This is a genomic window from Microcystis sp. Msp_OC_L_20101000_S702 (genome assembly GCF_007095705.1).
Classification (GTDB): domain Bacteria; phylum Cyanobacteriota; class Cyanobacteriia; order Cyanobacteriales; family Microcystaceae; genus Microcystis; species Microcystis ichthyoblabe_A.
Map to the genome: position 1 here is coordinate 1 of NZ_SFBO01000019.1, position 93,640 is coordinate 93,640.

Sequence of the window (93,640 nt, forward strand, 5' to 3'; positions counted from 1 at the left end):
GCTTTACCCAATAATGATATCCAAATGCAGTTAAATGCTAGTACCCAACCGGTTATTTTTACCCCCTTGGGAGGTTTAAAGATGACCTATTTGGTGATGCCGGTACAAATTCGTCAGTAATTCTGACTTAATTGGAACCGTGGGATCTGTTTTTAACCTATCCCATTTTTGATTGTAAGTAGCTGGTTATAATTAAATTGAAGATAGATTTTGGGTTCGATCCCCCCTTAATCCCCCCTTGATAAGGGGGGTGTCGATACCCCCTTAATCCTAGGGCTAATTCATTCTCCGAATCTAATTCTTTTTTTTGCTACCTTTAATCGCTTACGAGGTAAGTTAGGGAGCAGGGGAGTACCGGTTTTTGCTCTCATAGTAGGTTGATTCATGAATCAACCTACAAAGCACGACGTTTTGACAAATTTTCAGCTATGTATTTCCGAGAAATCGACTAAAAACGTTACCAGATAAGGAGTTGAGAGAATGACATAAGAGAGAATGAATCAGCCCTACATCTGGGAGGTGACTAGCGATTTCTAGCTTAACCTGCGTTCGGGATAACGCTATAGAAGGGACTGTTAGAAAACCTTGGCCAATTCTAGATTCTCAACTCCTTGATTAATAGGCAATCGCTAACAAGAAGTCCCCCCTATCTATGGACTGGGTTTTACATCAATCTGCTTAAACCGAACTCAGTTTAATTTAGGCTTTTCTGCCGAAAACAAAAGATAATCATCAAACGCCATAAACCAACCCCGATTTCTTGACCAAGCTTCGAGTCCTGGGTTATCTTTCTGGAGATCGATAACTAAATCATGCTTACTAATTCCTTGGCTAATCTGGGCAAAATAATGAACCATTGCCGGCCAAACATATTCACTAATAGATAAAGCTTGGATATTAACAAATCCATGCTTTTTGAGTTTTTCTACATAAGTATGTCGGTCGTATTGATTAGGAAAGGGAATACACATTTTCTTACTATTAACCCGCAGCCAGAAGTTAATTTCTCGACCCACTCTAGGCAAACAATCCGCTATAGCCAACCTTCCACCGGGCTGCAAAACTCGAAAAGCTTCTGCAAAAAAATCCTCACGAGTGTCAAAATGAAAAGCACATTCTAAAGCGGTCAACTTATCAAAAGAATTCTCATGAAAGGGGATTTGAGTAGCCGAGCCGACTTGAAGTTTTATCCTGTCCGATAACCCTGCTTTAGCTACTCTTTCTTGAGCAATTTCTACTTGTAACTCAGTTGTATTTAGACCAATAATTGAGCTAACATTGTTTTCTCTTACCCAGAGTAAATCCTGTTCAGCAAAACCGAAACCCACATCTAAAAGGTGATCTCCGGCTTTAAGTTCGGCTACTTCGGCTAATTTACGCGCTAAAGCGGCACAAGCTCCGTTATAAGTTGTTTCTTCTTTCCAATAACCAAAATTAAGCCATTGGGGAAAATTAGGATCCTGAAGATGAGGATCGCGTTTCGCTATATTAGTATACAGTTCAGAAACTTGAAACTGATCTTGCAAAAACGCCATTTCTCGAACCGGATTAAGGATAAATTGTTTGATGGTTGCCCAGCGATTACGCCATTCATCTTTGAGGGGAATTTTGCCGATGTTTTCCAAATTATTATCCTCCTAAGGATTTTGCAGAAATATTGCCATTTTTAATTAACCGAATCCCTGAGATTCTCTAGATACTTTAAAAAAGATTCCACACCTCTGGATTAATCATATAAGGAGGCTTCTCTCCCTGAAGCACTTGTAATATTTGATTCGCCGCCGAAACAGCAGCCGCTAGACTCGCTTCAGGGGTTACTCCGGCTAAATGAGGTGAGAGAATGACATTCTCAAAATTATATAAAGGATTATCTAAAGCCGGCGGTTCTGGTTCAAAGACATCGAGGGCGCATCCAGCTATCAATTTTTGATTAAGGGCGATCCCTAAATCCTTTTCACAAACGACTTTTCCCCGGGAGGTATTAATTAAAAAAGCTGTTGGTTTCATCTTTTTAAAAACTGATATATTAAACATTTCCCGCGTTTCACTTGTTAGTTCAGTATGCAAAGAAACAAAGTCCGATTCAGCCAGAAGAACATCTAAATCTTTGACCCAAGTTGCTCCTACTGTCTCCGCTTTGCTGGCTGGAACATAGGGATCATAAGCTAATACTCTCATCCCCAGTGCTAGGTTACATTTGTGAGCCACCAGAGTACCAATTCTTCCTAAACCGACAATACCAAGGGTCTTGTTTTCGAGTTGAATCGGTTGCATCTGATTGCGAATTAAATAGTTACCCTTTTTCACACAATGATCTAAAAAAGGGAGCTTTTTAGCAAGGGCTAAAATCATAGATAAGGTGTGTTCTGCTACAGCTGTAGTTGACATTCCGGGATTATTAACAACGATAACCCCCTGTTCTGTTGCTGCCATAATATCAATAGAATCTGTGCCAAATCCAGAGGTACTAATTACTTTTAAGTGTTTTGCTAATCGGATTGATGAAGCCTCTAACTTATTAGGATAACGCACAAATACGCCAGATACTTCTTGAATGGCCTCATTAATTTCCTCCAGTGTAGGGTTGGACAAAATTTCTATATTAGTAGATTCTTCAAGAAGTTTTTGCCCCGCTTCATCATACATTTTTCCGATTAAAAGAACCCTGGGTTTTTGAATATCCATAGTCAGAGTTTTTGGTGAAGTAGTAGTCATCGTAATTTTTCCTAAATTGAGGTTTAGCAATGAAACAGTTACAGAGCTTTTGAGGCTCGATAATCATCTATGGAAAGAAGTCGCCAACTAGAATCCTCTAAAAGTTCTAAGACCCATTGATGATACTTAAATAAACTTTCTCTATGTCCTACGCTAATAAAAGTTGTCTGTGCTTTTTGTAACTGCTGATATAAGGTTTGTTCGTTGTTCAAATCTAAGGCACTTGTGGCTTCATCTAAGATTACATAGCGGGGATGGGTTACTAACAATCGGGCAAAAGCAAGGCGTTGTTGTTCTCCTAAAGATAGTATATTTTCCCAAGGAACTTCCGCATCAAAGCCATGAACTTTTGTGGCTATATTTTGAAGATTAACTTGTTGTAAAACCGATTCAAGTTCTCCATCGGTCATTTCACGGGTTGTTTTAGGATAAAGTAACTGTTCTCTGAGAGTTCCTAAAATAATATAAGGACGTTGAGGTAAAAAGAGAAATTGTTCTAAGGGAGGTCGTTTTAAACAACCAGTTCCTGCATTCCATAAGCCAGCAATAGCTCTTAATAGAGAACTTTTACCTCGTCCACTCGGTCCGACAATTAATAAACCTTCGCCTGGTTCGATAGATAGGGATAAATGTTGAACAATTACCTTTTCATAATCCGGTGTTTGTAAAGTAACATCCTCAAACTTGATCTGATTTTGTTCAAGGGTTTTAATGGTACTAGCATCCTTGGTTTGTTGGCCGATTTCTTCTAAGGCCGACGAAAATTCAGATAGACGCTCAACATAACTGGAAAATCTGCCCAAAGAACCAAATTCAAGGATTAACTCAGAAAAACCATTAGCAAACATACTGCAAGCAATAATAGCCTGATTAACTTGTCCGAAATCAATTTCCCCCCGAATATAGGCTGGAGCGAAGACAACAAAGGGAAATATTTGAATAACTGAGCGATAACCTCGACTAAAAATGTCTTGATTTTTCTCCCAATCAATCTTACTGAGAGAATTTCTGACGAGATTATTAAATCGACGTTGAATGATTTTCAACTCTTGATTTTCGCCTTGAAAAAAGGCAATAGATTCAGCATGATTCCGAACATGAGTTAAAGTGTAGGTGTAATTAGCTTTGGATTCCAATTCTTCTTGACTAATCTTATCTAATTCTCGACTTAAATAAACAGCAATTAGGTTGCCGACAATTGTATAAGCCACTAAAATCAAGGCGGCTAGTCGGGAAATCGAAAAAAGAATTACTAAAAAAGTCGTCATTTCTAAGACTTTTTCTAATAAAACAGAACCAAAATTAACAGCATTTCTAGCAATGGGTTCTATTTCTTGAGCTATCCTTTGATCTGGATTATCCACATCGGATCTAAAATTAATTTTATAATAGGCGCGATCACTCAAATATTGGGTAATAACCTGCTGATTTAGCCATTCATACCAATCCAGAATAATTCTTTTTTTAACAAATTTAGAAAATGCAGTAAACAGGGTAATTAAAAGTAATCCTAAGCCATAGAATAATAAAATTGTCAGAAACTTAGAGGCATTTTTATCTTGAATAATAACATCAACCAAATAGCGATTAACGAAGCTATTAACTGCATTAGAGGCAACCAGTCCAACAATTACTAAAAGGAGGAGAAACAGCATTCCCCATGAACTTATTACCTCGGAAAATTTTCTTCCTTCTTTAGGATCAGTTGGATACCAGTAAGGACCGGCAATCAATTTCAGATTGTCAAAAAATTGATGAGAGCTTTTTACGGTTTCTTGTTGAAAAAATGTAGTTTGCATAGTTTTAATATAGGTTAACTTTTTTAAGAAATGCCTTGAATTTTTTTTAATTTCAAGCTTTCTAACTTCAAGGATTAGGATTATTTAATCTCCTAAAAAAGCCTCTAAATCAGTAAGTTCTTGTAAGATTAAATCCTCACTAATCTCCTGCTGAACTTCAGTGAAGTTAATCATCTTTTTCTCGGCTGTTTTTTGAACTTTTTCACCGAAAATGCGGTCAAGCAGATAATCAACTAAGCGTCTAATATTAGGGAAATCAAAGACTAAAGAAGTGGGTAAGAGAACTTCTAATTTTTTCTCTAAACGATTTTTCAATTCAATAGAGGATAGGGAATCAATTCCCATTTCTATCAATCCTTGTTCTGTATCTGGCATAGATTTAATCCCTAAAATAATTCTGACTTGTTTGCTAACATATTCTAACAAATATTCCCGACGTTCTCCGAAAGGCATCTCCTTTAAAAGATGCAGTACAGAGTCTGATTCTTGAACAGACTTAATGGCAACTTCTGAGAGTCCTAAATTTTTTAGAAGTGGTTTCTCACCTTTAAATTCATAGATATTTTTGAAACGAACCCAATCCACATCGGCGATTAAAACCTGTGTTTGATTAGAAGCCATAATAGCATCCATCACTCTCAAGGCCATATCTGGAGCAATTTCCCTGATCCCAATCTGTTTGAGCCAGTCCTCATAGTCTTGAGATACTATACCATGACCCGCCAATAATGCCCAATTTAAAGTCGTTGCAGGCAGCCCTTGAAGATGACGGAAATGAGCCAAAGCATCCAGCCAATGACTAACAGTATCATATAAGCCTTGTTCCTTTGCCCCCCAAATTGCACCCGCCGAAGAAAACAGCACAAAATAGTCTAATTGACTACCCAAAGATAGTTGATGTAAATTCCAAGAACCCTTAACTTTTGCCTGAAAAACTGCTTCCATATCCTGCAAAGTACAGTCTTTTAATTGAGCTTGTCGGCCTGAGATTCCGGCAAGATGGAAAATGCCACGCAGGGGATAAGCGGTTTTTTCAATTTGGGTAAATATGGCCTGCATAGCCTCAAAATTGCCAACATCTGCCGAAATAACTGCGATTGATGCTCCTTTTTCCTCTAATTTTCTAATTTTTTGTGATATTTGAGCTAATTCGGCTGCTGAATCCCACAGGAAGCGGACTGGTAATGAGCGGCGTGTCGTTAAAATGAGATGTTTTGCTCCTAAATTGACTAAATGTTCCGCCAATTCTAAGCCTAGATGTCCTATTCCTCCCGTAATTAGGTAGGTAGCCTCAGGTTGAATCTTAACAGTTTTTGTCTCTAAAGACTTCAGAGGAAGCAGACGAGCAACATAGCCTTGACCTTTGCGGAAGACCAAATGATCCTCATCGTGAGCATGAGTTAATCCTAATAGTAATGCGGTAATATTTTGATTAATGTCAACGTCGGGATCAATATCTAGCATACCTCCCCATAATTGCGGATTTTCTAGGGCAATAACACGCCCCATTGCCCAAAGAGGAGACTGAAACCCCAAAGAAGGCTGTTCTAATTCAAAGGGTTGGGCTCCCTGAGTAACAAGAAATAATTGAGGTGGATTAGGGATTTTTTGAATAGCTTTGAGAAGATTTAAAAGATAGTTACAGCGATTCAATAAAATGGATTCTGGTTGATCTTTGCCATCACTATTCAAAAGATAAATAATCCGATCTGGAGATGGATTTGACGCAAACCATTCCTCTAATTGTTGTAGTTGATTAGCATTCAAACAAGACTCAGAAGATGATATTTGTGTATTTTTCTCCCCTTGATAAATTATCCGACAGGAATCACACTTTTTAAGTAGTTGCTCTTGAATCCCTAAGGCAAAAGTATTTTGTTGGGGTTCAATATCAGTAAAAATTAGCCAGTTTTTAGCGGTGTTAGGGGAGATTTCTAAACTTTGAGCCAGAATAATACTTTGCTGAAATAAAGCAGTACCTATTTTTTGATCAGGAGAAACAAATTCCACCTGAGAAAAACCCGATTTAAGCAGCATAGATTCCCAAGTAGATGCTGTAATTATAGGATGATTTGGGCGCAAATGATAATCGCTAAAACGCCACCACCCTTGAGTGACACCAAAGATTAAATCAATCCAGGAAGATTGCTGAGTTAATTCTAACAGTAATAAATGACCGCCTGGACGTAGTAAACTTTGAATATGAGGCAAGGTTTCCTCTTGTAAATTGGCGGTAGAGTGTAAGACATTAGCTGCGATAATCAAGTCATAAGAATGACAGCAAAACCCTTGTAATTTCGGGTCTTTTTCAATATCGAGAACTTTGTATTCTAGTCCAGAAAATTCAGCCAAATTATCTCTAGCTTTCTCTAGAAAGAAGGGGGAAACATCAGTAAATGTGTAGGTAATTTGACGAGAGTTACAAGCTTTAAGAACCTGTTGGGTTGTAGCTCCAGTTCCCGCACCAATTTCGAGAATGCGGAGGGAGGCTGAGGGAGGATAACTTGAGAGTAGAAGTTCAACGGTTTTAGAGATACCCAGATTGAGAATTTTTGCCGAAGATGTATTTTTATAAAATTCGCTGGCTCCTCCTTGTCCATCTTGAGAAAATAGGATAGATAAAGGAGATATTTTTCCCGTAATAATGGCCGCTAAATTTGTGGCAACTTGTCGAAATAGATGGAGTTCTATTTGAGCATTAGGATAATGATTGATTAAATCTTCTACCGCTAAATCAGGATTAGATTGTTCAGGTTCTTTAACAATTTTCCATCGGGTATTTTGCTTTTCTAAAATGCCTACTTTCGCTAATATTTCTATAACATAATTCCAGAAATATTTATATTCTTGTTTGAGTCCAGCTTGAATAAAACTTTGATCGGGATCAAGAAAGGTATTCATTTGAAAGAGTTCTAAATCTTTCAGAGCTTTAACAACAAAGTCAGCCGCCAGTTTTTCCATTTCAGAAAAAGCGAGAGAAACTCCCATCAATTCTGAGGATTGTAATTGGGGTTCTAAGTAAACCTCTAAATCCGTTTTAAGGCTGGTCAGATTTTCTAGCTTACCGTTAGCTAAATCACAGGGAAGCCAAGCTACTTGATAAAGTAATTTGGCAAAATCAAAGTCCTCTTTTTCTTGATAATACAGTTTAATCAACTGTTGAACAATGGCAGATATTGTTGGTTTTTCATCTTCAGAATAATGACCTGTTTCTAAGATGGTTTGCATTAAAGTAGTTTTGTCCTTTTCGGATAACATTTTGACCAGATTAGATTCCTGTGGAACAGTTGCAGATGGGGTTTTTAAAGGAATCCAGTGTTGACGTTTTTGAAAGGGATAAGTAGGTAAAGCACATCGTCTAGGATGATAGTCTTGATCAAAACTAAACCAGTCTATCTTTGCACCGCGAACATAGAGTTTACCCAGACTTTCTAGTAAAACTTGCCAATCAGAAAATCCCGATCGTAAACTGGGTAGAGTTAGAGGTTCAGATGAAGATAGAGATGATTGAATAATTCCTGAGAGAATAGGTTGAGGTCCAATTTCAATAAAGGTATCACATCCAAGAGATTGTAGGAATAAAGCTCCTTGATGAAATTGTACCGTATTTAGTAAATGTTGAAGCCAATACTCAGGAGTCATAATGCTGTCATCAGCAATTTCTCCCGTTAGGTTAGAGACCAGAGAAATTTGAGGTTGACTGAAAGAAATCTCTTGAAGAATCGTTTTAAATTCTGCAACCATTGGTTCTACTAAAGGGGAGTGAAAAGCATGAGAAACTTTAAGTTTACGAACTTTAACCCCAGCATTAGTAAAATGGTTACAGAGTTTTTGAATTACGTTTTTTTCTCCAGAAATAACGGTATGCTGTTCCGCGTTAATGGCAGCAATAGCGATTTTTATTCCCTGACTTTGGCAATGCTCAATAACTGAGTTCTTATCGAGAAAAATAGCCGCCATTTCCCCTTGATTTTGGGGTAATTGCCCCATCAAGTTGCCTCGATGGCTGACCAGTTTTAAGCCACTTTCAAGATCAAAAACACCAGCAAAACAAGCAGCTGAATATTCTCCTAAACTATGGCCTAAAATAGCGGCTGGTTGAATTCCCCAAGAATGCCATAATTGAGCGAGAGCAACTTCAATCAGAAATAGTGCCGGTTGGGTATAATCGGTTTGGTTTAAGGCGTCATCTGTATCAGCAAATACGACGTTTAGTAGGGATTTACCCGTTAGTTTTTGATAGTATTTTTCCCCTGCGTCTAAAGTTTTTCTAAAGGTGGGTTGAGTCTGATAGAGTTGATGAGCCATCCCCGCATATTGAGAACCTTGCCCTGTAAATAAAAAGGCAATCTTAGACGGTCTTTTTTCATCAACTATACCATAAATAGTTGACTCATAATCGAGATGCTTAAACTGCCGTAATTGTTCAATAAAATCACTATTTTTATAGCCAGTTAAGGCTAAACGATTTGAGAAATGAACTCGGCCCGTATTGGCCGTAAATACTACATCAGATAGATCCTTTTCAGGTTGACTTTCTAAAAAGTCTATGTAGCGACTTACTAACTCTGTTAAAGCTGGTTCGGTTCGAGCGGAAAGGGTGAGCAAATGATAGGGACGTTGGCTCTGATTGTCTTGAGGAATAATGGGAGGAGCTTCTTCTAGAATAACATGGGCATTAACCCCGCCAATACCTAAGGAGTTTACCCCTGCCCGTCGGGGTAATTTTTCGGACTTGTCTTGCTTAGTAGTCCAAGAAATAGCCTCATTATTAATGTAAAAAGGAGTCTGGGAAAAATTAATTTGAGGGTTAGGATTTTGGAAATGTAATGTAGGTGGAATAATCTTATATTTGAGGGACAAAGTCGCTTTCATTAAACCAGCAATACCAGAAGCAATCTGCATATGTCCGATATTGGTTTTTACTGAACCTAAAACACATTCTCCCTCATTTGCACCCTGATAAACTTTAGCTAAAGCATCAACTTCTATGGGATCTCCAAGGGGGGTTCCTGTGCCATGAGCTTCCACAAAACTAATTGTATTAGCATCAACACCGGCAAAGGCTAGGGCTTCCGTAGCGGCAGCAATTTGACCTTCTCCACCGGGGGCAGTAAATCCTAACTTTTGACCACCATCATTATTAATAGCAGAGCCTTTAATAACTGCATAAATATGGTCATGATCGGCTAAAGCATCTGACAATCTTTTGAGCATAATTACTCCTACTCCACTGCCAAAAATAGTCCCTTTTGCTTCAGCATCAAAGGCGCGACAATGGCCATCAGGAGACATAATCAGTCCTTCTTGATATAAATAACCAATTTTTTGAGGAGAATTAATTGAAGCAGCTCCAGCTAAAGCCATATCACTTTCTCCACTGATTAGACTCTGACAAGCGAGATGAACTACAACTAATCCAGTAGAGCAAGCAGTTTGAACATTAACGCTCGGACCATGTAAGTTGAGTTTATAAGAAATTCGCGTTGTTAAATAGTCTTTGTCATTAGCTACCATTGTTTGAAACCCTCCCATTGAATCTAGTGTGAAGGGTTGTAACTCGTCATTAGTATCTAATTTACCCCGATTAGGATAACAATTATTTATCAGATATGTGTTCATACTTGCGCCCGCAAATATACCAATTGATCCTTGATAAGTATTAGGATTATAACCAGCGTTTTCTAAACATTCCCAACTACATTCAAGCAGTAAACGTTGCTGAGGATCTAGTAATTCTGCCTCTCTATCTGTATAGCCAAAAAATTCGCTGTCAAAGTATTCAACTTGCTCGAGAATTGGTCTAGCTCTAACATAATTAGGCTGATTAAATAGTTCCGAAGACACTCCCGATTCTTGTAATTCTTCTTCAGAAAAGAAAGAGATAGTTTCGATTCCATTTTTTAAATTTTCCCAGAAGGTTGTTAAATTTTTAGCCCCCGGGAATTGCCCCGCCATACCAATAATTGCAATGTCATGGGTTTCATTATGGCGACGGCTCCGATTTTCGGCACGTTGACGGCTTTTTTGTGCTATAACTTGATTAGTATTTGATTCTTCGCTTAAGAAACGGGCTAGGGTGGCAACGGTAGGATTTTTAAACATTTCAGCAAGGGATAGCTGACGGTTAAAAAGTTTTTCAAGTTCATTTTGAACTCGGATTAAGTGTATAGAATGTCCCCCTAGTTCAAAGAAGTTATCTTCTAAACCAACTGAGGTTAACTGTAAAACTTCACTCCAAACCGCCGCTATTTGCCGTTCATTTTCTGATTGAGGTAAGGTTTGATTTTTCTGACGCTCTTTTGCTAAATATTGATCTATTTCTTGGATACGGCTGCTAAATAATCCCTGTTCAAAATCCTTTTTTAATTTAGATTTTTGAACTTTGCCAATAGAGGTTTTAGGAACTAAATTTCTTTCTAAGGGAATGACATAAGCTGGAGCAATCCCGAATTTTTGTGTTACATGACTGCGAATTTTTCTAACAACTTTTATTCCCTGTTCAAATTGCTCAGATTCTGGGCTAAAAGTAATAATTAATAAATCAGTTTCTCGACTTTGATCAAAGACGGCAAAGGCGGCTGTATAAGAGACTTTAACTCCTTCTAATTCTTCGATTGTTGTTTCAAGTTCATGGGCAAAGTAATTAACACCATTAATTATAATTTCTTGTTTTTCTCTCCCAGTAATAAAGAGTTCGCCCTTAGATAAATACCCCAAATCTCCAGTAGTAAACCACCCTTCTTGAAAAACTTCCTGGTTGAGTTCATTATTATTATAATATCCTTTAGTAACAGAATTACCTTGAATTTGAAGCCTGCCAATTTCTCTTTCAGGTAAGGGATTATTTTCCTGATCGACTATCCGGATAGTTGCTCCCGGAATCGGCTTTCCTAGAGAGACAAAACTATTTTCTTCGGTGAGTTCATTTTTACTTAAACCGGCTGACCAAGTAATCCCAGAACAGGATTCAGTCATGCCAAAGGCCGGTTTAATCGCTCTCTCCTGTAGTTGATGTTTTTCAAGAATTTCTAAGAATAGGCGAATCGTTTTTACTGAAACTTGCTCGCCAGCATTTACTAAAAATTTCATTGAGGAGAGGTTATAAGAGACGTGCTTAAGTTCTTCGGCCTGTTGATTAATTAAGGAAAATGCAAAGTTAGGAGACCAAGAAATGCTTACTTGATGCTTTTGAATGAGTTCTAACCATTGCAGAGGTTGGCGTAGGACTAATTCCATGGGAACATGAATTTGATCACAAGCCAAATCTACCGCCATAATTCCTAAAAATACGATAGCTCCTACATGATCCAAGGGCATCCAATTAAGGGTAACTTCTTGTTGGGTAAAGTGGTTCATCGCCACTGTACCAGCAGTCATGGACAGAATATTATGATGAGTTAATATTACTCCCTTGGGCATACCGGTACTACCCGAAGTAAAGAGTAATAAGGCTGCATCTTGTGGGTCAAGAATCGGCAATTGTTCGATTTTAGAGGGTGCTTTTCTGAGTTCATTAACTGAGATAACTTGCCACCCTTCTAAATGAGAGTAAGTTCCTAATTTTTCAATTTCAGTAATTAGCTCACTGTCGGATAATATCAAGGGATTGTCTAAAATTTTCCAAACATTCTCTAGTTTTTTGACGGCAGAATTTTCCAGATCATAGCTAGGAGCAACGGTCAAAGGAACTGGAATAATTCCCCCTAAAAAACAAGCCCATAGTGCGGGAATAAAGTCTTGATTTTTGGCAATTTGTAGAATGACTTTATGCCCTAATTTTATTCCTTTTTGTTCCAGTCCATTTAAAATAACCAAAGCATCTTGATATAAGTCTTGATAACTCTGAAAATATTCAGTTGCGTCATTTCTGATATAAGTAATTCCATGATTATTATGTTTAGTGGCAGTTTCTAATACTTCTGACAGAGTCCGCCAATTATCTTCCAATTGTCCTCCAAAACTGATGGAATGCTTAGACATTTTTTTTACACCTCTTTATCAAAAATAGGAATAATCTTGAAAACCTGATGAACCAGTATATCGCTACCCACAAGTTAAAAGTCAGAAGTGATCAACTCAAGTTTGAATTATACCTGATAGAGGTGCGATGGTCAAGGGCTTTTTGGGTTTGAAGGCTGATGGCAGTCGGTCACTAGATCTACCTGAGCTTGTTTGATGATTAACTGAGAAAAGTTTTGAGCGATAGTACTTAAAGGATCGATCGCTTTAATGGAGTCAATTCCTTTAAGTTTGAGAGATTTTGTTAAGAGATGAAATTCGGTACACCCAGAAATATAGGAGCGACTGTTATATTTCTCTAATAATGCTTCTATATCCCTAAGAATACTTAACGGATCCTGTCCTCTTTTTAGCACTTTATAGATCATTTCATGAATCAACTTTTGATCACTTTCTGAGAGAGAAATAATCAGATCTGCGGTGGTGCAGCCTTCATGAAATAATTTTTTCTGGTAAGTCCCTGTACTAGCAAGTAAAAGGGTAGGTTTATTATATTCTTGGAGTTCTTGGTCCGCTATTTTAATTAAGGAAATAAGTTTATCCTTCAGATTTTCGGGAATCTGAGGCAGAGCATAATGAGCCGTACAACAGCCAATGACTATGCAATCAGCCAGTTTATTGAGATGTTCCAGATTGACTTGAATAAAATCAATAAATTCTCTTTCTTTTCCACTATCAATAGAACCTGTGCGATCAGGTGCAGAGGGAAGGGAAAAAACGATAACATTAGGGGCTTCTTGTTCCTTATCAATAAAAGGATTATATTCATAAATCGATTTCAGAAATTCGGCGGTAACCACTGGTCCCATACCACCTAAAACGCCAAGAATCGGTAGTTTTGTCTTCATTAAAATCTCCTGCTAGTGTAATGGCTATTGACTAAAAATTAAAGTCTTCTGTGAACAGTTCCTGCCCCTCTTGAGTAAGATTTTCTGAGGAAGCTAAGGATAAGTTTATCAAAGGTTCATGGGCAAATTTTAAAACTTGCTCTAGCCAGTTTTTGAACAAATCTATGATCAATAAAATTCGCTCATGGATAAATATATCTGTGTTGTAGATTAGCTTGAGATAAAGTTCTTCTTCCTCAACAAAGATAAATTCTAAATCAAATTTAGCGGTAATCATTTTTGGGTCAATGGAGTTAACTGTAATTCCGTCCAAGGCCAGATCTACATTTTGATTATTTTGCAGAACGATTGCAACATCAAAGAGAGCATTACGGCTAGGATCTCGTTGTAAATTCAAATCAGATACGATCTGATCAAAGGGATAGTCTTGATGATCATAAGCCTCTAAAGTGGTTGTTTTTACTTTGCTAAGGACATCCGTAAAACTGTCGTGATCTGTTATCTGATCCCGCAGGACGAGAGTGTTAACATAAAATCCGATTTGATCTTCTAAATCAGGATGATTTCTGCCAGCGATAGCAGAGCCTATTGTAATTTCATTTTGCTCAGTATAACGGAATAGAAAACTCTTAACCAAACTAACTAAACCCATAAATAAACTGGCTTCTTGTGCTTTAACTAACTTCTCAAAAGTATCGATCAATTCGGGTTCAGGTTGCCATGTAATTGTATTTCCCTGAAAACTTTTAACAGGTGGGCGCGGATAATCAACAGGTAAGTTAAGACGAACAGGAACTGGAGTTAATTTAGCTAACCAGTAATCCCGTTGACCTTGAAGTTTCAAGGTCTCTAATTGACTTTCTTGCCAAGAAGTATAGTCTTTATAATGAATTCTAAGAGGGGGCATTAATTGGGAATTTTCTTGTCCATAGGCGTGATAATGGGTGAGAAAATCTTTAATTAAAACCCCTGCTGACCAACCATCAAAAATGATATGGTGCATATTAAACAAGACGATGTAATTCTCTTGACTTAGTTTAAGTAAGTTAACTTTAAGTAACGGTCCCACTTCTAAATCAAAAGTCGTTTTGGCATTATGGCTGATTGATTCTTCGATCAGGTTTTCTTGTTCTGTGCTAACATAAGCTGTCAGGTCTATTTGTTTAATGACAAAGTTCATTTGATTATGGACAACTTGACGGGGTTGATTATTGATTAAAGTAAAGGTTGTCCGCAAAATTTCATGGCGTTGAATTAACTGTTGAAAGGCATTTTCAAAAGCATCAATATTGAGATTGCCCTTGAATTGATAAGCACTGGGCATTCCGTAGGCATTATGATTTTGATCTAGGAATTCTAAAGCCCAAAGACGACGCTGACCATGAGACATCGGATAAGATTTTTGGGGGGGAATTGCCGAAATGGGTTCTTGATAATTGTATTGAGTCTGGGAGATTAAAGTCGCCAATCCAGCAACGGTTGGAACTTTAAAGAAGTCAGCTAATTTTACGGATACATTTAGTTCTTTATGAACCCGGGTTACAACCCTTGATAAGAGTAGAGAATGACCGCCAATTTCAAAGAAGTTATCAAAAATACCGATAGGATGTTTAGAGAGAATTTTTTCCCAGATACTAACGAGATTGGATTCTAAATAATTCCGGGGTGCAACGTAATTAGAATTCACCAGAGATTTACCAGTTTCTCTGAGTTCTCTCAGGGAGTGCAGGTCAAGTTTTCCATGTCGAGTTAAGGGGAATTGCTTTAAAAAAATAAAGTAACTCGGAATCATATAAACTGGTAAAAATTTGGCAAGTAATTCTCGAATCTCAGCAATTTCTAGAGTTTTGTCTGTTTGACAGTAAGCAGATAATTGAGTTTGATTATTAACTTGAACGGGTAAAACAATCGCTCTTTCAATGGGAGCATAACGAGTCAATTGATATTCAATTTCTCCGGGGTCAATTCGATAACCATTGACCTTAACTTGATTATCTTTTCGTCCCATAAACTCAATGATACCCGGAGCAGTTTGCTTGCCTAAATCGCCGGTTCTAAAGAGAGTTTTTGTCTCATCAAGAAAGCTAGGTTTAAATTTTTCTTGAGTCATTTCGGGTTGGTTATGATAACCCGATGCTAGGGCGGCACCTTCTACACAAATTTCGCCGATTACATGGAGGGGAACGGGATTATTAAATTCATCAAGAACCCCTAAGCGATTGTTATGGAAAACTTGACCGAGGGGGATTTCGCTGTCTAAGTTTTCCTTGATTTCATACTGGGATACTCCTACACAAGTTTCTGTAGATCCGTAGACATTGCTAACAATTTCTGCCGGAAAACGTTTCCGTAAAGCTAAGGCAGTTTCCCGATCTAATTTTTCCCCTCCTACCGAGATATATTTTAAGCTGGAAATGGTTTCTCCCGGTTCAAGTAGCCCTAAGATTTCTCGATAGATAGAGGGGGTAGTATGTAGGGCATTAATTTGATTTTCTTGTAGGAAAGAAACCAAATGTCCTATATATTTTATTTCGTACATATATAGGGATGCACCTATGGTTAAGGGGAGAAAAATATTACGAATAGATGGATCATGAGTAACGGCAGCTGTGAAAATATAGCGCCATTCAGGATGTTTATCTAAATCAAAAGTAAGTCGTAAGCTTTGAATAACATTCAAAATTGAGATGTGACAGCCCATGACTCCTTTAGGATTACCAGTTGAACCTGAAGTATAGAAAATATAAGCAGTTTGGCTAGAATTGCGAAATATTTTAGGCTCATCTTTGTCATATTTTTCAACAATAGGATCAATTTTATCTAAGCAAATTTTCTGCATTTTTTCAGGTAACTTAGAGATAAAATTACTCTCCGTTAGGCAAACATGACAGCCACTATCTTTTAAAATAAACTCAATGCGACTGTGAGGATATTGAGAGTCTATAGGAACGTAAGTCGCTCCAGTTTTAAAGGTAGCCAGAATCCCGATGATTAAGTTGTGATCACGCTGGAGCATGACCCCAATCACTTTTCCTACACCTAGCTGATATTCCTGCTGTAAATAATGGGTAAGACGATTGACTTTTTCATTTAATTCTTGATAGCTAAGGTTAATTTTTCCTGCAATTAAGGCGGGAGCATTAGGGGTTAATTTAACTTGAGCTACAAAGTCATCAATGATGGTGGCTTTCTCAGGGAGTTTGCGAGTTTTTCCGGTTAATTGTCTGAGTAACTTCTCTTGTTGGACTGGGGTTAATAAAGGTAACTGATAAAGAAGATGATTAGCATCGTCAATGATTCCCCTCAGCAAAATTTCAAAGCTTTCAATAAATTGTTTAATTGTCTCTTTTTTAAAGAGTTCTGTATTGTAATTGCAGTAAATAATGAGGTTATCATTAAGTTCAATTAAGTTAAATCCTAGATCAAAAGGTGTATAACCAATCGGTGACGGTGGCAAGGATACTTTTAAGTCTTTAAATTCAGGCAGAGTTAAACTAGGATCCATGTTAAAAGATACCGAAATGAGAGGAGAACGAGAAAAATCTCTAGGTAATTGTAAAGCTGCTAATAAATCCTCTAAAGTATAACTCTGATGGCGAAAAGCGTCGATCAGGGTTTGTTTAGTGTGTTGTAAATGTTCAATAAAAGAGGTGGTAGCATCGACTTGTATCCGCAGGGGTAAAAATTGAGAACAAAAGCCTACTAAGTTGTCACTACCTTCTATTTGTCGCCCAGAAATAGGAATACCAATGACTAAATCCTTATGGCCAGAAATTCGACGCAAAAAAGCAGTATAAGCGGCGAACATCGTCATAAATAATGTAGCTTTATTTTTGCGTCCTACTTTCTGCAAATTTTGCCCAACTTCAGAGGGAATGACTTGACTTTCTTGTCCGCCAGTGTAGGTTTTAACGGCGGGACGGGGAAAGTCGGTGGGAAGCTCAAAGGTTGGGAGATCTTCCTGATAGGTTTTCAACCAAAAATCCCGATGCTCTAACATTTGTGGACTTTGCGTCTCTTGCGCTCGCAAGGTTAAATATTGCCGAAACTGCATCGGTGGTGTGAGAACCTCTTTAGTTGTGTTATTTTGGGATGAATAAAGTTGACCAATTTCCTGCAAAATTAATCCTAGTGACCAACCATCTGCCACAATATGATGAGTTTTTAAAGAGAGCAGATAATGGTCAGGTTTTAAGCGCATTAAAATCACAGCAAATAAAGGAGCAATCGACAGGTCAAAGGGTTTTTGGGAAAACTGAGATCGTAACGCTAAGGCCGTCGCTTCGGGATTATCTTCATCCTTAAAATCAATGAGGTTTAATTTAATGTTAACTTCATTGACAACTTCCTGTAATTCTCCTTGTTCTATAATTTTGGTTCGCAAAGCTTCATGGCGATTAATAACTTGATTAATCGTTTTTTCTAAAATGTAAACATCTAAAGAACCTAGTAATTCTAGAGATGTTGTGACGTTATAGGATGCTGAAGCATTACGGTCTAATTCAGCTAATAACCAAAGTTGACGTTGAGCTTCACTGGTGGGAAAGGACTGATTTAAAGATGGTAGATGTCCCCTACCATCTTCATCTTCAGAGAGGGGCTTTTTTTCTTCTTTCTTGACTTGAGGGCGTTTAGCATTAGCAAAAAAACCAGCTTGCTGTAATTCCGTAATCGCTTCTTTGACGGCTACTATAACTTTGTCTATATCTTCATTAGTATGGCAGGTGGAGAGAAAACAAACTCGTTTTTCCCATGTGTAGATTCCTTTAAGATTTAATAGGTAATAAAAGAGGGGTAATTCGATGGGTTGTAAGAAGATACTATAAGCTCCAAAAGGTTCAAAGCGGAATAAAGAGCCAAAATTAACAACCCGAATCGGAATGCCTATTTCTTGAAAAAACTGATTAACTTCGGTGGCTAATCGATGAGTTAATTGATTCACTTTTTCTTGAATCGTTGGACTGTTTTCCCGAAGATGTAAAAGCACAGCACGACAAGCAGCAAGGGCTAAAGGATGACGACAAAAAGTTCCCCCAAAAGCGGTTAACTCGGTTTGGGGATGAGAGTCATCTCCGTATTGCCAGAAACCGCCGTCAACGGTATCTAAGAAATCTGCTTTACCGCAGATCATACTAATTGGTAAACCTCCTCCAATGGCCTTACCATAAATGACTATATCAGCTTCAACATTGAACCATTCTTGCGCTCCTCCCGGAGCAATCCGAAAGCCGGTAATAATTTCATCAAAAATGAGTGTGATCCCTTTTTTATGGGTTATTTGTCGTAGTTTTTGCAGAAATTCTTGAGGCTGTAAATCGGGTTTGCGACTTTGAACTGGTTCGACTAATACGGCGGCTAAATCATCAGCATGAGTAGCAATAATATCGAGGCTTTCTTCAACTCCATAACTCAAGACTATTATGTCTTCAACCATTCCTAAAGGGGTGCCTAGACTTAAGGGTTGAGCAGTGGTTTTATCTTCTCCTACTCGTGCTAAGATGCCGTCAAAAGTTCCATGATAGGAGCCGGCAAACATAACGATTTTTTGACGTTTTGTCCGGGAGCGAGCAATGCGAACAGCCGCCATAATCGCCTCGGTTCCCGTATTACTAAAAGCGACTCTTTCGACTCGGCCCATTTCACTAATTAAAGCGGCGGTTTCGGCGGCCAGATTTGACTGCATTCCTAAGCCTATTCCTCGATTCATTTGTTCTTGAACTGCTTTAATGACAAAATCAGGACTATGCCCAAAAAAGTTAACCCCAAACCCCATAGCTAAGTCAATATAATTATTGCCATCAATGTCCTTAAAATAAGCCCCTTGAGCAGATTCTGAAACAATGGGATATTGAAATTCTTTTAAGGCCATGCGGAAGTCAATAGTCGGTTTAACATCCACCATTGTCTTACGGCTATTTTGTGAATAGGCTTTTGATTTGGCGGTTTTCTGGTTATAAATACTCTGTAAATTTTGAATAAAGGCTTGTTGTTGTTCGGTTAAGGATTTGTTCTCAGTCAGCTTTAAAGCTAAGGGGTTTAAATTGGGAGAACTAGGTTTCTCAGGAGATTTGGGCTTCTCTTGAGAAACCGGAAGGTAAGTTTCTGTCTTAGAGCTTTGGGTAGGAATGATTTGAGTCTGATTCGTTAATATTTCGGGGGCTATACTGGGGAAAACAGGGGCAGTTTGAAGAACTTCTAATTGCTTGATAATGGTTTTCTCATGGAGGTCTTTTAGGTCTTTTAAAGATTGTAATTGAGCCATCATTAAGGCTTCTTTACCGGAGCTTTCACCAGAGACAGTGAACTTAGGAATTGCAGGAATTGAGAGGGGTTCATCTGGCACACAAGCAAGAATTAATTCTTGGCCATTGTTAATGGGAATATTGTTTTGTTTAGAGAAACTATTCGCCGTAGCAAACCCACAACTTTTTAAAACGGAACACCAATTTTCACCCCTTAATAAGGGTGTATCTGAGCGTAATTGTTGATCCTGAAAGCGCCACCATCCGGGGGTTAATCCAAAGGTTAAATTCAGCCATGAGTTATTTTCTACGGTTTCGAGGAGAACTAAGTAACCACCGGGGCGCAGCAGTTCCCGAATATGGGTTAGAGTTTCTGTAATATTTCGAGTCGCATGAAGGACGTTAGCGGCCACAACAATATGATAATTACGAGCAGGTATCCCCTGAGAAATGGGGGACTTTTCAATGTCTAGTTGATGAAAGTTTAGGTTATATTTTTTCTGAAATTTTTGCCTAGCTTGATGCAGTAAGAAGGGAGAAACTTCGCTAAAAGAATAAGTGACATGATCGAGGTTTAAGTGGTGAAGAATTGCTTCTGAAGTAGCACCAGTTCCTCCTCCTATTTCGAGAATTTGATAGGGGCGATCACTATTAGAAAAGTTGGTTAAAATCTGGTTAATAGCTTGGGCGACTCGTTGATTCATCAATCGAGATACGGGAGAATTTCCATAAATACTTTCTGCATGAGCAACGGAACCTTCTGGGAAAATTAATGTCAAGGGGTCTATATTTCCCTTGAGAACTTCCGCTAAATTTTCGCCGCAGCGTTGCAACATTTCTAATTCAGGTTTTGCAGATGGACAAGTTTTTTCTAGCTTTTGTAGGGCTTGGGGTAAGGAAAAAGACTCAGGCAAGTTTTTGACAGTCCAAATATTCCCTTGATTGTGAAGAACATTAGCTTGCTCTAAATCCTGCAAATAACGATTGAGCAAAATGTGATATTTACGAGCAACGGGTAAGGTTTGTCTTAGGGTTTCTATTGTCCATTGTTCCCCTTGATTAAGTTTTTTCCCTAAGGACTCTAAGGCCCTGATGATATAGGCTGTAGCGATGGGTTGCAATTGCTCAATGACTTGCAAATAATTGCTTAATTCTGTCTCATCATTGATAACTTTAGTTGTTATTTCTGAAGCATTTTCTAAGGGTTTTTCGTTGACAAATTGGCAGAGGTATTCGGCAATATCAGCAAGAGTTTGTAAATCGGTAAAGAGTTGATCTATTTTCACTTTGACTTGAAATTTTTCTTCGACTTTGCGAGAAAAGTCAGTCAAGATAATTGAGTCTGCTCCTAAGTTTAGTAATGTCTCATCCTCTGGCAGATCGTTCTCATCTTCTTTCAGAAGTAAAGCCAAAATTGATTTTAATTGATTACGGATTTCCTGTTGATGTTTTTGCATATTGAAAACTGTGGTTTCGGTATCGGTAAGGTTAGAGGTTTGTGCGTCTAGGAATATTTTGTCAATGCTCTGATTTTCCGTTCGAGGATTAGGCTGAAATTGGAAAGGTTTCCTTTGAAAGGGATAGTTCGGCAATCTGACTTTTTTATAGCCATAATTTCGATTGAATTGTTCTGGATTGAAAGGTGCACCATTTAGGTAGAGTTGTGCCAAGGCTGAAAGAATTGTATGCCAGTTATCTAAGCCACGATTGAGAGAACTTAACCAGATGACCTCATCTTTATAACGACGACCTTGTTCTGCTAGTATTGGTCTTGGTCCCACTTCTAAAAATAGGTTATATCCCTTGTTGAAAGCGGTTATTAAACTCGACAAAAATCTTACTGGTTCTCGGCATTGTTTACTCCAGTAAGCGGCATCTGGTGCATTTTCTAAAAGCTCTCCATCAAGTCCTGAAAGTAGCAGAATTTGGGGGCGTTGATAATAAATTTGACGAGCCTCTTTTTCAAATTCTTTTAAAATTGGCTCCATTAAAGGGGAATGAAAAGCCTGAGTAACGGGAAGATATTGAGCGGGAATTTTTTGCTTTTTGCAGGTACTAATAACTTCCTCAATGCTGGCACTTTCTCCAGCAATAACAATCTGTTGAGGGTGATTAATTGCAGCTATTGAAACTGTTTGAGTATAATTTTTAATTAGGGAACTTACTGTCTCTTCATCAGCAAAAATTGAAGCCATTTTCCCGGAGGTTGTGGTTTGCATTAATTGCCCCCGCTTGACAACTAAGGCGAGTCCAGCTTCTAAGCTAAATACTCCTGCGATACAAGCTGCTACATATTCTCCCACACTATGGCCAATCAGTAAACTGGGGGTAATTCCCCAAGATTTCCATAGCATTGTTAGGGAATATTCTAGGGCGAATATAGCCGGTTGAGCGTAAGCAGTTTGATTGAGTAAATCGGTCTGTTCACCAAATAATATTTCAGTTAAAGGATGGTCTAAATACTTCGACAATATTTCGGCACATTGATCAATATATTGACGAAATGTCGGCTGAGTTTGATATAGTTGATGCCCCATGCCAGGATAACAAGCCCCTTGCCCTGTAAAAAGAAAAACAATTTTAGGGGATTTTTCCGATGTAAAACGTTGATAAAAAGTCAAATCATCAAGTGGTTTTTCTTCAGCAAAAGCGGCTAATCTTTGTTGTAATTCTGGACAAGTATCGCCAACAATGGCTAAACGTTCAGGTAAATCTATCCTCCCGACGGCTGCACTATAACAAATATCTCCAATTTCAGGACGAGATTCTAGGAGGGTATGGAAGCGTTTGGCTAATTCTTTTAAAGCGGTTTTGTTGTGGGCTGAAAGGGTTAAGAGATGACTGGGAAGTTGTTGTTGAATTTCTGAGATTTTGCTGACGGGTGCTTGTTGAACAATAACATGGGCATTTGTGCCAGAAAATCCAAAAGAACTTACCCCAGCTATGGGGACTTTATTGTTATTCGGCCAAGGTATATTTTGAGTAGGAATTTTAATAGGATGGTCTTCCCAATTAATCAGAGGATTAGGGGTTTGGAAGTGAAGATGGGAGGGGATTTCACCCTGTTGAAGAATCAGAATTGTTTTGATTATTCCGGCCATGCCAGCCGCGGCTTCAAGATGACCGATATTGGTTTTGACTGAGGCGACATAAAGAGGGTCGGAGCGCTTTCCATAAACTGAGGCAATGGCATTCAATTCGATGGGATCTCCTAAAGAAGTGCCTGTGCCATGAGCTTCTATGTAGCTGACATCTTCCGGGAGTATTCTGGCATCAGCTAGAGCTTGACGGAGCAATTCTTGCTGAGCGGGTCCACTGGGTACGGTTAAACCGGCAGCAGCACCATTATGATTCACCGCCGAACCTCGCAACAGGGCAAGAATTTGATCCCCGTTTTTCTGGGCTTCTGATAAAGTTTTTAAGATTAAAACCCCACAGCCTTCCCCTCGCACATATCCGTTGGCAGAGGCATCGAAGGTTTTGCAACGCCCATCGGGGGACATCATTCCCGACTGAGAAAGACTAATCGTAATGGCGGGTTCTAAAATGAGGTTTACCCCACCCACTAAAGCGAGTTCACATTCACGATTTCTCAGGCTACGAATCCCCTGATGGACGGCTACTAATGAGGATGCACAGGCTGCATCAATGGAGAGACAAGGACCGTGAAGATTGAGAAAATAAGATAGCCTTCCGGCGGCTGCGCTTAGAGCATTGCCGGTGCCAAAAAAAGAGTCAATTTGATCATAGTTTGTGCCGTAAACCTTCAGAGCATGATCAATGCTAGTAATTCCCACAAATACCCCTACCTTATTATCGGCTAAATTTTTCAGAGGTAAATTGGCATTTTCTAACGCTTCCCAAGCAACTTCTAAGAGTAACCTTTGTTGAGGATCCATGGAGGCTGCTTCTCTTGCTGAGATCGAAAAGAAACGGGCATCAAATTCTGTGATATTCTCTTGAAGAAATCCCCCATAAGCGGTGTTCATTTTTCCTAAAGTTGGTTCTTGAGAATACAGTTTTGAGATATCCCAACGGCTTTTAGGAACTTCTACTATAGCATCAAGTCCGGCTTGACAAAAACTCCAATACTTTTCTGGGGAATTAATACCTCCAGGAAAACGACAAGCCATTCCGACCACCGCAATGGATTCACTTTGTCTCGTCTCTAATTCATGGATACGAGCTTGCATTACCTCCATTTTGCTTAAGGTCGTTGCCATTAATTTTTTGTAATCTATACTCTCAACCATGCCCTATTCTCGATAATTTCTAAATTTATACGCCGTTAAACATAAATTAGGATGCTGTGCTATCAGTAAATATAAACCAAAATTTAACCCCACAGAGTTAAGCTTACTCATGTTCACCTACTTAGCCTACCACATCTTATGGCTTTTGAAACATTATTTTTAAAATTTAACCTCCATATTGATCAAGCTCCGTTAATTTTTGATTAAGTAATCTTGCCAGTTCGTCTTCACTGAGGCTGTCGTAGGGATTATGATTGTCAGGAATTGGATTTATTTTAATCTCAAAATCGAGATGATTGGCTAGAATTTGTTCCCTTAAGTAGGTACTTAAGCTGAGAAGATTAGGATAATCGAAAATGATCGAAGATGGCAATTTACACCCTAAATCTGTTTCTAAGCGATTTTTAAATTCTATGACCATTAGAGAGTTTAAACCTAAGTCTAAGAATGATGTTTGTTGAGGAATAACTTTGTTCCCATTTAACCCTGTCACTTCTCTTAATATTTTCTCCAGTCCTTCTACTAAAGCGTTTATTCGTTCGTCTATAGAGACAGATTTTAATCTTTCTAATAGTTTTGCTGGACTTGTTTGTTTTTGATTTTTTAGGGTTAATACCTCGCTAAAGAAGGGTTGATTAATATTGAAAGTTTGATTAAAAATCGACCAATTAATATCGATAACTATTCCTTGGTTAATATCACCTAAAATTATCTGGTTGAGATATTGAAACGCTTGCTCAGAAGGCATCATCTGCAAACCCCAATTAGCGAAACGTTGTTGATCAATTTGGTTGATCGTCTCCCAAGCTCCCCAATTGATACTAATACCAGGTAATCCTAAACTTTGCCGTTGCTGCATTAGAGCATCCATGAAAGCATTAGCCGCCGCATAATTACTTTGACCCGGTGAACCAAGGATGACAGCCGCAGAAGAAAAGCTTACGAAAAAGTCCAAAGATAGAGAGCGAGTATAACGATCTAATAATAAAGTTCCTGCTACTTTTGGACTGATTACCTTTTGATATTTTTGCCAACTTTGATTACTGATAAGCCCATCTTCTAAGACCGCTGCTGCGTGAATTATTCCTCGTAAGACGGGCAAGTCTGCCCCAAAACGAGAGAATAAATTTTTCATATCTGTGGGGGAAGTAATATCAGCTTCAATCAAGGTTACTTTTGTTCCTTTCTCCACTAATGGGGCTATCAATTCTGTTGAAGATTTAACATGGCGACTACACAAAACTAGGTGACTTGCTCCCATTTCTGATAACCATTGAGCCACTAATCCGCCGAGTTTTCCTCCCCCTCCGGTGATTAAATAAGCCCCTGACTGATTAATAAACTGTCGTTTTTCTGAGATAGGAAGAGATGCAGAAACTAACCTGGCTGCGTAGCGGTTTCCTTGACGTAAAGCTAAACGGAATTCATGGGGGAAACACTTTAATTCATTGAATAAAAGTTCAGCTTCATTAGCTTCTTTATGGATTGGTAAATCTAAACAAACACAACCCATTTTAGGATACTCTTGATTAATGACTGCTCCTAATCCCCATAAATGGGACTGTTGAGGAGATAAAGCCGTATCATTGCTAATCTTATTAGCCCCGCGAGTAATCAGCCATAAATGGGGTAATTTCTCCCAGTTATTAGTGAGGGTTTGCACTAAATTTAAGACGGCATGAGAACTCTGATATACTGTATCTAGCACGTCTTCAGCTTCTGAAGATTCCCAACAAAAAACAACACCAGTCGGAAATTCTCCAGATGGATAAGCTTCTTGATAGAGACGCTGAAAATCAGATTTCTGAGCCGGATTGATCACAAAAGAATCTTGAGAATAACATTGATAATTCTGCCCCATTTCTACAGTAATTACTTTTTCTCCTGCCTTTTTGTATAAATTAATTAGGGAATTTAAGTCTGTTTCTGGACGAACCAAGACTAACCAAGAATTTTGAGGATCGACGGCAACAGTTGGCATGGAAGAAAGTTTTTTCCATGCCACTTTATAAAAGCAATTATTTGACTGTTCTTGCCATAAACTCTGTAAAATAGCTGGATTTATGCGCCGTGCTGTTAAGTCAGTAAAGCGAGCGCAAAGCTGTCTTTGTTCATCATAAATATTAACATTTACTCTCATTTCACCATTAGTATCTGAGATGACCTGAACTTCCGTCCAAACTTGCGAAGTTGGATTTAGGAATATTTCCAAGGAAGAGAATCCATAAGGTAGATGCAATTCTTGACCATGAATTTCGGGGAAAGCTGCCCCAATACTCTGTAAGCAAGCATCCAAAAGAACTGGATGAAAATAATAACGCCGATCCGCTAAACTAGGGTTAATACTAATTTTAGCTTGAGAGCCTTTTTTGAAAGAATATAACTCTTGAATCGCTTGGAACTGCTCCCCATACCTGATACCCATCTGCTGATAAAGCTCATAGAATTCACGGATAGAAATCGATTCCTTAGGGTTTTCTCTTTCTAATTTAGTTTGGGTTAATTCTGAGGCAGCCAAGCTTTGTATATCCTTAGGTTTGACTTCACCTGTAACATGAAGAAGCCATTGTTCTTGTGCAGAATCACTGCTAAATATCTCAAAAGTATAAATCAGTTGAGATGATTTTTTAGGTTTAAAAATTATTTGGATTATTGAGGGAGTTGGAGATAAGATTAATCCCTGATGGATAGAGACATTTTCAAGGGTGACAAAATGCCCATTAAATATTTTCTGACTTGCGGCTAAAATGGCTTCAATAAAACCGGTAGCTGGAAATACAATGTTTTCAAATACCTTGTGTTCTTCTAAATAACTAGGGTTAAGAGAACTCACCTCACCTTCAAAGATCATGTCTCCCGTTGCTAACTTTTTAAAATCTCTAATGAAAGGATGTAACTGAGTCTTGATTTGCCCTAGAGAAAATTCCGAATTAGATAGCCAATACCGTTCTCTTTGAAAGGGATAAGTCGGTAAACTAATTCGCTTACCTTGTTTAAATATTTTAGTCCACTCTACAGAATAACCATTAACAAAAAGTGTCGCTAAACTTCTATACATTTGTGCCTGTTCATCCTGCCCGGGTACAATACTAGGCAACCATAATAGCTCCTGGTTGGCAGCAATAAGGCGAGCCATACTCAGTAATACAGGCTTAGAACCGACTTCTAGAAAACAACGATAACCCTGAGCAATTAAAGACTGAAATCCTTGACTAAACTGTACAGTATTACGCAGATGAGCTACCCAATAATCAGGAGTTGTAATTTCTGAACCTACAGCTTTCCCTGTCAGATTACTAATAATCGTTAAGCTAGGTTCATGAAAAGAAATTGTTTTTAAGACCTGGGAAAAATCATCAAGAATGGGCTGCATTAAAGGCGAATGAAAAGCATGAGATACCGCTAAACGTTTAGTTTTATGCCCTTGATCAATAAATTCTTTTTCGAGTTGCTCAACAATCTCTTTAAATCCAGAAATGACGGTAATTGAGCCATTGGCTGAAGCAATATTAACTTGATTTTCATAAGAAGTTAGAGCGTTTGCTACCGTCTCATAATCAGCATAAATAGCGGACATACTGCCATTGTGGGGCAATTTTCCCATTAATTTACCCCGTTGAGTCACTAATTTTAAGGCATCTTCTAAAGAAAAGACTCCTGCCCAACAAGCAGCCACATATTCCCCAATACTATGTCCTAAAAGGGCTGAAGGTTGTATTCCCCAAGATTGCCATAATTTGGCGAGTGCATATTCAAGGGAAAAAATCACCGGCTGAGTGATTTGGGTTTCCTCTAATAACTCACTATTTTGCTCTTGAAAGATTAAATCTAAGAGAGATTTTTCTAAAAGGGGTTCTAAAATTTGATCACAAAGATCTAATGTTTCCTTGAAAACAACTTCTCGGTTATAAAGGGTTTCTCCCATGCCGGAATATTGAGAGCCTTGTCCAGAAAAGAGGAAAGCTATCTTTTGTGGAGTCTCTGATAAAATCGGTCGGATTAATGAGTCAGAATTTTCACCATCTTGGTAATCAATTAATGCTCGTTGTGCCGTGGCTATTGAGTCTGCTAAAATACAGATTCGTTGCGGAAAAATCCCCCGCCCTGTACTGGCTGTAAAACAAACATCAGCTAAATTGATAGACTCAGTCAAAATATCTTGATAATTTCTCGCTAACTCTTGCAGCGATTTTTCAGAACGAGCCGAAAGGGGTAATAGATAAAAATTATTCTCCGAAGGTTGAGGTAAATCAGCGTCAATTTCCCCAACAATGATATGAGCATTCGTTCCACTAAATCCAAAGGAACTTACTCCAGCAATCCTTGAACGTTCGCTGATATGCCAAGGTTTTCCTTGTACAGGAACTTCAAAAATATGAGAACTCCAATCAAAGCGGGGATTAGGATTTTTAAAGTGAAGATGAGGAGGTATTTTATGGTGTTGTAACGCTAGAACGGTTTTAATTAATCCGGCAATTCCAGCAGCACCTTCTAAATGGCCTAAATTCGTTTTTACTGAACCAATAATTAAAGGCCGATTAGGGGAGCGTTGACCAAAAACGGCGGACATACTTTCTAATTCAATGGGATCACCAAGGGCTGTTCCAGTGCCGTGAGCTTCAATATAATCGATTTGTTCAGGCTTGAGATTAGCACGTTTAAGGGCTTGATGTAATAATTGTTCTTGAGCTTGACCATTAGGAACAGTTAGCCCACTACTTGGACCATCATGATTGACGGCTGTGCCATAAATTTTCGCCAAAATTTGGTCTCCATTCTTAACTGCTTGGCTCAATCTTTTCAGAACAACTATTCCACAGCCTTCTCCTCGCACCATGCCATTTGCGCTCTCATCAAAGGTTTTGCAATGTCCATCAGGGGCAAGCATATGGGCGCGACTTTCGATTAAAGAAATAATGGGAGTTAAAATCATATTAACCCCTCCGGCTAAAGCCAGATCGCACTCACCATTAAGTAAGGCATTATAAGCTAAATGAATCGCTACTAATGAGGAGGAACAAGCGGTGTCAATAGTCATTGATGGACCCTGTAAACCAAGAACATAAGAAAGACGACCCGCCGCCATACTAACAGAAGTTCCTGAACCAGTATAAGCATTAATGGCTTGAGGAGAATAACTTAATTGGGCATAATCTTGAGTCATGCAACCGATAAAAACTCCCGTCTGACTGTTGCGTAATTTTTGGGGATTTTGTCCAGCAGATTCTAAAGCTTGCCAAGTAGTTTCCAAGAGTAAACGCTGCTGAGGATCCATGGCGACAGATTCTCTAGGAATAATGCCAAAAAATTCTCCATCAAATTCCTCAATTTGTTCTAGAAATGCACCGTAAGGAGCGTATATTTTGCCGGGGACATCGGGATTAGGATCATACCATGTTTCCTGATCCCAGCGATCTTGAGGAATTTCTGTTATAGCATCTTTTCCCTGTTCTAAAAGTTCCCAGAAAGATTGTAAATTCTTAGCACCGCCGGGGAATCGACAAGCCATGCCGACAATAACAATAGGATCATCATCGAGTTGTGATTTTTCTGGCTGTTTTTGAGAAATTTCTGCTTTTATTTGAGGGGTAAATACCGGTTGACAATTATCTAGAACTTCTCGCTGTAAATAATTAGCTAAGACTTCAACATTCGGAAAACGAAAAGTAATTGTCGAAGGGAGAGAACAATTAAAGTCAGTTTGTAAAAGATTTCGTAACTCTGTAGAAGTGAGAGAGTCCATCCCCAAATCAAAAAAGCCCTGTTGAGGGGAAAAAGTTTCATCATTTGAGCGTCCTAAGACAGTAGAAACACGCATAATGATATGATTAGTTAGCCAATTAGGACGCTCTTTTAAGGTTAAATTTTGCCATTGTTTTAAAAACTCAGATGAGGGGGCTGCTTGGGGTTTTCCTTGAGGCAGAAAGTTTTTATAAAAGCTTTGATGAATATAAGGAAATTGTTGCCAGTCAATCTTAATTACACCAGCGCGAATAATCTGATTTAGGAGAATTTTTTCCAGAGCATTAAGGGCTAAATCGGGTTTCATAGCCCCATATCCTTTAGCGGCTAATCTCTCCAAAACATTGCGATCTACTGCTGCACCTATTTCACTCCAAGGACCCCAATTTATGACCGTTCCGGGTAAATGATGCGCCTGACGATAATAGATAAAAGCGTCTTCAAAGGCATTAGCTGCCGCAGCATTAGCTTGTCCTGCCGAGCCAATTAAAGATACAGCAGAAGTATAACAGACAAAGAATTCTAATGGGTCATTTAGGGTGAGTTGATGAAGCAACCAAGTTCCTTTAACTTTGGGAGCTAAAACATAATTAAAGCGCTCTGGTGTTAGTCTTAATAAGGTTGTATCGTCTAAGGTTCCGGCAATGTGAAAAATACCCTGTATAGGATATTTAGAACGGCATTCGTCTAGGACGGCGTGCAGTTTTTCAGCATCGGTAATATCAAGTTTTTTGAGGGTAACTTTTGCCCCACTAGAGGAGAAATTGGCTAATATTTCAGGGCTAATTCCTTCTGCCCCTCGACGGCTACACAAAACTAGATTCCGCGCCCCTTTTTCAATCATCCATCGGGTTGTTGCTAATCCTAACCCCCCTGTGCCTCCTGTGATTAAATAATAGGCATCAGGACTAAAATTGATCTTTCCATCTTCAAGTTTTCTCTGCACCAAACGGGGATAAAAACGCTGTTCCCCCCGCAAAGCAATCCGGTTTTCTTGGGGATTACTGTAGATTTCTTGCAGCAGTTTATCGGCTGCGTTTACTTCATCTGGATCTAGGTCAATCGCCTTAAAATTAAGTTCAGGATGTTCTAAAACTAGGCTGAAGGCTATTCCTAATAAGGATGCTTGAGAGGGAGAGATCAGGGTTTTAATGGCTTTTGCTGGTACTGCTCCTTGAGTCACTAAAATCAGAGTCGGTGGATTTTCTTGCTGCAATAATGCTTGTAAGAAAAAGAGAAATCGTTGACAATTAATCTCGACTTGTTGATCAATTTCTCCAGGGATTTTTTCTAAGCCCCAGAAGTACAGTATTTGACGAGTTTCTGAAGTTATCGAGTTTCTCAATATTGATAGGTAATCTTCAGCAATCTCTGGGTTAATATCTTGGGTAAAGACGCAAGAACAACTTATTCCTCTCTGTTGGAATAGAGGGATTAAACCGTTAGCAATTCCTTGACTATCTGCCCAGATTATTTGATGAGAGTAGGATTTTGCTGGCAGAGAAGGTAATTGCTCACTGCTTCTACCAATAATGACACTTTGGTTTAATAAATTTCGGGTTTTTACTTGGCTTGGTTCGATAATATTAATGTCTTCAAATTGATTCTCAATCAGTAAATTTTGCCAATCTTTTGTGCTGATTAACGGATAACCATTCCGCCGCAGATCTTGACTACATAACCACCATCCTTCTGTCAAGCCAAAGGTTAAATCTACCCAACGTCTTGCCCCTGTACTTTCTAAGAGGATTAGTAGTCCTTTGGGAGCGATGAGAGAGCGCACATTTTCAAGGGTTTTTTGAAGGTTGGCTGTGGCATGAAGAACATTAGCGGCAATGATTATGTCAAAACTGCCAGGGAGAAAATCTTGAGTAAAGGGATTTTTTTCAATGTCTAGAGTTTGATATTTAATAAAGGGATAGTTTCTAAAATTTTCCTTGGCTCTTGTTAAGAAACTAGAGGAAATATCGGTAAATACATATTCGATATGTTCTTTGGGTAAGTGAGGTAAAAGGCCAGTAGTAGCGGCTCCTGTGCCTCCTCCAATTTCGAGAATTCTTAGGGGATAATAGGGGGGTAAATTCTCAATAGCACGGCTGATTGTGGTGGCGACTAACTGATTCATCAATTTAGCTCCGGCTGCTTCCGAATAAATTGACGCGATCGCTTCTAAATCCCCTTGAGTAAAGAGTAATTCTAATGGATCAACTTGACGACGCATGACTTCGGCTAAAGCAGAGCCACAACGCTCCATTAGACTAATTTCTGCTGGATAATCGGCAAATTCTTGGCGGAGAATTTTAATTTGTGATTGGGATGAAGGTGCTTCTAATTTTTTGAGGAATAACCAGCCATCTTTTGTCTGATTAACGATTTTTTCTTCAGCTAAAATGCTTAAACATCGAGATAATAAAGGTCGGTAAAAATCGACAATTTGACCTTGATTTGCTATCTGTGCTTCGGAATAAGTTTGACCTAATTTTGGCTGTCCATTAAGTTTTGTTAAGGCTTCCCAGATATAGACAACGCTTAACTTTTCCAAAGCTTCCATTAAGCGCTCATATTGCGCCAATTTTTCCCCTAGTTGTTGTTCTAACTGTGCGGGGTGAATTTGATTTTTAATCACCTGGGGAGCTACTAAAGTGTCTCTGCCATTCCCTAATAATTCCTCGCAAGGTATCCATTCTTCTAGATAGATTTGAGGGGGGATTTCTTGGGGGATAATCTCTTGGGATTGAACGGCTTTTAGTTCTAAGTTGGTGAGGGATGCTAAGGGTTGACCTTGGGGGGAATAGATATCAATATCAGCGATGATAATGTTAGGGTTAGGGGAGGAGTTTTTCAGTCGAACCGCGCTGATTACCTGCTCATCAGGAGGGTGGAAAAATGCCAATTTACCAAGACGAACAGGAACATAAGTTACTGAGGATTCTTCTTTAAATAAAATGGCAGCAATACCTTGAAAACAAGCATCCAACATAGCAGGATGAAAATGATATTTTTCCCGCTCTAATCTATCGGTTAATTTGATTTGAGCAAAAGCTGTATTTTCTCCGCGCTTCAGTTGATGAATGAGCCGAAAGTTACTCCCGTAATTTATCCCTGATTTTTGATAAGTTTCATAAAAGGAGTTGATATCGACTTCTTCAGGACAATTTTTGGCGATTTCTTCTAGATGACAATGGGTTAAATTAGTTGATTTCAATTCCTCAATTTTTCCAGTAACTAATATTTCCCAATTTGGCTCAAGTTCATGGTAAATTTTAAAGCTTTTTTGCTCAATGATTAACTGTAATGCGTCTTCCGTATCTTTTAAAATTAATGCCTTCTTAAATTCAACATTTTCTAAAATAACTCTTTGATTCTCCCCGGCAGCTAAAGCCATTTCTATCAAGGCAGATGCTGGCAATATGGCCTGATCAAAAACCTGATGTTCTCCTAAAAATGTAGGTTTATGCTGACTAATGCTCCCTCGATATTGACGGAGAGCTAAGGGAGAAGGAAAATGATCGCCCAGTAAGGGATGTCCAGAGTAATAATTAGGGTTTTTATAGCTAGAAGACTCTGATTTATTGCCAGAATTTATCCAGTAGCGTTTGCGGATAAAAGGCGAATTAGGTAAACTAATTTTTTGCCCTGGATGTGAGCGATGGAAGGCTTCCCAGTTAATATTAAATCCTCTCACATAGAGTTGACCTAGAACCCTTTGCTCATGCTGGTCACTGTGACAATCTTTCCCTAAACTAGATAACCATAGAATTGAATTTACCCTTAACTTTTGACGACCTATATTAATGAGATTGGCACCGATTCCCATTTCTAGGAAGATTTGATATCCCATTTGATGCAGAGTAGAAATTCCTTGGGCGATTTCGTCGGATTTCTGCCTAATCTTTTCCCCTCTATTCACCAAATTTCTGAGAGATTTTTTCACAACTTCACCCTGATAAATTAGGGTAATATCGGGGGAGTTAGAATCGACTTCTGGGGTGCTTTTGAGCAAGGATAAAAGGTCTTCTGAGTTGGGGTTTTGTGGGCTAATTCTGGTGCGTTTCGCCACCAGCTTGACGGTATCTTCAAGGGAAAAAACGCCCGATTGTTGAGCGGCGAGATATTCCCCTAATCCAGAACCTAAAATTGCAGAAGGAGAAATTCCCCACGATTTCCAGAGTTCACAAAGAGCATACTGATAGGCAAATAATAGCGGTTGTACAGACAAAGAAATCTGAGGCTCTAAGGCTTTTTTAGATGACAATAATTCCTGAAGAGAAAATTCTAAATATTTTTTAAACAGATGCTCGCACTGCCTAAAAGCCTCATGAAATACTGGCTCATTATTAAGCAGGTTTTCAATGATTTCTGGACTAATTTCTTCCTCGTAATTGCAGAGAAAAGCAATTTTAGGATGGCTTTGCGCTTCTCCATAAATGATGTCGAAGCTATTATTTTGAATATTTTGAAATTGCTTTTCATCCCCATTGCTATTGAGAAAAGCCTGAATTCCTTGACGCAGATTCTCTTGATTAGAAACTAAAAGAGCGAGACGATGTTTATGGGGAAAACGACCAGTATTTAAAGATAGAGCAATGTCCTTGACGTTGAGATCTGTTTTCTGCTCAAGCTCATCGACAAATTGAGTCGTAAAAAGACGTAAACGTTCGGGTTCTTTAGCCGAGAAAGTAACGAGAATGGGTGATATTTTTGGGTTTTGGGGTTGCGGTTGAGGTGGTTCGCTTAAAATAACATGAGCGTTGGTTCCTGATGCTCCAAAAGAACTGACTCCAGCCGCTTTGAGCTGGCCATTATTAACATTCCAAGGACAATTTTGCGTAACGATACTAATCGGCAAGGCATCCCAATTAATATGAGGATTGGGTTTTTTAAGGTTTAGATGAGCCGGAATTTCACGGTAGTGCAGCGATAGTGCGGTTTTAATTAATCCTGAAATTCCCGCCGCCGCCGCCAGATGACCTAAATTAGTTTTGAGAGAACCGACTAATAAAGGGTTAGATTTGCGACGATTGACGCATAATGCCTCGGCTATGGCTTTAATTTCGATGGGATCTCCCAAAGATGTTCCTGTACCGTGAGCTTCAACATAATCGATAGCCTCGGCATCTAAACGAGCGTCAGCTAGAGCTTCTTTGATTAATTCTCTCTGTACGGGCCCATTAGGAACGGTAAAGCCGCCACTGGCTCCATCGTTGTTGACTGCGGTCCCTCGAATCACAGCCCAAATGTGATCACCATCTTCAAGAGCGTCACTGAGTCTTTTTAAGACGATGACTCCGCAACCTTCGCCGATTCCAAACCCATCGGCACTTTCGTCAAAGGTTTTGCATTGGCCATCTGCGGCTAACATCTGATTGCGGCACAAGGCGATGACCACTTCTGGAGTTAAAACTAAGTTCACTCCTCCGACTAAAGCTTGTCTGCATTCTTGGGAACGTAAGGAACGGCAAGCGAGATGAACAGCGACTAAGGAGGAAGAGCAAGCGGTATCTACTGCCAAACTCGGACCATTAAGATTTAAAAGGTAAGAAATACGCCCAGCTGCCGCGTTAGTATGATTGCCCGAAATATGATAGGCTCCGATGGCATTATAGTCCTCATTTGAGGTAAGAATACGGGCATAGTCATTGTTAGTAATCCCGATAAAAACCCCTGTTTTTCCCCTTCTAGCCGTCGTTGTTGCCATTCCTGCATTTTCCAAAGCTTCATAGGCTACCTCTAAAAGCAATCTTTGCTGAGGATCCATAGCGACGGCTTCCTTGGGAGCAATTCCGAAAAAATGGGCATCAAACTGGGAGACATCATCGAGAAACCCCCCCTGAGAAACATAGATTTTACCCACTTTATTCCGATCTGAATCATAAAAATCCTGCTGGTTCCAGCGCTCATTAGGTATTGCTCTGAGGTGATTTTTACCCGCTTTCAGGAAAGACCAGAAGGATTCAGGTGTCGCAATATTATGACCAAAACGACAACCTAAACCCACGATAGCTAAGGGTTCCCTTTGTTGAGACTCGAAAGCTTTTAATTTTTCTTTAGCTTCACTAAGAGCTTTAAAAACTCTAGCTTGGATTGATTGGTCGTTTTCGGATAAGTTCTTTTTATCTTGAAAGTCCATAGTGTTAGAATCGACTTGGAAAAGAATAATTATTGCGACTGACGGGGTGACAAGCAGATGGAAGGTGAAACAGGGTGTAGAGTGTCGGGTTTAGGGAAAAAGCTTGAGACTTTCGCCAAAAGATAACGAGGGAATTTGGTTTTTGTCTAGTAAGTCGATTAATTTGATGGATCACAGTGAGGAAATTTTTCCCCCACCTCACTTAAACTTCAACCTCGTTGTCACCCCTTCAGCTATTACGACCAGACAGCTAATCGTACCTGATCAAGGTAGTAATTGTCAATAGACATCTGCAATAAACGTTTATGGGGTGTGGCATCCTAAGCTCTGCTCCTCTGGTCTCGCGCAAGATTATCTTTAAATGTCACACTTTCTGCACTTCTTAATATTTAATTAATGATTTTTACTAATTTATTGGGTTCAGTGGTTTCTACAGTGAAGATTTTTTGTCAAAACATACTAGGGAATGTAAAAATATGTAAAAGTATATGGAGATGTGCAGAATGTCGGTTAGTATGCTACAATGTCGAGGCTCAGAACAATTTTGGAGAAGCGACAGAAACCCTGACCTTAGCCGTAGTCGGGTTTCCTGTAGTTCAAATAGCAATAATCCCACTCGTCAGAGACAGGAATTATCGCTTTAAGGGAACTGGGAACGGGGAAAAAAGCATTGTACCCCATGACTCTGAATACCGCCATCAACCACTATTTAGGGAAAAAGTTAGAACAGCAATGGAAGCACATCTGGTTTCAATAGATTACCAAATTCGGCAACTTCAAGAAATAGATCCAGTAACTACTCTATTTGGTAATGTAAGTCAGAATAAAACCGGGGAGCAGGATAGCGTTCTTGAGGTCATCTCTACAGATTTACAGGAAAAAATTAACAGTTTAACGGCAAATAATTCTGTTAATAATTTAGCATTTCATCTGGCTGTTGTTCAAGTTTTAATGTTTAAATACACTGCTCAAGTCGAGTTTGCCACGGCTACAGCAGCTTTGAATACAGAAAAATTAGATAGCCTGATATTCTGCCGATTCAATCAACATAATTTTAGTTCATTTAAAGATTTACTAAGGATCATTCGTAAAGATTTACAAGAAGGATACCGCCATCAAAACTATGCGCTGGATAGTCTGGTCAAAACCTTGGCAGCAAGAGGAGGAAATCTAGAGAACATTTTTGACGTTGCTGTGATTAAAGAAGGACTGTGTGCGGACATTTCTTCGTTAAATCGGTTTCAATTAGTTTTTACCATAGAAGCGGATGATAGTGGTATTTCTGTCACTTTTATTAAAGATAAATTTCCCAGAGATTTTGTCAAGAGAATGCTAGGACATTACCTAGAAATCTTAGAAACAGTGACAAGTAATCCCGATATAGATTTGTCAAAAATTGATATATTAACGACCGAAGAACGAGAACAATTGCTGAGAGATTGGAATGATACGGCCATTCAATATCCTGAAAAGCAATGGATTCATCAGCTATTTGAAGAACAAGCCAAACTTTACCCTGAGAGAGGGGCGGTCATTTTTGAAAATCAAGAATTAACTTATCAAGAATTAAATGAAAAAGCCAATCAACTTGGTCATTACCTACAAAAATTAGGAGTAAAACCAGAGGAATTAGTAGGAATTTATCTAGAGCGTTCCTTAGAAATGGTAGTAGGATTATTAGCTGTTTTGAAGGCTGGAGGAGCTTACGTTCCCTTAGATCCTAATTATCCTCAAGAACGCCTAAGTTATCTATTAGAAGATACTGGGGTAAAAGTGATCATTACTGCGGAATCGCTGCGGGGATTGTTGGGGGAATACCGGGGAATTGTTGTTGCTTTGGATACAGATTGGCCAGCAATTTCTCAAGAAAGTCAGAACAATTGTGACAGTGGCGTAACGGGGGAAAATTTAGCCTATGTTATTTATACTTCGGGATCCACAGGTAAGCCTAAAGGCGTAATGAATAATCATAAGGGGATTAGGAATCGTTTGTTGTGGATGCAGGATACTTATCAGTTAACTAAGAGTGATGGCATTTTACAAAAAACCCCTTTTAGTTTCGATGTTTCAGTGTGGGAATTCTTTTGGCCTTTATTAGCGGGTGCAACCCTAGTAGTAGCAAAACCCGAAGGTCATAAAGATAGTACCTATTTAATACAATTGATCCAAAAGCAGCAAATCACTACCCTTCATTTTGTCCCCTCAATGTTGCGAGTTTTTCTGCAAGAACCAGAGCTAAAAGGATGTAGTTCTCTCAAGCGGGTTTTCTGTAGTGGAGAAGCTTTGTCATTAGAGTTAACACAACGCTTTTTTGAGCATTTTGACTGTGAACTTCACAACCTCTATGGTCCGACTGAGGCGGCGATTGATGTGACTTACTGGCCCTGTTTGCCGGAGAATCAAAAAGCTCTAGTGAGTATTGGTCAACCAATTGCCAATACTCAGATTTATATTCTTAATCCGGATTTACAACCAGTTCCTATAGGGATTGTGGGAGAATTACATATTGGTGGCATAGGTTTAGCTCGTGGATACCTCAATCGTCCCGAATTGACGGCCGAGAAATTTATCCCTAATCCTTTTGCTAAGGTCGAAGGAGAAATAGGGGGAGAAATTAGGGCAAAATTATATAAAACGGGAGATTTAGCCCGGTATTTACCCGATGGAAATATTGAATTTTTGGGGCGTATTGACCATCAAGTTAAGATTCGAGGTTTCCGGATTGAGCTTGGGGAAATTGAAACTATACTCAGTCAACATCCAGCAGTTGAGCAAGCGGTAGTCATTGCATCGGAGACAGAAACAGGGAGTAAAACACTAATTGCTTATGTTGTGGGTCAGTCTCAAGAGGGGGAACTCTTGGCGACTTCAGAAAAAGGGCAATTATTCGATGAGCAAATCGAGCAATGGCAAAGCCTCTATAACCAAATTTACAGGCAAACATCGGCAGATTCTCAAGGGATATTTAATATTGTTGGCTGGAATAGTAGTTACACGGGGGAACCTATCCCGGTTGCTCAGATGCGAGAATGGCTAGATGATAAAGTTAAGGTTATTCTCGCTCAAAAACCGAAAAAAGTTCTGGAAATAGGTTGTGGAACCGGGTTAATATTATTCCAAGTTGCTCCCCATTGCCAGTGTTATTGGGGAACCGATATTTCATCAGTAGCCTTAGACCATATTCAGCGAATTAATCAAGAAGGGCCTCAGCTAGAGCAAGTCAGGCTATTGCATAGCACAGCCGATAATTTTGAGGGTTTGGAGTCAGAAGGATTCGATACAATTATCCTTAACTCGGTTGTGCAGTATTTCCCCCATATAGATTACTTACTGAGGGTTTTAGAGGGAGCTATCAAGGTACTAACTTCGGGGGGGTGTATTTTCCTTGGAGATGTGCGAAACTTGCAACTCATGGAAGCTTTTCACGCAGATGTAGAACTTTATAAGGCTAACCCTGAAGATTCGATTAAGGATTTTAAACAGCGAGTACAGAGAAAAATTGAGCAAGAAAATGAATTATTTATTGACCCAGATTTTTTTAGAGCAATTCAGTCCTATTTTCCTCAGATTACTGAAGTCGAGATTCATCTAGAGAGAGGTCAACACCACAACGAATTAACTCAATTCCGTTATAATGTTGTTCTGCGGATTGAAACGATTCTGGATTTTAGCACCGACTTTCCAGAATTAAACTGGACTGAACAGCAGCTGACTTTATCTGAGGCAAGAAATCAACTGGGGAAATCTGAGGGGTTAAGGGTGATAGGTGTCCCTAATTCTCGCTTGTTCAGACCTTTAAAAAGTGTGGAATTGTTGAGGAACTCTCAAGACTTTGGGACAATCGAGGAATTTCAAGCCATTAAATCGGACATTATACCAGAAAATGCCGTAGAACCTGAAGATTTTTCGGCTTTAGCTGAGGATTTATCCCTTTCGGTTTGGGTAACTTGGTCGGATACTCCGGACCGTTACGATGTGATTTTTGCCCCGCTGGAAAATTCCCAGAGAAATTACATCGCTTTTACCCCCACCCACACCGCAAAACCTGAATGGCAACTTTATGCAAATCACCCTTTAAGGTCTAAGTTAAACAGTAAACTGATTCCCCAACTGCGGAGTTATCTGCAAAACCAACTCCCAGAATACATGATACCTCATGCCTTTGTGCAATTGGATGCTATTCCTCTGACAAATAGTGGAAAAATTGACCGTCGCGCCCTACCCTCTCCAAGCTATAACAGTTTAAGGAATTCGGAGAATTTTGTAGCACCTTGTACCCCTCTTGAGGAAATTTTAGCACTGATTTGGGCTGAAGTTTTGGGCATCGAAGAGGTTGGTATTCACGATAATTTTTTTGAACTTGGGGGGGATTCGATTCGGGCAATACAAGTGATCGCTAAGGCGCGACAAATGGGTTTTCATTTTTCCTTACCCCAATTATTGCAACATCAAACCATTCAAGAATTGGCCAATTGCGTTAGCTATGAAATTGATACTTTAGGGACTGAAAAAACGGAAGTTTTTAGTTTAATTTCTCAAGAAGTTCGCCTCAATTTACTGGAGGAAGTGGAGGATGCTTATCCTCTAACTGCTCTACAATTGGGGATGATATTTCATAGTGAATATCAGGGGAATCTATCGGTGTACCATGATGTGTTTACCTATCATATTCGTGCTGATTTTAGTTTTCCAGCTTTACATAGTGCTATTCAGGAGATTGTCCAGCGGCATCCAGTATTACGAACCAGTTTCGCACTCTTTGAATATCAGGAACCCCTACAATTAGTTCATCGACAAATCGATGTTCCTTTAGGATTAGATGACCTAACCCATTTATCTCCTTCTGAACAAGATACGGCTATTGATGATTGGATTGAGCGGGAAAAAATCCGCACTTTTGACTGGAATAGTCCTCCTTTATTTCGCTTTCATCTCCATCGCCGCAGTCAGGATAACTTTAACCTAACTTTCAGTTTTCATCACTCTATTTTAGATGGGTGGAGTGTGGCTTCGTTGCTCACAGAATTGTTACAGCAGTATCTCTACCTTCTCGACAAAAAAGTTCTCCCTCTCTCTCCAACTCCCGCTCTCAGTTTTAGGGATTTTGTCGCCTTAGAAAAGAAAACTGTCCAATCGCCAGAATGCCAGAATTATTGGCAAGAAAAACTCAGAGATGTCACGCTGACTAAACTTCCTCAGTGGTCTAAATCTAATCAAGTTAATCAAGATTGGGATTGGTTCGTTCCTATATCTAGTCAGGTATCTCAGGGATTAAAACAACTCGGTAAACAAGTGGGAGTACCCCTAAAAAGTGTTTTATTGGCGGCTCATTTTCGGGTATTAAGTTTACTGAATAATCAGAGGGATATTGTTACGGGTTTAGTCTCTAATGGACGGTTAGAAGCAGCCGATGGGGAAAAGATATTAGGTTTATTTTTGAATACTTTGCCCCTACGTTTAGAGTTATCTGGAGGTCTTTGGAGCGATTTAGTTAAGCAAGCTTTTGATGTTGAAAGAGAATGCTTATCTTGGCGAAGATATCCCCTCGCTGAGTTACAAAAATCAGGTCAACCTTTGTTTGATACGGCTTTTAATTTTATTCATTTCCATGTTTATCAAGGTATCATCGGGGTGAAAGATTTAGAAGTCTTAGGAGGGAAGTTTTTTAATCAAACTAATTTTACATTGTTAGCTAATTTTAGTCTTCATCCCCTTTCATCTCAAATAGAACTTACCCTTAAATATGATGGGAATTATCTAGGGGAAAAGCAGATGGAGTTAATCGGAGGATACTACGAGAAAACTCTCATCGCTATGGCAACGGAAGGGTTAGAACGTTATGAAACTTGTTGTTTACTTTCTGAGCAAGAACAACATCAATTATTGAAAGAATGGAATGATACTGAGGTTCACTATCCGGATGGGTGTATTCATCAATTGTTTGAGGAGCAAGTTAAGCGCAGTCCTGATGCGATCGCTATTATTACAGAAAATGAACAATTAACCTACCGTCAATTAAACGAAAAAGCGAATCAATTAGGGCATTATTTAGGCAAAAAAGGGTTAAAACCGGAGTCTTTGGTGGGAATTTGCCTAGAACGGACCCCTGAGATGGTTATAGGGTTATTAGCTATTCTCAAAGCAGGGGGAGCTTATGTACCTTTAGATCCAGCTTATCCAACTGAACGCCTCAATGTTATCTTAGAAGATGCTCAAGTTTCCTTGTTGCTAACACAAGCAAAATTAGTAGAGAAATTAGGGAATTATCCAGGGAATCTGGTGATATTAGAGGCAGAAGCCAGAAATATAGCCCTAGAAAGTCCCGAAAACCTCTCTTTACCCGTAAGTTCCAGTAATACCGCTTATGTGATTTATACCTCCGGTTCAACGGGGAAACCAAAAGGGGTTGTCATTGAGCATCACAGCACCACAACCTTACTGAATTGGTCCAAGGAAGTCTTTAGCAGTGAGGAATTAGCGGGGGTTTTGGGAGCTACTTCTATTTGTTTTGATTTGTCAGTATTTGAACTATTTTTGCCCTTGGCTGTGGGGGGTAAGATTATTCTGGCCCAGAATGTTCTAGATTTGCCTAGTTTAAGTGCAGCCAAAGAGGTAACATTAATTAATACCGTACCTACAGCGATCGCTCAACTGCTGGCAATTGAGGCGATACCTGAGACTGTGCAAACGGTAAACCTCGCCGGAGAAGCTTTGTCTAATCAATTGGTACAGAAGCTTTACCAGCAGGAAAACATTAAGAATGTTTATAATCTCTACGGTCCTTCAGAAGATACCACTTATTCCACTTTTAGCTTAGTGCCTAAAGGACACCATGGACAACCGAGTATCGGCCGGCCTATTGCCAATACTCAAGTTTATATTCTGGACTCTTTTAAGCAACCGGTTCCTCTAGGAACTATTGGTGATTTATATATCGGGGGTAAAGGGTTAGCTCGATGTTATCTGAATCAACCTGAATTAACCGCCGAGAAATTTATCTCCAATCCGTTTAGTAATGAACCCAATGCCAAACTCTATAAAACAGGAGATTTAGCCCGATATTTACCCGATGGAAATATTGATTTTTTGGGGCGGGGTGATAATCAGGTAAAATTGCGGGGTTTCCGCATTGAATTAGGAGAAATTGAGGCAACTCTAGGGACTTATCCCCAAGTTAAGCAAAAGGTGGTGAAGGTTTGGGAAGACTCCTATCGGAATAAGAGATTAGTCGCTTATCTAGTAGGAGAAAATAGCCCGATAAATACTGAGGATTTGCGTCGTTTCTTGGGACAGAAATTGCCAGAGTATATGATTCCGGCTCTTTTTGTCTCCTTAGAAACTCTCCCTCTGACTCCCAATGGAAAAATTGACCGTTCCAGATTACCCCTCCCTGAGATACCTTGGACATCTGAGCAGGATTTTGTCCCCCCGCATACTCAGAAAGAAAAGATTTTGGCCAGTATTTGGCAAGATGTTCTCAGCATTAAACAAGTGAGTCGTTATGACCGCTTTTTTGAAGTTGGGGGCGATTCTATTCTCAGTATTCAGGTTGTCGCTCGCGCTCGTCAAGCCGGGTTGAAGATTACCCCTAAACAGATATTTGAATATCCTACTCTTGCTGAACTGGCTACAGTTGCCGATTATTCCACAGCCGAATTAGCTAAACAGGGTTTAGTGACGGGTATTGTGCCTCTCACTCCCATTCAACTGTGGTTTTTTGAGCAAAATCGCGCTGAAATGCACCACTTTAATCAGTCTGTCCTCTTAGAAGTTCCCCATCACCTGAAAGCTGATTTGTTAGCTCAATCTCTGAGAAAATTAATTGAACATCATGACGCTTTGCGGTTACGGTTTACTGTGGAGGAAGGACAATGGCAACAAGTCAATGAAGGAATGCCGGAGGAAGTACCTTTTGAAGTGATTGATTTGTCTTCTATTCCTCAATCTCAGCAAAGGGAAACTCTCTTAGCAATGGCAACAACTCAACAGGCAAGTTTAAACCTCTCTACTGGACTATTAATCAAGGCGGTACTATTTGAATTGGCGCCCTATCAACCCAGTCGGTTACTGATTATTATTCATCACTTGGGGGTTGATGGTGTATCTTGGCGAATTTTGTTAGAAGATTTATTGATGACTTATCAACAGCTAGAAAGGGGGGAGAATGTAGAACTTCCACCAAAAACCATAGCCTTTCAGGATTGGGCGCTTCTCTTGAGGGATTATGGACAAGGGGAAAAAGCGAAAGAGCCATTAGACTATTGGTTAACTCAACCTTGGTTGGAGGCGAGAAATTTACCTGTAGATAACGAGGCTGGAAAACAATACAATACAGTAGCAACGGCAAATGATGTCACGGTGACTCTAGATGAAGAACAAACCCGCACCCTCTTGCAAAAAGTCCCCGCTGCCTATAACACACAAATTAATGAGGTTTTGTTAACCGCTTTAGCAGAAACTTTGACAGAATGGACAGAAAATTTGACCATATCTCTTGATTTAGAAGGACACGGACGAGAAGATTTGTTCAGTGAGGTTGACTTATCGAGGACGGTAGGTTGGTTTACCAGTCTTTTTCCGGTTATTTTGCGACTCCCCCCCGAAAATCACCCCGGTGAGCGGCTCAAATCTATTAAAGAACAGTTACGAGCTATTCCTCACAGGGGAATTGGCTATGGAATTTCGCGATATTTGAGTGATGATGCTGATATTAAGTCTCAATTAGCTGAAATTCCTGCCAGAGAAGTTTTGTTTAATTATTTAGGTCAATTTGAGCAAGGACAATTGCAAAAAGGGGATTGGAAATTAGCGGATGAGTCTAAGGGGCCTAATCACAGTCTTAAGGGACATCGTAGTCATTTATTAGAGATTACGGCCAGAGTTATCGAGGGACAGTTACAAGTAAACTGGACTTATAGCGATCTCATCTATGAACGTTCGACGGTAGAATATTTAGGGCGCAGCTATAAAGAAGCTTTGCTGAAATTGATTGAGCATTGTTTATCTCCTGATGCTGGGGGTTACACTCCCTCAGATTTTCCAGTAGCGCACTTGAATCAACAGGAATTAGACGATATTCTGGCAGAAATTGACTAATAAGGAGAATCTTTCATGGCAGACACAAAAAATCAACCCGCCAAAAATGTGGAGTCTATTTATCCTCTTTCCCCCATGCAAGAAGGGATGCTCTTTCATAGTCTTTATACTCCTGATTCAGGGATTTATTGTAGTCAAACTCTAATTACTCTGGAGGGAGAAATTAACCTTACAGTTTTTAGGCAAGCGTGGGAAAAGGTTGTAGAGCGTCACTCGGTATTAAGGACTCTATTTCTTTGGGAAAAACGGGAAAACCCTCTGCAAATTGTGCGAAAAAAGGTTGATTTGCCTTGGGATTATCAAGATTGGCGCAATCTTTCCCCCACAGAACAACAACAACGTTTAGATTTATTGTTACAAACAGAGCGTCAACAAGGGTTTGAACTCAAAGTTGCTCCTTTAATGCGCTGCTTGATAATTCAACTATCGGACCAAACTTATAAATTCCTCTGCAATCATCATCATATTATTCTGGATGGTTGGAGTATGCCTATTATTTATCAAGAAGTTTTAGGGTTTTATGAGGCAGGTATTCAAGGGAAAAGTTATCATCTTCCTTTGCCGCGTCCTTATCAAGATTATATTGTTTGGTTACAGGAGCAAAACCCATCTATTGCTGAGAGTTTTTGGCAGCGAACTCTTGAAGGGTTTATGACTCCCACCCCCCTGAGGGTGGACAGACTCCAGTTAATGAAATCTGAAGGTAAGCCAACTTATAAAGAGTATAACTGTCATTTATCGGCTTCTCACTCCAAAGACCTGCAATCTTTGGCGCAAAAGCATAATCTGACCTTATCTACTCTAGTACAGGCCGCTTGGGCGATTCTTCTCAGTCGCTATAGTGGGGAGTCAGAAGTTTTATTTGGGGTTACGGTTTCTGGTCGCCCCCATGATTTATCAGGGGTAGAACATAGGGTAGGATTATTTATTAATACATTGCCGCTGCGAGTCTCCATCAGAGAATCAGATTTATTGCTATCTTGGTTACAGGAATTACAGCAAAAGCAAGCAGAAATTCAGGATTATGCTTATGTTTCTCTGGCTGAAATACAGAGATTAAGTGATATTCCACCGGGGATTCCCCTGTTTGAGAGTTTGGTCGTTTTTGAGAATTATCCTAGAGAAGCGTTATCGAGAGATTCTCGTCAATCCTTAAGGGTTAAGGATGTGGAGAATTTTGAGGAAACTAATTATCCTTTGACGGTGGTTGCTATTCCTAGACAAGAGTTACTGATTCAGTTAGTCTATGATACTAGCCGTTTTACTCAGGATACGATTGAACGGATGGCAGCACATTTACAGACTATTTTAACAGGGATTGTTACTGATACTCGGCAACGGGTAACACAATTACCTATATTGACAACACAAGAGCAACATCAGTTATTAGTAGAGTGGAACAATACCGAGGCAGATTATCTTTTAGATAAGTCTTTACATCAATTATTTGAAGAACAAGCTGCACAGAATCCGCAGGGAATAGCGGTTATTTTTGAAGACCAAAAATTAACCTATCAACAGTTAAATAATCGGGGCAATCAGTTAGCTCACTGTTTACGAGATAAGGGTGTAGGTCCAGAAAGTTTGGTCGGGATTTTTATGGAGCGTTCCCTAGGGATGGTCATCGGTTTATTAGGGATATTAAAAGCCGGGGGAGCTTATGTACCTTTAGATCCGGATTATCCTACCGAGCGCTTGGGGGATATCCTCTCAGATTCGGGGGTTTCTTTGGTGTTAACTCAGGAATCTTTAGGGGATTTTCTTCCCCAAACTGGGGCCGAGTTACTGTGTTTAGATAGGGATTGGGAAAAGATAGCTACCTATAGTCCAGAAAATCCCTTCAATCTAACGACTCCTGAGAATTTAGCCTATGTTATTTATACATCAGGTTCAACGGGAAAACCCAAAGGCGTGATGAATATTCATAGAGGAATTTGTAATACTCTGAAATATACTATTGGTCATTATAATATTACCTCTGAAGACCGCATTCTCCAAATTATTTCCTTGAGTTTTGATGGTTCAGTCTGGGAAATTTTTTCGTCTTTAATATCTGGTGCTTCTCTAGTCGTGGCTAAACCTGACGGGTATAAAGATATAGATTATCTAATAGATTTAATTGTGCAAGAACAAGTAACTTATTTCACTTGTGTTCCCTCAATATTGCGAGTTTTTCTGCAACATCCCAAGAGCAAATATTGCCACTATTTAAAACGAGTAATTGTCGGGGGAGAAGCCTTATCTTATGAACTCAATCAACGATTTTTTCAGCAGTTAAACTGTGAATTATATAACGCTTATGGACCAACAGAAGTAGCGGTTGAGACTACTATCTGGTGCTGTCAGCCAAATTCCCAAATTTCTATTGGAACTCCCATTGCTAATGCCCAGATTTACATTCTCGACAGTTATCTCCAACCGGTTCCTATTGGTGTTGCTGGAGAATTACATATTGGTGGAATGGGTTTAGCGCGTGGATATCTCAATCGTCCCCAATTGACGGCTGAAAAATTTATTCCTCATCCTTTTGCTCAGGGGAAATTATATAAAACCGGAGATTTAGCTCGCTATCTTCCTGACGGCAATATTGAATATTTAGGGCGGATTGATAATCAAGTCAAGCTGAGAGGTTTACGCATTGAATTAGGAGAAATTCAGACAGTTTTAGAAACTCATCCCAACGTTGAACAAACTGTTGTGATTATGCGGGAAGATACCTTATATAATCAACGGTTAGTTGCTTATGTAATCAGAAAAAATTCTTTATTAACTCCTCAGGATCTGCGTCGTTTCTTACAGCAGCAACTGCCCGCTTATATGGTGCCTTCTGCCTTTGTCCTGTTGTCGGATTTTCCCTTAAATAACAATGGCAAGATAGACAGGAAAAAATTACCTATCCCCGATGAGACATCAATTATTGAATCTGCTTATATAGCCCCAAGAAATGAAAAAGAAAGCCTCTTAGCTCAGATTTGGCAAGATGTTCTTCAGGTATCCAAAATAGGGGTTAGTGACAACTTCTTTGAGTTAGGAGGACATAGCTTAAAAGCTATTTCTCTAGTGAGTAAAATTCAGGAAAAGTTAGGTCAATCTTTGCCTATTAAACAAGTATTTGCTCATCCTACCATTGCTGAACAAGCAGTATTATTAAGCACTGTTACCCCTCTGACGGTAGCCACTATTCCCCTTGTATCTGCACAAGAAACCTACGAAACATCCCATGCTCAGAGACGTTTCTATGTCTTGCAACAGATGGATCTCAATAATGTAGCTTATCATATTGTTTCCACTCTCAAAATAGCAGGAGATTTTAGCCCAGATGTCTTTGAAAAAGCCATACAATTATTGATTTCCCGTCATGAATCCCTGCGGACATCTTTCATTTTAATTAACGGTGAACCACAACAGAAAATCCTGCAAAATAGTCCTTTTGATTGGGAATTTAAAGACTGGACAAATAAACCTGATGAAGAAATCCTAGAAACGATTGCAAAAGAGAGAAAACCGTTTGACTTAGAGAAAAGTCCCCTGGTGCGCTCTAAGATTTATAAACTATCTCCGAATGAATATATTTTAGAGCTAGAAATTCATCATATTATCTGTGATGGTTGGTCAATGAGTTTGTTAGCTAAAGAATGCTTACAATACTACTCTGATTTAGCCAAAGGATTACAGCCTAGTATAGAGCCATTGCCGATACAATATAAAGATTATGCAGGATGGCAAAATAATCTTTTAAGAAGCGAAGATAATCCCAAAAACTTAGATTACTGGCGGCAAAAACTGGACAATGGACAACTGACCAGAGTTCACTTACCGACAGACTTTAAACGTCCCCAAATAAAGACGTTTAAGGGTTCTCATTTAAGCTGGACATTTGACCGAGAAACGATTTCTAAATTAAGAAAAATTTGTCAAGAAAACGAAATCACCCTATTCATGGCATTGGTAGCGGCTGTCAAAATATTACTGTATCGCTACAGTGGTCAACATGATATTACTATTGGTACAGAAATCGCCACCAGAAGCCATCCTCAACTGCAATCTCTAATCGGTTTATTTCTCAATACCTTAGTTATTCGTGACCAAATTGAACCCGAAAAAGGCTACAAAAATCTACTCGCAAAGGTTCGTCAAACCGTTACCGAAGCCTTAGAACATTCCGATTATCCCTTTGATATTTTAGTAGAAAAATTAGCTGTTTCTAGAGAAATTAACCGCACTCCCTTGTTTGATATATTAGTCCTTCTGCAAAATTTTGATCAACCTGTAGGCTTGGAAAATATACAAATAAAATCTCTAGATTCCCTGACCCCGACCAGTAAGTTTGATCTATCTTTTGTGTTTAGTGAAGATCAGGAAAAACTCAGATTAGAGCTAATTTATAACACCGACTTATTCCAAGAGGAGAGGATGAAAAAATGTCTCATTCACTTCGATAAACTCTTGAATGAAATGCTATCTAACCCCGCCCAACCCGTCAAAGACATTTCTTTGTTATCGGCAGCAGAAACCGCTTTTATTGCCAATTTTATCAATCCTATTCCTCGCTTAGAAACCCGTACTATTATCCATGATTTTATTGACCAAGTTGCAGCCAAACCGGAGAAAACATCGATTATTTATCCAGGGGGTAAATTTAGCTATCAAGAATTACATGAACTAACTAACTTTTGGGCTTATGCCTTAAAAGAATTAGGCGTGGAAAAAGATAAGGTTTGTGGTGTTCTCCTAGAAGGAGATTATCGTCAGTTAATCGCTATGCTGGCAGTATTTAAAGCCGGAGGAATCTATTTACCTCTACGTTTAGATGAACCAGAGGAGCGCCGGCAACGCATGATGATTAAAACTAGCCCCGAAATTATCTTAGTTGCGGCTGAGAATTTAGAGGGGATTAAACCCCAACTATCCGCATTAGAAAAACCGCCTCATATCTTAGTGGTTAAGGCTCATAAAATTCAGCAATATCATCAGTGGAATGGCATGGATTATCAAGAGTTTCCTTGCCAATTAAGCAACCTGAAACCCGTTCTAGCTATGCCGGATGCTGATGATTCTAATTATATTATGTTTACTTCTGGCTCAACCGGTGAACCTAAAGCAATCTTAGGCAGTCACGGCAGCTTACGTCATTTCATTAATTGGGAAAAACGGGAATTTGACATCAATGAGAATTGGCGCTGTTTACAAATTGCTCAAATTAATTTTGATGCTTATTTGAGGGAAACCTGTGTGACTTTATGCTCAGGGGGAACTCTGTATATTCCAGAGAGTACAGAGCGAGAAGACTTAGAGCTTTTATTACTGCGAATAGGAGAATGGGAAATCAATTTACTACACACTGTCCCCTCGGTAATGCGTCTGTTTTTAAAGATAGGGCGTGGTTTAGTTAATGCACATAATCTCCTGAAAAGTTTGCGAATTTTTGTCTTAGGAGGAGAGCCTTTATTTGTGAAAGAACTGGCTGAATGGCATCAAATTTTTGGCTCTCAGACAGAATTTGTGAATATTTATGGGGCAAGTGAAACTACATTTGTTAAGCATTTTTATCGAATTCCTAACCCTAATAATATTCCCTATGAACGGGTTCCGGGTGGTCAAACTTTGCCAGATGCCGCTTATGCAGTGGTTGATGGAAATCGCGCCAGGGCAATAGGAGAAGTAGGAGAAGTGTTCGTTAAATCCCCCTATTTAACCAAAGGTTATTATCAAGATGAAAGCTTAACTCATTCAGTTTTTGTGCCTAATCCTTTGAATGGGGGGAGGGATATAGTTTATCGTACTGGAGACTTAGGCAGACTGCTTCCTGATCTAACTTTAGAAGTAATAGGACGCAGTGACAACCAAATTAAATTAAATGGGGTACGGATTGAATTAGGAGAGATTGAAGATGTCCTCAGTGGGATTGAGGGAGTAGAAAAAGCCTTAGTTATGGCTAATAAAAAGGAGGAATTAGTAACCGTAATTGCTTATTATCAAGCAGAGGATACAGTTCATCAGGAATATATTCGAGGTAAACTAAAGCAACTCTTACCGATTTATATGCAGCCTAGCTTTTTAATGCGGTTAGAAGCTTTTCCCTTGTTACCCAATGGAAAAATTCATCATCTAGCTTTGCCAAAACCCGAAGAAAATATTACTGACTCAACTAACCAAGTCCCAGATTTTAATCCACAAGAAGCTTTATTAGCTTCCCTTTGGGGTGAGTTATTAGAAGCAGAAGTTGGTAACAGTAATCAGTCATTTTTTGAACTAGGAGGAAACAGTCTGAAGGCGATGCGCTTAGTGTCACAAATCCGTAATCAATTTGGAGTTTCTCTCCGATTACGGGAAATTTTTACCCATAATACTTTAAAAGAACAAGCTGTATTAATTCAATCCCGACAAAAACGATGATCAACTTACCACAATCTGACTCAATTAACCCACTGGAAAAACAACAATATTACCAAGTCTCTCACGGTCAAAGAAGGCTTTGGATTTTGCAGCATATCAGCGAATCTTCTAGTGCTTATAATATTAGGCTTGCCATGAGAATTAATGGCAAGTTAGATGTTTCTATATTAACAGCAGCCTTTCAAGAACTGGTGAACCGTCATGAAATTCTCAGAACCACTTTTACCAGTGTTGGGGGCAATATTAAGCAAGTTATTCATGAGCAAATCCCCACAGAACAGTTAATCATTTTTAAAGATTTAAGAGCAGAAAAAGATGCTGAACTCTTGGCGGATGATTTAATTCAAGAGTCGGCAAATTTACCTTTTAGTTTAGAAAAGTTGCCCCTTATTCGGGTCTTATTGGTGCAGATTAAGTCAGAAGAATTTATCTTTGGTTTGACTGTCCATCATATTATTGGAGATGCACAATCACTTGATATTATCTTTCAAGAGTTCTTTACATTATACTCTGCTTATACTCAACAAAAAAAAGCTGAATTATCCCCTCTTACCCTACAGTATAAAGATTATGCGGCATGGCAAAATCAGTGGTTAGAAAGTGAAGAAGTTAGAGAACAACATGAGTATTGGTGTGAGGTTTTTTCCGAACATCCCTCTATCTTAAACTTACCGATAGACTTCCCTCGACCTCAAGTAAAATCTTCTCAAGCGGCTTCTCACACTTATCAATTTAGTCAGAGTCTTAGCCAACAATTACAAACCTTTGCAACTCAAAATAATACGACCCTATTTATTACCCTACTGACCTTCTTTAAAATATTACTCTACCGCCACACCGGCCAGCGTGATTTAGTAGTCGGTATCCCTATTTCAGCACGAAATCATCCTGATTTAGAAAACCAAATCGGGTTTTATGTTAACACCTTGGCTTTGAGATCTTTATTACCAGAGGGAGTAACTTTTAAGCAAGTGTTAGGGGAAGTAACTAACACCTGTCTTGATGCTTATGAATATCGTGATTATCCTTTTGATAAATTAGTATCCGCTCTCAATTTAGAACGTGATTTGTCCAGAAATCCCTTATTTGATGTCATGTTTTCTCTACTGAGTAAAGAAAGCAAAACTGTCTTAAAAATTCCAGGTTTGGAACATCAACCTTATCTCTTAAAACCACGGATGGCTCAATTTGATATGACTTGGAGCTTCTTTGAAGATAGTCATAATCTTACATTAGTGATCGAATATGAGCCAGATTTATTTTTGCCTGAAACCATCGCCAGAATGAACGGTCACTTTTTACAAATTATTAAAAGTGTAATTCAGAATCCCGATGGTAAATTATCTGAGATTAATTTATTAACCCCTGAAGAACAGCATCAATTACTAATAGAGTGGAATCAAACCGAAGTTGCTTATCCTCAACAGTGTTTGCACCAGTTATTTGAAGAAAGAGTTAGAGATAATCCCGAGGCAATAGCTCTTATTTTTGAGGGCAAAAAATTGACCTATCGAGAGTTAAATAGTCGAGCTAATCAAGTCGGTCACTATTTACAAGAAAAAGGCGTAACTTCAGAAGTTTTAGTGGGGATTTTTATTGAGCGTTCTTTTGAGATGATCATCGGAATATTGGGAATTATGAAAGCTGGGGGAGCTTATGTTCCTTTGGATCCTAATTATCCCCCTGAGCGCTTGGATTATATGATATCTGATTCGGCTATCTCTCTGTTGTTAACTCAACAATCTTTAGTCCAATTTCTGCCAGAAAATCAAGCCGAAATACTGTGTTTAGATACAGATTGGTCAAGGATAGCTAATTATAGTCAAGAGAATTTGACCTCTCCAGTTAAACCAGAAAATTTAGCTTATGTTATATACACTTCTGGTTCAACAGGAAAACCTAAAGGTGTGATGAATATTCATAGAGGAATTTGCAATACTCTAAAATACAATATTGATAATTATAATCTTAACTCTGAAGAGCGCATTCTCCAAATTACTCCCTTTAGTTTTGATGTTTCAGTTTGGGAAGTTTTCTCATCTTTAACATCTGGTGCTACCCTAGTCGTGGCTAAACCTGACGGGTATAAAGATATAGATTATTTAATAGATTTAATTGTGCAAGAACAAGTAACTTATTTCACTTGTGTTCCCTCAATATTGCGAGTTTTTCTGCAACATCCCAAGAGCAAAGATTGCCACTGTTTAAAACGCGTAATTGCCGGGGGAGAAGCCTTATCTTATGAACTCAATCAACGATTTTTTCAGCAGTTAAACTGTGAATTATATAACGCTTATGGACCAACAGAAGCCGCCGTTGATGCTACTGTCTGGTGCTGTCAGCCAAATTCCCAGTTAATTCCTATTGGACGTCCCATTGCTAATGCCCAAGTTTATATCCTCGACAGTTATCTCCAACCGGTTCCTATTGGTGTTGCTGGAGAATTACATATTGGTGGAATGGGTTTAGCGCGTGGATACCTCAACCAACCTGAATTAACGGCTGAAAAATTTATTCCTCATCCTTTTGCTCAGGGGAAATTATATAAAACCGGGGATTTAGCTCGCTATCTTCCTGAGGGCAATATTGAATATTTAGGGCGGATTGATAATCAAGTCAAGCTGAGAGGTTTACGCATTGAATTAGGAGAAATTCAGACGGTTTTAGAAACTCATCCCAACGTTGAACAAACTGTTGTGATTATGCGGGAAGATACCTTATATAATCAACGGTTAGTTGCTTATGTAATCAGAAAAGATACTTTATTAACTTCCCAGGATTTGCGTCGTTTCTTACAGCATAAATTACCCGTTTACATGATCCCTTCTGCCTTTGTCATGTTGTCGGATTTTCCCTTAAATCCTAATGGGAAAATAGACATTCATAAATTGCCTATACCGGATGAGACTTCTCTGGTTGAATCACCCTATTTAGCCCCCCGCAATTCAACGGAAACTATCTTAGTAAGCCTTTGGCAACAACTTCTACAAGCTGGCAAGATAGGGGTTAATGATAACTTCTTTGAGTTGGGTGGTCATTCCTTACAAGCTATGAATCTTATGGCTTTAATTTATGAAAAAATGGCCATAGAAATTCCTTTATCAATGATTTATGAAAAGCCAACAGTAGCCGAATTAAGCGATTATATTATCTATGCTCAGGAGATGAATATTCAACCGAAAGAACGTCCTTATGTGGTGTTTAATAAGGAGCAAAAAAAAGCCGTCTTTTTATTTCCTCCCGCCCTTGGTTTCGCTGCTGCTTATGCCAATTTAGCGGAGTATATAACGGATTATGCTCTCTATACTTTCCGGTATATTAGCGATGAATTAATGTTAGAAAAATACGCTGAATTAATTGAGGATTTGGCTCAGAATCAAGATATAAAATTAATGGGACATTCCGCCGGCGGATTTTTAGCGATGTTAATGGCTCAACAATTAGAAAGTCGAGGGAGAGTTGTTTCTGATGTCATTTTACTGGATACTTACAGAGGAGGACGTGAGGCTAAAAAAGCTGATATGTCAGAGATTCAAGAAGGGGTTGATGCTTTCTTATTAAATCCCAAACGTCAGGAATTAAGAGGTTACTTTTTAGAGAATCAAAAACTCCGCAATCGCACTTATAATCAAGTGTGGGAATACTTTAATTTTCTTTGGAATTCTGATTTAAAAAATGTACAAATTCAAGGGACTATTCATTTGATTCGTGCTGAGGGAAACTATGAAGCTCAAGATGATTGGACACAAGCAACAAAAGGGGAAAGAATCAATCATTATGCCACTGGTATTCATCGTGAAATGATTGATCCTCCTTATCTTCCCAAAAACGCTCTGATTATCAATAGTATTCTTAACCCAAAACAGTCGTAACCGTTTAGGTGGCGGACGAAATCTGGCAATCTGAGAGACATAGATGAGCAGTACCTAGGGTCTGCTGAAAAAGCTTTTTCAGTAAACCCTAATTAATACCAATTATCCATCGACCGGAAAATTGAGGCATCGGGGAACACGGTTGGATTACCACTAGCGTCGATTTTTTGCCGTAATTCTCGCAGTTGTTTATTCCCGATGAGAAAATCACTTTCTACTAATTGATAGGGCAGTACATTATTATCTAAAGCATACACTGCCGTGATGCCAGCAGCTACCCCAGAGGACCACTCGAAGGAATGGACACGATAGGCGGCCGCAGCAATATGACTGAGAGCGATACTTTTACCCGCTATCAGTAAATTATCGATTTTTTGGGGAATTATAGCCCTTAAAGGTATCTCAAAAGGATAAGCTTGGCCCTGTCCCTGTCTTTCTCCTGCTTTTTCTGTATTACCCGGTTTTTCGGGGGGATGTTCCGTCATGCAGGGATGAAAATCAATCGCATAGTGACCGATACCGACGGAATCGGGGTAAATGGTAGAGCGCTTGCGTTTAACGGCCTGATCGGGGGATAATGTGCCATCAAGTACGGAAAATCCCTCTAATCCTGCCAAGGTGGCAATTAAGCGCCGATATTCTGCCGGAGAAAGATTTTGACGATAGAAATCGCTTTGAAAATTTTGTCGGGAAATATCGATTTCTGTGACGGTAAAACCAGCGGGGAAAGTCAGGGAAGGACGACCGATAATCCGTCTTGCTTCCCGAATATAGGGATATTTTGACAAACCGTGGGCAGTTCCCATGGGAGAATCAAAACCGGAGAGATAACGGTTATTCAAATGGGGAATTTTTACCCCGTCCCCTAACTGGGAATCGGTGGTTCCTTCTACTAACCAATAATAGTAGGAAATGGCGTGTTCTTCGCCCCTCGCGAGGGTTTCGGTGCGTAATCCTCCCATCCATCCCCCCGGAGATAACTGTCCTAACTCTTGCAACTGTTCACGGGTGTAGATAAAGTTATCCTTAGCAGTCCCCGGACGGTAATCATTTCCCCAGGTCCAATTCTGCATGGAAATATCCCCCGGGACGGGTTCGGTAAAAGTAATTCCCCCAAAGGTTTTCTCTTTACCCAGTTGTGGACTCCAGATACGACGATAGGTGAAAACTAGGTCAAAATCGGCTAATCGCGGCAATTCATAGCTAAAATAGGGGGCATAGCGTTCATAATAAACGGGTTTCTCGTGGGTTTGTGGTTTTTCTGTTTCCTCCATGGCGAAGGTATAGGTAAAGCCTTGGGTACAGTAGGGGTCGCCAGTGACGCTAGAGGAAGAAGGTTCGAGATAACTGCGCTTATCGACCCCTAAACGGTAGGGAATATCTGATAATCCGATGATTTCTCCAGTTTCGGTCGCTTCAATCACATACCAATCTGCTAATTGATTCGGTTGGGGGGATTTGGAGACAAAACGGAGGATTTTTTTATCAAAACGGGGAGAATTTTCGTAGCGATAGATATCCGCCATTTTTTGCGATAAAAACTCGGTATTTAGGGGAGGAGTACCTTTTGCGGGACTATGTTGAATGGCAATTACACTGGTAATCTGTTGACCAGTGCCGCGATTGGGTAAAGTTTCAGTATTTAATTCTTTGACTACCGTGGAGGGAAACCATTTCAGGGTTCCTTTGCCTTTTTTGGCAGCGTCTTCTAACTGTTGAAATAATAATTTATGTCCATCAAAAGGCAAAAAACAAGACCCGCTTACCCAACATTCTCCGGGGTTGCGTTTCCCGTAATGCTTTCTAATTCTTTCCCTAAATTCTAGATAACCTTTCGGGAAAAATAATTTTTCTCTTTGTGTCCGTCTTTCATCTAATGCGGAGGTTCCCTGAGAAGATATCTGTCCCCCCACCCAGTCGGTAATCTCGGTTAAACAGACGGTTTTTCCTAATAATAACGCTTCGTAGGCCGCACCGGCACCGGCTAAACCACCACCCACCACCAGAATATCACAGCCGACGGTTTGATCCGGTTCTCGCGGGGGGGCTGCTAGGGTGAGGGGAGTGAAAGCTTGTAGGATAAATAATCCCAGAGAGAGGGATTTAAGAGGAGTAAAGTGATGATTGAAAATTTTAGGGGACATTATTGACAAATATCAATGTTGTGGCTGAGAGTTTCCTCTTTCTTTGAAGAAGTAGCTAGGGCATCTGTTCCTGAAATCCTGATGTTTTTTTTGGGCGATATTGAGAACTTTGTAGCTTGATGCTGGCCTTTAAGAGATTATACACCTTCAATCTGACAATCGATCGCTTTTCTGGAAATGTTTTGACAAAGATATCCTGATTCGGTGTCATTCCCTTTGTTATTCCCTGTCATCCTTGCTAAGTTAAATTCAAAACAAACCCAGGTAAGACATCTTCCCCGGATAAAATCGCAGGCAAATTAATAATTTCCACACCGCTATTTAGTCGGTAGATTTCCACCTGCTGCTGTTGAGGATTAATCAACCAACCCAAACGTAAACCACTGGCTAAATATTCGCGCATCTTTTCGCGTAAAGAGGTTAAGGAATCGCTACGAGAACGTAATTCAATCACAAAATCTGGACATAAAGGTGGGAACTTTTCTCGCTCTTCTGCGCTCAAAGCTTCCCATCTTTCCCGTTTTATCCAAGCAACATCAGGAGAACGATATCCTCCCTTTGGTAAACGAAAAATTGTCGAAGAACTAAACACCTCACCAAGTTGAGTTTGCTCGTTCCATACCCCCACTTTAACAATCAAATTAGCTTCTTGTTTACCAGTATTTCCACCCACGGGAGGCATAATTAATAATTCTCCTTTTTGATTACGTTCTAAATTCCATGTTTGATTAGCCTGACAGAGATGATAAAATTGTTCATCGGTCAGATTAACTGTCTCTAGATTTAACACTACAGTTTTCATAATCGCTTCTCCTTTTTGCTACTTTATATCATTGATTCATATCAACCTATTTACCTAATTGACTCTCTAAAAATTCTGGCCAATCGGGATTAGTAGTGTCTAGGGAAATTAGATAGGGTTGTTCCTTTTCATTAAAAGGTTCTGTTTTCTCAATTTGGGCATTTAACACCTCGATAGTAGCGTCAGAAATATCGCCTTTTCTAGCGGCAATCCGTTGTTTTAAAACTTCTATAGGTGCGTGACAATGGACGATATGAAAAGGAATCTTTAAATTTTGGGCATAGGTTAATAAGGGTTCTCGCCAAGCATATTTATCGTAGCGCGCATCGAGAATAACTGGATAACCTAAAGTTATTAAAATTCGGGCTAATTCCGCTAGTCTAGCGAAGGTTTTTTGACTCATTTCGAGACTATATATATCTAGACTTCCTGTTTGATTTAAGTCAATTCCAGCCAAATGTTTGCGAACTGCATCGGAACGAATCTGAATAGCATTAAGATTTTTAGCAATTACTTTCCCTATGGTACTCTTACCCGATGCAGAAAATCCCGACATCAGAATTAATCTCGGTTTCTGCGGTTGTGTGTACTGCCAAGCTAATTGATAATAATCCTGTGCATCTGCTTTAATTTTCTCAGAAAAAGTGTCACCATCAAGCAGAAAACTATTGACTTTTGCCCTCACATACGCTTGTCTAGTCAGGTAGAGAGGCAAGACTTTTAAACCCTCCCAGTCAGCGGTTTGTTCTAAATAAGTATTGACAAATAAATTAGCGAAATCTTCTCTCCCCCTAGCGGTTAAATCCATGGCTGTAAAAGCAAGATCATACATGACATCAACGAAGCGAAAAGATTCATTAAATTCTATGCGATCAAATAATTGTATTTCTCCCTGCCACTGACAGATATTATTTAAATGTAGGTCTCCATGACATTCGCGAATCATCCCTTTTATTTGTCTTTCCTCTAACCAATCTCGGTGTTCTGCGAAAAATTTATCTGTATAAGCTTTTGTTTCATCGTATTGTTTTTGGGTTTGGACAAAATTAATATATTTCTCGGTTTGTTGGTAGTTTTCATCAAAAGCTTGTTTAACAATTTCCAAATTACCAAACTGAGTAATATAGGAATTACTCACAGCTTGCCGATGAAATTGTGCCACTTTTTCAGCCAAAGACTTGATCGCTTTTTCCGTTAGTTCTCCCCGTTCAAAAATTTTACTCAGTAAACATTCTTGGGGAAACTGATTCATTTTTAAAATATATTCTACCACTTTTCCTTCTCCATTTAAACTTATGCTACCCTGTTCCTCATTAATTGACAAAACTTCCAGATAGATATTGGCGGCAACTTTTTTATTTAACTCTAGTTCCTGTTCTAGATAATATTTTCTCTTTTCTAAAGTGGAGAAATTCAAAAAATTATAATTAACTGGTTTCTTGACTTTATAGGCATAATCTCCTGTCAAGAAGATAATTGAAGCATGGGTTTGGATAATTTCAACGGGAATTTTGACAGAATGAGGATAAAAGTCGGGATTTTTTAATTCTTCGATTAATCGGTTGCTATCCATAGGGAGAACTCCTCGGTGGTACATCTCATTTTTGTAAATTTACTAAGTTGAGATTTTTAAAGGGAAAATCTCTGCTAAAATCGGGCTTTATTTCTGATTTTATCACTCAATCTGGGACCTTGAGGGTTTCTACTCCCCGAAACCCGTTAGGGAGGACAGGAATTCGCAACCCGCGTGTGTGGTTTTAGATGTCCGTGGAAGAAGCACCTCTCCCAAAGTTCAGAAAGCATTAGCTTTGCAAGTGGTATGCTTATAGACGGTTGCCCGTACATTTGTATTGGTTTATTGCTGATAGTCGGTATTTCTGCAAATGTGAGATGCAGCAGGTCTAAATTAATGAAAACTGCATCATGCAGGATGAGAGCTTTGCCAACTCAGCTTTAAGGGACTTGCGGGAATTAGGGATGCAGTTAGTTTTAGATAATTTTGATGCCGGCTATTCCTGATTAAGTTATATTTATAAATACACCTTCGACAGTTTGAAGATCGATCGATCAAACCTTTATCCAATCTTTACCATCAAAAACCAAGCATTTAGCCATGTTATCGACTATGATCAGCCTAGAGCAGAATTTGAATTTACGAGTTATTGCCGTTGGGGGAGAAAGTTTACAACAGTTGGACACTTGCCCACGTCTCCACTGTGAAGAAGTACAATGATTTTGGTTGACTCGGACTTTGAACCCCGAAGATGTGACACAATTGCTGTTAAGTAACTGTTCCGAATTACCCCCAACACTTTATTGAGAAAATAAATTAACTTAAAGACGAATAAGCCGTAGCTTTTGAGAGAATAAATTAACTTATATTTTCACTTTTGTCGAGGTGCTGAAAAAATGATTAATGGTTCATCCAATTCCCGTTATCTCCTGATTGTGGAAGATCCTCAAGGTAGAAGAACAATTACACTAGAGGACATGAAATATTCTCTGGGTCGTAAGTCTGATAATCAAATTGTTCTTCGCTCTAAACACGCGTCTCGCTATCATGCGACTTTAATTAAAAAGAGTATTGATCGCCAAAAATTTTCCTATTGGATTCTTGATGGTGATTTAGAGGGAAATAAAAGTCATAATGGCATTTACGTCAATGGGTCTAAATGCTTAATTCATGAATTAAAAGATGGTGATTTAATTAACTTTGGCTGTGATATAAATGCCAGTTTTCATTTAATAGCTAGTCAAGCAAAAATAGAGCGAGAATCAGTTGAAAATATAGAACAGTTACAAGGGAAAACTACGGAAAATGAAACCAATTCTAGCCATAATGAACCCCATGCAAAAAGTACCTTAATTCTCCGTCAAGCTCCATCGCAAATCATAAGTTTTAATAGCAAGATTCAAGAGGAATATTCTTCGGTTGTTCTCAAGGATTTACCTAACCGTTCCCTCTTTAATGAACACCTCTCAAGTGCTATTAATAATGCCCAGAAAAATAATCAACTGATCGGGCTATTATTATTGGATGTAGGGCAGCTAAGAAATGTCAACAATCAACTAGGTTATCGACTGGGGGATAAACTATTAAAAATCTTAATTGAACGTTTAAGAAAAAGTTTGCGATCAGAGGATATAGTCGCCCATTGGAGAGGGTACGAATTTATTATCCTGCTGTCACAAATTAATGATGCTAATGATCTAGAAAAGGTTGGTCAAAGAATTATTAAAACCCTAGAAAGTAATAATGAAATCGAAAATCACTCCCTAGTCGTGCGATTAAGTTTAGGTTCAGTTATCTATCCCCCCGACGGCACAGACAGGAAAGTAATATTACAGAAACTGGAGGAAAATTTAGTAGCAGTTAAGAATAATATAAATGATAACTCCCAGATAGAGTCGGTTAATGTTCACCCCAAAAATACTCGTAGTTCTAAAGTTGAATATTTTCTCTATCAGGCAATGAAAAATAATGAATTAGCTCTTTACTATCAACCGCAAGTTAATATCATTAAGGGGCAAGTGGAAGGATTGGAGGCATTATTGTGCTGGTTACACCCTCAATTCGGATTAATTCCCCCTAATCGTTTTTTACCCTTAGTCGAAGAAAGCGACTTAATCCTTGAGCTTAATCGTTGGGTACTAAAAAATGCCTGTCAACAGGCACAAATATGGCAGCAGCGGGGATTATTATACACTCCCATCTCGATCAATTTGTCCCCACACCAATTGCGTGATCCCCAGTTGCTCACCAACCTCAAAGAAGTCTTGACTGAAACCCAAATCGGGCCTTTCTTTCTGGAGGTAGAAATAACTGAGACAAGTTTACTGGAAAATAGCCGCGAAACCGGTCGAATTCTTGGGGATTTGCAGAAATTGGGTATTAGTATTACCCTCGATGATTTTGGCAGCGGTTACGCTTCGATCGCCTATCTCGGTCAATTTCCCGTGAAAAAACTGAAAATAGAGCAATCTTTAACAAAACAACTGACTGATACTCCCCAAGATACCCGTTTTATCTCGTCATTGCTGGCGGTAGCGAAAAGTTTTAACTTAATAGCGATCGCCAAGGGAGTAGAAACCCAACAACAATTAGAAATCCTGCAAGAATTAGGTTGTGAGAGAATGCAAGGCAATCGCATCAGTTCCCCTCTAGCAGTGGAGGAAATGACGACATTTCTCCACACCCACCGCACCCTCTCAGTAATCAGTGATAACTGATTTTGGTCACTGATTCCGGTATGATCTGAACAGATTATCTAGTATCAAATACCTACTCATTCTAGCGTGAGGCTCTTGCCGAACCTGTCAGCAGCAGAAATTTGTGGCGGCGGGGTACTGCTCGATCCAGAGTCTGGTTTAATTACATACTATAGGGTTAACAATTAGTTGTGTATTTAGAGGGAAACTATGGCCAATAAGCCAGAGCGCGTGGTTCTAATCGGTGTAGCTGGGGACTCCGGTTGTGGGAAATCTACTTTTTTACGTCGTTTGACCGATTTATTCGGGGCCGAGTTTATGACAGTGATCTGTTTAGATGACTACCATTGCCTCGATCGCAAACAGAGAAAAGAGGTGGGTGTCACCGCACTCAATCCGAAAGCGAATAACTTTGACCTGATGTATGAGCAGATTAAAGCTCTTAAGGGAGGTCAAGCCATTAATAAACCTATTTATAATCATGAAACGGGGATGATCGATCCCCCCGAAATCATCGAACCGAATAAGGTAATCGTGATCGAGGGACTACACCCCTTATATGATGAACGAGTCCGGTCTCTATTAGATTTCAGCGTTTATCTCGATATTAGCGATGAAGTCAAAGTTAACTGGAAAATTCAACGGGATATGGCCGAGCGCGGTCACACCTATGATGATGTGATGGCGGCCATTAATTCTAGAAAACCAGATTTCAGTGCCTATATCGATCCCCAAAGACAGTACGCTGACGTGGTGATTCAAGTGCTGCCCACCAAATTACTTGAAGATCACGAAAGTAAATTACTGCGGGTTCGTTTAATCCAGAAAGAAGGGGTGGAAAACTTTGAACCCGCTTATCTGTTTGATGAAGGTTCCACCATCGATTGGCGGCCCTGTGGTCGTAAATTGACCTGCACTTATCCCGGTATTAAACTCTACTACGGTCCAGATGGCTTCTTGGGGAATGAAGTGTCGATTCTGGAACTAGATGGTCAATTCGATAACCTCGAAGAAATGATCTACATCGAAAGCCATTTGAGCAAAACCGGCACTAAATACTACGGTGAAATGACGGAATTATTGCTCAAACACAAAGATTATCCCGGTTCTACCAATGGTACGGGTTTATTCCAAGTCTTAGTCGGTCTCAAAATGCGTGAAACCTACGAAAAACTAATGGCGGCTGAAGCAAAAGTGGTAGCCCAAGTCTAGTTTCTAGTTTTGACCGAACCGGCATCCTAACCCTAGAGGATGCCGGTTTTTTTAGTCCACTAATCCCGATCGCAGGGCCAACACTGCCGCTTGAGTGCGATCATCCACAGAGAGTTTATTTAAGATATTGCGGACATGGGTTTTCACCGTGCCGATAGTGATATAGAGTCGGTTGCCAATCTGAGCATTACTAAAACCCCCGACAATCAGAGCGAGAATTTCTAGCTCTCGTTCTGTTAGGGGCACATTTTCCAGCAATTGGCGATGTTCTGGGTCAACGCCTTGAATTATCACTGTTTTGCCGTCGGTGCGGCTACCGGTGGCAAAATTTTGGCGCACTTGTTGCCGAATAACGCCGACGATCACGGGATCGATCCAAGGATTGCCTTCGTGGGTGGAATAAATCACCTCGATTAACTTATCAATGCTAATATCCTTCATACAGTAGGAATCAGCCCCAGCACTAAAAGCCGCTAAAACCTGTTCTTGGGTGTTGTACATGGTTAGCATGAGGATCTTCGTAGCCAAGCTGTCTTCGCCGCAATTTTGTTGGAAGCGTCGCATTAACTCAATCCCATCGATCATGGGCAAAGCTATATCGATGATCGCTACATCGGGTTTAGTCTCCTCTAGCAGTTTCAGTCCCTGTAATCCACTGATGGCTTCTCCCACCAATTGAATACCCTCTCGATGCTGGAGAGCCGCCACTAACCCCATGCGGGTTAAATCGTGATCCTCTATGACGATAACCCGCACTTTATCCATATTTTTTCCCGGTTGTGCTGAACTAGGCGATGATTCAATAATTTTGGCTTTTGGATTATTAGAGCCGTTCCTAAACATTGACTTCACTCCCTTCCTTGAATTGAATTCCACTTTCTTATCTTCATTCGGCAATCACCTGTTTCCAGTTAATTTTATTTTTACTTAATCAAAGCGGCGATTACAAATATAATTAAACTCCCCTAAAATCTACTCAAATCTACCCAAATCTAGACTTTACTACTCCGATCTTGGTCTTTACTCTTGTACTATAACATCGTGTAAATCTCGATGAGGTAAAGATTTAACAGGAATAAATTTTCGAGCTGCTTGGGTTTTAAGAGAATAAAACCAAGCTCTGGTTTAATTAATTTTTTTAGACTATCTCAACACAAATCTTTTAAGTAAACAAAAAGATATACTTGGGGATTAACTAAGATTAATTAAGCTGAATAATAGCATTTAACTATAGATAAAAGCAAATCCTAATCATTGTCTTCTTTGATGTTATCCTCATACGCCATTTTAGTTTATTTGTCAATAGTGATCTTACCCATTTTCCCCTTGGCCGTCACCTCCAATTGGATTGAGGCGGAATTTTTCCCCACTGTGCCAATCGATATAAACAAATAAAAAGGCGTTGTCAAATTGAAAGATGATCCGAATCAGCACCTGAACTGAAATTACTTTGATAGTAAGGATTGCATTGCATCTTTCCTATTCTGATCTGACAACGCCAATAAAAATGGTGTTAGTGGGGAAAAAGCTCACCCCCTAGGATTCCTGTAAAAAAATTAATTCAGCCGGCGTTACCGCTCCTTTTTCGGTAATGATAGCGGTGATGAAAGCGGCGGGAGTAACATCAAAAGCGGGGTTATAAAAATTAACATTTCTAGGGCAAAGGGTTGTCGTCCCCACCTGATAAATTTCGGCACTATCGCGCTGTTCGATCGGTATCCCCGTACCATCCTTAAGGGAAAAATCCACCGTCGATAGGGGGGCAGCCACATAAAAAGGCAGATTATGAGCTTTCGCCACCACCGCGAGGGAATAGGTGCCGATTTTGTTGGCCGTGTCCCCATTGGCCGCAATGCGATCAGCCCCAACGATCACCGCATCGATCAGTTTTTGCTGCATACAGTGGGCCGCCATGCTATCGGTGATCACGGTGACGGGAATTCCCTCCCGCGCACATTCCCAGGCGGTTAATTTTGCTCCTTGCAACCTTGGCCGGGTTTCATCTGCATACACTTGTATTAATCTACCCGCCGTCCAAGCGGAACGAATTACCCCTAAAGCAGTGCCATAACTGGCCGTGGCTAGGGACCCAGTATTACAGTGGGTTAAAATTGTCAGTTTTTCCGGTTGCTCCGGCAGCGCCAATAAACCATGATGACCGATCGCCCGACAGGTTTCCACGTCTTCTTTTTGGATATTGTGGGCAGTTTCCAGGAGATTTTTGGTAATTATTGCCACTTCTGGGCCACTTTCCCTGGCCACTTTTAACATTCGCTCGATCGCCCAGAATAAATTCACCGCCGTGGGCCGGGTTTGCGCTAATCGATCGGCTATTCTAGTTAAATCAGCCAGAAACTGCTCTTTCTGGTTGGTTTTAATTTCCTGCGCTCCTAAAACCATACCATAGGCAGCCGCTACCCCGATCGCCGGAGCGCCGCGCACAATCATCGTTTCGATCGCCCGGGCCATGGCTTCACTGCTGGTGATCTCAACTTCCCCATACTCCATGGGTAAACGGGTTTGATCGATCAGCCAGACTTTGTTATCTTGCCAACGCACGGGATAGATTGAGTTATTCTCGGCATTGTTTGTGGTCATAATTAGTAATCTCCGTAATAGTTGCAAAATTTTGGTTTTTTTTAAGAGGTCTAGTCTCGTGCGCTCTAGTTACTTTAAGCGATCGAGCTTGGATTTTGGTCATAACTAGATTAGGGTTTAATCTTATATATCCCGAATTTTATCCTTTGTATTCTTGTCTAAGTTTTTGTACTCTTTCTATCTCTTTTTCGGTCGGGTGTAGAGTTTTTTTTGCGGGTGATTCTCAAGCGTTCGGCTATTCTTGCCACTGTGGTCACACTTAACAATATACCGGTTCTTTCTAGGAATAGTTTCGATAGTTCGGCTAGAGTTGCGTCATTATTTTCCTCAATCAAATCACCGAGGGCGATCATCTGTTCTGGCGTAAGTTTTAAATGACGGCCACATCGATAAGTCTTCGGTCGAATATCTCCCGTTTCTCGAGATTGCTTCAAAAGCTTTTGTACGAAACTTAAGGTTACACAGAATCTTTTCGCTAATTGTCTTTGAGAGATGGGTTCGTTATAATAACAGTCTAGGATTTTCTGACGGAACTCTACTGGATAGGATTTCATTTTTTGTACAATTTAGCTATCGATAACATTATACTCATTGAAGACATTATGCTGCCGGGTCGATTGTACCCAGTAATCAGTAGTTCAAAAGTCAATACAAATGCTTTAGGGTAAGGGTTTGCTGATTTTTTTGGACAGGAAGTTCGGGAATAAAAAAATAATTTCCTGTCTCCTGACGGCCGACAATTGATGTTTACTTTTCCTCTGGTCTTCTTGCTGCTAATTGGTCTAAAATTTCGGCGTGAACTTGGCGAGTAATTGGATAAAAATAGGCAAGAATTAAACTAATGATCAGAAAAAATGCCGGTAAAGGCGCAATTGCTAGGCGAATTGCTATTAAAGCACTATCCGGCTGCAGGGGAATTGCTTCTCCTGGTATTCTCGGTTTAAACCCCGATGTTTCTAGAGCAATACCGACAATAAATAACCCCAAAGCTAAACCAATTTTTTGCAAAAGTACCATAAAAGCATAAAAAATACCTTCTCGACGTTTTCCTGTTTCTAATTCGTCTAATTCAATCACATCAGGAACCATTGACCAAGGAATTAAATAGGCCACAGATACGCCAAATCCCGCCAAAACTGCCAAAATATACATTAAAGTTATTTCTCCCGGTTGGAGCAAAAATAAACCAATTTGGGCAATAATCCAGAATATCATCCCTAAAAAATAGACTATCTTTTTGTCTAATTTTTGACTAACTGCTTGCCAAAAAAATAACATCACTAAAGCTGTCCCCTGTACTGCTAAAGCGACTAAACCCGATTCTGCTTCCGATAGTCTCATGTAGCTGACGACATAGTAAACCAAAATCGAGGCGGTTAATTGTACTCCTAACCAAGCACAAAGATAGATGCCAATAACGTATAAAAAGGGACGATTACCAAAAACTATTTTTAATTGTTCTTTCAGGGGAATAGTTTCGGTATTATCAGCAGCTTCTCTCTGTTTAATTGCCGCACCATCCCTGAGATGATTTTCAGTTTTACCATAGTAAATAGTTAAACCAGAAACTATCCCTTCTATTCCTAATAAAATTGTGGAAATAGCGATAAAGTCTCTGGGATTTCCCCCCATTTTTCCTACTCCATAGACCAAGGAAAGCGCACCGATAACTATAAAAGCAATTGCCAAAACTTTTTTCTGAGCGGGATTGAGAATCGCTTTTGCTCCTCGTTCTTGTAAAACTAAAGCGCACCAAATAACTGCTATAATTGAGATTAAAGCACAAACTACACCTAACAATAAAAAAGCTTTATGGAGATCATTGGCATAGGACGATGAGACGAGAATATAGAGAATTAATGAGAGAATGCTACCCCCGATCGAAAAGGCAAAACGAAAACTATTTAAGCGGGTTCTCTCATTATAATCATAAGTTAATTCAGGGGTGAGAGCCTGGTAGGGAAGATTGACTACCGTGTAGGTTAAATTAAAAATAATGCCGATAAAAATATAATATAAAAATAACCATAATTGGTTATTGGTCGGGATTAACCACAGTAAAAAATAGCTAATTCCGAAGGGAATCGACCCCAATAACATCCATGGTAAGCGACGACCCCAGATAGTACGAGTTCGATCGCTCCACATACCAATGATCGGATCGTTAATAGCGTCGAAAATTCTCACCACCATCAGCACACTACCGGCTAATCCTGCCGATAATCCTGCCACATCAGTGAGGAAAAATAGCAGGTAAAATACTGAGATATTGGCAGTGATAGCTGGTCCCAAATCGCCAGCACCATAGGCGATTTTTGTGGTTAAATTGAGTTTTTCATAACTTAAATGAGCCATAAACGCAATTACAGAGATTAAAATAAGCTTAACTGTTCTGGGGGCATTGTCAACCTTTTTCACCCAATATCCAAGAGGTCTAATTATTTTAAGGCCATGGTAATTAAACCCTGTTGACCGAGAAGAATTTCCCGCAGCAGCGTACAAATTCCCACCCAAATAATCGGAGAAATGTCAACTCCTCCCAAGGGGGGTATGAGTTTACGCACGGGGATTAAAAAAGGTTCTGTAGGCCAGGCAATAATATTAAAGGGGAAGCTATTTAAATCTACCTGTGGATTCCAAGTCAGCACGATCCGTAAGATAAACAAAAGGGTCATCAACCCTAAGATAATTCCCAATGTCCAACTTAATGCGATCGCTGTGTCCATAGTCTCCAATCCCGTCTTTTTTACTGATTATCTTCCCTAAAATATAACAGTTTTTGTCTCATAATCACTGCAGCACCCTGCCAGTTATTCTTGTCAACCTCCTGGATAAAAATGCCGACAGAAAAAGTCCCCATAGGGCTTGACAAACCAGCCAGACTTGACTTATAGTTTTCTTATAGTGGGAATCCGTGTCGTCCTGGAGACCCTCTCTTTTCAGGCCAGATAACGACCATCTTTTCCTGACCTCAGAAGTAACTAGGGTTTGCTGAACGTCAGTGGAAGCCTTGCTAGAAAAAGGCTTTACTACTTTTTCAGAAAAAAGTGCAATAAACAAATGTTGAGAAATCGATCCGAGGTACTCAAACCCCTTGCACTTTCGCTCCTCGATTGCAAAGGGTTCCGCTTCCCAGAGTGCGAGGTTATTCTGACTTCCCCTACCGAAGACCGGCGGCCGGATTCTGACTCGGAGACTCCTGAATACTGACTCCTAACCCCACCAACAAACTTTTTGCCGCAAACCCTAATCAAAGATGACAGAATTTCGCATCGAGAAAGACAGCATGGGAGAAATCCCCGTACCTGCCGATAAACTTTGGGGAGCGCAGACCCAAAGATCCCTACAATACTTTAGTATCGGTGATAATCTCATGCCCCGGGAGATGATCGCGTCCTATGCCATTCTCAAAAAAGCCTGTGCAATTGTCAATCAGCAAAAAAATCGTCTCAGTCAGGAGAGAAAAAACCTTATCTGTCAAGTCTGCGATGAAATTTTAGCCGGACAACACGCAGATAACTTTCCCCTCTACGTTTGGATGACGGGAAGTGGCACCCAGTTTAACATGAACATCAACGAAGTCATCTCCAATCGTTGCAGTCAACTGACGGGGAATCCTCTGGGTAGCAAAACGCCCGTGGATCCTAACGATCATGTTAATATGTCCCAATCGACTAATGATTCCTTTCCCTCGGCCATGTATATTGCCGTTGCCTTGGCAGTCAAGGAAAAATTAATTCCCAGTCTGCAACTATTACGGAATAGTCTCGATGAAAAGGCGCAATTATGGGCAAATATAGTTAAAATTGGTCGCACTCACCTACAGGATGCCACCCCTTTAACCCTCGGACAAGAATTCTCCGGTTATGTGGGTTTATTAGATGATGGCAGCGATTGGCTAGAAAAATGTCTAGAAAAAGTCTATCGTTTATCCTTGGGAGGAACAGCAGTGGGTACGGGAATTAATGCTCCCCCAGATTTTGATCGAGATGTGGCTGCCGAAATCGCTAATCTGACTAAATTACCCTTTATTACCGCTCCTAATAAGTTTACCGTGCAAGGTTCCCACGATGCTCTAGTTTTCTTGAGCGGGGGACTGAAAACTATCGCTAGTTCCCTCTATAAAATTGCTAATGATATCCGTTTACTTAGCTGTGGTCCCCGTTGTGGAATCGGAGAATTACAGCTGCCGGAAAATGAACCGGGTTCTTCAATTATGCCGGGGAAAGTTAATCCCACCCAATGCGAAGCTTTATCGATGATAGCAGTGCAGGTGATGGCTAATGATTTAGCGGTGACGATGGGAGGCGCTGGGGGACATCTGGAGATGAATGTTTATAAACCGCTGTTGATTCATAATCTCATGCAGTCTATCCGTTTGCTCACGGATGGTTGCGCTAATTTCTGTCAGTTTTTGGTTAAGGGGATGACTGCTAATCAAAAACAAATTGAGACTTTTTTAAATCAATCCTTGATGCTGGTGACTGCTTTAAGTCCCGTGATTGGCTACCAAAAGGCTGCCTACGTCGCTCATTATGCCCTAGAAAAGGATTTAACCCTGAAAGTGGCAGCCTTGCAACTAGGATACATCGAGGAAGAGGATTTTGATCGCATTGTTGACCCCGCTAAGATGGTCAATCCCTACGTTGCCGATGGTTAATTCTCTCAAGGGATAACTGCCACAAAAATCAGAGGTCGCAGGCAGGCACGGATTCCCATTATACTTATAAGTATATGGCAAGCGGCGGGATTTGTCAAGCCCCGCCGGTCAAAATTTCTCCTAAACTTGGGTAATGATAACGAAGAAAACAAACAGAAAAATCATCAATGCTCCTGTCATGCGGAAGAAGGATTTAGGAAGATTAATAATTTTCTCCAGTTTCAGGAAACCCACCAGAAAATAAGCGACGATTGCTAGGAGAATCGGTATAACTAAGCGCAAGATTGCGCCAAGGGGACTAGAGAAAAACTCACCGATTTTATAGCGGGGTGTATCTTCTTCCTCGTGAGGAGGAATAGTTACACTTGTCCAAGTTTCTCCCCCATCGGTGGAACGAAAAACTGTAGTTTTAGCGCCACCAAAACCGAATAAAGTTTTATCTTGAGCATAATTAGGAGAAAACTGGACGGAGATACCAGAGGAAGGGATACTATGAATTTTCACTAGGGGTATTTTAGGATCACCAATTGATCTAAAAGTTTCCCCACCATCGGTAGATTTAAACAAACCATCTCCCTGTAAACTAACCATTACCGTGCGATCATTAGCATAATCAGGAGAGATAGCAATGGTTTCTACCGAAGTATTGGGATTAAACCCCGGTTTCTCTAATTTTGTCCAACTTTTAGCCCCATCTTTGCTGACAAACAAACCAGAAACTGTCCCAGCAAAAATAGTTCCATCGCTGGGATAATTGGGAGACATTGCCAACTGTACATTAGGGGTTTTTGATAGAGGTGTTCCTTGGCTGACATTTTTCCAAGTTAGTCCACCATCAACACTTTGATAAATACCCTCTTTTCCCGTGACAAACAAAGTTTTATCCTTAGCAAAATCGGGGGAAGCTACCATAGCAGGGGCATAATTACCGAAAATTCTGCCCACTTCACTAATATTTTTAACCGTATTTCCTCCATCGGTAGAACGAAATATTCTGCCCTCCTGATTGGTGAGAAAAAGAGTTTTATCCTTGGCAAAATCTGGGGAAGGAACTATCCTCGGACCGCGGACTTTCTGATCGATTTCGATAATTTTCCAGAAATCACCACTGTTATCGGATTTGGCAAATTTATTGCGTAAAAACCCCGCAAAAATAGTTCTATCTTCTCCATAGTTAGGAGAAAAGGCAATGTCAAAGAAACGCCGGGGATCTTGTCCTGATTCTTCGGGATCTTTACCAAGTCGATAAACCTCTAAACCGCGATTAATTGGTGTCCAAGTTTCCCCTTTATCCCGACTGATGAAGATATTGCCTACATAATTAGCCATGACGACAGTGCCATCCTCGGCATAATTAGGAGAAACCGCCATGGCGATAACTGTTCCCCGGTGTAACGTTTCTATTTCCTGCCATTGTTTGCCGCTATCTGTGGTGTTAAATAAGCCATTAAATCCCCCCAAAAACATCGTATCTTGAACTATTTTTAAATCCATAAAATGGGGAACTTTATAATCATCAGCCTGTTTATCTTTGGTTAAACCCTCGCTCATTTTTTTCCAACTTTTGCCCCCATCCTGAGAAACATACATTCCGTCATACCAAGTAATGGCATAAAGAGTGGAGTTTTGAGCATAGTCGGGAGAAATAACGATGTCTTCGATGATTTTATCCTTAATTCCTTCGTTAACAGCTTGGAAGGTTTTACCATCATCAACGGTTTTAAAAATACCCGCTTCTTTTGTGCCGACAAAAAAGGTTTTATCCCTGTCTAAATTAGGAGAAAAAGCAATTGTATCTACTGCCCCCATATTAGCAGGTAAGGGGAGATTCTGCCAAGTTTTTCCCCCATCGGAGGAAGTGTATAATTTACCCTGTTCATCCCCGAAAAAAATGCGATCAGGATTGCTGGGAGTAATAGCTAGAGAGGTTATCAGTGCCGTGGTGGGGAAAATATTTGACCAATTTTTACCACCATCTTCGGTTAAATAAACTCCTTTTTCTAATCCCACTGCTGCTGCTATATTGGGATCGGAAGGGGCAATTTCTACGAAGTTAATAAAGTTAGTTTCTAAACCCTGATTAACTTTCTGCCAAGATTCCCCCGCATCTTCACTTTTATAAATACCATCGGATCTTGAAGCTAAATAGAGAATATTTTTATTGAGGGGAGATAGGGATAGGGAACTTAATTCCCCCCTATAATCTAAACCTTGAATTAATCTTGTCCAGCTGCTACCTCCATCCCTAGACTTATAAAAGTTATTTCGCACTAATATATATACCGTATTATCTGTCTGGAAATCGGGAGAAACTTCCACTTGACTAATCACATCATGGGGACGATGGGCAAAAGCGGGATTACTCCAAAGACAAAAAACTGTAGCGATTATCAATAAAATGAGATTAAACCTGTGGACGAATCTCCGCAAACTTTGGCGATTAATCATACTTAAACTACTAATATCGAGGATAAAAATTGACCTAATCTAGCAAAGGGCGATCAAAATTTAAGCAAGGGTTCTGTAGGAGCATAGACGAAAATGGCGATTATAACCATTACTAAAATCAGGCTTATTTGCTATCAGCATAGATTAGAGCCAATCTCTACACTTTGATTATTGTAGAGACTCATTGACTTTTGTAACCCCTGTTTGAGACCAAGTTCGATCGCTTTTCTGGACAAGTCTAACACTTTCAAGATCACTTCGTTTTCTTGGGGGGTGAATCGACCTAAAACGTGGGAAATAGTCGCTTTTTCGCTTGATTTACCGATTCCTATGCGTAAACGAGCGAAGTTTTCCGTGCCAACGTGGGCAATCATTGATTTAATACCGTTGTGTCCGCCCGCCGATCCCGATAGACGGATTCTCAACCGGCCTAGGGGCAGATCCATATCATCGTAAATGACTAAAATCGACTCTGGAGCTAGTTTATACCAGTCCAGCACCGATCGCACCGATTGCCCGGAGCGATTCATATAGGTTTGGGGTTTCAAGAGACGAATTTTGCCTGGGAAAGGACCGTCACCCTCGGCGATAAAACCTTGAAATCGCTTGTTTTCCTGCCAAGATAACCCCCAATCCCGCGCTAATGAGTCCACAGCTTCAAAACCGATATTATGACGGGTGCGATCATATTTGGGTTCGGGATTACCCAAACCGATAATTAGCTGAGGAATAATTAAATTAGGGGTTTTATCGGAATTCATAGGGGAAAATCGGGTTTTTAACCAGGACCCGACTCTTATTATCACCGAATTAGCACTCCGAGCGCTGGAACAAAGTTTCTAGATAAACCTTGGCACAGCTATTTTGTTCCTCAAAATTCATCCTTTCGGGGGATTGACAATTAAGCAGAAAAAATGATAGAGCCGCCGTAAACACACCATCTTGATCCCAACCGGGGTGAGTTTCTAGGTATTGTTGTAGGGATTGGTGGAGAATTTCGGGGATTTCTGCCAAGATACTGACTGATGTATTCATATCGTTTACCTCTGATCGGAAGTGGGGAAATCCCTGACTGGTGCAGTGGACAGTAAGGACTATTGTGAGCCAAGTTGGAGGGAGTTGCAATATTACCAGATGTAAAGGAATGCTTTAGAAAAACTTAATATTTACGAGGGAATAAGGGTTAGAGCCAGATTTTATTTACTTAACTTAACATTAACTCAGTATCTATCGATGGGGATTTTGACAATCAAGATTAATTTTTTCTGGAAGCAAGTGCCGATTATATCGCTGTTGCCTGTGGAAAAGTCTGGGTAAACTGTGGAAAACTGGGGAGTGAGTGGGGAAATACTGGGGAATGTATGGGGGAAAACATCGGGGAAAAATAAGATTTGCAAATTTTAGTCAGCAGTGCTGCTCAAGACTACTTAGGGTTTGCGGCAAAAAGTTTTTCGTGGGGACAGGGTGTGGGGTGTGGGGTGTGGGGTGTGGGGTTTTACCGATTTTGAGGTAGTCAGTTACCTAATTTTCAGGGAAAAAGTCCAGGAATTTTACCCCCGATCACTCCAATGGTCAGCACTTTTTGAGGTCAAAAAAGTCTAAAAGCCTTATCTAACAAGGTTTTTAGATTTATTCAGCCAACCCTACTTAGGCACTCTTTCTTGCCAGAGTACCTTTTCTAGCTGAATGCTGGCTGCTATGCTTTCACCACCAATACGGAACAGGTAGCTTCTGCCACCACGAGACTACTAACAGAATCTTCGATCACCCGTTGAACTCCCGTTAATCCCCGGCTGCCGATCACGATCAGATCAGCTTGATAGATATTAGCTAAACGAATAATTTCCTCCGCTGGATCGCCAAAGATGACCTCGATTTCACTAGGGGTAGCAATTTGGGATTGATAGCAGCGCAATTGATCTTCAATGATCTCACGGGAGGGATGAGGGCGATCCACTGCCGATTCATCTCCCTCCTTACTGAGAATATGGGTGATGATGATGTAAGAATTTGCCGTTAGCGAGAGGGAATTCAAAGCATGAAGGACTCGATCGGATGATTCCCCACAATCCAAGGCAACAACGATATTTTTAAACATTTTGACTAAATCCTGCCACTAAATAAATTTTCAATTAAGATTCCGGAGCAAAAAAATCTATAGACAATTTTATAGGTTATTGCGATCGGTTAAGATTTCGTAACCTGTGGCGGTTACTAAGACAGTATGCTCAAATTGAGCGGAGAAAGCATTATCCATCGTCACCACCGTCCAACGATCGCGCAAAGTTCTGGTATGTTTAGATCCCGCATTGACAATTGGTTCAATTGCCAGAGTCATCCCGGCGCGGAGTTTGACATTGGGTAACTGATTAGTGCGAAAATTAAATACCGAAGGTTCTTCGTGGAGATTTCTGCCGACTCCATGGCCGGTAAAATCTTCTACCACCTGGAAACCGTTAGCTTGAACGTGATCTTCGATCGCTCCTGCGATATCGAGCAGATAATTGCCAGCTTTTACCTGATTTATGCCTTTATATAAAGCTTCTTCCGCCACACGGATTAATTTTGCGGCTTTGGGAGAGACGGAACCGATCGCGATCGTGATACAGGAATCCCCATGATAACCTTGGTAGTAGGCCCCCGTATCTACCTTTAACACAGAACCGGCTTTGAGGCGTTTTTTCGGGCTAGGGATACCGTGAACGACTTCGTTATCGACGGAGGCACAAATCGAGGCAGGAAAGCCATAATAACCTTTAAAACTGGGAGTAGCACCCATTGCGCGGATACGTTTTTCCGCATGAGCATCCAGATCCGCCGTCGTCATCCCGGGTTGAGCGATCTCGGCAATTTCCTTGAGGACTGTGGCGGCAATTTTACCCGCTTGTCGCATAATAACGATTTCTGCGGCGGATTTGGTTTCGATTCCCCGGCGGCTTTTCTGTACTCGCGGTGAACCTACTTGCTCTGGGGTTTTAGTTTCGGGAAAAAGCAGCTTGGTTAGGATGTTCATGGAGATTTGGCTGTCGAGTCTTTACCTAACTTAGCATTTTCCCGGCGATCGATGACCACTCTGGAGAAATCAAAAATCTTCCGTTAGGTGAGGAGACAGGAGACTCCGAGACAGGAGATAGGAGATGGGAGCAGGGAGCGATGAGCAGGGAGATGAGGATAAAAAAGACAAGAGACAACTATCCTAGCCATAAAACCGAAAATTATCGCAAATTTATCTGACTTTTAAGATATTTTGAGCCGATAGGTAGTCGGACATAAATTCTGTTGTCTATCTTAAGAAATGTAAATTGCCGCAATTCTTACTGACTCCTGACTCCTGACTTCTGACTCCTTACCCCACAGTTAACTTTACTTTTGTCCAACTACTTAGCACCTCGAGAACTTACTTTTGCAGGAGGTCTAAGGAACATCTAGAAAAGCTATAGTAGGAAAAAGGCTATTTTTCTGGCGAGGTGACAATTTATGGCAGTCAAAAAAGAGTTTTCCAGTTTTGAGGAACTGTTGCAAACCACTAATCTTCCCGTGTTAGTGGATTTCTATGCCACTTGGTGTGGTCCTTGTCAAATGATGGCTCCGATTCTAGAACAAACGGGAATGTATTTCAAAAATCGCCTACAAATTGTCAAAATTGATACAGACAAATATCCCAATTTAGCCACTAAGTACGGTATTCAAGCTTTACCGACTTTAGTAGTCTTTAAAAATGGTCAACCGATCGATCGAATCGAGGGAGTGGTGCAGGTTAACCAACTGGTTCAACATTTACAAACTCTGTTGTAAGATGATTTTGAAACAGAACTAGGAGTTAGTGTCATGGCAAAGGCGATTTGGAATGGTGCAGTGGTAGCGGAAAGCGATAACTGCGAAATTGTCGAGGGAAACTACTATTTTCCCCCCGATACCATCAAAGCTGAATATTTCCAACCCAGTAACACCCATACCATTTGTTCTTGGAAAGGAGAGGCTAGTTATTATACTCTCAGGGTAGATGGACAAGACAATAAAGATGCCGCTTGGTATTATCCCGATCCTAAGCCAAAAGCCCAAAATATTAAAGGATATATCGCTTTTTGGCGAGGTGTGCAGGTTGAGAAATGATCGCCATCTACCCCGGCAGCTTCGATCCAGTTACACTCGGTCATTTAGATATTATCGAACGCAGTGTGCCACTATTCGAGCGAGTAATCGTGGCAGTTCTCTGCAATCCCCATAAAAACCCCCTGTTTACCGTCGAACAACGCATAGAACAGATCAGCTACTGTACAAAACACCTGAAAAACGTTGAGATAGACAGTTTTTCAGGATTAACGGTTGAATATGCCAGATTGAAAGGTGCTAAGGTGCTGTTGCGGGGGTTGCGGGTTCTCTCAGACTTTGAAAAAGAACTGCAAATGGCACATACCAATAAAACTCTCTGGGAAGGAATCGAAACGGTTTTTTTGGCCACCACTAAAGAATATAGTTTTTTAAGTAGTAGCGTGGTTAAAGAAATCGCTCAATTCGGTGGCTCCGTCAGTCATCTAGTCCCGGAAAACGTTTCTAGGGATATTTACTCATACTACAGTTAACATACTAAAATACAGTAATGAGGACGATCTGAACCTATGGCGCGCCGAGAACCTAATGATCCCAGAAAAGCAGTACCTAACACTTCTAATAGTGGGGTTCCCAGTCCACCCGTCGATTTCGATATCTATCAGGATTTGGCGCGTCTGCAAGAGATGATTTTTGATAGTTTCCATATCCCCCTCACCCGTTGGACAATGATCGATGAGGGACAGATAGCCGAACAAATCGATCTTATCTATGAAACCGTGCCACCGGCAGTACAGAAAGCTTTAGCAATTTTGCAGGAAGAACAGGAAATTATCACTAAAGCAGAGGAATACGCTCAACAAGTCCTGCGTTCCGCTCAACAAAGAGCCGCCCAAATTCTCGACGAGTCCGGTATTATTCAACAAGCAGAACGGCAAGCGGCCCAAATTCGTCAACGGGTTCAACAGGAATGCGAATCCTTGCAACAACAAACCCTCGATGAAATCGAACAGATGCGTCACAGCACCTTGCAGGAAGTACAACAGTTACGACAAAAAACCCAAGCTGAATGTCATGAAATTCAAAAAGGCGCTGACGACTATGCTGAAGCGGTTTTAGAAGATCTCGATCGACAATTAGGGCAAATGTTACAAGTTATCCGCAACGGTCGTCAACAGGTAAGATCGAAACCAACATCTTCAAAAAATCTACCCGGAGAACGTCCTTAATCAGTTATCAGTTATCAGTTATCAGTTATCAGTTATCAGATGTAAGTTTTAAGTTAATTAGTTAGTTATCTTTATCCCTGATTACTCTTTACTATTTACCGATCGCTGAAAAGAACCAAACCTCCGATTCCTCACCGATAACTGATAACGGAATTTCATGAATAACTCCTCCTCGAATTCCCATCTATTCGGACGCTTTCTTAGCGGGTTATTTAGCTGGAAAATTTGGTTATTTCTCCAGATATTTCAAGGTAGTAAAAGCTTTTATCGATTCCTGTATCATTATTTATATCGTCGTCCTAAAATCGATCGCATTCTCGGTAGCGATGTTATCTATATCCCTGAGAAAAAACTTTATAGCATTCCCCTCGATGTGCTGAAAATGGAGCAGCAAATGGTTAATATTGATCGCCAGCAGTTGACTTCTGTTACCACGTGGAAAGTTAAAACAATTCATCCCACCATCACCGAAACCGAGATCCAATTCCACGATATTACCGTCGATTTACAACAGGTACACCTGATTAAATCAGATCTTAATAACTACGATTATATTAACACTCGCCGCTTGGCTCCTCTGGTGAAAACCTTGCTTTTTGAAATTAACCCCAAAATTGCCAGTTTAGTAGAAAAGAAAAATCAATTACATAGACTGCGAAATCTGGCCGCATCTTCCGAAATTTTTCATTCACAAACTCCATTGTATGATCGAGCAATTAATCAAGTCCAGCTAATTATCGATCAAGCGGAAACTTTGAGACAAGAATGTTTAAAATTTATCCGAGAAACCCTAATCGAAAGGGAATTAGTCCAATCCGATATCGATAGCAATCTCGTTGATTTTAACCTCGATTTTGCCAGTCAATATCAACTAATTCAAGAAAAATATCAACTCTGGAAAGAAGAAGTACAAGCTTATTTTGAATTAAAAGATTCTTCTCTACTTAAAAATTAACTATCACCGTCAGTAATCAGTAATCAGTTATCAGTTATCAGTAATCAGTTATCAGTTATCAGGAGATTATTTTGATTTATTCTCCCCACTTCATAATTCATAATTCATCTACTTTTTCAGCAGGATTTAGTATTATGTCTGATTTAACGGTAATTCGTGAACATATTTTTGCTTGGGGAAAACGCACCTATATCATGGGTGTTTTGAACGTTACTCCCGATAGTTTTAGTGATGGGGGAGAATTTGACAATGTTGAAAATGCCCTGCTACAGGCGATGAAAATGATCGAGGCTGGGGCTGATATAATCGATATCGGTGGTCAATCCACCCGTCCGGGAGCGCAAGAAATTAGCCTAGAAGCAGAATTATCGCGAGTTATCCCCGTAATCACCGCTATTCGACAACAAAGTTCTATTCCTATCTCTCTCGATACCACTAGGGCGATTGTAGCAGCCCAAGGTATCGCCGCCGGGGCCGATTTGATCAATGATATTTCCGGGGGAACCTTCGATCGCCTATTATTGCCGACGGTGGCTAAATTGGCCGTTCCCATCATCCTCATGCACCTGCGGGGCAATCCGCAAACCATGCAATCTCTAACACATTATGATGATTTAGTCAAGGAAATTAAAGAATTTTTACAGAATCGTGTTAAGGAAGCTTTACAGTGGGGTATTGCTAGGGAAAATATTATCATCGATCCGGGGATTGGTTTCGCCAAAACTGGGACACAAAATCTTGAGTTATTGCGAGAATTAAAGCAATTTCGGGATTTAGATTTACCTATTTTGATTGGATTGTCGAGAAAACGCTTTATTGGTGAGATTACAGGCAAAGATGACCCAAAAGAACGAGTTTTCGGAACGGCGGCGGCCTGTGCTATAGCGATCGCTAAGGGGGCCGATATCCTGCGCGTCCATGATGTGGCTGCGATCGTAGATGTGAGTAAAGTGGTGGACGCAATCGAGCGAAGTTGAAAATTTTTGCTAGTCTTAGAATCATCCACAGTTTGATCGAAATTAGCGATGAATAGCCAACTGACCAGCGATTATTGTATGTTACCCGTGATTCGATCTCCCAGGGATTATCAAGTTTTTCGCATTAGCGCTGGGGATACGAATCGTTTGGCGATCGTCTTTGATTCTACCGTAGCGGGGGATTCCTTGACCGTTTGTGTGGAAATTTTCGATCCCCACGGTCGCACCCCTACTCATCGTCATCATTTTGCCGTAGAAATGTTTTTTATCCTTAAAGGGGAGGGAATGGCTATCTGTGATGGTAAAGCGATTCCCCTGGGGCCGGGGGATAGTTTATTAGTCCGTCCCACGGGTATTCACGAGATTAGAAATGTGGGGGACGGAAGACTTTATGCACTATGTTTTATGGTTCCCAATGAGGATTTTTCGGAATTAATTCGTAATGGCATCCCAGAGGAGTTAGACGCAGAAGATTTAGAGGTGTTGATGGGAGCTATTAAAGGATAATCAAGCAATATCATCCCTTAAATTTTGGGCTTTTTTTTCAGGAAAAGAGCGATAAAAAAGGTAAAGGTTCCTCCCAGAAGGCCGAAGATTAGCCAATTTAATCTTGGATAGCCTTTATTGATAGCGATGACTGTAGCAATGGCACCGATGAGACAATGCCAGAAAAAAAGCAACAAGAATAAATCCAAGCTCGGGGAAATATCACCAATTAGTTTCATATTTTATCAGTAGAGCGAATAGAATTTTTCCAATGACCGAATCCCTGACCCGATTTTATGTTTATTCACATCTATAAGTATTTCTCTTATTTTTTTGTCCAAGGCCATTTTGTTCCCATCTCGGTTAAAGCTGAAAAAACTAGATAGAGAATGAGAAGGGTAACACCAAAGAGAAAAGTCAATAAGTCGTTATTCATCGAGTTATCACTGATAGGTTAAAGGTCACTGATTCGCTACCATCCATTTGTTCACTACTTAGCAACTGCTGTTTTTATAGACTTTTGAAACAGGTGTGATTATTGTTGCTGTTGTGCCAAATAGTTAAGCACTGTGTCCAGAGTTAAGTCTAATCGTTCCGAGATTTGTTGCGGGGTTAAACCGAGGTCTTGCAGTAGAGAAATTGTTTTCAATTTTTGCAAGTTTATTCCCTGTTCAATTCCCTGTTCAATTCCCTGTTCAATTCCCTGTTCAATTCCCTGTTCAATTCCCTGTTCAATTCCATCTCCAAAAGCTTCTTGATAGAAACGAGTTTGTTTTAGGTCTTGTAGTTCCAACATAGCTTCTATTTCCTCTCGACTTTTTTGGGGTAACTTATAAATGATTATCGTTTCGATTAAATCAATGACATTTCTCTGCACTAAGCGATCGCTGACTTCTCTTTGAGCCTGTTTAATTAAAATCTTAGCAGAATTAACAGCTTGACTCTCACTTTCCGTAACCAATTTGATCAGAGCGATCGCTAAGGAAGGAGTCTCGTCATTTGGCAATTCATCCAGATAGATTCTTTTAACCCTTGCTAGGGATAAAAAATCGGCAAATTGCTGGGGATGTTCTCGCTCAATTTCTCGACTAGGATAAATAACAACTATCTGCCAGGGTGACAAAGGTTTATACTGTCTAAGATACAAGAAAAGTTCCGAAAATAATCGATAATATAGGTCTTCATCCTTTTGAAACTGCACTTCTACCAGATAAAAGGGCAAATTTTCCAGATTATCGAGCGGCAAAAATAAACCATCTAATCGAAAAGCTAGTTGTTTGACTTCTTGGGAAGTAAATCGATAATTGCTAACCCTAGCATCGGGTTGAGCGATTAATTCAAAGAACGAATCGGGAAAATCGAGAAACATTCGATAGAATATGCTGTCAGTTTTCATACTGCCACAAAATTGCCTGTAATTTCAGCTTAATCCGCCTATGATCATCCCATCGTTTCTGCAACCCGGTGCTAAAGTTTCTCTGGTGGCCACCAGTGGAGCCGTCAAGGAATTAGCCGCCCTAGAAAAAGGCGTAGAAATCTGGCGATCAAGGGGTTATCAAGTGGAATTTAGCGAGAATTGGGCTAATCGTCTCGGTTATCTCGCCGGTAGCGACGAGCAACGTCGTCAAGCTTTAGCCCAAACATGGCAAGATGACGATTGTCAAGCAATTCTCTGCGCTAGGGGGGGTTACGGTAGCGCTCGCCTCTTGGAAAATTGGACATGGGCAAAAACTAACCCGAAATGGTTAATCGGTTTTTCCGACGTGACGGGGATTTTATGGAGTTTAGCGAAACAGGGCATTTGTAGCGTTCACGGGCCAGTTTTAACCACCTTAGCCCAAGAAAGTCCCCAATCAATCGATCGCCTCTTTTCTCTTCTGGAAGGTCGTCCTTTAGCCCCTCTTATCGGTCAAGGTTGGGGTGGGGGCAAAGTGCGGGGACGCTTATTACCAGCCAATCTAACCGTAGCCACCCATCTCCTCGGAACCTCGGTTCAACCCACCCTAGAGGGGGTAATTTTAGCCCTAGAGGACGTAACCGAGGCCCCCTACCGGATCGATCGAATGTTAACTCAGTGGCGAATGCTGGGCATTTTCTCCCAAATTAAAGCCATTGCTCTCGGTCGTTTTAGCCGTTGTCTGGCAGCTCCCGGTAGTGATAGTCAAACCGTGGAGGAAGTCTTAAAAGAGCGTTTGGGCGATTTAGGCATTGCGGTTATTGCTGAGTTACCTTTCGGTCATGATGGCGATAATGCCGCTTTACCTGTGGGAACAATGGTAGAACTGGACGGGGATCGGGGAATCTTAGAATTTTTCTATCCGTAAATGATCCACTTTTTTGATAGTATCTTAGAGAAGTGTTAACAAATGTAACAAAAAATTAATTATAGATGAAAGTATTAGTTGTCGGTGCGACGGGAACCCTAGGGCGACAGATCGTGCGTCATGCCATCGATCAGGGACATCAAGTGCGTTGTTTGGTACGCAGTCAGAGAAAAGCGGCTTTTTTGAAGGAATGGGGCGCGGAATTAGTCGGGGGAACCCTGCGGGATAAAAATACCATTATTGCTGCTTTAGAGGGAATAGACGCGGTGATCGATGCCGCTACAGCCCGAGCGACGGACTCAGCCAGCATTAAACAGGTGGATTGGGATGGTAAAGTTAATCTGATTCAAGCGGCTAAAACCGCCGGGGTAGATCGCTTTATTTTCTTTTCGATCCTCAATGCCGAAAAATATCCCAACGTGCCTTTGATGGAGATAAAACGCTGTACCGAGAAATTTATAGCAGAATCGGGTTTAAAATATACAATTCTGCGTCCCTGTGGCTTTATGCAGGGTTTAATCGGTCAATACGCCATCCCGATGTTAGATAATCAAACCGTCTGGATCACGGGGGAAAGTACAGCGATCGCCTACATGGACACCCAAGATATCGCTAAATTTGCCGTTCGTGCTTTAGAAGTCCCCGAAACCGTCGGTCAGTCCTATCCCGTGGTCGGCAGCAAAGCTTGGAAAGCTGAAGAAATTATCGAAGTTTGCGAACGCCTATCGGGTAAAGAGGGGAAAATTTGGCGTTTACCCATGGGATTACTGCGTTTTATGCGAGGAATAAGCCGTTGTTTCCAATGGACCTATAATATATCTGACCGACTAGCTTTTGCGGAAGTTCTCGCTAGTGATCAAGCCCTTGATGCCCCCATGGCAGAAGTTTATCAAGTATTTGGCCTTGATCCGAATCAAACAACTACTTTAGAATCCTATTTACAAGAATACTTTAGCCGCATTCTCAAGAAGCTCAAGGAAATCGACTTCGAGAAACAAAAAGCTCAGAAGAAGAAGAAAACTCCTTTCAAAAAGAAAGCGTGATTCAGCAGTAGGAAAATTTGTCAATGCCCAAAATCGGCATTATTTACAACGATATTAAGCCTATCGCTTGTAAAACAGCCCATCAGATACAAGATCAGCTACTTTCCCTAGGTTGCCAGGTGTTTATGGCTACCGGCAGCGGTGGTCTGCTAGGCCATTCTAAACCCTCTCGTCCGGTTTGTTTTACCCCGATCGATCAGTTAGTCCCCCCCCACTTCGAGCAAGATTTAAGTTTTGCGATCGTGCTGGGGGGCGATGGTACAGTCCTATCGGCAGCCCGGCAGTTGGCCACCCTTAATTTGCCCCTGTTAACGGTCAATACGGGACACATGGGCTTTTTGACCGAAATTTACCTAAATCAGCTTGAACCCGCCTTAGAGCAGGTTCTAGAGGGGAAATACACCATCGAAAATCGCTCGATGATCACGGTGCGACTGTTTCGCGAAGATACCCTCCTCTGGGAGGCACTTTCTCTCAATGAGGTGGTCGTCCACCGGGAACCCCTCACCAGTATGTGTCATTTTGAGATTCAAATTGGTGAACACGCACCTGTCGATATCGCTGCCGATGGGGTTATTCTCTCCACTCCTACTGGTTCTACTGCCTATGCTCTCAGCGCCGGTGGCCCGGTAATAACTCCCGATGTGCCGGTATTACAATTAGCTCCCATTTGTCCCCATTCTTTAGCTTCGAGATCCTTGGTATTTTCTGACAAGGAAACTGTAAATATTTTCCCAGCAACTGCTAATCGGATGGTGATGGTAGTGGACGGTAATGGCGGTTCTTATATCTTGCCAGAAGATCGAATTAATGTGCAGAAATCGCCCCACCAAGTCCATTTTATTCGTCTGCAATCGACGGAATTCTTCCGCATCCTCCGGGAAAAATTGGGTTGGGGTTTGCCTCATATTGCTAAACCAACTTCAGTGGAATTACCTTAATCAGTTATCAGTTATCAGTTATCAGTTATCAGATGCGAGCTTTCAGTTCATTGATTGCTAGTTACTGTTTACTGATAGCTGAATTTATGCTCTCTTTTCGTGCCAAGATAGCTTTTTATTTAGAGGATGTCACCACGGCGATCGGACTGACGGTAAATCTGCTTATCCTAGCATTAATTTTACTCTCGTTGGGGATTTATGTGGCGCAAACCTATCCCTTATCCGCCACTTGGCAAATGTGGTTACGTCAGCTTGATTGGGGAATTTTAAGCTTATTTTCCCTAGAGTATTTAATTCGGTTTTGGTGTGCGGAATCAAAACTAGGCTTTGTTTTTAACATTTTTTCCATCCTAGATTTATTATCAATCCTGCCTCTATTTTTTGGTTTTTTTGATATTAGGTTTTTTAGAATTTTTCGCTGGTTTAGAATTTTGCGAGTGATTCGTTTTTTTGGTTCTGATCTTTCTATTTTTCAAATTAAAACTTCCGATCAGATAGTATTTACTCGCATATTACTAACTCTATTTTCGATTATTTTTGTCTATGCGGGTTTAATTTATCAGATCGAACACCCGATTAATCCTCAAGTCTATCGGACATTTTTTGATGCTTTTTACTTCGCCGTTGTGACTATGACTACCGTGGGATTTGGGGATGTGACCCCCCTTTCTGATGGGGGCAAAATGGTGACAGTTTTAATGATTTTAACGGGAGTTTTGTTAATTCCCTTGCAAATTAGCACTCTGACTAAACAACTATTAAAATCTGGCACTCAAACTGATTATCCTTGTCCAGATTGTGGTTTACCCCGTCACGATATAGATGCCAACTTTTGTAAAAACTGTGGCGCAAAACTCTTAAAAAGACCTGATTGAGACTAATTCTGGCGAAATGGGGAAATGGGGAGCTTTTCAGTGTTGCCAAAGGCACGGCGTAGCCGTCCAGTAAACAGTAATCAGTAATCAGTGAACTGAAAAGGCTCTCTTGGATATTGGCTGAAAAATGGGCTCTTCTGGTTTCTGTGTGGAAACGAAGCCTATACTGATAGTTTCTTCGGCAAAATAGTCGTAAAAGTCTTTCTCCGTCAACATTTCACGATTCCATAAGCAAAAATTATCACACAACATTATGGGCGCAAGCAGTTGGATAAACTCACTGACCACTTTGCGCTCCTACATTGCACCTGTGTGATTGGTAGGGACCTATAGCCTACGCCCTTTCTTCGATAAGAGCTGCTCATGACTATAACCCCAAGAGAGCCACTGATAACTGATAACTGATCACTGATAACTGTCTCGGAGTCTCCTGTCTCCTGTCTCCTAACGACCGACGACCGACGACCGACGGAATCATGACAATTTACAATTGCTTAATAATTGTTGCCGCTGCCGTGATAATATGTCTTGTGGCTTACCTGAGCGTCATAGCTGGGAAAGCAATCCAGATATTGAGATTAGTCTATCGCTGATTTAGGTGTACCTTGTCTGACCCATCGATCGAATCTCCCCCAACCCCAGAAACCAACCCGCCGTCAGATCCGATGCGGGAATACTATCAACTACAAAACACCCTATTGATCACCACCCTGATCTTAAGCGGTCTGATCTTTATCCCCGTGTGCTTGTTTTATTCCCTCAATACCGCCCTTAATTACCTATTAGGGGCAATGGTGGGAGTCGTTTACCTAAAACTCCTGGCCGGGGAAGTGGAAAAATTGGGGGTAACGAAAAATCGGGTAGGCAAAAAAGGATTAGCCCTATTCGCTGGATTAATCATCATCGCCAGTCGTTGGCAAGAACTGCACATAGTGCCAGTTTTTTTGGGGTTTTTGACCTATAAAGGGGCGATCATCGTCTATACCCTGCAAACCATCTTCAAGCTGGAGCAGAAAGCCGATTCCTAAACCCTTTGACCGTTAAAAATAACCCTGATTTGCGAACCCGAATCTCCCCAAGGTAGAAATGTTAGACAGTTTAAGTGTGCTTAATTTTTATAGCCTCGCTTCCCTGGAAGTGGGACAACACTGGTACTGGCACATCGGCGGACTAAAAATTCACGGGCAAGTGATCGCGGTCTCCTGGATCGTCTTCGCTATCTTAATCATCGCCTCGATCGCCGCTACCCGCAAAATCCAGAAAGTCCCTAGCGGTATTCAAAACCTCATGGAGTACGTTCTCGAATTTCTGCGCGATTTAGCCAAAAACCAGCTAGGAGAAAAGGAATATCGACCCTGGTTGCCCTTCATCGGCACCCTATTTTTATTTATTTTCGTTTCTAACTGGTTAGGGGCCTTGATTCCTTGGAAGTTAATCGAACTGCCCGAAGGAGAATTAGCCGCCCCCACTAACGACATCAATACCACGGTGGCGTTAGCCCTACTGACTTCCCTCGCTTACTTCTACGCGGGCATCAGTAAAAAAGGACTCGGTTACTTCGCTCACTACCTAGAGCCGATTCCCGTGCTATTACCGATCAAAATTTTAGAAGACTTTACCAAACCCCTCTCCCTCAGCTTCCGTCTTTTCGGAAACATCCTCGCGGATGAGTTGGTAGTAGCAGTATTAGTCTTCCTTGTCCCCCTAGTCGTACCCCTACCCCTGATGGCTCTCGGTTTATTTACCAGTGCTATCCAGGCCCTTGTCTTCGCTACCCTTGCCGGGGCCTATATCCATGAGGCACTGGAATCGGAACACGAAGAAGAACACGCTTAAAAGCGAGGGACGAAAACAGAAAAATTTCTTAGGGAAAAGTGTCCAAATAATAGGATAATAGCTAAGAAATTATTGGTCGAATTCAGGATGAGCAACTGAATTCCAGGATCGTTATTTCCCAAAAACTCTTTCGGGAGTTTTGAGCAGAAAACCAGCCATTTTTTACGGCTGAGAACGCGCTCTGTAAACAACAGATTGAAATTGATTAGTAAATAGAGGAAAAAATCACCATGAACCCCACAGTAGCTGCCGCTTCCGTTATCGCCGCCGCCCTCGCCGTTGGTTTAGCCGCTATCGGCCCCGGTGTTGGTCAAGGTACCGCTTCTGGAGAAGCTGTTTCCGGTATCGCCCGTCAACCCGAAGCTGAAGGAAGAATTCGTGGTACCCTTCTCCTCAGCTTGGCATTCATGGAATCCTTAACCATCTACGGTTTGGTTATCGCTCTCGTTTTACTGTTCGCTAACCCCTTCGCCTAATTAAAAAAGCAGTGGGCTATCAGCCCCCAGTCCCCAGCTTGGCAGCAGAGTTTTAAAAACTCTCAAAAAACGCCAAAGCAGCCCACTAAAAAATCTGGTTTTTGGGACGGAAGGCTGATAGCTAATTAAGGGAATTTTAGTGATTCCCCCTGACTGTTTATTCTTAAAGCAGGGGGATCATCTTCCTTTTTTGAACCTGTCTATAGCTTCTATTTATCAGGAATAAATCAATGTTTGATTTCGATGCCACCCTGCCAGTGATGGCACTACAGTTTATTCTTTTGGCAGTGATCCTGAACGCCGTTTTTTATAAACCCCTCAGTAAAGTTTTAGATGAACGGGCGGAGTATATTCGGCAAACGGAAGGCGGAGCCAAAGAACAACTAGCCAAAACCGAAGCACTGGTACAAGAGTACGAATTGCAATTAACTTCGGCTCGTAAACAATCCCAAGAGATTATCGCCCAAGCGCAAGCTGAGGCCCAAAAACTAGCCAGCGAACGAGTTGCCGCAGCCCAAAAAGAAGCGATCGCTCGTAAGGAAGCCGTCGCCGCCGAAATTGCCCAACAGAAAGAAGAAGCCTTTCGTTCTCTAGAAGGACAAGTGGCCTCTCTTTCCCGTCAAATTCTCGAAAAACTCCTCGGCCCCGAACTCGTTCGCTAAACCCCAGCCCTTGGTTAATAACAGTGATCAGTAAAAAGATAGAACTCAGTCGTCAGAAGTTAGAAGACTGATAACTTACCTCTGATAACTGATAACTGATAACTGAATAATCTACTCCCCGCCCTCAATAACCATGATCATCGACACAGTTTTATTATTAGCCACGGAGGCGAAGGAAGCGGCAGCAGAAGGATTCGGCATCAACACCGATATCCTAGGAACTAACCTATTTAACCTCTCAATTCTGCTCGGTTTAGTCATCTTCTACGGCCGCAAAGTTCTCGGACAAATCCTCGGAGAACGTCAGTCGAAGATTGCTGAAGCTTTAGCCGAAGCTGAAGACCGGAAAAATATTGCCGCTACCGCCCTCGCCGAAGAACAGAAAAAACTCGCCCTAGCAAAACAAGAGGCGGAAAAAATTATCAATAATGCTCGATCTAGAGCTAAAACTGTCACCGCCGACATCGCCGCCCAAGCCGAACTCGATATTCAAAGAATGCGCGAAAGTGCCGCTAAAGATCTCTCGGCAGAACAGGATCGCGTTTTAGTAGAATTACGCCAAAGAATTACCGCTTTAGCCTTAGCTAACGTGGAATCCCAGTTAAGCGCCGGCCTGGAAGAATCGGTACAACAAACCCTAATTGATCGCAGTTTGGCCAACCTAGGAGGTAAATAGATGCAGGGAAGTTTAATTAGTTCAGAAATAGCCGAACCCTACGCCCAAGCATTACTTTCCGTCGCCCAAAGCAGCGGACAATTAGAAGCGATCGGCGGCGAAATAAAATCCCTCTTAGAATTGTTGGAAAATGCTCCCGATCTAAGAGCTTTTATCGGCAATCCCGTCATCAAAGAAGAAGCTAAAAAAGCCGTTCTTTCCCAAGTAATGGGGAGCAGTGCCAATCCCTATTTAACTAACTTCATGATGTTATTAGTCGATAAACGTCGGATTCAATTTTTAGAACCCGTTTGTCAACAATATCTCACCCTGGCTAGAGTGCTGACTAACACCGTTTTAGCGGAAGTTTCCTCGGCCACCGAATTGAACGATAGCCAAAAACAAATCGTCATCGACAAAGTGAAAACCCTGACCGGGGCGAACGTGGTCGAACTGAAAACCAAAGTTGATGGCAGCCTAATCGGTGGTGTGGTGATCAAAGTCGGTTCTCAGGTCTTTGATGCCAGCATTCGCGGTCAACTACAACGCCTCAGCCTCTCCCTGCGCTAAGGTCATCTAATCTCCCTTTTTTGCCGTTTTTTCACCTTCTTAATTTTTTACTTTTTCCCAGATTAAACTATGGTAGCTATCAGACCCGACGAAATTAGCACGATTATTCGTCAACAGATCGAATCCTATAACCAAGAAGTACAGGTCTCCAACGTGGGAACCGTCCTGCAAGTGGGTGACGGTACTGCCCGCATCTACGGCCTACAACAGGCCATGTCGGGAGAACTATTAGAATTTGAAGATGGAACCGTCGGCATCGCCCTTAACCTCGAAGAAGATAACGTCGGCGCGGTGTTAATGGGTGACGGTTTCGGGATTAAAGAAGGCGGTACGGTGAAAGCTACCGGTAAAATCGCTCAGGTTCCCGTGGGTGACGCCTTAGTCGGCCGCGTGGTTGATGCTCTTGGTCGTCCCATCGACGGGAAAGGAGACATCCTCGCCAGCGAAACCCGTCTGGTGGAATCCCCCGCCCCCGGTATTGTCGCTCGCAAATCCGTCTGTGAACCGATGCAAACCGGCATCACCGCTATCGATGCCATGATTCCCGTCGGTCGCGGTCAACGGGAGTTAATTATCGGTGACAGAAAAACTGGTAAAACAGCGATCGCCATTGACACGATCATTAACCAGAAAAGCGAAGACGTGATCTGTGTCTATGTCGCCATCGGTCAAAAAGCCTCCACCGTCGCCCAAGTAATCGACACCCTCACCCAAAGAGGCGCCATGGATTACACCGTGGTGGTGGCCGCTAACGCTAACGACCCCGCCACCCTCCAGTATATCGCCCCCTATACCGGAGCTTCGATCGCCGAATACTTCATGTATAAAGGCAAAGCGACCCTAGTTATCTATGATGACCTCACCAAACAGGCTCAAGCTTATCGTCAGCTATCCCTGCTCATGCGTCGTCCTCCCGGTCGGGAAGCTTACCCCGGCGACGTTTTCTATCTCCACTCCCGTTTACTAGAACGTGCCGCTAAACTCAGCGATGCCCTCGGTGGTGGCAGCATGACCGCCCTGCCGATTATCGAAACCCAAGCTGGTGACGTTTCTGCCTATATTCCCACCAATGTAATTTCGATTACTGACGGTCAGATCTTCCTCTCCACCGACCTCTTTAACGCTGGTTTCCGTCCCGCAATTAACGCTGGTATTTCCGTATCCCGCGTCGGTTCGGCGGCCCAAACAAAAGCAATGAAGAAAGTTGCTGGTAAATTAAAACTCGAATTAGCCCAGTTTGACGAATTAGAAGCTTTTGCTCAATTCGCTTCTGACCTTGATGCGGCCACCCAAGCACAACTCGCTCGCGGTCAACGTCTGCGTCAAATCCTGAAACAGCCCCAAAACTTCCCCCTCTCCGTTTGGGAACAGGTCGCGGTGGTTTATGCCGGTTTAAACGGTTATCTCGACGATATCGCCACCGATAAAGTTATCGATTTCTGCGCCGGTTTACGCGAATACCTGAAAACCAGCAAACCTCGCTACGTTGAGATCGTCAGCACTGAAAAACAACTCAACGACGAAGCAGAAGGCCTGCTCAAAGATGGCATCAACGAGTACAAACAGGCTTTTAAATAATCTTGGTAATCAGTAAATGAATGTTGGTAATGGGGGTTAGGTTTTAGGGGATGGGGTGTTGAGGTTTTGGGGTTTTAGGGTATTAGTTGAAACTTCCCGATCTCCCTATTTCCTCACCTCTCAATTCCCTCCTAAACCCAGAATCTTGACTGATGACTGATGACTGATAACTGATAACTGATAACTGAATTATGCCTAATCTCAAAGCGATTCGCGACCAAATTCAATCGGTCAAAAATACCAAAAAAATTACTGAGGCCATGCGTCTGGTGGCGGCAGCAAAAGTGCGCCGCGCCCAAGAACAAGTTCTCTGTACCCGTCCTTTTGCCGATGCCCTCGCTCAGGTACTTTATAATCTTCAAGGTCGTTTAGCCTTTAGTGATGTCAATTTACCGCTGCTGGCCCAACGGGAAGTAAAAACCGTGGCTCTGTTGGTAGTCACAGGCGATCGAGGTCTTTGTGGCGGTTATAATACTAACGTCATCCGTCGTGCCGAACAACGGATGAATGAATTAAAAGAGCAAGGGATTAACTATCAATTAGTTATTGCCGGCCGGAAAGCGGCACAGTATTTCGAGCGCCGCAATGCTCCCATTGCCGCTAAATTTATTAACCTCGAACAGATTCCCACTGCTGATGAAGCTGGCACGATTGGGGATGAATTGCTTTCCTTATTTTTATCGGAAACAGTTGATCGCGTCGAGTTGGTTTATACTCGTTTTATCTCCCTGATCAGTGCCACTCCGGTGATTCAAACCCTGTTACCTTTAACTACCCAAGGTTTAGCGGTACAGGATGACGAGATTTTCCGTTTGGTGACTAAAGAGGGAAAATTTAAGGTACAACGGGAAAAAATGGCCAGCCAACCGGCGCAGGTTTTTCCCCAAGACATGATTTTTGAGCAGAATCCCGTCCAAATCCTCGATTCTCTCCTACCTTTGTACTTAAATAACCAATTACTGCGCGCCCTCCAGGAATCGGCAGCTAGTGAATTAGCAGCCCGGATGACGGCGATGAGTAACGCCAGCGAGAACGCCAGCGAGTTAATTGGCACTTTAAGCCGTACCTACAACAAAGCGCGTCAAGCCGCTATTACCCAAGAATTGTTAGAAGTAGTAGCGGGGGCAAACGCTCTCTAGATTTAAGCCTGTTTTTCTTTTGATTATCAGTAGGAGTGATTATTTTCACTCCTTTTTTTGTATAGGGTTTGCTGAAAAAGTAGGGACGAAGAACACCTAAGGATGATTAGATTGTTTTCTTAAGCACAATCTCAGAGCGACTATCAAAACCTAGATCCCCAATACCAACGACTTCCCAACCTTGAGAGCCCAAACCATTAAGAATTTGTGGCAAATCCCCTCCTACTTGGTTGCCATTCAGAAACCAGACCACAGCATTAGGTTCATTCTTTCCTACAAGAATCTGATATTGGAAAATAGCCATTTGACCTCCTGTATTGGGTTGCCTTTGGATCAGTCCAACGGAATTCTAGACGAACTTTTCCAGGTAATACCCCCAATTAAGATTTTATTAAGAGTTCATTCTCGCACCTCTAGAAGTTTAAACCATGTCATACTAAATCCGGTGGGTATAGGCTACATATCAGGAGAGGCAATAGGCACTCTTGCAATAGGCAAAAGGGGCAGTAGATAATCAGTCTTTAATAATTGGATTTAGTATTGTAAAGTTTCAATACAAATATGGTCATATATAGTCATTCACGGTAATATGTACAGACAAAACTATCGGACTAGGCAAAAAAAACAGGAATAAGTTATCGAACGGCTTGGAGATG

At 40.7% G+C, this 93,640-nt stretch carries 48 protein-coding genes and 1 pseudogene; 26 read left to right on the forward strand and 23 right to left on the reverse strand.

The annotated features are described in order from the left end of the window. Window positions 1–120: pseudogene (locus EWV60_RS02125) on the forward strand (DNA polymerase III subunit beta); the annotation flags it as partial. Window positions 121–689: 569 nt separating this feature from the next. Here the strand turns inward: EWV60_RS02125 and EWV60_RS02130 are convergent. The 7 genes from EWV60_RS02130 to EWV60_RS02160 form a co-directional block, all read right to left on the reverse strand. Next, complete coding sequence (locus EWV60_RS02130) at window positions 690–1,625, reverse strand: class I SAM-dependent methyltransferase (protein ID WP_287230577.1); 936 nt, start codon at window positions 1,623–1,625, stop codon at window positions 690–692. A gap of 76 nt (window positions 1,626–1,701) precedes the next feature. After that, window positions 1,702–2,715 (reverse strand): hydroxyacid dehydrogenase, encoded by a 1,014-nt coding sequence (locus tag EWV60_RS02135; protein WP_016517328.1) that lies wholly within the window; start codon window positions 2,713–2,715, stop codon window positions 1,702–1,704. Between the two features lie 38 nt (window positions 2,716–2,753). Then, the gene (locus tag EWV60_RS02140; protein ID WP_103111558.1) at window positions 2,754–4,514 is read right to left on the reverse strand and encodes an ABC transporter ATP-binding protein/permease; all 1,761 of its coding nucleotides are present in this window, start codon (window positions 4,512–4,514) and stop codon (window positions 2,754–2,756) included. A gap of 84 nt (window positions 4,515–4,598) precedes the next feature. After that, entirely contained in the window at window positions 4,599–12,497 is a 7,899-nt protein-coding gene (locus EWV60_RS02145) for a type I polyketide synthase (protein WP_287230579.1), read from the reverse strand. A 131-nt stretch (window positions 12,498–12,628) separates the two neighbouring features. Further along, window positions 12,629–13,384 (reverse strand): aspartate/glutamate racemase family protein, encoded by a 756-nt coding sequence (locus EWV60_RS02150; protein ID WP_002793220.1) that lies wholly within the window; start codon window positions 13,382–13,384, stop codon window positions 12,629–12,631. 31 nt (window positions 13,385–13,415) lie between these two features. Beyond that, window positions 13,416–23,849, reverse strand: a complete 10,434-nt coding sequence (locus EWV60_RS02155) for a non-ribosomal peptide synthetase/type I polyketide synthase (RefSeq protein WP_287230580.1) — start codon at window positions 23,847–23,849, stop codon at window positions 13,416–13,418. 196 nt (window positions 23,850–24,045) lie between these two features. Then, window positions 24,046–35,751 carry a type I polyketide synthase gene (locus EWV60_RS02160; protein WP_287230581.1) on the reverse strand — a complete coding sequence of 3,902 codons (11,706 nt, stop codon included), beginning with the start codon at window positions 35,749–35,751 and terminating at the stop codon, window positions 24,046–24,048. A 732-nt stretch (window positions 35,752–36,483) separates the two neighbouring features. Between EWV60_RS02160 and EWV60_RS02165 the strand changes: the two genes are divergently transcribed. Genes EWV60_RS02165 through EWV60_RS02175 form a run of 3 tightly spaced genes read left to right on the forward strand, consistent with a single transcriptional unit; the run spans window position 36,484 to window position 55,115 of the window. Further along, on the forward strand, window positions 36,484–44,847 hold the full coding sequence (locus EWV60_RS02165) for a non-ribosomal peptide synthetase (RefSeq protein ID WP_287230582.1): 8,364 nt from the start codon (window positions 36,484–36,486) through the stop codon (window positions 44,845–44,847). A gap of 15 nt (window positions 44,848–44,862) precedes the next feature. Continuing rightward, window positions 44,863–51,243, forward strand: a complete 6,381-nt coding sequence (locus EWV60_RS02170) for a non-ribosomal peptide synthetase (RefSeq protein ID WP_287230585.1) — start codon at window positions 44,863–44,865, stop codon at window positions 51,241–51,243. Beyond that, window positions 51,240–55,115, forward strand: coding sequence for a non-ribosomal peptide synthetase (locus EWV60_RS02175; RefSeq protein WP_287230587.1), 3,876 nt, complete (start codon window positions 51,240–51,242; stop codon window positions 55,113–55,115). The genes EWV60_RS02170 and EWV60_RS02175 overlap by 4 nt, the downstream gene beginning before the upstream one ends. Window positions 55,116–55,207: 92 nt before the next feature. Here EWV60_RS02175 and EWV60_RS02180 read toward each other — a convergent pair whose 3' ends face one another. The 3 genes from EWV60_RS02180 to EWV60_RS02190 all read right to left on the reverse strand — a co-directional run bounded on the left by EWV60_RS02180 (window position 55,208) and on the right by EWV60_RS02190 (window position 59,634). Beyond that, entirely contained in the window at window positions 55,208–57,259 is a 2,052-nt protein-coding gene (locus EWV60_RS02180) for an FAD-dependent oxidoreductase (protein ID WP_287230590.1), read from the reverse strand. A 238-nt stretch (window positions 57,260–57,497) separates the two neighbouring features. Then, a complete protein-coding gene (locus EWV60_RS02185) occupies window positions 57,498–58,061 on the reverse strand; it encodes a Uma2 family endonuclease (RefSeq protein WP_002750013.1) in 564 nt (187 codons plus the stop codon). A 46-nt stretch (window positions 58,062–58,107) separates the two neighbouring features. After that, a complete protein-coding gene (locus EWV60_RS02190; RefSeq protein WP_287230594.1) occupies window positions 58,108–59,634 on the reverse strand; it encodes a bifunctional aminoglycoside phosphotransferase/ATP-binding protein in 1,527 nt (508 codons plus the stop codon). A gap of 836 nt (window positions 59,635–60,470) precedes the next feature. Here EWV60_RS02190 and EWV60_RS02195 point away from each other — a divergent pair. Further along, window positions 60,471–62,291: an EAL domain-containing protein gene (locus EWV60_RS02195; protein ID WP_272103885.1), complete on the forward strand. Its 1,821-nt coding sequence runs from the start codon at window positions 60,471–60,473 to the stop codon at window positions 62,289–62,291. A gap of 189 nt (window positions 62,292–62,480) precedes the next feature. Further along, the gene (locus EWV60_RS02200; protein ID WP_002750016.1) at window positions 62,481–63,482 is read left to right on the forward strand and encodes a phosphoribulokinase; all 1,002 of its coding nucleotides are present in this window, start codon (window positions 62,481–62,483) and stop codon (window positions 63,480–63,482) included. A gap of 51 nt (window positions 63,483–63,533) precedes the next feature. Here the strand turns inward: EWV60_RS02200 and EWV60_RS02205 are convergent, their stop codons facing one another. The 5 genes from EWV60_RS02205 to EWV60_RS02225 form a co-directional block, all read right to left on the reverse strand. After that, complete coding sequence (locus EWV60_RS02205; RefSeq protein ID WP_024968808.1) at window positions 63,534–64,247, reverse strand: response regulator; 714 nt, start codon at window positions 64,245–64,247, stop codon at window positions 63,534–63,536. Between the two features lie 771 nt (window positions 64,248–65,018). After that, window positions 65,019–66,080, reverse strand: coding sequence for an S-methyl-5-thioribose-1-phosphate isomerase (gene mtnA, locus EWV60_RS02210; protein WP_287230597.1), 1,062 nt, complete (start codon window positions 66,078–66,080; stop codon window positions 65,019–65,021). Window positions 66,081–66,238: 158 nt separating this feature from the next. Then, a complete protein-coding gene (locus tag EWV60_RS02215; RefSeq protein WP_002743536.1) occupies window positions 66,239–66,634 on the reverse strand; it encodes a helix-turn-helix domain-containing protein in 396 nt (131 codons plus the stop codon). A 193-nt stretch (window positions 66,635–66,827) separates the two neighbouring features. Further along, on the reverse strand, window positions 66,828–68,435 hold the full coding sequence (locus EWV60_RS02220) for an MFS transporter (RefSeq protein ID WP_193977052.1): 1,608 nt from the start codon (window positions 68,433–68,435) through the stop codon (window positions 66,828–66,830). Window positions 68,436–68,518: 83 nt separating this feature from the next. Then, window positions 68,519–68,806, reverse strand: a complete 288-nt coding sequence (locus EWV60_RS02225; RefSeq protein ID WP_002750032.1) for a YggT family protein — start codon at window positions 68,804–68,806, stop codon at window positions 68,519–68,521. 530 nt (window positions 68,807–69,336) lie between these two features. Here EWV60_RS02225 and fumC point away from each other — a divergent pair. After that, complete coding sequence (gene fumC / locus EWV60_RS02230; RefSeq protein ID WP_069474820.1) at window positions 69,337–70,740, forward strand: class II fumarate hydratase; 1,404 nt, start codon at window positions 69,337–69,339, stop codon at window positions 70,738–70,740. A gap of 120 nt (window positions 70,741–70,860) precedes the next feature. On the opposite strand, the gene EWV60_RS02235 is transcribed toward fumC, so the two are convergent. From EWV60_RS02235 to map, 5 genes are all read right to left on the reverse strand, one after another. After that, a complete protein-coding gene (locus tag EWV60_RS02235; protein WP_287230601.1) occupies window positions 70,861–73,188 on the reverse strand; it encodes a VPS10 domain-containing protein in 2,328 nt (775 codons plus the stop codon). A 134-nt stretch (window positions 73,189–73,322) separates the two neighbouring features. After that, the gene (gene pth / locus EWV60_RS02240) at window positions 73,323–73,949 is read right to left on the reverse strand and encodes an aminoacyl-tRNA hydrolase (protein WP_024969114.1); all 627 of its coding nucleotides are present in this window, start codon (window positions 73,947–73,949) and stop codon (window positions 73,323–73,325) included. Window positions 73,950–73,998: 49 nt separating this feature from the next. After that, complete coding sequence (locus tag EWV60_RS02245; protein ID WP_002739844.1) at window positions 73,999–74,223, reverse strand: DUF2811 domain-containing protein; 225 nt, start codon at window positions 74,221–74,223, stop codon at window positions 73,999–74,001. A 661-nt stretch (window positions 74,224–74,884) separates the two neighbouring features. Next, on the reverse strand, window positions 74,885–75,286 hold the full coding sequence (locus EWV60_RS02250; RefSeq protein ID WP_271937574.1) for a universal stress protein: 402 nt from the start codon (window positions 75,284–75,286) through the stop codon (window positions 74,885–74,887). 69 nt (window positions 75,287–75,355) lie between these two features. After that, entirely contained in the window at window positions 75,356–76,201 is an 846-nt protein-coding gene (gene map / locus EWV60_RS02255; protein ID WP_193977050.1) for a type I methionyl aminopeptidase, read from the reverse strand. 464 nt (window positions 76,202–76,665) lie between these two features. Between map and trxA the strand changes: the two genes are divergently transcribed. From trxA to EWV60_RS02290, 7 genes are all read left to right on the forward strand, one after another. Beyond that, entirely contained in the window at window positions 76,666–76,983 is a 318-nt protein-coding gene (trxA, locus tag EWV60_RS02260; RefSeq protein ID WP_002739627.1) for a thioredoxin, read from the forward strand. Between the two features lie 33 nt (window positions 76,984–77,016). Continuing rightward, a complete protein-coding gene (locus EWV60_RS02265) occupies window positions 77,017–77,301 on the forward strand; it encodes a DUF427 domain-containing protein (RefSeq protein ID WP_002750041.1) in 285 nt (94 codons plus the stop codon). Further along, a complete protein-coding gene (coaD, locus tag EWV60_RS02270; RefSeq protein WP_002743551.1) occupies window positions 77,298–77,771 on the forward strand; it encodes a pantetheine-phosphate adenylyltransferase in 474 nt (157 codons plus the stop codon). The genes EWV60_RS02265 and coaD overlap by 4 nt, the downstream gene beginning before the upstream one ends. A gap of 36 nt (window positions 77,772–77,807) precedes the next feature. Beyond that, window positions 77,808–78,467 (forward strand): ATP synthase subunit B family protein, encoded by a 660-nt coding sequence (locus EWV60_RS02275; RefSeq protein WP_002739760.1) that lies wholly within the window; start codon window positions 77,808–77,810, stop codon window positions 78,465–78,467. Between the two features lie 157 nt (window positions 78,468–78,624). After that, complete coding sequence (locus EWV60_RS02280) at window positions 78,625–79,422, forward strand: hypothetical protein (protein WP_287230606.1); 798 nt, start codon at window positions 78,625–78,627, stop codon at window positions 79,420–79,422. A gap of 134 nt (window positions 79,423–79,556) precedes the next feature. Next, on the forward strand, window positions 79,557–80,399 hold the full coding sequence (gene folP / locus EWV60_RS02285) for a dihydropteroate synthase (protein ID WP_272103876.1): 843 nt from the start codon (window positions 79,557–79,559) through the stop codon (window positions 80,397–80,399). A gap of 48 nt (window positions 80,400–80,447) precedes the next feature. Continuing rightward, a complete protein-coding gene (locus EWV60_RS02290; protein WP_002750045.1) occupies window positions 80,448–80,906 on the forward strand; it encodes a cupin domain-containing protein in 459 nt (152 codons plus the stop codon). A 17-nt stretch (window positions 80,907–80,923) separates the two neighbouring features. On the opposite strand, the gene EWV60_RS02295 is transcribed toward EWV60_RS02290, so the two are convergent. Next, window positions 80,924–81,124 carry a hypothetical protein gene (locus tag EWV60_RS02295; protein ID WP_002739871.1) on the reverse strand — a complete coding sequence of 67 codons (201 nt, stop codon included), beginning with the start codon at window positions 81,122–81,124 and terminating at the stop codon, window positions 80,924–80,926. A gap of 296 nt (window positions 81,125–81,420) precedes the next feature. Beyond that, complete coding sequence (locus EWV60_RS02300) at window positions 81,421–82,281, reverse strand: Rpn family recombination-promoting nuclease/putative transposase (RefSeq protein WP_002750047.1); 861 nt, start codon at window positions 82,279–82,281, stop codon at window positions 81,421–81,423. A gap of 40 nt (window positions 82,282–82,321) precedes the next feature. Between EWV60_RS02300 and EWV60_RS02305 the strand changes: the two genes are divergently transcribed. From EWV60_RS02305 to EWV60_RS02360, 12 genes are all read left to right on the forward strand, one after another. Then, on the forward strand, window positions 82,322–83,209 hold the full coding sequence (locus EWV60_RS02305; RefSeq protein ID WP_069474815.1) for a S66 peptidase family protein: 888 nt from the start codon (window positions 82,322–82,324) through the stop codon (window positions 83,207–83,209). Window positions 83,210–83,274: 65 nt separating this feature from the next. Then, the gene (locus EWV60_RS02310) at window positions 83,275–84,252 is read left to right on the forward strand and encodes an SDR family oxidoreductase (protein ID WP_287230610.1); all 978 of its coding nucleotides are present in this window, start codon (window positions 83,275–83,277) and stop codon (window positions 84,250–84,252) included. A gap of 23 nt (window positions 84,253–84,275) precedes the next feature. Beyond that, window positions 84,276–85,193, forward strand: a complete 918-nt coding sequence (locus tag EWV60_RS02315; protein WP_002750056.1) for an NAD(+) kinase — start codon at window positions 84,276–84,278, stop codon at window positions 85,191–85,193. An 86-nt stretch (window positions 85,194–85,279) separates the two neighbouring features. Next, the gene (locus EWV60_RS02320) at window positions 85,280–86,068 is read left to right on the forward strand and encodes an ion transporter (protein WP_287230613.1); all 789 of its coding nucleotides are present in this window, start codon (window positions 85,280–85,282) and stop codon (window positions 86,066–86,068) included. Between the two features lie 665 nt (window positions 86,069–86,733). Continuing rightward, window positions 86,734–87,096: an ATP synthase subunit I gene (locus EWV60_RS02325; RefSeq protein ID WP_002789747.1), complete on the forward strand. Its 363-nt coding sequence runs from the start codon at window positions 86,734–86,736 to the stop codon at window positions 87,094–87,096. Between the two features lie 58 nt (window positions 87,097–87,154). Beyond that, entirely contained in the window at window positions 87,155–87,904 is a 750-nt protein-coding gene (gene atpB, locus EWV60_RS02330) for a F0F1 ATP synthase subunit A (RefSeq protein ID WP_002739857.1), read from the forward strand. Window positions 87,905–88,134: 230 nt separating this feature from the next. Continuing rightward, entirely contained in the window at window positions 88,135–88,380 is a 246-nt protein-coding gene (gene atpE, locus EWV60_RS02335) for an ATP synthase F0 subunit C (RefSeq protein WP_002740068.1), read from the forward strand. Window positions 88,381–88,610: 230 nt separating this feature from the next. Continuing rightward, window positions 88,611–89,042, forward strand: coding sequence for a F0F1 ATP synthase subunit B' (locus EWV60_RS02340; RefSeq protein WP_002740070.1), 432 nt, complete (start codon window positions 88,611–88,613; stop codon window positions 89,040–89,042). Between the two features lie 133 nt (window positions 89,043–89,175). Continuing rightward, complete coding sequence (locus tag EWV60_RS02345; protein ID WP_002740013.1) at window positions 89,176–89,718, forward strand: F0F1 ATP synthase subunit B; 543 nt, start codon at window positions 89,176–89,178, stop codon at window positions 89,716–89,718. Beyond that, window positions 89,719–90,267 (forward strand): ATP synthase F1 subunit delta, encoded by a 549-nt coding sequence (atpH, locus tag EWV60_RS02350; protein ID WP_002763366.1) that lies wholly within the window; start codon window positions 89,719–89,721, stop codon window positions 90,265–90,267. 69 nt (window positions 90,268–90,336) lie between these two features. Continuing rightward, complete coding sequence (atpA, locus tag EWV60_RS02355) at window positions 90,337–91,845, forward strand: F0F1 ATP synthase subunit alpha (RefSeq protein WP_110578666.1); 1,509 nt, start codon at window positions 90,337–90,339, stop codon at window positions 91,843–91,845. Window positions 91,846–92,036: 191 nt separating this feature from the next. After that, complete coding sequence (locus EWV60_RS02360) at window positions 92,037–92,984, forward strand: F0F1 ATP synthase subunit gamma (RefSeq protein WP_002739849.1); 948 nt, start codon at window positions 92,037–92,039, stop codon at window positions 92,982–92,984. Between the two features lie 106 nt (window positions 92,985–93,090). Here the strand turns inward: EWV60_RS02360 and EWV60_RS02365 are convergent, their stop codons facing one another. Further along, complete coding sequence (locus tag EWV60_RS02365; protein ID WP_106908855.1) at window positions 93,091–93,288, reverse strand: hypothetical protein; 198 nt, start codon at window positions 93,286–93,288, stop codon at window positions 93,091–93,093. Window positions 93,289–93,640: the final 352 nt, after the last annotated feature.

Excerpts from the sequence above, each read along its gene's own strand:
- folP (WP_272103876.1), top strand. The coding sequence starts at position 79,557 with ATGTCTGATTTAACGGTAATTCGTGAACATATTTTTGCTTGGGGAAAA.
- atpA (WP_110578666.1), top strand. The coding sequence starts at position 90,337 with ATGGTAGCTATCAGACCCGACGAAATTAGCACGATTATTCGTCAACAG.
- EWV60_RS02325 (WP_002789747.1), top strand. The coding sequence starts at position 86,734 with ATGCGGGAATACTATCAACTACAAAACACCCTATTGATCACCACCCTG.
- EWV60_RS02275 (WP_002739760.1), top strand. The coding sequence starts at position 77,808 with ATGGCGCGCCGAGAACCTAATGATCCCAGAAAAGCAGTACCTAACACT.
- atpB (WP_002739857.1), top strand. The coding sequence starts at position 87,155 with ATGTTAGACAGTTTAAGTGTGCTTAATTTTTATAGCCTCGCTTCCCTG.
- EWV60_RS02135 (WP_016517328.1), bottom strand. The coding sequence starts at position 2,715 with ATGACTACTACTTCACCAAAAACTCTGACTATGGATATTCAAAAACCC.
- EWV60_RS02145 (WP_287230579.1), bottom strand. The coding sequence starts at position 12,497 with ATGTCTAAGCATTCCATCAGTTTTGGAGGACAATTGGAAGATAATTGG.
- EWV60_RS02265 (WP_002750041.1), top strand. The coding sequence starts at position 77,017 with ATGGCAAAGGCGATTTGGAATGGTGCAGTGGTAGCGGAAAGCGATAAC.
- EWV60_RS02215 (WP_002743536.1), bottom strand. The coding sequence starts at position 66,634 with ATGAAATCCTATCCAGTAGAGTTCCGTCAGAAAATCCTAGACTGTTAT.
- EWV60_RS02340 (WP_002740070.1), top strand. The coding sequence starts at position 88,611 with ATGTTTGATTTCGATGCCACCCTGCCAGTGATGGCACTACAGTTTATT.
- atpH (WP_002763366.1), top strand. The coding sequence starts at position 89,719 with ATGCAGGGAAGTTTAATTAGTTCAGAAATAGCCGAACCCTACGCCCAA.
- EWV60_RS02200 (WP_002750016.1), top strand. The coding sequence starts at position 62,481 with ATGGCCAATAAGCCAGAGCGCGTGGTTCTAATCGGTGTAGCTGGGGAC.
- EWV60_RS02170 (WP_287230585.1), top strand. The coding sequence starts at position 44,863 with ATGGCAGACACAAAAAATCAACCCGCCAAAAATGTGGAGTCTATTTAT.
- mtnA (WP_287230597.1), bottom strand. The coding sequence starts at position 66,080 with ATGACCACAAACAATGCCGAGAATAACTCAATCTATCCCGTGCGTTGG.
- EWV60_RS02175 (WP_287230587.1), top strand. The coding sequence starts at position 51,240 with ATGATCAACTTACCACAATCTGACTCAATTAACCCACTGGAAAAACAA.
- EWV60_RS02250 (WP_271937574.1), bottom strand. The coding sequence starts at position 75,286 with ATGTTTAAAAATATCGTTGTTGCCTTGGATTGTGGGGAATCATCCGAT.
- EWV60_RS02315 (WP_002750056.1), top strand. The coding sequence starts at position 84,276 with ATGCCCAAAATCGGCATTATTTACAACGATATTAAGCCTATCGCTTGT.
- EWV60_RS02295 (WP_002739871.1), bottom strand. The coding sequence starts at position 81,124 with ATGAAACTAATTGGTGATATTTCCCCGAGCTTGGATTTATTCTTGTTG.
- EWV60_RS02220 (WP_193977052.1), bottom strand. The coding sequence starts at position 68,435 with ATGGCTCATTTAAGTTATGAAAAACTCAATTTAACCACAAAAATCGCC.
- coaD (WP_002743551.1), top strand. The coding sequence starts at position 77,298 with ATGATCGCCATCTACCCCGGCAGCTTCGATCCAGTTACACTCGGTCAT.
- pth (WP_024969114.1), bottom strand. The coding sequence starts at position 73,949 with ATGAATTCCGATAAAACCCCTAATTTAATTATTCCTCAGCTAATTATC.
- EWV60_RS02160 (WP_287230581.1), bottom strand. The coding sequence starts at position 35,751 with ATGGACTTTCAAGATAAAAAGAACTTATCCGAAAACGACCAATCAATC.
- map (WP_193977050.1), bottom strand. The coding sequence starts at position 76,201 with ATGAACATCCTAACCAAGCTGCTTTTTCCCGAAACTAAAACCCCAGAG.
- EWV60_RS02245 (WP_002739844.1), bottom strand. The coding sequence starts at position 74,223 with ATGAATACATCAGTCAGTATCTTGGCAGAAATCCCCGAAATTCTCCAC.
- EWV60_RS02180 (WP_287230590.1), bottom strand. The coding sequence starts at position 57,259 with ATGTCCCCTAAAATTTTCAATCATCACTTTACTCCTCTTAAATCCCTC.
- EWV60_RS02155 (WP_287230580.1), bottom strand. The coding sequence starts at position 23,849 with ATGGCAACGACCTTAAGCAAAATGGAGGTAATGCAAGCTCGTATCCAT.
- EWV60_RS02300 (WP_002750047.1), bottom strand. The coding sequence starts at position 82,281 with ATGAAAACTGACAGCATATTCTATCGAATGTTTCTCGATTTTCCCGAT.
- EWV60_RS02195 (WP_272103885.1), top strand. The coding sequence starts at position 60,471 with ATGATTAATGGTTCATCCAATTCCCGTTATCTCCTGATTGTGGAAGAT.
- EWV60_RS02320 (WP_287230613.1), top strand. The coding sequence starts at position 85,280 with ATGCTCTCTTTTCGTGCCAAGATAGCTTTTTATTTAGAGGATGTCACC.
- EWV60_RS02280 (WP_287230606.1), top strand. The coding sequence starts at position 78,625 with ATGAATAACTCCTCCTCGAATTCCCATCTATTCGGACGCTTTCTTAGC.
- EWV60_RS02305 (WP_069474815.1), top strand. The coding sequence starts at position 82,322 with ATGATCATCCCATCGTTTCTGCAACCCGGTGCTAAAGTTTCTCTGGTG.
- EWV60_RS02360 (WP_002739849.1), top strand. The coding sequence starts at position 92,037 with ATGCCTAATCTCAAAGCGATTCGCGACCAAATTCAATCGGTCAAAAAT.
- EWV60_RS02205 (WP_024968808.1), bottom strand. The coding sequence starts at position 64,247 with ATGGATAAAGTGCGGGTTATCGTCATAGAGGATCACGATTTAACCCGC.
- EWV60_RS02225 (WP_002750032.1), bottom strand. The coding sequence starts at position 68,806 with ATGGACACAGCGATCGCATTAAGTTGGACATTGGGAATTATCTTAGGG.
- EWV60_RS02235 (WP_287230601.1), bottom strand. The coding sequence starts at position 73,188 with ATGATTAATCGCCAAAGTTTGCGGAGATTCGTCCACAGGTTTAATCTC.
- fumC (WP_069474820.1), top strand. The coding sequence starts at position 69,337 with ATGACAGAATTTCGCATCGAGAAAGACAGCATGGGAGAAATCCCCGTA.
- EWV60_RS02290 (WP_002750045.1), top strand. The coding sequence starts at position 80,448 with ATGAATAGCCAACTGACCAGCGATTATTGTATGTTACCCGTGATTCGA.
- EWV60_RS02165 (WP_287230582.1), top strand. The coding sequence starts at position 36,484 with ATGGAAGCACATCTGGTTTCAATAGATTACCAAATTCGGCAACTTCAA.
- trxA (WP_002739627.1), top strand. The coding sequence starts at position 76,666 with ATGGCAGTCAAAAAAGAGTTTTCCAGTTTTGAGGAACTGTTGCAAACC.
- EWV60_RS02190 (WP_287230594.1), bottom strand. The coding sequence starts at position 59,634 with ATGGATAGCAACCGATTAATCGAAGAATTAAAAAATCCCGACTTTTAT.
- EWV60_RS02150 (WP_002793220.1), bottom strand. The coding sequence starts at position 13,384 with ATGAAGACAAAACTACCGATTCTTGGCGTTTTAGGTGGTATGGGACCA.
- EWV60_RS02345 (WP_002740013.1), top strand. The coding sequence starts at position 89,176 with ATGATCATCGACACAGTTTTATTATTAGCCACGGAGGCGAAGGAAGCG.
- atpE (WP_002740068.1), top strand. The coding sequence starts at position 88,135 with ATGAACCCCACAGTAGCTGCCGCTTCCGTTATCGCCGCCGCCCTCGCC.
- EWV60_RS02185 (WP_002750013.1), bottom strand. The coding sequence starts at position 58,061 with ATGAAAACTGTAGTGTTAAATCTAGAGACAGTTAATCTGACCGATGAA.
- EWV60_RS02365 (WP_106908855.1), bottom strand. The coding sequence starts at position 93,288 with ATGGCTATTTTCCAATATCAGATTCTTGTAGGAAAGAATGAACCTAAT.
- EWV60_RS02310 (WP_287230610.1), top strand. The coding sequence starts at position 83,275 with ATGAAAGTATTAGTTGTCGGTGCGACGGGAACCCTAGGGCGACAGATC.
- EWV60_RS02140 (WP_103111558.1), bottom strand. The coding sequence starts at position 4,514 with ATGCAAACTACATTTTTTCAACAAGAAACCGTAAAAAGCTCTCATCAA.